The following is a 115343-nucleotide window of genomic DNA, read 5'->3' on the forward strand; positions in this document are numbered from 1 at the left end:
CCTTTGGCCTGGGCGTCCCTCAGGACGTCATCGAACTGGAGACCCTTGGTGGTCATCTCGTCGAGGATGTAGTTGGTGGTGCCGTTGACGATGCCGAGCATGCTGGTCACCCTGTCGCCGACCAGGGACTCGCGCAACGGCCGCAGGAACGGGATCGCGCCGCCCACGGCGGCTTCGAAGTAGATGTCGACGCCTTTGGCTTCAGCGGCGGCGTAGATCTCGGGACCGTATTTGGCCAGCAACGCCTTGTTGGCGGTGACCACGGAGGCACCGGATTCGATGGCGGCCAGCACGAATTCACGGGCCGCGGTGGTGCCTCCGATGAGTTCGATGACGATGTCCGAGTTGGTGGCCACGCTCATGGTGTCGGTGGTGACAATGGACTGGTCGATCCATGGGAACGCCTCGGTGGCCTTCGGATGGCGGCATGCGACGCCGGTGAGTTCGATCGGACGGCCGATGCGAGCGGACAGTTCGTCCTTCTGCTCGACGATCAGACGCGCCGTCTGGGAGCCGACGGTGCCGGCACCGAGCAGGCCGACGCGGATCGGGGTTTCGTCGTTGCGAGCCAATTCAGGGTCCTTCCAAAAAGTTTTCTATATCCCACCGCTATTTTACGGATTATTTCCGACAGCAGTTGGGAGATTCCAATTGCTTCGCTGCTCCCCTCGGCCACCTACGCCTGACAGCTCCCCTCTTTGAGGGGAGCTGGCTCGCGCAGCGAGACTGAGGGGAGTTCTCATTCGCTGACGTCGAGGTTAAGTAGGTCGTCTACGGTCTGGCGGCGGAGCATGACGTGCGCGCCGGACTCGCTGACAGCAACCACCGCCGGGATCAGCGCCTGGTTGTAGTTGCTGGCCATGGTGCGGCCGTATGCGCCGGTAACCGGCACGGCGAGAATGTCACCGCGCTTCAAATCGGCGGGCAACTGCACCTCGTGAACCACAATGTCGCCGGATTCGCAGTGCATACCGCACACGCGGGCGAGCATCGTTTCAGCGGAACCAGTGCGATTCGCCAGACGCGCGGTGTAGTCGGCACCGTAGAGTGCCGGACGAATGTTGTCGGACATGCCGCCATCCACGGACACGTACACGCGCTCGGCAATCGGGTTGCCGGCACTGTCTTTGACATCGGACAAGTGCACGTGCTTGATGGCGCCCACGCGGTACAGGGTCACGCCGGCAGGCGCCACGATGTAGCGGCCCGGCTCGAAGCTGATGGCCGGCGCCGGCATGCCGAGCGCACGGTTGGTGCTGTTGACCGCATCCGCCAAGCGAGTGAGTTCCACGTCAATGTCCATTGAATCTTCGCCATCGGTGTAGGCCACGGAGTAGCCGCCGCCGAGGTCGATTTCGGGCAGGATGTAGGCGTCGGTGGCCCACAGGGTCTTACGCAGCAGCATCATGCGCTTGGCCGCGTGAATGAAGGCGTCCGCATCGTGGATGTTGGAGCCGATGTGCGAGTGGGCTCCGACCAGTTCGAGTACGTCCTGGTTGGCAAGGATGATCTTGAGCACGGCGATGGACGGACCGTCCGCAATGGCTTCCATCGCGGCGGCCAGCGCCTTGTCTGTGTCGGAGACTTCCTCGTGGCTCAGGTCGTACGGGTACTTGACGTCGTAGTGCAGCTCGCGCTCCGATTTCTCGGTCTTTTCCGCGCCATTTTCCGGGGAATGCGTCGCAGAGATACGCGCGTTGGTAGCGGCAGGCGTCACGTCTTTGAGGGCGTTCAGCACGTCGAGCACAGCGGCGTCGGCCCCGGCGGCCAGCAGCGGCACGCCGAACTTCTGGTCCTCGTGAGCAGTGGAGATGTACTCGTGGCCGCCGGCGTGGACACCGACGGTGACGCGCAGCATCACACGGGCGCGTTTGCCGAGCCTGCGGGCGATGGCAGCAACGCGCTCCGGCTCGTCGGGCTCGTCGATAACGATTTTGGCGAAGCCCTGTTCGATGGCCAGCGCGATTTCCTCATCGGACTTGTTGTTGCCGTGCAGCACCAGACGACGTCCGGGAACGCCAGCGGCGAGGGCGATTTTCATCTCGCCCATCGTGCAAGTGTCCACAAACATGCCGGCCTCGGTGACCAATCGCACGACTTCTTTGGACAGGAACGCCTTGCCGGCAAAGCTCACGTGCGTGGTGGAGGTGTCGAATGCTTCGGCGGCAGCGCGCACGAAGTGCCTGGCACGTGCGACTACTTCATCAGTGTCGATGAGATAGAGCGGCGAGCCGAACTCGTCAAGCAGCGATTCGGCGGTACGACCATGAAATTCGATGGAGCCTTCGGCATTCACAGCCGTAGCGGCCGGCCAAATTGGAGAAATAGGCATAATCACATCTTCTCGGGGGCGGTGACGCCGAGGAGGTCGAGGCCGTTGGCGATGACCTGCTGGACGGCGTCATTGAGCTTCAGGCGGGCGGCGGCACGGGCCGGCTCCGGGTTCTTGGCGATCTCCAAGGCCTTGCGAGCTTCGTCGTCGCCACGGGTTTCCGGATCGGTCAGGACCATCGGCACCACGCGCTCCACGTTGTACCACTTGTGATAGGTGGCGGCCAGTTCTTCGAGGTAACGGGCCACCTTGTGCGGCTGGCGGTCGTCGGCCGCGGTGGCGAGCACGCTCGGGAACTGGGCGAGGGCGGCGAGCACTTCGCCGTCGGCCTCGGTGTCGAGCAGGGCCAAGTCGGCACCCTCGTAGCTGATGCCGGCAACGGCTGCGTTGCGGTCCACGTTCTTGGAGCGGGCGTGCGCGTACTGCACGTAGTACACCGGGTTGTCGTTGGTGTGCGAGGCGAGCAGGGCCAAGTCGATGTCGAAGTTCTGGTTGTAATCGGAGCGGGCCAGCGAGTAGCGGGCGGCATCCACGCCGACCACGGAGACCAGGTCGTCGATGGTCACGACGTTGCCGGCGCGCTTGGACATGCGCACGGGCTTGCCGTCCTTCATCACATTGACCAGCTGGCCGATGAGAATCTGCATGTTCTTGCCGGGCTCGTCGCCGAAGGCCGCGCACATGGCCATCATGCGGCCGATATATCCGTGGTGGTCGGCGCCAAGCATGTAGATGGCCACATCGGCCGGGTTTTCGGCACGGTGACGCTTGTCCCAGTAGTAGGCGATGTCGGCGGCGAAGTAGGCGAACTCACCATTGGACTTGATGATCACACGATCCTTGTCGTCGCCGTGCTTGGTGGATTCAAACCAAGTGGCGCCGTCCTTGTCGAAGATGTCGCCGCGGGACTTGAGCTCTTCGATGGCGGCGTCGACCTTGCCGTCGGCGTACAGGCTGTTTTCATGGAACCAGACGTCGAAGTTCACGCGGAAGTCCTTCATGGACTTCTGAATCTCGTCGAACATCATCGGTACAGCGCGCTTGCGGAATTCCTCACGCACTTCGGTATCGGCTTCGCCGAGCGGTTCGCCGTCGTCGTTCAGGCCTTGATCCTGGTGGGCCAGTGCGGTCAGGTCCACGCCGTCGGACTCGGCTTCGGCCTGAACACGGGCGGCGATCTCGTTGATGTAGGCACCCTTGTAGCCGTCGCACGGGGTTTCGGTCTGGTAGCCGGCGTCGCCCAAGTTATTGGCCTCGGCCCAGGCGGCAACCAGCGACTTGGCGAAGCGGTTGATCTGCTCGCCGTGGTCGTTGAAGTAGTATTCGCGCACCACCTTGGCGCCGTTGGCTTCGAGCACGCGGGCCATGGCATCGCCGACGGCAGCCCAACGAGTGCCGCCGATGTGAATCGGACCGGTGGGGTTGGCGGAGACGAACTCGAGATTCAGGGTCTGACCGCCCAGATGGGCGTTGCGGCCGTATTCGTTGACCTTGTTGAGATGCTTGTCGGTGTCGGTCACGGCACCGGCGGCGAGTACGGTGTCCACCACGGCGGCGGCCGAGGCGGAGTCAAGCGTGATGTTGATGAAGCCGGGGCCTGCCACCTCGACCTTGGCGATGCCGTCGGCTTCAGCGAGCGCGGCGGCGAACGGCTCGGCCAGATCGCGCGGCTTCATGCCGGCCTTCTTGGCCAGCTGCATGGCGATGTTGGAGGCCCAGTCGCCATGCGCACGGTCCTTCGGGCGCATCACGGCGAGCTTGTCGACGGGAGGGATCAGATCGTCGGTCAACGTGCCGGCCTGGCCGGCGGCGACGAGGTTGTGGGCAATGCTGGAAATCAGTTCACTTAAGGCTTCAGGACTCATTCTTCTAAGGATACCGGCGATGGCGACACCGTGCCGCGTCCGGTCATCGTCGGCGGCCATAATGGAACGACGCGCGAAAGAGGTGCATATGGCCGGGCTCAATCCCCAATCATTGGTCACGTTGTGGCAGATCGAACAGTATGGTTCGTTCTCCGCCACGGCCAAGGCCACGGGTTGGTCGCAGCCGGCCATCAGCCAGCAGATCAAAAAGCTGGAGGCACAGTGCGGTTCGACTCTGGTGCAACGCACCTCGCATGGTGTGGAACTCACCGCCACCGGTTCGATGCTCGCCCGCCACGGCGAGGCCATCGCCGATCGGCTGGAGCGGGCGGCCCGTGAGGTCGAGGATTATCGGCATCATCGGTTTGCTCACCTGCATTTGGTGGCCCCACCATCAATCTGCTCTACTATCGCGGCCCGTACCGTGGTCAAGCTCAGTATGTTCACGGACATCGAGCTGAGCCTGATTCAGATGGAGCCACCGGAGGCGATCGGTCTGATTTCCCAAGGCAAGGCCGATGCCGCCGCCGTGTTCCGCTACAGCAGCATCCCGAACTTCCTGCACATCGGCGACGACCTGACCTTCCATTCGCTGGGTTACGATCCGATGCGACTGCTGGTGCACCGCTCCAGCGGCATCGCCAAACGATTCGAGGAGACCGGCGAACCTGTGTCGCTGTCCGCCGCCAAAGACGAGCATTGGATCGCCGGTTGCCCCACCTGCCGCGCAAATTTGGTGAAACTGGCCACCCGTGCCGGATTCAAGCCGGATATCCGCCACTGCACGGATGATTACTGGGCCACGCAGAACCTGGTCGAGGTTGGTATGGGCGTCTCGCTGGTGCCGGCGCTCGATACGCATATCAACTTGCAGGGCGATCTGGTGGCCTGTCCCATTGCCGACGATTTTGCGGCGCGCGAGGTCGGCATCGTGACTCGTGCCGGCGACCATCGCCCAGCGCTTGGTTCATTGCTCGAGGAGCTCGAGCGCACGGCACTCAAATATTTGAGTGCCAAGTAGTCGCACAGCGATAAGCAAGCTTGCGAGCGCCATCACGATTTCGGGGAGCCAGACCGTTGAGCGGCCCTTCTGCACCGGGAACAATGGCATGTTATGAGCATGAACAACATTCCCCAGTCAACGACTGTGAGCAACGCAACCGCCGGCGTCTCTTGCTTTGATGCCAATCACATCGACGTGACGACCATCGAGGATCTGGAGCAGGTCGGTTCGGATAAATGGACCCGTTACCCCGGCTGCATCGGCGCATTCATCGCCGAGATGGATTACGGTCTGGCACCGTGCGTGGCCGAAGCCATCGAAGAGGCCACTGAACGTGGCGCGCTCGGCTACATTCCCGACCCATGGAAGAAGGAGGTCGCCCGCTCGTGCGCCGCATGGCAGCGCCGCTACGGCTGGGAGGTGGATCCAACGTGCATCCGCCCGGTGCCGGACGTGCTGGAGGCGTTCGAAGTGTTCCTGCGCGAGATCGTGCGCGCCGGTAACTCCATCGTGGTACCGACTCCGGCCTATATGCCGTTCCTAAGTGTGCCGCGTCTGTATGGCGTGGAGGTCCTTGAGATTCCGATGCTGTGCGCGGGCGCCGGCGAGAGCAGCGGGCGCAATGATGAATGGCTGTTCGATTTCGACGCCATTGAGCAGGCGTTCGCGAACGGCTGCCATGCCTTCGTGCTGTGCAACCCGCACAACCCGATCGGCAAGGTATTGACGCGCGAGGAAATGCTGCGATTGTCCGATCTGGCCGCCAAGTACGACGTGCGTATATTCTCCGATGAGATTCACGCGCCGTTCGTCTACCAAGGCCACACGCATGTGCCATTCGCCTCAATCAACCGGCAGACGGCCATGCAGGCTTTCACCTCCACTTCAGCCTCGAAGTCGTTCAACATTCCCGGCACCAAGTGCGCGCAGGTGATTCTCACCAATCCGGATGATCTGGAACTATGGATGAGGAACGCGGAATGGTCCGAGCACCAGACGGCCACCATCGGTGCCATAGCCACCACTGCGGCCTATGACGGCGGCGCGGCATGGTTCGAGGGCGTGATGGCATATATCGAGCGCAATATCGCGCTGGTCAACGAGCAGATGCGCACGAGATTCGCCAAGGTGCGCTATGTGGAGCCGCAGGGCACGTATATCGCGTGGCTGGATTTCTCGTCACTGGGCATCGATGACCCGGCCGACTATTTCTTCAAGAAGGCCAACGTGGCGTTGACAGACGGCCGTGAATGCGGCGAGGTCGGGCGCGGTTGCGTGCGTATGAACTTCGCCATGCCCTACCCGCTACTGGAGGAATGCTTCGACCGCATGGCCGCCGCGCTCGAGGCGGACGGGCTGTTGTAGAACAAAATCGCGGCTCCCCTCAAAGAGGGGAGCCGAGGAACGGCCGAATTAGTCGAAGTCGGCGCCGAGGGCTTCGAGTTTGCCTCGGAAGTCGGCGTAGCCTCGGTCGATCAGGCTGATGCCGTGCACGTCCGAGGGGCCGGACGCGGCCAAGGCCGCGATCAGATGGCTGAACCCACCACGCAGGTCCGGCACGTCGATGTCGCGTCCGGTCAGCGGGGTCGGTCCGAAGATCACGGCGGAATGCTTGTAGTTGCGCTGCCGGAAACGGCACGGCAGCGAGCCCAGGCACTCGCGGTACAACTGGATGGTGGCACCCATCTCGACCAGCGGCTTGGTAAAGCCAAAGCGGTTCTCATACACGGTCTCGTGCACAATCGACAGGCCATTGGCTTGCGTCAGGGCCACCACGAGCGGCTGCTGCCAGTCGGTCATGAAGCCAGGGTGCACGTCGGTCTCGATAGCCACGGGCTTCAAGTCGCCGCCCGGATGCCAGAAGCGGATGCCCTTGTCCGTCACCTCGAACTTGCCGCCCACCTTGCGGAACACGTTCAGGAACGTGATCATCTCCGGCTGGGTCGCTCCCTTGACGAAGATGTCGCCGTGCGTGGCAAGCGCGGCGGACGCCCAGGACGCGGCCTCGATACGGTCGGTCAGCGACGTGTGCGTGTAGCCTTGCAGCTCCTTGACGCCTTCAATGCGGAAGGTGCGGTCCACGTCCACGGAAATAATCGCGCCCATCTTCTGCAGCACGCATACCAAATCCATGATCTCCGGCTCGGTGGCCGCGCCCGACAGTTCGGTCTTGCCCTCGGCCAGCACGGCCGCCAGCAGCGTCTGCTCGGTGGCGCCCACCGACGGGTAGGGCAGGTGGATCTTCGCGCCGTGCAGGCCGTTGGGCGCGGTGATGTGGATGCCGTCCTTGTGCTCCTTGTCCACCGTGGCGCCCAGCTTGCGCAGCGTCTCCAAATGGAAGTCGATCGGGCGCCCGCCGATCGCGCAGCCGCCGAGTGCGGGGATGAACGCCTCGCCCAGACGGTGCACCAGCGGGCCGGAGAACAGGATCGGGATGCGCGAGGAGCCAGACAGCGTGTCCACGTCAGCCACATCGGCCAGCTGAACATGAGAGGCATCGATAGTCACAATGCCCTTTTCGCCGTCCACATCCACGTCCACGCCATGCAGGCGCAGCAAATCGGACACCACATGCACGTCACGGATCTCCGGCACGTTCTTCAGCACCGACTTGCCCGGCGCCAGCAACGCGGCGACCATCGCCTTGCTCACGAAGTTCTTCGCGCCGCGCACCTTAATCGTGCCAGCCAGCGGCTTGCCGCCTTCAACATGCAGCACGTCATCCGGGTTCTCAGCCACGCCACTCTCCTCAATCAATCAATCAAGATTCAAAAATGCTACCGTCCAGTTTGCCATAAGCCATGTGCCGACTCCGTGAAATGCCGCAGCCGAACTTTGATCACCGTGCACAACGGATTCCACACCCCGTCGAATCAAACCAATAACGTGATCTTCCTCACATTTGCCGCCACGGCGTTCTCCATACTTCTACGCTACGATTCAGGGCAATGGCATCAGACGCCATGGCCACAAGCAAAGGAGCATTTATGACCACAGTCGCCGTCATCGGCTGCACGCACGCCGGCACGTTCGCCACCACTTCGATTCTCGCCGAGCATCCCGATTGGACCGTCCATGTTTTCGAGCGCAACGGTACGCTGTCCTTCCTCTCCTGCGGCATCGCCCTGTGGGTGGGCGACCACGTGTCCGACCCGAAGAAAATGTTCTACTCCTCCCCTGCCGCTCTGGCCGAAGCCGGCGCGACCATGCACATGCGCACCGACGTGACGTCCGTGGACCTCGACGCCAGAACCCTCACCTACCGCGCGCTGGACGAGGCCGGAGACCCCGCCGAGCAGACCCTCGCTTTCGACAAACTGGTCGTGACCACCGGATCGCGCCCGGTCATCCCGCCAATCCCCGGCATCGACAGCCCGCATGTGCTGCTGTGCAAGAACTGGGATCACGCCATCGCCATCAAGGAGAAGGCGAAAACCGCCAAGTCCGCGGTGGTGATCGGTTCGGGCTATATCGGCGCGGAAATCGCCGAGCAGTTCAGCGTCACCGGCGTCAAGACCACGCTGGTCGACGGCCTTGATCGTCCGCTGGCCAATAATTTCGATAAGACCATCACCGATCAGGTGGCGGCCGCGTTCGAGGAGCACGGCGTCACGCTCGCGCTCGGCCAGAAGGTGGTCGCGTTCCGCGACAATGACGACGACACCGTCACCGTGGTCACCGAAAAGGGCGAGTACACGGCCGAGATGGCGATTCTGGCCGTCGGCTTCCTGCCGAACACCGACCTGCTCAAGGGCAAGGTGGACATGCTGCCGAACGGCGCGATCGTGGTCGACGACTACATGCAGGCGTCCGTGCCGGGCGTGTACGCCGCCGGCGACTCCGCCACCGTGTTCTACAACCCCACCGGCCAGCACGATTACATTCCGCTGGCCACCAACGCGGTGCGCCAGGGCCTGCTGGTGGGCCGCAACATCGAGACGCCGACCGTGAAGTACATGGGCACGCAGGCCACGTCCGCCGTGCAGCTGTACGATCTCTCGCTCGCCGCCTCCGGCCTGACCTGCGCCGGTGCCGAACGCCGCGGGCTCACGGTCCGCGAGACCTCGCTCACCGAGGATTATCGCCCGGACTTCATGCTCATCACCACCCCAGTCACGTCGATTCTGACCTGGGACCCGGAAACCCGCAAGGTCAAGGGCGGCCAGTTCTGTTCCAAAGCCGATATCTCCGGCGCGGCAAATGTGATTTCCATGGCGATTCAGGCCGGCTTCACCATCGACCAGCTCGCCAACGTGGACTTCCTGTTCCAGCCGAACTTCGACAAGCCCGTCTATTACGTGGGTGCCGTGGCCATGAAGGCGGCGGCCAAGTAAGACGGCCGTACTCACCGCAAAAAGAAACCCCGGCGTGATGGGCGCCGGGGAGAGAAAGGAGAGAAGAAAGAGGTTAAGTTATGCAGCTTGTTCGGCCGTGATTACATATAACAGCAACAGTTTTAATGCAACGTGGGCACTGGCTGGGAATCGTCTGGGAATCACGGCCCGTACAGGCTGTTTCTTGTTTCTGGAGCCGATCTACCGGCTGGCTTTGATCTTGTGGGCCAGTTCGGCGTCCCACATCGCACCGGTTGCGGACATCACCGAATCCGCGCCGGCGTTTCTGTATGCCTGATAGTCGGCCGGCGAAACCACGCCGCCCACGCCATTGATCTTGAAATCAAGACCGAGCTTCTCGCGGATCGCGGCCAGACGGGCGACCATGTCGAGTCCGGCGCCGCGAATCGCGTTGCCGCATACGCCTGAACGGTCACGGCCTGCACCGGGCAGTGCCTGATTGCCATTGGCATCGACCAGTTTGGCGGAAATCGTATTGATGGTGCTGAAACCCTGCACAGTGCCGTGGCCCACGGTGGAACGCACCATAAGCTCCAGAGCGTCGTCGCTGGGGATGTAGGCGAGCTTGACCATCAGCGGAATGTCGCCAATCTCCTGCTTCACGGCCTCAGTGATGCGGCCTACGAGCAGCGGATTGTGGCATAGCAAGCGGTTGTGGCCCTCGTTGGGGCAGCTGGTGTTCATCACCATGAGCTTGGCACCGGTTTCTTTGACCAGGCGGGCGGTAGTGGCATGGTCGGCGATGTATTCCTCCTCGCTCATGCCCTCCACACGCGAGCCCTGGAAGCTCGGGACCAGCACTTGACCGGGACCGGCGGCCTCGATGGCGGCGCGCATGTCCGGCTGCCAGGCATCCGGGCTTTGCGAGGGCACGCCGAAGCTATTGGAGATGGAGATCGGAGTCTCGTAATTGGTGTCGGCGAGCACGCCCTCGTCCAGTTCGGCGCTGCCCGGTGTTAGTGAACCGTCCGCCGACTTGGGGTGTACGGCGAGCACATTCGGGAACGGGTTGCAGCCCCAGGCGCGCGAACGCACGGTTTTGTAGGTCGCCAGATCGAAGCCCATGCGGAAGGCGGCCGTGGTGAAACGGCTGTTGAGCAGCGGGCCTGCGGGAATGCCGAAAGGCAGGTTGACCGGCTGGCCCAGAAAAGTGGCCAAGGCACCCTCGCTGGTGGTTCCGGCGGCATCTGCACCGTTGCCATCCTTCAGCGCCTCGGCAAACGCGCCGAACGGCCCTTGCTCATAGTTGTCTTCGTAGCTGCGGCTGACATCGTAAAACGGCTCAAAATCACTCATGCTTCAACGATAAGCCACGCCCCGGCCCACAACGCACGATGGGCCAGTCGCCCACGGCTACACGATGCCGCGATCGGCCAACGGCCCTGGGCCTGCAATTATAGACTCGCCTTTCGGCGAGGCTCAATGCTGGCCTCGCTGCTGTCGCAGCTCGGCACAGGGCCTGCCGAAAGCCCACTGGGCTTTCAGCAGGCCGATCGCGGCTAAATAATGCCGCGATCGGCCAACGGCCCTGTCCAATCATCGTCCGGCTCGCGGGCGGACTCGATTTTTTCTTCGGGCCAGTGCTTGGCGGGAATGGTCTTGGGCTTGAAGGGGAACTTTTCGGCGCGCATCTTTTCGTAGGCGGCGATGTCGTCCTCGTGCTGCAGTGTCAGATCGATGTCGTCGTAGCCGTTCATCAGACGCCAACGCACGTAATCGTTCACCTCGAACGGCAGGGTCACATCGCCGCAGGTGACGGTGCGAGTCTCCAACGAGACAGTCATCTCGCGACCAGGCTCTTCCTCCAGCAGCTTCCACAGGAGCTCGACGGACTCCTGCGGCATAATCGCGGCCAGCACGCCGTTTTTGGCGGTGTTGCCGTAGAAGATGTCGGCGAAGCTCGGCGCGATGACCACGCGGAAACCGTAATCGTGCAGCGCCCACACGGCGTGCTCGCGGGAGGAGCCGATGCCGAATTCGGGGCCGGCGACCAGAATCTGGCCCTTACCGGCGTATTCCGGCTTGTTGAGCACGAAGTTCGGGTCTCGGCGCCATGCGTAGAACAGGGCGTCATCGAAGCCGGACTTGGTCACGCGCTTCAAGAACACAGCGGGAATGATCTGGTCGGTATCGACGTTGGAGCGGCGCAGCGGCACGCCCACGCCGGTCAGTGTGGTGAGTTTTTCCATAACAATTTTCCTTTCGGGGATCTCTCCCCCAGTCAGTCTTCGACTGACAGCCCCCTCGTCAGAGGAGGCTCATGTGTATTGACTCAGAGATCGGCGGGGGACGAGATTGTGCCGCGGATGGCGGTGGCGGCGGCTACGGACGGCGACGCCAAATGCGTGCGCGAGCCCTTGCCCTGGCGGCCCTCGAAGTTACGATTCGAAGTGGAAATCGAGCGCTCGTTCGGTACCAGCTTGTCGGGGTTCATGCCCAGGCACATCGAGCAGCCGGCATTACGCCATTCGGCACCAAAGTCCTCGAACACCTTATCGAGGCCTTCCTTCTCCGCCTGCAGACGCACACGGGAGGAGGCCGGCACCACGAGCACGCGGTGAATGTTCTCGGCCTTGTGGTGGCCCTTCATGATCGCGGCGGCCTGGCGCAAATCGTCGATACGACCGTTGGTGCACGAACCAATGAACACGGTGTCCACGGCGATGTCCTTGATCGGCATGCCCGGCTTCAAACCCATGTATGTAATCGCACGTTCGGCGGCGGCGCGCTTGGTGGCGTCGGCGATCTTGTCCGGCTCCGGCACGGAGGCGGTGATCGGCAGACCTTGGCCGGGGTTGGTGCCCCATGTCACGTACGGTCCCAGCGTGGAGGCGTCGATGTCCACCACCTTGTCGAATACGGCATCGTCATCGGTCTTCAGCGTCTTCCAGTACGCCACGGCCTGATCCCACAGTTCGCCTTCCGGCGCGTGCGGACGGCCCTTCAGGTACTCGAACGTGGTCTCGTCCGGCGCGATCATGCCGGCGCGCGCGCCGGCTTCGATGGACATGTTGCACACGGTCATGCGCTCGTCCATGGTGAGGTTGCGAATCGCCTCGCCACGGTATTCGATCACGTATCCCTGGCCGCCGCCGGTGCCGATCTTGGCGATGATCGCCAGAATGATGTCCTTGGCGGTCGCGTCCGCGGGCAGCTTGCCCTCGACGTTGATGGCCATGGTCTTGAACGGCTTCAGGGACAGCGTCTGCGTGGCCATCACGTGCTCGACTTCGGAAGTGCCGATGCCGAACGCCAGCGCACCGAACGCGCCGTGCGTCGACGTATGCGAATCACCGCACACGATGGTCATGCCCGGCTGAGTCAGGCCCAGAATCGGGGCGAACGCGTGGACGATGCCCTGATCGGCGTCGCCCAGCGGGTGCAGGCGCACGCCGAACTCCTTGCAGTTCTTCTCCAAAGTCGTCAACTGCAGTGCGCTTGTCTTGTCCGGGTTCGGCCGGTCGATATCAACGGTCGGCGTGTTGTGATCCTCGGTGGCGATGAGCTGGTCCACGTGACGCGGCTTGCGGCCGGCCAAGCGCAGGCCCTCAAACGCCTGCGGACTGGTGACCTCATGCATGAGCATCAGATCGATGTACAGCAAATCAGGAGCTCCGTCGCTGCCCTTGCGCACCAGATGATCGGCCCAGACCTTCTCGGCCAGTGTCGTTCCCATAGTGATTCCTCCAAAAAATATCGCGCGAGGCATTGTGTTCGCGCCTTGTTCGTGGTATTAGCCTATGTGCTTGCGATGGGCCCAGCCATGAGCATGCCGGATATTGAGATACGGTCAAATGACGGCCTCAATATGGCTCGGATACGACTCGAACATGACCTAGGCATGACTCGGTTCCGCTCCAGACAGGTCTCTTCGGCATCCACGAACGCCCTTTCAACTTCATGACCACCCTGTGAGACACTTCCCTAATTTGCCATTTCACTATGTGAGATGGCATAATCGCCCTTATTATGACTGATTCCCAAGAAGAACCATTGAACAACAGCTTGACCGAGTCCGAGCCGGTTGAAGACACCACCACCAAGGACGATGGGGAAATCCATTCCGGCGTTGGCGTCCTTGATAAAACCGTAAAGATTCTTGACGCACTGGAGTCCGGTCCGTCCACGCTGGGACAGCTTGTGGCCGCCACCGGTCTCGCCCGACCGACCGCACATCGTTTGGCTATTGCACTGGAACGCCACCGTTTCGTACTGCGCGACCAGCATGGCCGATTCGTACTCGGCTCCCGTTTCGCCGAACTTGCCGCCGCAGCAGGCGAGGATCGTCTGCTGACCGCCGCCGGCCCTATCCTGCAGACACTGCTCGATCGCACTGGCGAGTCTGCGCAGATTTACCGCCGCCAAGGCGATCAGCGCGTGTGCATCGCCGCTGTGGAACGCGCCTCCGGCCTGCGTGATTCCATTCCCGTGGGTGCCATGCTGTCGATGGAAGCCGGTTCCGCCGCCCAGATTCTTCTGGCTTGGGAGGATTCCGACCGTCTGCACCAGGGATTGCGCCACGCCAAGTTCACCGCCACCAAGCTGGCCGCCGTACGCAAGCGCGGCTGGTCCGAGTCCGTGAACGAGCGCGAAGAGGGCGTGTGCTCGATTTCCGCCCCGATCCGCAACGCCTCCGGCCAGGTCATCGCCGCCATCTCGATTTCTGGCCCGACCGGCCGCATGGGCGCCGCCCCCGGACGCCGCTATGCGCCGCTGGTGATGGCCGCCGGCAAGTACCTCACCGAGGCACTGGTCAAAGCCGTTCGCTGAAACATACCAGTCAATCCAACCGATAGCCCAACCGGCAGAAATCCCGCGTCACAACGAAAGAGACGCGGGATTTCTGCCACTAATCGTCCAACACAGCGGAAGGCCACCGAAACCTCGAATACTTCGCGCCGCTTTCCGCCTCTATCAGGAACAGTTACCTGAATAAACCGGGTTACCTGAATAAACCGGACAGTTGACTCCATAGCGACGGCTTGCGCAGCAAATCATCGCCCTCGCCCTCGCCAGGCGCGGTCTGGTTCACCGCATAGGTATAGGCGCGTTTGGAACTGGGCTTGCCCACCAGTTCGCCAAACTCCAGCAATTGCGTACGCGGCTCGTAAGGGTGACGGATATCAAATTCGATCAATCGCGTGGCGCGTTTGGCCGGAGCCGGTCCGTACGTATTGAATCCGCAGGTTGGCGTAGCGATAAGCAACAGACCCTCATGTTCGCCGACGAAACCGTTGCGATGATCATGACCAGCTACGACGCCGAAATACCCCTCGCGCAGCAATTCGAATTCGCCTGACGTATCAGGGCAGGATATGCCTTCTCCCAAATATCCGCCGGGCTGGGTTTGCAATTCGTCCAGCACGTAGTAGGTATCGGCGTGCGAACGATAGCCCTGCATGGCAAACGCCGCGTTGGCCGCCACCGGCTTCAGCACGTTGTAATACTCGGGCATCGGCATGTGCTGGAACACCATTGATTTCGCACCGATACGGTCGGGCACGGCGTTCAGGAAGGCGAGCGCTGCGGGCGATGGTGCGCCGAAGCCGCCGCCATGCACGTAATCGCCGGAGTCAAGAATGACCAGACCCAGCACATTGCGCGTATGGTCAACGTCCATAACCGGCAGCGCGAAGGTGCCTGGTTCACCGGAACCAGTGGCACCAGACAGTGTCTGCACAGCGCCACCCGCTCCACAGGTGTATGCAATCTGGTTCGGCAAGGTCTCACTTGGCGGATTGACACAACCGGGGAACTCGCGATAGATACCGTCCAGTTCCGCATTGCTTAGCCCGCATTGGAAATCATGGTTGCCGTACGTCACGGCCCACGGAATGCCGCGCGCCGCCAACGGCTCAGTGAACTGGCCAATGGCCTTGCGCACCAGCGCTCGGGTATGGTTCAGCGCGGATTCGGCAATAGGTTCATCACACCAGCGACGTTTACGGAATGAATCGGCGAACGCCGGATCGTAGCCGGCGATCTGGTTGCCGGAGAAAATCACCAGATCAGGCCGTGCGGCATCAAGGCTGGCCTCAATCAGGGCGATGGTGTCTTTGGAGACTTTCGGCCCATCCTGAATGTCGGCAATCTGCAGCACGCGGAACTTGCCGGAATAGTGGAATTGCAGTCGTCCGAGACGCGCAGAGATAGAGACCGGGCGGCCGTCTTCGGCATCGGCCGGCTTGATACGGGGTTTCGACGACATCCCCTCTGGCGTACGCTGTGTTTCCGTCATGCCCTCCACTGTACACACAAACGAAAAGGCCCGCCGGAGCGAGCCTTTTCTACAAGTTCAACTACTGGAGCAGAATCTCTGCACAACATCATCGTTGTAACGGTAAGTCTTTCCAATGCCCGTCCAACGTAACAGTCCTCGTGACCATACACTATTTGTGGGCTCTGCTCTGTTCAGTTGTCCTTGTACCTCATAATCTATTCATCACTCCCGTTTCTCGCAACCTGCAGAGAGTCGTTGTGCGTTTTTTATCACAACTGTTCAATCGCACTTTCTGACTATCGGAAAACGAGCTGAACTGTTCACATCGAACCCGTCTGATGTTCGGTTTCGTTCGTTTCACCGCCGCTCACGGCGTGTCGCGAGCACGCTAGCACACACAAAACCAACCAACACCGAACTAACATGAACACCCGTTGAATTCTGGCGCGTTCAGTCGTTTTCCGGCCACGCCAGAGCTTACGATATAGGCTATGGCACAGATATTTGACGCACCCTCGAAGGCAATTCTGCGCAGCCAAATCGCAGAGCATATTGCCGAAAACGACAACAACGACCGCCGCGTCGATCAGGAAGGCGAGGCACCGCTGCCCAAGGACCGTTTCTTCGACCGCGAGCTCAGCTGGCTCAAGTTCAACCAGCGCGTGCTCGAATGTGCGGAGAACGAAGACATGCCCCTGCTCGAGCGCGCCAACTTCGCCGCGATCTTCGCCTCGAACCTTGACGAGTTCTTCATGGTCCGCGTCGCCGGTCTGAAGCGCCGTATCGACTCGGGCATCGCCGTGCCGTCTGCCGCCGGCCTGAGCCCGCGTCAGCAGCTGCGCGCGATCAGCGAGACCGCACACCGTCTGCAAGACGAGCACGCACATTACGCGATCGACACCATTCTGCCGGAATTGGAGAAGGAGCGCATCGTCCTGCTGACGTGGGACAAGCTCACCTCCTCCGAGCAGGAGCGCCTCTCGCGCTACTACCGCCAGCAGGTGTTCCCGGTCCTGACGCCGCTCGCCGTGGATCCGGCCCACCCGTTCCCCTACATCTCCGGCGGCTCCATCAACCTGGCCGTCATCGTGGAGAACCCGGCCTCCGGCAAGTCGCACTTCGCCCGTGTCAAGATCCCGGGCAACCTGCCGCGCCTGGTGCCGGTGGACGACATGACCGACGAGGAGTCCAAGGACGAGCGTTACGGCTTCATCGCCATGGAAAAGCTCATCGCCGCGCATCTGGAATCCCTGTTCCCGGGCATGATCATCAAGGAGGCCCGCTCCTTCCGCGTGACTCGTAACGAGGACATCGACGTGGAAGAGGATGACGCCGAGAACCTGCTCAACGCCATGGAGAAGGAGCTGCTGCGCCGCCGCTTCGGACCGCCGATCCGTCTGGAGATCACGGACACCACTAGCCCGTTCCTCTCCCAGCTGCTCGCCGACCAGCTCGGCGTGAGCCAAGACGAGGTATACCGTCTGCCCAGCCCGCTGGACCTGACCGTGCTCTTTGAGCTCGGCAGCGTGGACCGCCCGGACCTGAAGAACCGTCCGTTCGTGCCGACCACGAACCGTCAGATCGCCGAGGTCGAGTCCTCCCGCGCACAGGATATTTTCGCCGCCATCCGCGAGCGCGACATCCTGCTGCATCACCCCTATGACTCCTTCTCCACTTCCGTGCAGGCCTTCCTTGCGCAGGCCGCCGCGGACCCGAAGGTGCTGGCCATCAAGCAGACCCTGTACCGCACCAGCTCCAACTCGCCGATCATCGACGCCCTGATCGACGCCGCTCATGCCGGCAAGCAGGTGCTGGCTTTGGTGGAAATCAAGGCTCGTTTCGACGAGGACGCCAACATCGCGTGGGCCCGCAAGCTCGAACGCGCCGGCGTGCACGTGGTGTACGGCATCGTGGGCTTGAAGACCCACTGCAAGCTCATCGAAGTCGTGCGTCAGGAAGCGGACGGTCTACGCCGCTACTGCCACGTAGGCACCGGTAACTACAACCCGAAGACCGCGCGACTGTACACCGATCTGGGTCTGCTGACCTGCGACCCGGTGGTCGGCCAGGATCTGACTCGTCTGTTCAACCAGCTCTCCGGTTACGCGCCGAAGTCCAGCTTCCACCGTTTGCTGGTGGCCCCTCGCACCGTGCGCACCGGTCTAATCCAGCGCATCCGCCGCGAGGAGGACGCCGCCCGCGCCGGCAAGGAGGCCTGGATCAAGATCAAGGTCAACTCCATCGTGGACGAGAAGACCATCGACGCCCTGTACCGTGCCTCTCAGGCCGGCGTGAAGATCGACATCGTGGAGCGCGGCATCTGCGCTCTGAAGCCCGGCGTTCCCGGTCTGTCCGAGAACATCCGCGTCCGTTCGATTCTCGGTCGCTTCCTGGAGCACTCCCGTATCTACGCCTTCTGCAATGCGGACGGCCCGCAGATCGGCGAGGGTCCGGCTTCCGGCCCGGAGGTCTACATCGGTTCGGCTGACCTCATGCACCGCAACCTTGACCGCCGTGTGGAGGCTCTGGTGCGTGTCACCGCCCCGGAGCAGATTGACGGGCTCATCAAGTACGTGGACCTGCAGATGGCCGACTCCACCATGAGCTGGCACATGCAGCCCGACGGCACATATGTGCTGCACACCAAGGACGACGAGGGCCGCCCGCTGGTCGATAGTCAGGAATACCTGATTCGCAAGCACCAGCGCCGCCCCAATTCGCACAACTGATTTCACTCGATGCTCCCTGTCAACGCAAGCTGACTGAGGGTGGTTACGATGCCCGGCTCCTCTTTCGAGAGGATGCCGGGCATCGTCGTTCCATGCGCAAAACTACGTAGCAGCGGTCCAACGTGACCTACAATACAAGAGATGGGTACGAACAGTATGAGACGAATCGTGGAAGCCGCCGGCGGTATTCTGTACCGGTGGAAGGATGATGCCGAGCCGACGCAGGCATCATCTCCATCAGTGAAATCCAATATTGCCACCGATGGCACCATCATCGCGAACACCACGGATTCTGACGGCGAGACCACGGCAGCACCCGGCGCATCGGACGCGGCTCCCGCCCCGGACCCGGCACAGGCCGACAGCCCAGCCACGGCGGACAACGTACTCAACCGCATCGAACTGTGCGTCGTGCATCGCCCGAAATACGACGACTGGAGCTGGCCGAAAGGCAAGGTCGATCCAAACGAATCACACCGGCATGCCGCCGTGCGCGAGATCGGCGAGGAATCGGGCCTGTCCGTGGAGCTTGGCCCTTATCTGGGTGACATCGAGTACCCGCTGTCCGAAGAGGGCATCAAACAGCGCCATACCAAGGATCGGTCGGCGGACACCAAGCACATCCAGTTCTGGATGGCCACGCCAATCAGCGCCATCGACAATCTGCGGCGCACCCATGCGTTCGGCCCGGTGCATCGGGCGGACATCGGCGAAATCGACGAAGTCCTGTGGTTGACGCCGGCTAAGGCCCGCAAGAAACTCAGCCATTCCACCGATAAGGACATCCTTGCGCTATTCGTTGACCGGGTGCAGGAGGGCGCGCTTGACGCCGTGCCGGTGATTATCGTGCGCCACGGCAAGGCAGAAGCGCGCAAGCTGTGGAAGGGCTCGGACGAGAACCGTCCGATCACGCCGCGCGGCGCGGCTGCGGCATACGCGCTGAACCGCGAGCTGGCGTGTTTCAATCCGACCCGACTGGCCACGTCGCCTTGGGTGCGCTGCCAGGAGACATTGGAGATGTTCGCGTGGCAGACCGGACGAGACATGGTTCATCTCGACCCGCTCACCGAAGATGCATACGCCGCTGCGCCGGACACCGCATGGGAGTGTCTACTCAGCGAAATCGAGTTCGCACTTGAGCGCCGTCAGCCTACAGCGATATGCATGCACCGGCCAGTGATTGGGGGTATGTTCGAACACCTGCGCAGCATGTGCGTTGCGCCGTCTCTGAGCAAACGCCTGATTGCCAAGACACCGTTTATGCCGACCGGCACGGCGGTGGCGCTGTTCGTCACTCCGACGCCTCATGGTCCCAAAATCATCGATATTCAGAAGGTTCAACCGCTTGTCTACTAGACCCGCATTTCCTGATTCATCCAACTCCTCGGCCGCTGCCGCCGCGGCTCATGCCGCGCACAATGGTGCCGCCGGCAGTCTGGGCCCAGGCTTCGGCTCGCTGCGTGCGGCCGGAGCGGCATTCGGACCTGCTCGCATGGGTTCTTCACGCCCCTCGCGCCCGGCTCAGCTCGACCCGGCTGTGGCCGATGGATTGGCAGGTGGCATGGACCCGCAGGCGTTGAGCGAGATGAGCCATCTGTCCGCTGCCGCATTGCTGGATCGTGTGCGCCATAGCGAGGACCCGGCGGTTGTTGAGCGGGTGCTCACGTTGGTGGAGACGGTCGGTGTGGATGAAATCGCCGAACTGTGGAGCGATGCTGAGCCGGATTCGCTGCCTGGTGTGCTGTGGCGACTGTATATGCTGCGTACGTGGATGCGATCGAATCGCGACTCAATCGCGCATCTGTGGCGCTTGGGCGAGCCGGTGGCCACTACCGCCTCCGCCATCGCCGGCGTGGATCAGGCTCCCAGTGAAGATGACATCGTGCGATTGGCCGATTCGATTCTCTCCGGTGCTTTTGTGGGCGATTTTGCCGTGGCGCTTGAACGTGCGGCGGCGTTTACCGATGTGGTGGCGTTGGGCTTGCGCATGGAGGCGCGGCGCATGGTGACCCGGGCCGAGGCCAACGGCGCCTTCTCCTCGGATGCCGATGAAAAGGCGGTGCGCACCAAAGCCGCCCGCCTTATGCACACCGCCGGCAGCCTCATGGCCACCGCCAAGGATTTCCAGCACGGCGCCAACCTCTGGCGTCGCGGACGGTTGGAGTAAATCCTGCTCCGGGCTCCCTCTGATGAGAGAGCTGTCACGGGCGATGCCCGTGACTGAGGGAGAGACTCACCAACCGCACCCCAACAATCAGCTACCGGCCAACACCACCCCTTCCCCGGCGCGGCGATACCCATCGCAAGCTATACTTGGTATCCGCGTCGGACCGTGCTTAAGCCCCGGGCTCCATTTTTTGCCGCCGCGAGCGGCCCTTGCGCCGACAGGCGCTTTCGCGGTTCGGCGCTTCTCTTCTTTTAGCTGGCATTCCTGCACAGCACAACTAAGCAGCCCATCAGCGAGAGACTGGGGCGTGTGTCCATGACCGCCGATCGCAGGAACGAACAGGCCCGTCCGCTATGGACCGCATCTTGCGGTTCAGGCGGACGGGCCTTATGGGAGGATTGGGAGCGGGAGATCAGTTCTTGGCCGCCGGCGTCTCCTCGTTGATGGCCTCGACGGCCTCCACGGTCTGCGCCTCATCGTCGACGATCTCGCCGGAAGCGAGCTTGGCTTCGAGCTCGTCAACGATCTGCGCGTGCATCTTCTCGTCGATCTTGACCTTGAACCAGAACACGACGAGGCTGAGGATGATGAGAACAAGCGGGATGTAGAAGGCGAAGGTCTTGAACGTGGTGATGTTGGACGCGGTCATGTCGGCTGCCGTGGCATGACCGGTCATGCCAGCCGCGAGGGCAACGGCACCGACCACACCGTTGGACATCGCGCCGCCGATCTTGTCGAGCATGGGACGCACCGACAGGGTGACCGCCTCGTTGCGCTTGCCGTTCTTCAGCTGGCCGTACTCGATGGAGTCGGTCAGCGACAGGATCGCGGTCATCTGGATGAACTGCGCAGGCACATAGAAGAAGATCAGGGCGACGATGACGACCGGCAGGTTGCTGGAGAACAGGGCGAGCATCGTGTAGCCGATGATCATGGAGACCATGCCGCCGGCGAACAGGTAGCGACGGGGAATCCAGCGGTTGAGAATCGGGTACAGCGGCGCCATGATGAATCCGGCGATCAGCGGGATGATACCGGTGACGGAGAAGGCGGCCGGCTCGTCAAGCACGAACACGAAGAGGTAGTACATCACACCGGTCGTGATGACGTTTGCGATGGCGTACAGCAGGTAGGACAGGGCGACCCACAGCAGCTGGTCGTTCTGGAACAGGGCCTTGAACGCCTCGAACGGGTTGCCGTTCTTCTGGGCCTTGGCGCGCAGCGCGTTGGTGCTTTCCTTGGTGCCGAAGGCGACGGCCCAGGCGGTGATCAGGCCGAGGAGCGCGACGATGAAGCCGAAGGAGGTCCATCCGGCCTGGCCCTGGCCCTTGGCGCCGGTGAACGTCCAGGTGAAGTAGCTGACGATCGGGATGACGATGACGGTGATGCCGTTGTAGCCGATGGAGCCGGTGAAGGTGCCGAGGGCGGTGTAGGTGGAACGTTCGTGGGAGTCGGAGGACAACGCCGGGATCATGCCCCAGTAGGAGATGTCACGCAGGGAGTAGAACACGTCAAGCACGATGAACGTGATGACGAACAGCACGATGAACAGCGTGGTGTTCACGTTGACCAGTCCGAACATACCAGAGAAGATGAGCATGATCAGCACGGAGGAGACCAGACCGCCGATGAACTGCCACGGGCGGAAACGGCCCCACTTGGTGGTGGTGTTGTCCACGAGGTTGCCCAGCAACGGATCGATGAAGATCTCGGCGATGCGGATAACAACGATCAGGCCGGTGATGACGGCGATCATCTGGGCGGCGAGAGCCTTGCTGTAGCTGACGAACAGGCAGCTGGTGACGTACGTGACGAAGTACGTGCTCATTGCGTTGTAGAAGGCGGCCTGCCCCAAGTTGCCGCATGCGTAGGCGATGCGCTGGCCGAGCCCGCCCTTCTTGCGGACGTCGCCGACCGCGGTATTTTCGTTGCTCATTAGTCTCCTCCTTAAGAATCCAGAGCATGGAACTATCTCTATTAGATAATCACTTGCCGACAGGTGACACACCGCCGGCTCCGACCTCAAGGCCCGAACCAACATGGGCATGGGCCTGGACATGACCGCCGATCGCAGGAACGAACAGGCCCGTCCGCTATGGACCGCATCTTGCGGTTCAGGCGGACGGGCCTTATGGGAGGGATGGGAGCGGGAGATCAGTTCTTGACTGTCTGCGTCTCATCGCCGACGGCTGCGGCGGCTTCGGCGGCCTCCACGGGCTGCGCCTCATCGTCGACGATCTCGCCGGAAGCGAGCTTGGCTTCGAGCTCGTCAACGATCTGCGCGTGCATCTTCTCGGTGATCTTGACCTTGGAGACGAACACCACCAGGCTGAGCACGATCAGGATGAGCGGGGCATAGAACGCGCAGATCTTGAAGACGTGGATATTCGTCGGGGTCATATCGGCGGCGGTTGCGTCACCCGTCATGCCGGCCGCAAGGGCGATGAAGCCGACAATGCCGTTCGACAGAGCGCCACCGATCTTATCGAGCATCGGGCGGATGGAAAGCGTAACGGCCTCGTTGCGCTTGCCGTTCTTCAGCTGGCCGTACTCGATGGAGTCGGTCAGGGAGAGGATGACCGTCATCATGATGAGCGTGCCGGGAACGTAGAAGAGCACCAGCGCGATGAAGACCAGGACGATGTTGCTGGAGAACAGGGCGAGCATCACATAAGCCACGATCATGGAGACCATGCCGCCGATGTACAGGTAGCGGCGCGGAATGTACCTGTTCAGAATCGGGTACAGCGGGGACATGACCAGGCCCGCGATCATGGCGATGACACCGGTCGCGGAGAAAGCGGCCTGATTGTCAAGGACGAACTTGAACAGGAAGAGAAGCACACCGGTGGTGGTCACGTTCGCGATGGCGTACAGCAGGTAGGACAGGGCGACCCACAGCAGCTGGTCGTTCTGGAACACGGCCTTGAACGCCTGCAACGGACCACCGTTGTCTTCGGCGTTGGCGCGAAGGGCGCTTTGGTTTTCCCTGGTGCCGAAGGCGACGGTCCAGGCGGTCATGATGCCGAGCACCGCGACGATGATGCCGAAAGCGGTCCAACCCGACTGGTGCTCGGCGTTCTCGCCGGTGAACACCCAGCTGAAGTAGGTGACGACCGGAATCACGAGGATGGTGATGGCGTTGCCGCCGATGGAGCCGGTGAAGGAGCCGAGGGCAGTGTAGGTGGAACGCTCGTGGGAGTCGGAGGACAACGCCGGGATCATGCCCCAGTAGGAGATGTCACGCAGGGAGTAGAACACGTCAAGCACGATGAACGTGATGACGAACACGACGATGAACAATGTGGAGTTAACGTTCACCAGGCCAAACATGCCGCTGAAAACCACGGCAAGCAGCACGGAGGAGACCAGTCCGCCGAAGAACTGCCACGGGCGGAAACGGCCCCACTTGGTGTTGGTGTTGTCCACCAGGTTGCCCAGCAGCGGATCGACGAAGATCTCGGCGATGCGGATGATCACCACGAGGCTGGTGATGACGCCGATCAGCTTGGCCGCAAGCGCCTTGTCAACGCCCGAGAACAGGCAGCTGGTGACGTACACGATGAAGTACGTGCTCATCGCGTTGTAGAAGGCGGCCTGACCGAGGTTGCCGAACGCGTAGGCGATGCGCTGGCCTAACCCGCCCTTCCTGCGGACGTCACCGTCCGCGACATTTTCGTTGCTCATTAATCTTCTCCTTAAGAACCCAGAGCATGGAATCACTCATTGATTTTGTAAAGTAAGCATACAAGTTTTATCACGGGGGTGCGGATGTTTTTTTGGACGGTCAGGCGGCCAGTCCAAGACTTCTGCGGTATTGCACGGGGCTCATCCAGTCCAGTGACTTCTTGATCCTGGTTTCATTGTAGTGGGTCAGGTAGGCGGCCAGGCGTTCGCGGAACTCCTCGTAGCCCACGCCCCTCCAGTCCCGCCCGTAGAATAACTCGTTCTTGAGCCTGCCGAAGAACCCCTCGGCGGCCGCGTTGTCCGGGCTGCATCCCTTGGCGCTCATCGACCGGATCAGCCCGTGCTCCTCGCAGATGCGGATCCATTCGTCCCACCGGTAGTGGCAGCCGCGGTCGGAATGGATGATTGGATGTTCCCCGTCCCTGAGCGTGGCGACCGCGTCAAGGAGCATCCGGTTCGCCATGTCGGCGTTCGGGGAGCGCGACAAGGTCCAGGAGACCACCATCCCGTCGAAGCAGTCGACCACCGGGGAAAGCCAGCACTTGTACCCGTCCATGGTGAACTGGGTGACGTCCGTGACCCACAGCATGTTCGGCGCGTCGGCGTGGAAGTCCCGCTCCACGAGGTTCGCCGGGGCCTCGCCGATCTCGCCGGCGTAGGAGCTCCACCGCTTCGGCCGCTTCAGGTACACGGGCCGCATGGCCCCCTCGCGCATGATCCGCCTGACGACCTTCTCCGAGACGACGATCGGGTCGGACTCGTCAAGGCGCAGCATGCGGTGGATGGTCCGGTATCCCCATGCGCGCCCACCCTGCTCGAACAGGCCGGCGACGCGGGCCCGCAGCACGGCGTACCTGTCGCCCGCGGCGATCGCGCCGCGCTCGTAATAGTAGGTGCTGCGTTTCAGCCCCACGGCCTTCAGACAGGCCGCCAGGCCGAATTCACCCCTGATCGCGTCGACGACCCGCGTCCTCTCCCTGTTCGTCAGCATGGACGGGTCGAGGCGCGGGTCGTCGGCTTTTAAAACATCGATCGTCTCCCGCATCACCGCGTTCTCCAGCCGCAGGACCTCCACCTGCCGGCGCAGCTCCTCCACGTCATCGCCGGCCGCGGGCATCGGTTCGGCCGGCATCGGCGCGTTTCTCCTGTCCATCAGTCCCAGTATCCCCTCGCTCCGGTAGCGGCGCATCCACTGGTACACGCTCGTCGGCGTGCAACCCGCGTCGCGCGCCACGCGGGCGAGGGGCTCGCCCTCGAGCGCGCGTCTGGCCGCATTCGTCTTGCATTCCAGCGTATACGAACGCCTGCACGCGCCCGTGTAACGCGGGTCCTCGCGAACCCATTTCACCAGCGCGCCCTCGGACGGGTAACCAAGCTCGGCAATGACCTTCCTGATGGTCATGCCCTCCGTGAAATACAGGTCAACGGCCCTGCGCCGATCCTCCATCGAAAACATGCGGACTCCAATCCGGACGCCCAAGCGTCCAACTTTCCGTCCGCATCCCCCACCGAAAGTAAAAAACATTAGTAAACGGAGATAAACAGCGTGTCGCAAGGATGGGATAACATGAGCTGAACCGAGACATTGCATGGACGCGGCGCAGCGTCGACGGCAAGCAGTGCCAATGATTTGGAAGCGGTAAACGTGATTTGCGTTTTATATAAACACTGTTTATCCTTTTCGGTAAAGGAGGCCCCGGCCTCTTCCATAATATCATTCACAACGAGGTAATGACAGAAAGCAGGAGAACATGACAGACGTCACACATGTCGATCGCGCATCGCAGGCTTGGCTGACCGACCCGACGGTGTTCGAGGTGAACCGGACTCCGGCCCATTCCAGCCACAAGTGGTACGCCCGTGACCCCCAGAGCGGACAATGGTCCGATCTCAAGCAGAGCCTTGACGGCGAGTGGCGGGTCGAAGTCGTTCAGGCCGCCGACATCAACCTCGAAGAGGAACCCGCGACGGCCGAGTCGTTCGACGACTCCTCGTTCGAGCGTATCCAGGTTCCGGGCCACCTGCAGACGGCCGGTCTGATGAACCACAAGTACGTGAACGTCCAGTATCCGTGGGACGGCCACGAGAACCCGTTGGAACCGAACATCCCGGAAAACAATCACGTCGCGCTCTACCGCAGGAAGTTCACCGTCTCCGCCCCCGTGGCAAACGCCAAGCAGGCCGGCGGATCGGTGTCGATCGTGTTCCACGGCATGGCCACGGCGATCTACGTGTGGGTCAACGGCGCGTTCGTCGGCTATGGCGAGGATGGCTTCACGCCCAACGAGTTCGACATCACCGGGCTGCTGCACGATGGGGAGAACGTCGTGGCCGTCGCCTGCTACGAATACTCCAGCGCCTCCTGGCTTGAGGATCAGGACTTCTGGCGCCTGCACGGCCTGTTCCGCTCCGTCGAACTCGCCGCCCGCCCGCACGTGCACATCGAGAACACGCAGATCGAAGCCGATTGGGATCCCGAGGCCGGCACCGCCTCCCTCGATGCCGCGCTGACCGTGCTCAACGCGACCGACGCGGCCACGGTCCGCGCGACCCTGAAGGACGCCGACGGCAACACGGTGTGGCAGACGACGGGCGACGCGGAGGCGCAGACCGCGCTCTCCAGCGGACCGCTGCAGGGCATCGAACCATGGAGCGCCGAAAGCCCGACGCTGTACGAGCTTGACGTCGACGTCATCGACCAGGCGGGCGACGTCATCGAATGCACGTCCCAGAAGGTCGGTTTCCGCCGCTTCCGCATCGAGGACGGCATCCTGACCATCAACGGCAAGCGCATCGTGTTCAAGGGCGCCGACCGCCACGAGTTCGACGCCGAACGCGGCCGCGCCATCACCGAGCAGGACATGATCGATGACGTGGTCTTCTGCAAGCGCCACAACATCAACTCCATCCGAACCTCGCACTACCCGAACCAGGAACGCTGGTACGAACTGTGCGACGAGTACGGCATCTACCTGATCGACGAGACCAACCTCGAAGCCCACGGCAGCTGGTCCCTGCCCGGAGACGTCCTCACCGAGGACACCATCGTGCCGGGCAGCAAGCGCGAATGGGAAGGCGCCTGCGTCGACCGCGTCAACAGCATGATGCGTCGTGACTACAACCACCCGAGCGTGCTGATCTGGTCGCTGGGCAACGAATCCTACGTGGGCGACGTGTTCCGCGCCATGTACAAGCACGTGCACGACATCGACCCGAACCGTCCGGTGCATTACGAGGGCGTGACCCACAACCGTGACTACGATGACGTCACCGACATCGAGACCCGCATGTACTCGCATGCCGACGAAATCGAGAAGTACCTGAAGGACGACCCGAAGAAGCCGTACCTCTCCTGCGAATACATGCACGCCATGGGCAACTCCGTGGGCAACATGGACGAATACACGGCGCTCGAACGCTACCCGAAGTATCAGGGCGGCTTCATCTGGGACTTCATCGACCAGGCCATCTACGCCACCCAGCCCGACGGCACCAGGAGCCTGCGCTACGGCGGAGACTTCGGCGACCGTCCGTCCGACTACGAGTTCTCCGGCGACGGCCTGCTGTTCGCCGACCGCAAGCCTTCCCCCAAGGCCCAGGAAGTCAAGCAGCTGTACTCGAACGTCCACATCGACGTGACGAAGGATTCGGTGTCCGTCAAGAACGACAACCTGTTCACCGCCACCGGCGACTACGTGTTCGTCCTGAGCGTTCTCGCCGACGGCAAGCCGGTCTGGCAGTCCACCCGGCGTTTCGACGTGCCCGCCGGTGAGACCCGCACGTTCGATGTCGCATGGCCGGTGGCGGCGTACCGCGCCGACGCCCGCGAACTGGTGCTGCAGGTTTCGCAGCGTCTCGCCAAGGCGACCGATTGGGCCGAGAGCGGCTACGAGCTCGCCTTCGGACAGGCGGTGGTGCCCGCGGACGCCACCGCGACGCCCGACACGAAGCCGGCCGATGGGACCATCACCGTGGGCCGTTGGAACGCCGGCGTGCGAGGCGCCGGACGCGAGGTCCTGCTGTCGCGCACCCAGGGCGGCATGGTCTCCTACACCTTCGCCGGCAACGAGTTCGTGCTGCGCCGTCCCGCAATCACCACCTTCCGTCCGCTGACCGACAACGATCGCGGCGCTGGTCATGGCTTCGAGCGCGTCCAGTGGCTGGGCGCCGGCCGCTACGCCCGCTGCGTGGACAACGTGCTCGAGCAGATCGACGACAGCACGCTCAAGGGCACGTACACGTATGAGCTCGCCACCGCGCAGCGCACCAAGGTGACCGTCTCCTACACGGCCCACACCGATGGCCGCGTGAACCTGCACGTCGAATACCCCGGAGAGCAGGGCGACCTGCCCACCATCCCGGCGTTCGGCATCGAATGGACGCTGCCTGTGCAGTACACGAACCTGAGGTTCTTCGGCACCGGCCCGGAGGAGACGTACCTGGACCGCAAACACGCCAAGCTCGGCGTGTGGAACACCAACGCCTTCGCCGATCATGCGCCGTACCTCATGCCGCAGGAGACGGGCAACCATGAGGATGTGCGTTGGGCCGAGATTACCGACGATCACGGCCACGGCATGCGCGTCAGCCGCGCCGATGGCGCCGCGCCGTTCGCGGTAAGCCTGTTGCCGTACTCCAGCTTCATGCTTGAGGAGGCCCAGCACCAGGACGAGCTGCCGAAGCCGAAGCACATGTTCCTGCGCGTCCTTGCCGCACAGATGGGCGTCGGCGGCGATGATTCCTGGATGTCGCCGGTGCACCCCCAGTACCATATCCCGGCGGACAAGCCGATCAGCCTCGACGTCGATCTCGAGCTGATCTGATCAGAATTGATCCGATAGTCCACCGCGCAAACGATGTGGCCCCCACCTCCTCACAGGAGGTGGGGGCCACATCGTTTGCGCGGTCCTCGTCAGTCCAGCGGATGCGCCGCGGGGACGAAGCCGTCTTGGACGGCCACCTTGGTCAGCTCATCCGTGCCGATATGGTTTTGGATGATCTACCTGCGGACAAGCCCCTTGAACGGCTCGTCGGGAGACAGTCGGACCTGCGTCGCGTCGGTGCCATCGACGATCAGGGTGATCGTCGCGGGCTTCGTGCAGCGCAGCGTGTATTCGATGGCGTCGTCCGTCCAGGAGGCGTCCACCGAAAGGCCTCCCCTGGCGCGCAGGCCATGGAAGCTGCCTTCATGCCAATCCTCGGGCAACGCGGGCAGGATGCGCACCATGCCGTCATGACTCTGGACGAGCATCTCCGCCAGAGCCGCGGGGAAGCCCAGATTGCCGTCGATCTGGAATGGGGGATGCGCGCACATGCCGCTGGCATACACGCCGCCGCCAAGCAGATCGGTTTCGGCGTCGGCTTCGACCGGGCGGAGGAACATGCCGATGATGCGTTCGGCGTGCTCAGCGTCCCGCAGACGCGCCCACATGATCATGCGCCACACGATGCTCCAGCCGGAACCGTCGTCGCCACGCACTTCGAGGGACTTCCTGGCGGCCTCCTCCAGACGCGGGGTGTTCGCGGTGATGCCTGCGCCCGGATGCAGTTCGTACAGGTGGGACAGGTGACGGTGATGCGGATCCGCCTCGACGAGTTCATCGTTCCATTCGAGAATCCTGCCATCGGATCCCACGCGGACAGCCGCCAGCTTCGCGCGGGTGGATTCCGCCTCCCGCACCAAGGCCTTGTCGCCGTCATCCAGGTCGGGCATGGTTTGCGCCGCGTGGATCAGATCATCGAGCAGATTGCGCACGATGGCCGTGGTGTTTTCGCTGGTGTGGGCGACGGCGATCGTTTCGCCGTCCACGACGAAGTAGTTTTCCGGCGATGTCGCCGGAGCCGGGGCCAGACCGTGTTCCGTATCCGACAGAAAATCCATGCAGAATCGCGCGCTGTCCCGCATGATCGGCCAGATGGAAGCCAGATACGACTCATCCTGGTTGAACAGGTACTCATCGAACAGGTTCCGGCACATCCACGCCTGGCCGAACGGCCAGAACGCCCACGTCGGCTCTCCGTTCGCCGGCAGCGCCCTGCGCCAGATATCGACATTGTGGAAGACCGCGGAACCACCGCATCCGAGGATGGCGCCGGCCGCATCATGCCCCGGTTCCAGCAGCTCCCTGTTCATGGCGACGAGCGGTTCGATGAGCTCCTTGAGGGCGCATGGGCCGGTCATCCAATAGTTCATCTCGATGTTGATGTTCGTCGTGTAGGCGCTATACCAGTTCGGGAAGTCCTTATGGTTCCAGATTCCCTGCAGATTCGACGGCTGGGTATGCGGCCTGGACGAGGAGATCAGCAGGTATCGGCCGAAATCGAACATCGCCTCGGAGAGCGTCTCCAGACGGTGCGGCGTATCCTCCTTGGAGCGCAGGATCTCGGCGAACGGCACCTCCTCATCGTCGTCATGGGCCGGGCCGAGACGCACGCCGACCCGGTCGAAGAACCGGCGGTAGTCGGCGACGTGACGGTCAAGCATCGCCCGCGAATCGGACGGCCATGCGGCGATGGTCTCGCCCAGCCGATCGGCGAGCACCGTCATGTCCCGCTCCGGCTGTTCGGCGCTTCCCTTGAACCCGCTCAGGCTGCGGAACCGAAGCGACAAGCCGGTGACGCCCGAGCACTGCAGAACATCATCGATCACCGTGATCTCGCCGCCCGTGACGGTGAGGGAGAAGGCGCCGGCATACGCCATCCCGATGCCGTCCCGTTCGTCCTCCCATGGATTATCGGTGACATGGGCCAATGATCCGACATTGAGTCCGGGCATCTGCCCCATGACGACGAGGGTGGCCTGGCGCGCATCGGAATCAGACCCCGACGATATCCGGGTCTGCTTGAGAAAAGTGCCGGTGACGCTCACGCTCGCATCGACCGGCGCGCTCGACGACATCTCATACACCAGCAGATCATCGGGAGCGCTGCACCATGCGTCGACATGGACGTCGGCGGCGCCCAGCCGGAACGATTCGCCGGCGAGGGCCCTGGCGAGGTCCAGGCTGCGCTTCACATGCTTCCGTTCGCCGGCCTCCGACGAGTACCGGATGCAAGCCGTGCCGAACGGCTCGTATATCTGCTCGTCCTTCTCCCGCTGCGTGGCGTCCTGGATGATCCGCGTGGCCGACACGTAATCGCCGCGAGACGACGCCTGACGGGCTTTGGCCACGATTTCGGGCGTCAACGGCGAGGTCTCCGCATGCGGATAGCCCGACCAGAGGGTGTCGTCGTTGAGGTACAGCACATCCGCGTCCGGTTCGGAGCACAGGACCGCCCCCATGCGACCGTTGCCGAACGGGATTCCTTCCTCCCAATGCGAAGAAATCCCATCGAAAGTGAGTTTCATGGTGTTACCGCCTTTATATTCCTATACGCCCTCAGATGCGCACGGCAGCCGCGCGGCTGATCATCGGCGCAAGCCTCGAACCGTCCACGTGAAGGGTGACCGAGGACACCTCGACATCGTCGAAGCGGAGTATCCTCCGGTAACCCACCGTGCCGGCCTGGCCGAGCACGCGCTCGGTGCCGTCAGGCAGCGCACCCGTGACGCGCAGATGCTCGATGCGCTGACCGTGCTCTATGGCCTCCTCGATCACGATGGCGTTGATCGTCGTGGGCTGCGGGAGGGTGAGCGTGATGGCGGGGGCCGCATCGTCGGCATCCGGGCGCCAGAACGTGTCCCGATTCCCGTCGACGAGATGCGCCGCGGCGGCGGATGCGCTGCTGGTCCTGGCTTCGCAGCGGACCGAGGCCAGCGCTTCACGGAACTCGCTGACGCGGCGGCCCAATCCCTTGAGCGACTGCACATCCGGTTCGGCGAGCAGACCTTCCGGCGAGGGAGGAATGTTGAGCAGCAACGATGAATTGCCGCCTACCGCGGAAAGCCAGAGGTCGAACAGCTGATCGGCGCTCATGACCTTGTCGTCCTCGGACTGGTGGTAGAACCACCCGGGGCGGATGGAGGTGTCGACCTCGGCCGGGTACCAGCAGACGTTGTCCCCGTATCCGGCGACCGCCTCACGGCTGCCGAGGTCGTCGTCCTGGGAGCTGACCGTGGTGGCGAAGGATGCGTCATCCTCCTGCTGCGACTTCTCCATGGTCAGTTCCGCCGAACGCAGGCGGCGGGGCACGACGCTCCATTCGTTGTCGCGCACATGCCCGGCTTCGTTCCCGGCCCAGCGCACGTCGGGGCCGCACACGGAAATCACCGCATCGGGCTGGAGCGAACGGATGACGTTGTAGTAACGATCCCAGTCGTAGTACTGGGTCTTGCCGTTCTTGCCCTCGCCATTGGCGCCATCAAGCCAGACGGAGAAGATCGGCCCGTACTGGGTGAGCAGCTCGGTCAGCTGGCCGACGTAGAAGTCGTCGTACGCCTTGCCCTTGCCGTAGGATTCCTCGGTGCGGTCCCACGGGGACAGGTACACGCCGAACTTCAGTCCGTGACGCCTGGCGGACTCGCTGACCTCACGAACGAGGTCGCCCTTGCCTTCACGCCACGGCGACGAGGCGACGGTGTGCCGCGTCAATCGGGACGGCCACAGGCAGAATCCGTCGTGGTGCTTGCACGTCAGGATGACGCCGGCCATCCCGCCGGCCACCAGCGCGTCCATCCACTGGTCCACGTCCACGTTCCGCGGGTTGAACAGTGCCGGATCCTCATGCCCAAGACCCCACTCCCTGTCCGTCATGGTGTTCATGCCGAAGTGCAGGAAGGCGTACATCTCCATGCGCTGCCAGGCAAGCTGGCGCGACGATGGGCGCACATTCGCGAGATAGTTCAGGTTGATGCCCGCATCTGCAGGATTGTTCATTATATTGCTCCTATTCGGTTATTAGCGAATGACGCCTTTTCTGATGATGATGTTCGCATACTGCGATTGTTCGCCGGTGGCGACGATGCAATAGGACCTGCCGGCCTCCTCGTAGAAGGCGAACCGTTCCAGCATCCCGATGCCCGCTTGCTTGCCGGGCTCGTGCCTGTCGATGACCTGACGGTACCGGTCCCATATCGGGGTGTCCACGGTGTCTCCGGGAACCTTGTCCATCAGCAGCACCGGGTGTTCCGTGTATTGGTCCAGCGGTATCAGCTGCAGCACCGCGTCGAGCAGCGGCTCGATGGGCTGGCCGTCATACCTGATCACGTGGGATCGGACGCCCACCGATTCGGCGGGAAAGTGGGCGTCCGCAAGGACTATGGCATCGCCGTGGCCCATCTCGCTGAGTATCTTCAGCAGATCGGGCTGTATGATCGGCGGTATTCCCTTCAGCATCGTTCCTCCCTGTCCGTCTTCGGGACTATTCGACCGTCACTTGTCCAGGATGGCGCGGATGGTGCGATACTGCTCGTCGGTCAGCTGCACGGCGGGCTCGTGGACGGACGTGTCGATGGGTAGTCCCTTGGCCTTGACCGCGCCCTTGATGGCGCTGATGAACAGGTCGGCGGTGTCGTACAGGCGCATCAGGTAGGAGACGCGCTCGGCCGCTTCGACGACCGCGGCGTGGTCGCCGGCCTCCCATGCGCGGTGCAGTTTGACGAACGTCTCGGGTTCCACGTTGGTCAGACCACTCAGCACGCCGTTGCCGCCGCTGATCCGGTTGACGATGTAGTATTCGTCGAATCCGGACAGCACGCTGAACGACGGGTTCACCTTGCGGACGGCCGCGATGACCTTCCTGGTGTGACTGATGGTGTCGACGGTGTCTTTGATGCCGACGATGTTCGGGTTCTCGCCGGCGAGTTCGGCCACCAGCTCGGGCGTGAGGTCGTTGCCCGTTCGGGCCGGGAAGTTGTACAGGATGACGGGCAGGGTCGTCGCCTTGGCCACCGCCGAGAAGTACCGTTTCGCGCAATCCGGGGACGGGCCGAAATAGTACGGGGACACGGCGAGCAGCGCGTCGACTCCGGCCGCTTCGCTTTCCGCCGCCAACGCCTTCACGTTGTCCAGGTTGGTGTCTCCCACGCCGACGAGCACCTTCATGCGTCCGGCGACCTTCGAGACGGCGAAGCGAGCCGCTTCCGCCTTCGTCTTGACGTCGATGGCGTAGAATTCGCCGATGCTGCCGAACAGCAGCACGCCGTCGACGCCTGCGTCGACGAGGTGGTCGAGGTGCTTGCCCCAGTTGTCGTAATCTATGGTTCCGTCCGCGTTCATGATGGTGATGGAGGGGCAGAACACGCCTTCGAACATGGCGTTGCTGGTCATGATATTTTCCTTTCGACGATATGGTGGTCGTTGCGCTTGCGGCGGCGAAGAAATCCGCGGGCCGAGCGGTGTTGAAGCGATGAATCGAAAACAGGGGATCCGGACGCGCGAACGCGAACCGATGATCCCCTGTGCGGCATCTCCTAGCCGAGTGCCCGATCGAGGTGGACGTATCCGCCGTCGGGGAAGACCCATTGTCCGGTGGTGTGCGACGACCTGTCGGACAGCAGGAACGCCACGGTGTCGGCGATCTCCGACGTCTCGGTCATGCGGTGGCCGAGCGGGATCTTGCTGGTGATCTTCTCAAGCTGCGCGCGCTGCGCCTGCTCGTCGCCGAACGTCTTGATCCACTGTGCGTACAGCGGTGTCCAGGCCTCGGCCACGACGACGGCGTTGACCCGGACCTCGTCCGGGGCGAGGGCGGCGGCCCATTCGCGGGTCAGTCCCAGAATCGCGCCCTTCGCGGCGGCGTAGGCGCTGGTCTTGCCCTGACCGGTCAATGCGGTCTTGGAACCGATATTGACCACCGAGCCCTTGCTGGCCTTGAGCGCCGGCACGCACTGATGGACCAGCTCGTAGTAGTGGGTCAGGTTGCCGTGAATCGACTCCTCGAACTGACGCCACGATGTGGTCTCGAGCGCGAGATTGTCGTTCCTTCCGGCGTTGTTGACCACGCCATCGATATGGCCGTGCTTCTCCATGACCGACTTGACGATGGGGGCGATGTCGTCGGTGTTGTTCAGGTCGATCAGATACGTGTCATACGAGTCGGTGATTCGTTCAATGTCCTGTCGGAATTCGTCGCCGGCACCGTCATCACGGTTCAGCACCACAGGAATGGCGCCCTCCTCGGCCAAGCGCAGCGTTATGCCCTTGCCGATGCCTTTGAAGCCTCCGGTGACAATGATCACCTTGTCTTTAAGATGCAGGTCCATCTCAGGTCCTCCCGACCGGTCAGTCCTTGTGCAGGTACTTCATGCATTCGTCGATCTTCATCTCCGTGCCGTTGCCCGGAGTGAGCGGAGCGACGTATCGTCCGTTCTTGATGACGGTCGGATGCACGAAGTATTCATGCTGGTTGTCCACGTATTCGACGACGCGGTCCTCCATCTCGCCGGAGACGGACACATAGTCGAACATCGCGAGCTGGCTGACGGCTTCGCACAGGCCGACGCCGCCCGCGTGAGGGCAGACCTTGACGCCGAACTTCTTGGCGAGCAGGTATTCGAGGACGATCTCCTGGGGACCGGCGACTCGGGTGGCGTCGATCTGCATGACCTTGAAGCTGCCGGCCTGCAGGTACTGCTTGTACATGACTCGGTTCTGCATCTGTTCGCCGGTGGCCACCGGAATGGGGTCGATGGCCTTCTGAATCGCGGCATGGCCGAGCACATCGTCCGGGCAGGTGGGCTCTTCGACCCATGCGAGGTCGTAGTCCTTGAATTTGCCAATCCATTCGATGGCCTGCGGCACGTCCCAGACCTGGTTGGCGTCGACGGCGATGGCGATGTCCGGGCCGACCGCTTCACGGGCGAGCTTCAGCCTGCGCAGGTCGTCCTCGAGGTTCTGGCCGACCTTGAGCTTGATCTGCTTGAAGCCCATGACCTCGGTCTCCTGCTTGGCCAGGCGGACCATCTTCTCGTCGGAATAGCCAAGCCATCCGGCGGCGGTCGAATATCCCGGATAACCGACTTCCTTGAGGTGGGCGATACGCTCCGCCTTGCCTTCCTGGGCGGCGCGCAGGATATCGATGGCCTCCTGCGCAGTGAGGGCGTCGGTCAGGTAACGGAAGTCAAGCGTCGCGACGAGCTCTTCAGGCTCCATCTCGGAAAGGAGCAGCCAGAGCGGCTTGCCGGCGCGCTTGGCCTTGAGGTCCCACAGGGCCGAAAGCACGGCGCCGATGGCCATGTGCTCGACGCCCTTCTCAGGGCCGAGCCAGCGCAGCTGCGAATCGCGCACGAACAGATCCCATGCGAGACGCATGTTGTCGAGCAGTTCCTCGACGTTACGACCGATAAGGGTCTCGGACATGGAGTCGATGGCCCGGACGACGACATCGTTGCCACGACCGATGGTGAAGACGAATCCATTGCCGGAATCACCGGCATCGGTGGAGACGACGACGTAGGCGGAGGAGTAATCCGGATCGGGGTTCATGGCATCGGAGCCCGAGAACGTGGCCGATGTCGGGAACCGGAAATCATACGTGGTGACTTTGGTGATAACGCTCACAGTGCGCTTCCTTCCTTGGAATATTCATATCGTTTGAAATAGATGACAGACAATCAGGTTGCCATCAGGTATCGCCAAGCGGAATCAGTTTATTAATACTGAAAGACAACGGGGAATGAATCTGGCGACGTCGAATCCGTCGTCCTTGCCTCATCGTTTCTTCTCCAACGGCTCAATCACCCGCACGTCCATGCCCGGCATTTTGCCCCACGAATACACGGCCACCATGGTGAAGAAGATCGGCACCGCCGGCCCGAACGCCATCATCAGACCGGGCCACGTGTAGTAGGACCACACCGTGGCGAGGAAAAGAGCCAGCACAATGAAGCTGCACAACGGGCGTGCGACCACCATGACCAGCGACGTGCGCACCGTCCATAGCAGATTCTCATTGAAATTGATGTGCACGGACCAGCTGAGGAACACGAACAGGCCGTACAGCACGTTGAGCACCAACAGCACGCCGGATACGGCGGTCCCCACATAGCCCAGGTCGTTGTTCTGCACGAACCAGTATTCCCAGATGAGCAGCAGCCAGATGATCGTCTGCGGCCACCCCAGCTGATTCGCCGCGCCGATCTCCTCCAGCCATGCCTGATGGAACGTCGTCCATGTACGTTTGATGGTCCAGGAGCGATCTTCGACGTCGAGCAGCCACTGGCGGAACACCGAATACGACGCGGCCACGGAGGGAAACAGCCCGCCCAAGACAAAGCCAAGCAGCGTGTGCAGCACGAAGGCGACATTCACCACAGCCACCATCATGATGATCCGGCAGATGAACTCATACCCCACAGCCAGACGCTTCATAATGCCCCTACCTCCTTCATGCGGGAAGCCGCATGGATCGCTACAAAACAATTGGCGGCATCCACTCTCATGGAGCCGCCAATGGCATACACGTCACGGGCGGGTTTCGTTGTGTGTCGTGCAACGAAACCCCCGACGATCAGCCCTTCACGGCACCGATCATCACGCCCTTGTTGAAATACTTCTGCAGGAACGGATACAACACCAGCAACGGCAACGTCGACACGATGATCACGCCGTACTTGATCTGGTTCGCGAAATCACGCTGCTGCACCACGTCCATGCCACCCGAACTCTGACCGGTGATGTTCGTCTGGTTCGACAACAGGATGGAACGCAACACGTTCTGCAACGGCAGCTTGTCCGCGTCGCGGATGTACACCAAGCCAGTGAAGAAGTCGTTCCAATGACCCACGAAGTAATACAACGTCATCACCGCCAGGATCGCGGAGCTCAACGGCAGCACGATCCGCAGGAAATACCCGAAATACCCCAGGCCGTCGATCTGCGCGGCGTCATGCAGGCTCTCCGGGATCGAGCTCTCGAAGAACGAACGCGCCACGATCAGGTTCCACACGCTCACCGCGCCCGGAAGGATGAACACCCACACCGAGTTCAGCAGACCCAGCTGCTTGTACAGCAGGAAGCTCGGGATCATGCCGCCCGAGAAGAACATCGTGAACGTCATCAGGAACAGGATCACGCGGCGCGGCTTGAACTCGCGGCGAGACAACGCGAACGCCGCCGGGATCGTGACCAGCATGTTCAGGGCCGTGCCCGCCACCGAATAGAAGATGGTGTTGCGGTAGCCGACCCAGATCCTCGAATCGGTGAACACCTTGGCGTAACCGCCGAAGTTCATCTTCGCGGGCAACAGGAACACCTTGCCCTGGCTGACCATCGTCTGGTCCGAGACCGAGGCGATCACGATGAACCAGATCGGATAGACGATCGCCACCACGACCAACGCGATCAACAGCCAGATCACGATGTCGACGACCCAGTCGGACACGCTCCTCCTCTGCCTCAGCTTCGGGTTGAACGGGATGTCGTCCGACCCCGCGCCGCGGACCGGCGCCGGATTGATGGATGTGCTTGTCATAATGGACCCTCCCGCCCGCTAGAAGATGCTGGTGTCCGACGCCCTCTTCGAAATGAAGTTGGCGAGCACCAGGAAGAAGAAGTTGACCACGGTGTTGAACAGGCCTATGGCCGTCGTGTAGCTGAACTGGTTGCCCAGAATACCCATGCGGTACGTGTACGTCGCGATGACCTCCGACACGGACAGGTTCATCGGGTTCTGCATCAACAGCACCTTCTCGAAGCCCACGTTGAGCACGGAACCCATGTTCATGATCAGCATGATGCCCACCGTCGGCATGATCGCCGGGATGTCGACGTAGCGGATGAGCTGCAGACGACCGGCCCCGTCGATCTTCGCGGCCTCGTACAGGGACAGGTCCACCGAACTCAACGCCGCCAGATAGATGATGCAGTTCCAACCCATGTGCTGCCACACCTCGCTGATCCAGTAGATCGGCGTGAACAGCCCCGGCTCGCCCAACAGGTCGGTGCCCGGGAACAGGCGCCCGATCATGCCCGTGCTCGGCGACAGGAAGATGTTGATCATCGACACGATCACGACCGTCGAGATGAAGTGCGGCATGTACGTCACCGTCTGCACGAACCCCTTGATCTTCGACGACGAGATCTGGTTGATCAGCAACGCCAGCACGATCGGGGCGATGAACCCCATGACCAGCGTCCACAGGCTGATCCGCAACGTGTTGACCATGATGTTCACGAACATGCCCGACCGGAAGAACTGCTCGAAATACCGCAGCCCCGCGAACCTGCCGCCCATCAGACCCTCGACCGGATCGAAATCATAGAACGCGAGACGAAGACCGTACATCGGCACGTACGCGAACAGACCGACGAACACCAACGCCGGCAACGTCATCAGCCACAACGCGCCGTACCGACGGAAATGACGCCCCAACCGCACCGGCAACGGCGCGGAACGAGCCGCCAACGCGTTATCCACCACTTCACCCTGCTTCACCACAGACATAAAAATCCTTCCCACGTCCGCCCCGCCCGCCACGCGAACGCGCGACGGACGGGACGACCCGCTCATGCAACGGCGGAACCGCTACATCACTTCTTCGTGTAGATGTCGTACCACTTCTGCCAGATCTTCACGTTCTCCTGCAGACCAAGGCTGTCGAGCTGCTTGCAATACGCATCCCACTCCTCGTCAATACCACCCTTGGACATCCAAGTAGCAGTCTTCTGCATAACAACATTGGAAATCTGTGCATTGTTATTGGTCAGTGTATTACTGTCCGTCGGATCGGGGTTCACGTAGTCCGGAATGTAGTCCTTGACGGGATCGAAGTGGCTGCGCTGCTCCTCGTACGGCTTGTTCGCCTCAAGCAGGTTGTCGCCGTCGACATCACCCTTGATGGTGACGCCATCGGGAATCCAGCCGGAGAAACGATCGGCCAAGCCCGGGAAGAGGTTGTCGCCCATCGCCTTGGTGTACTTGTCTTCGTCCACGGTGTAGTGGCGGTTGCCGTCATCGGTGACCAGGTTGCCGAAGGAGCCGAGGAACTGCTGCACGGAGTACTTCTCGGAGTAGAGCAGGTTGGCCAGCTTCAGCGCGGCGTCCTTGTTCGCGGCGTGGGAGGACAGGGAGAACCTATCGGCTTCGAACTCGGCGGAAGAGCCGTCCCACACGGTCTTGTCCGGGGAGACGCCCGGGGCGGACGGCACCGGGATGGGGATGTACTGATCCTTGAGTGTTCCGAAGCTCGCATCCTGGGACCATCCGAACGACACGCCGGTCTTCGCGGTCTTGCCGTCGCTGAGCTGGTCGGTATCGCACGCATCGAACGTCTTGGTGGCCCAGTCGGCGGGGATCAGGCCCTCGGAGATGAGCTTGTGGTAGTACTTGATGACCTGCTTGTATTCGTCGGAGGTCAGGAAGCTCTTGACCACGCCGTTCTTGGCGTAGAAGCCGGTCGGGGACGCGCCCTTGTTGAAGCCGGTGACGATGCCGGTGGAGTTGAGCAGCAGCATCGGGCTGTAGTAGGTGAAGTAGCTGTCGAGCTTCCTGATGTTCATCGGGATCTCGTCGGCCTGGCCGTTGCCGTTCGGGTCCTCGGTCTTGAACGCCTTGAGCACGTTCTCCAGCTCGTCCCACGTGGTCGGCACCTGCAGACCCAGCTTGTCAAGCCAGGTCTTGTTGATGAACATGTGCTGGCCCGTGCCGGAGTAGGACTTGCCTCGGGACGAAGGCAGGGCGTACATGTGGCCTTCGGGATCGGTGGTGAGTTTCTGCGCGTCCGGCTTCTCCTTGAAGAACTGCTTGACGTTCGGCATCTTGTCGAGATCCTTGCTCAGATCTTCGAACAGGCCCGGGAACTGCGCGGCGTTGGCGGGGAAGAACGCATGGAGGCTGACGTCCGCAATCTTGCCCGCGGCCAGGGTGGCGTTCTTCTGCTGGGCCCAGGCGTCCTCGCTGACCTCCTGCCACTCGATCTTGCAGTCGCAGTCGGCCTCGAGGTCCTTGGCCCACTGCATGTTGGCAATCTTGTCCGTGGCCGGCCTCTTCACGACCAGAACGCTCACGATCGGCTTGCCGTCGGCGGTCGTGGTCGGCTCCTTGCTGCCGCCGCATGCAGCCAGCGAACCCAGCAAGGCGACGGCGCACGTGATGGCGCCCGCCTTCAGTGCGGTTCTTCTTCTCATTGTCTCTCCTTTGAAATTATGATCCTGGATGCGCCCGCCACGTCTGCGAGGTGGACGCACCTAGGATAAGTCTCGGGAGATATTTTGTCAACGTCCTTAACATATATGAAATATCGGCACCGTTTCGCTATGCCTCAGCACCCTCCCTCACCAGACAGCGGAAAACCGCCGATTCCGTCGACGTTCAGCTGGCCGTTGAGCCAGTCGAGCGAGATACGGGTGTACATAATGTTATTATTATCACCTTCATACAGCAGGCCATAGCCGCCGCCGGCCTTGTGGCTCAATGCGGCGATCACCGAATACGCCATCGGCCCTGTCGTGAACCGTCGGCCGGCACTCCAGGTCTTGCCGTCATCGATCGAGACGCGCACCAGACCATCGATCCTGTCCGAAGGCGACGAGGAGGAATACAGCAGAACCTTGGCCTGCGCCGACCCCTCGGGGGCATCGGGGAACGCACGGGCAATCTGCGCGTTGTTCTCGGGATCGGGCAGCTGCGTTTCACGGATCACCGGACCATACGTGGCGCCACCGTCCCGGGAGATGGCGACATAGCGGCAACCGTTTCCATCGGAGGAACGCGAGTTCAGCATCACACGGCCATCGGAAAGTTCCACGACTTTGTTCTCGTCCATGTGATCGCCGACGGGGGTGCCTGCATGCCAGGTTGCACCGTGATCGTCGGAGAAGACCGATACCGCACGGTAGCGGCCGTCGAGCTCCTTGATGGTGTACTGCTGGATCAGGCGCCCCGCATGCTCGCCATACGTGAGCTGGATGCCGGCACCGGAAGAAGCGAACCGTGAAATCCATGATTCGCTGTTCGTGATGTCGGCGGTGATGATGCGCGGCTCGCTCCACGTCACGCCATTGTCGATGGAACTGGTGACGGCGGCTTGAAGCACCTCACGCGCAGAGGGATCGACGCCCGCCTGGGAGGTTCCGAAACCGGCGTCATAGGATTTGACGAAGAACAGGAACACCTCTCCCGTCTGCCGGTCCACCACATAGGACGGATCGGAATACCCGTATTTGTCGACGCCATCATGCCCGGCGGCCACAACATGCTGCGGCTCGAATGACCGGCCGCCGTCTTTGGAGATACGCTGCACGATCGAATTGGCTTGCGGGGCATCCTGGCAGTTATGGGGCCGCGCGTCGAACGCCGCGAGGATCCAGCCGTTGGGCGCCTCGGCAAGGGCCGGAATCCGGTAGCAGGCCACACCGTAATCGCCTGGGGCCGCCAGACTCATCGCTCCGTCATGGTTCGCGCCGCACACAGTATTGTTCGTATTCATCATCCCGTTCTCCGTCATATTCGCTCACTCCTGTTCATCACCTTGATGCCGCCCGGCGTCCACGGGCAATCTCCGTTCACGGCCAAACGGCACCCCGGCGCATTCCGCAACATTGCGGTGTGCCATCCCGCGGACCTACATGGGTTGGGGGAAGGAGAAGGTCCGCGGGATGGCACGTCATCATCACTCGGTGGACACATCGACCTGTTCCACCGTGCGCGCAAGCTCGAAACCGCATGCACGCAACACGTCCGCAATGGCTTTCACATTGTCGCCATGCAACGCCAACACCGGTTCGGGCATCTGGTTGGTGTCGAACACGCCCAGCAACGCCATCGCGGTCTTGAACGCGCCCACGCCGGAACCGAATCCCTGGACGCCGGACGGCGCCAGGACGATTCGCATCAATGCGGCGAGTTTGTTCTGCTCCTTGCGCACCGAATCCCAATCACCGTTCCGGTAGGCGTTCCACATCGCAACATAGCCATATGGATCCACATTGGCCAAGCCTGGCACGCTGCCGTCCGCGCCGGCCATGTACGCGCCATCGACGACGACTTCCTGACCGGTCAGCAACGTCAGCGGATGACCGTTCTCCTCGTTGTCCCCAATCAGGAAACGGAACGCCACATCATCGTTCGACGAGTCCTTCACCCCGGCCAGCACGCCATCACGCCCCAAGCGGATCAGCAGATCATTGGGCAGCTTGGTATGCACGCATACGGGGATATCGTATGCGAACAGCGGCAATTCAGGCACCGCGGCGTGAATCAGACGGAAATGCCTCTCGATCTCCGCCACGCCGCCCAATGCGTAGAACGGCGCCGTGGCCACGATGGCGGCGGCTCCCATCTCACGAGCCGCGCGAGCATGCTCGATCACACGATTGGTCTCCGTGTCGATGCACCCCGCCAGCACCGGCACTCGGCCGCCGGCAATCTCAATGGCCGCGGCCAGTATCTCACGACGTCGCTCATCCGTGGAGAACACGACTTCGCTTGAGGATCCGAGAACGAAAAGTCCATTGACCCCGGCCGCAATCATACGGTCGATCGAACGCCGGTAACTCTCCACATCGAGACGATGATCCGCGGTCAATGGAGTGACGACCGGGGGAATGACCCCACGAAACTGATTCATAGTGTGAATCTCCTTGTTGTATTTGTGTCTGTCTGGTACGCGAGACAACACCGCATCCGCTCCGCATGAGCGAACCGCACCCGGTCGTTGATCCGAATTCCTCCAGTTCAGCAATTCGGGTGCGGCTCACATCTCGGAGTCGCAAGCACTGCCTCGCAACAGATCTGCGCTCACGACACCATCACTTCGTGTAGGTGTCGTACCACTTCTGCCAGATCTTCACGTTCTCCTGCAGACCAAGGCTGTCGAGCTGCTTGCAGTACGCATCCCACTCCCCGTCAATACCACCCTTGGACATCCAAGTGGCAGTCTTCTGCATAACAACGTTGAGAATCTGGGTATTATTGCTACTCAGCTTGTTATTGTCTTCGGGGCTGGGGTTCACATAGTCCGGAATGTAGTCCTTGACGGGATCGAAGTGGCTGCGCTGCTCATCATATGCTTTATTCACCTCAAGCAAATCATCAGCATTGGTATCGCCCTTAATGGAGACTTCGTCGGGAATCCAACCCGTAAACCGATCAGACAGACCAGGGAAGAGGTTGTCTTTCATCAGCTGACTGGTCTTCTCTGCATCCACGGTGTATTGATGATTGCCGTTATCAGTAACCAGCTGTCCAAACGAGCCAAGGAACTGCTGCACGGAGTACTTCTCGGAGTAGAGCAGGTTGGCCAGCTTCAGCGCAGCGTCCTTGTTCGCAACATGCGATGAGATGGAAAGTTTGTTGCCGTCAAATTCGCTGGACGAGCCATCCCACACGGTCTGGTCCGGGGAGACGCCCGGGGCGGACGGCACCGGCATAGCGATGTATTGATCCTTGAGCGTTCCGAAACTCGCGTCCAGCGACCACCCGAACGACACGCCGGTCTTCGCGGTCTTGCCATCACTGGTCTGATCCGAATCATACGCGTCGAGAGCCTTGGTGGCCCAGTCGGCGGGGATCAGGCCCTCGGAGATGAGCTTGTGGTAGTACTTGATGACCTGCTTGTATTCGTCGGAGGTCAGGAAGCTTTTGACCACGCCGTTATCCGCATAATAGCCGGTAACCGTCGGCCCCTTGTTGAAACCAGTGACGATGCCGGTGGAGTTGAGCAGCAACATCGGGCTATACCAAGAGAAGTAGCTGTCGAGCTTCTTGATGTTCATCGGGATCTCGTCGGCCTGGCCGTTGCCGTTCGGGTCCTGGGTCTTGAACGCCTTGAGCACGTTCTCCAGCTCGTCCCACGTGGTCGGCACCTGCAGACCCAGCTTGTCGAGCCAGGCCTTGTTGATCAGCATATTCTGACCAGATCCGGAATAGGACTTGCCTCGGGACGAAGGCAGGGCATATATGTGACCGTCAGGATCGGTGATAAGCTTCTTGGCATCCGGCTTCTGTTTAAAGAAGGCCTTGACGTTCGGCAGCTTGTCAAGATCCTTGCTCAGGTCCTCGAACATGCTTGGATATTGAGCAGCATCAGGCACTCCAAAGGCGTGGAGGCTTACATCCGCAAGCTTACCTGCGGCCAGGGTGGCGTTCTTCTGCTGGGCCCAGGCGTCCTCGCTGACCTCCTGCCACTCGATCTTGCAGTCGCAGTCGGCCTCCAAGTCCTTGGCCCACTGCATGTTGGCGATTTTATCCGTACTGGGTCTCTTGACTATTAAGACACTTACAATCGGCTTGCCATCAGCGGTCGTGGTCGGCTCCTTGTCGCCGCCGCACGCAGACAGCGAACCCAGCAAGGCCACGGCACACGCAACGGCACCCGCCTTCAGCACGGTTTGTTTTCTCATCGTCTCTCCTTTGACATGATGATATTTGAGCGCGCCCGCCGCATCTGCGGGACGGACGCACTCATGATAGGCACGGGAGATGGAGTTCGTCAACATTCTTAACATATATGTGAGTCGCGCCACACATAGTCATTCCCGCCACCATGTAATCCACTAAACAGAACGCAGCACGTCAAAACCCGCTCCCGCGGCTTCGGGAACATGGACTGCTTCAGCACCGTGATCTACCTGACCCGCGGCAGACCCGGCATCCGCTCCGCATGAGCGAGCCGCACCCGATCGTTGATCCGAATTCCTCCAGTTCAGCAATTCGGGTGCGGCTCACATCTTGGAGTCGCAAGCACTGCCTTGCAACAAGCTTGCGCTCACGGCACCGTCACTTCGTGTAGGTGTCGTACCACTTCTGCCAGATCTTGGTGCTCTCCTGCAGACCAATGCTGTCGAGCTGCTTGCAGTAGGCATCCCATTCTTCGTCAATGCCACCCTTGGACATCCAAGTAGCAGTTTTCTGCATAGTGGTATTGAAAATCTCGGCATTATTAGTGTTCAGCTTCGTCGCATCGGAAGGATCCATATTATCCATATTGACGTAGTCGGGAATATAGTCCTTGACGGGATCGAAGTGGCTGCGCTGCTCCTCGTACACCTTGTTCACTTCAATCAATTCATCGGCGTGAGTATCGCCCTTGATAGTAGCTTCATCAGGAATCCAGCCCACCAACAATTCCGACAGGCCAGGATACTGGTTGTCACCGGTCAACTGGCTCAGCTTGTCATTATCCACAGTGTACTCATGCTCACCAGTCTTGGTTATTGCCTTGCCGAAGGAGCCGAGGAACTGCTGCACGGAGTACTTCTCGGAGTACAGCAGGTTGGCCAGCTTCAGCGCGGCGTCCTTGTTCGCGGCGTGGGAGGAAATCGACAGTCCTGCAGGGGACAACTCACTGGAGGAACCATCCCACACGGTCTGGTCCGGGGAGACGCCCGGGGCGGACGGCACCGGCATAGCGATGTACTGGTCCTTGAGCTTGCCGAAATTGTCGGATGGAGACCAACCGAACACCACGCCGGTCTTCGCAGTCTTGCCGTCACTGATCTGATCCGCGTTGTAGGCGTCATCGTCCTTGGTGGCCCACTCGGCGGGAATCAGGCCCTCGGAGATGAGCTTGTGGTAGTACTTGATAACCTCCTTGTATTCATCGGAGGTCAGGAAGCTCTTGACCACGCCGTTCTTGGCGTAGAAGCCGTATTCAGACACACCCTTGTTGAAGCCGGTGACGATGCCGGTGGAGTTGAGCAGCAGCATCGGGCTGTACCACGTGAAATAGCTGCCTTCGAGTTTCTTAATGTTCATCGGGATCTCGTCCGCTTGGCCGTTGCCGTTCGGATCCTGGGTCTTGAACGCCTTGAGCACGTTCTCCAGCTCGTCCCACGTGGTCGGCACCTGCAGACCCAGCTTGTCAAGCCAGGCCTTGTTGATCAGCATATGCTGACCTGTGCCGGAGTAGGCCTTGCCTCGACCATCGGCTATCGCATAAATCCGCCCTTTGGAGTCAGTGGACATCTTCTTGGCATCCGGCTTCTGCTTAAAGAAGGCCTTGACGTTCGGCAGCTTGTCAAGATCCTTGCTCAGATCCTCGAACATACCGGGATACTGGTAAGCCTCAACAGCACCGTATCCATTCAGGTTCACATCCGCGATATCTCCAGAGGCCAAGGTGGCGTTCTTCTGCTGGGCCCAAGCTTCTCGAGTCACTTCCTGCCACTCGATCTTGCAATCGCAGTCGGCCTCCAAGTCCTTGGCCCACTGCATGTTGGCCATCTTTTCCTGATTGGCGTTCTTCTTGACCAGAACCGTCACAATCGGCTTGCCGTCAGCCGTCGTGGTCGACTTCTTGCTGCCCCCACACGCAGACAGCGACCCCAGCAAGGCCACGGCGCACGCAACGGCACCCGCCTTCACCATAGTTTGCCTTCTCATCGTCTCTCCTTTGACATGATGATATTTGAGCGCATCCGCCGCATCTGCGGGACGGACGCATTCATGATAGGCACGGGAGATGGAGTTCGTCAACATTCTTAACATATATGTGAGTCGCGCCACACATAGTCATTCCCGCCACCATGTAATCCACTAAACAGAACGCAGCATGTCAAAACCCGCTCCCGCAGCTTCGGGAACATGGACTGCTCCAGCACCATGATCTACCTGACCCGCGGCAGACCCGGCCTCAACACCGCATCCGCTCCGCATGAGCGAGCCGCACCCGATCGTTGATCCGAATTCCTCCAGTTCAACGACTCGGGTGCGGCTCACATCTTGGAGTCGCAAGCACTGCCTTGCAACAAGCTTGCGCTCACGAAACCGTCACTTTACGCAAAGGTCGTACCACTTCTGCCAAATCTTGATGTTATCCTGAAGGCCAAGGCTGTCGAGCTGCTTGCAATACGCATCCCACTCCTCGTCAATACCACCCTTGGACATCCAAGTGGCAGTCTTCTGCATGACGGTATTGAAAATCTCAGCATTGCTTGTATTCAACTTTGCCGCATCAGCCGAATCCATATTGACGTAGTCGGGAATATAGTCCTTGACGGGATCGAAGTTGCTGCGCTGCTCCTCGTACACCTTGTTCACTTCAATCAGCTCATCGGCGTGACTATCGCCTTTGATGGTGACTTCATCAGGAATCCAGCCCACCAGCAATTCCGATAGGCCAGGATACTGGTTATCACCGGTCAATTGGCTCAACTTGTCGTTATCCACGGTGTACTCGTGCTCACCGGTCTTGGTCAAGGTCTGCCCAAACGAACCGAGGAACTGCTGCACGGAGTACTTCTCGGAGTAGAGCAGGTTGGCCAGCTTCAGCGCAGCGTCCTTGTTCGCGGCATGCGCGGAAATCGACAGTCCGGCAACAGACAGCTCACTGGAGGAGCCGTCCCACACGGTCTGGTCCGGCGAGACGCCCGGGGCAGACGGCACCGGCATGGCGATGTACTGGTCCTTGAGCTTGCCGAAATTGTCGGATGGAGACCAACCGAACACCACGCCGGTCTTCGCGGTCTGACCATCACTAATTTGGTCCGCGTTGTAGGCGTCATCGTCCTTGGTGGCCCAGTCGGCGGGGATCAGGCCCTCGGAGATGAGCTTGTGGTAGTACTTGATGACCTGCTTGTATTCGTCGGAGGTCATGAAGCTCTTGACCACGCCGTTCTTGGCGTAGAAGCCGGTTTCGGACGCCGCGCTCATATTAAATCCGGTCGAAATACCGGTGGAGTTGAGCAGCAGCATCGGGCTATACCAGGTGTAGTAGCTGCTTTCGAGCTTCTTAATGTTCATCGGGATCTCGTCGGCCTGGCCGTTGCCGTTCGGGTCCTGGGTCTTGAACGCCTTGAGCACGTTCTCCAGCTCGTCCCACGTGGTCGGCACCTGCAGACCCAGCTTGTCGAGCCAGGCCTTGTTGATCAGCATGTGCTGGCCCGTGCCGGAATAGGACTTGCCGCGCCCTGTAGCTATCGAATAAATCTTTCCCTTGGTATCAGCAGAGAATTTTTCAGCTTCCGGCTTCTGCTTAAAGAATGCCTTGACGTTTGGCAGCTTGTCAAGATCCTTGCTCAGATCCTCGAGCATACCGGGATATTGGTAAGCATCAACGGCACCGTATCCATTCAGGTTCACGTCCGCGATATCTCCAGAGGCCAAGGTGGCGTTCTTCTGCTGCCCCCAAGCTTCTCGAGTCACTTCCTGCCACTCGATCTTGCAATCGCAGTCGGCCTCCAGGTCCTTGGCCCACTGCATATCAGCCATCTTTTCCTGATTGGCGTTCTTCTTGACCAGAACCGTCACAATCGGCTTGCCGTCAGCCGTCGTGGTCGGCTTCTTGCTGCCCCCACACGCAGACAGCGACCCCAACAAGGCCACGGCACACACAACGGCACCCGCCTTCACCATAGTTTGTCTTCTCATCGTCTCTCCTTTGACATGATGATATTTGAGAGCATCCGCCGCATCTGCGGGACGGACGCACTCATGATAGGCACGGGAGATGGAGTTCGTCAACATTCTTAACATATATGTGAGTCGCGCCACACATCGCCGCTCCCGCCACCACGTAACCTGTTAAATGGAACGCAGCACGTCCGCCGCGCGCCATACCACACGTTGGATGCGGAACAGCGGGGCGATATCCTTGGCTGCATCGTCAAGCTTGCCCTGCGTGGCGCCGGGCAAGGACTCGGCCACGGTGAAACGGTTCGCGACGGACCCGCGGCAGACCCGGCCTCAACATCGCATCCGCTCCGCATGAGCGAGCCGCACCCGATCGTTGATCCGAATTCCTCCAGTTCAACAATTCGGGTGCGGCTCACATCGCGGAGTCGCAAGCACTGCCTTGCAACAGGTCTGCGCTCACGACACCGTCACTTCGTGTAGGTGTCGTACCACTTCTGCCAGATCTTGATGTTATCCTGAAGGCCAATGCTGTCGAGCTGCTTGCAGTAGGCATCCCATTCCTCGTCGATGCCGCCCTTGGACATCCAAGCAGCAGTCTTCTGCATAACGGTGTTGTTAATCTCCGCATTGCTTGTACTCAACTTCGCGGAATCGGAAGGATCCATATTATCCATATTGACGTAGTCGGGAATATAGTCCTTGACGGGATCGAAGTGGCTGCGCTGCTCCTCGTACACCTTGTTCACCTCAATCAGTTCATCGGCGTGGGTATCACCCTTAATGATGACTTCATTGGGAATCCAACCCACCAGCAATTCCGACAAACCAGGGTAAAGATTATCCTTAGTCAGCTTGTCTAACTTGGCGCTGTCCACAGTATACTTATGCTCACCGGTCTTAGTCAAAGTCTGACCAAACGATCCGAGGAACTGCTGCACGGAGTACTTCTCGGAGTAGAGCAGGTTGGCCAGCTTCAGCGCAGCGTCCTTGTTCGCGGCATGCGCGGAAATGGTCAGCCCAGCAGGAGCCAATTCGCTAGAGGAACCATCCCACACGGTCTCATCCGGGGAAACGCCCGGAGCAGAAGGTGCCGGCATAGCGATGTACTGGTCCTTGAGCTTGCCGAAATTGTCAGTCGGAGACCAACCGAACACCACGCCGGTCTTCGCGATCTGGCCGTCACTAATCTGGTTCGCGTTGTAGGCGTCATCGTCCTTGGTGGCCCAGTCCGCTGGAATCAGCCCCTCGGAGATGAGCTTGTGGTAGTACTTGACGACCTCCTTGTATTCGTCGGAGGTCAGGAAGCTCTTGACCACGCCGTTCTTGACATAATAACCAGAAGTGGATACGCCTTTATTGAAGCCGGTCGGGATGCCGGTGGAATTGAGCAGCAGCATCGGGCTATACCAGGAGAAACCGCTTCCGAGCTTCTGTATGTTCATCGGGATCTCGTCGGCCTGTCCGTTGCCGTTCGGGTCCTGGGTCTTGAACGCCATAAGCACGTTCTCCAGCTCGTCCCACGTGGTCGGCACCTGCAGACCCAGCTTGTCGAGCCAGGCCTTGTTGATCAGCATGTGCTGGCCCGTACCGGAATAAGATTTTCCGCGCGCAGTGGCTATTGCATAGACTCTACCCTTGGAATCAGTCGAGAATTTCTTAGCTTCCGGCTTCTCCTTAAAGAATGCCTTGATATTTGGCAACTTGTCGAGACTCTTGCCTAGATCCTCAAACATTCCCGAATACTGATAGGCGTCAAGGGAATTAAATCCGTTAAGGTTCACGTCCGCGATATCCCCAGAGGCCAAGGTGGCGTTCTTCTGCTGTGACCAAGCTTCTCGAGTCACTTCCTGCCACTCGATCTTGCAATCGCAGTCGGCCTCCAAGTCCTTGGCCCACTGCATATTGGCGATCTTGTCCTGATTGGCGTTCTTCTTGACCAGAACCGTCACAATCGGCTTGCCGTCAGCCGTCGTGGTCGACTTCTTATTGCCACACGCAGACAGCGAACCCAGCAAGGCCACGGCGCATACCGCAGCACCCACCTTCATCGCGACATTCCTCATTGTCTCTCCTTTGAGTCGATGATGACTTCGGTTGCATCCATCACACCTATGAGATGGACGCAACCATGATAGGTACGGGAGCCAGCACTGTCAACAGCCTTAACATATTTGCATCAGGCCCGCTCGCACCGCCGCTCCCGTCACCACGCAACCGGCTAAATGGAACGCAGCACGTCCGCCGCGCGCCATACCACGTGTTGGATGCGGGCCAGTTCCGACTGCCGACTGACCTCATGCCAGAGCCTCGAATACTGTTCGGTCCAGCATTCCAGTTCATCGGCCAGCTTCGCCGCATCGATTCCGGCCTCATCCTGCCGCACCACGCCATGCGCGGCCAACAACGCCAACCCGACACGGTTCAGCAGACGCTGACCGTCGATGGCCAACGACCAGACCGCAGCGGAGGAGGGATCACCGGCCACGCGGAGCAGCTGGGTGATATCCTTGGCTGCATCGTCAAGCTTGCCGTTCAATTCCCGGCCCGCGAGAATGGAGTCACGCAACGTCCGCAGCATCGAAACGCGAGCATCCGCCAACCTTGCCTGACCGGACTGCGGCAAATCATTCCGATACGCTTCCAGACAGCCCATGACCCGCACGATCTCCGTATTGCATCCGCCACGGCCGTCGTCCAGTTCCAGATAGGTGACGAGATCGCTCCACGAGAATCCGCCTTTGGCAGAAGCGCCCCTGAGCGCACCGACCACGCTACCAGTATGGTCGCCGTATTCGATGGTGGATATGCGCGACAGCATATCGACTTCGCTGAGCTCGGCATCCGGATTCCAGGATTGCTGCGCACCGAAGATCATGCCCGGAACCGACATGCGGGGATCGTTGACGTGTCCGAAATCCCCCCAATCAGTGACCAGCATCCCCGAAACATCATGGGCGCGGCCATGGCGCGCCATCCTGGTGATGTTATTCCACGCATCGTCGATCCGCGGAATCAGCGCATTCCAGCACCACACCGCCGGGCACACCATCTGCGTCGCGCCGGCATCGGCGAGAGCTGCCGTTGTGCCATCATCCACGTTGGGCTCATACTGCCAATTCAGCCAGGTGATGTTCTTGGGAAGCGTATCGATGATCTCAGGGTGCTCGAGCGCGACATCGGCCCACACCATGACATCATGCCCACGATCATCAACATGGCGGCACAGTCGCTCGACGAAATCGGCATACATCGCGCCAACGCCACGTTTCGCCGATTCCTGCTTCGACCTCCCCTTGCCGAGATCAAACGTCTCATCGGCGCAGATATTGAACTTCCGCGAACGGAACAACGGCATCAGCTCATCGATCAATGATGTCGAAAACTCATAGGACCGCTCATCGGTGATGTTGAGCGTATGGTGCGTCATTCGCTCGATCAGGCTGAAAGGACGATCCGCGTCCTCCGGAAACTCTCCCAGATCACGTAGTTGCCGCGTCCGCAGCGCGGTGTAATGATGTCCGAACGTCGACACGGAGGGCACGAGCTCTATGCCACGCGCCGCGCAATAGGAATCAAGCTCGAGAATGTCGGACGAAGTCAACGGATCGGCGCCACGCCACACTTCGCTAAGACCATTGAACTGGAACGTATGCTCGATGTACAACTGGAATTGGTTGTACTTGTAGAAGCACAGGCGATCCACCCACGATTTCAGCCAAGCCATAGAGGGCACACGGCCACGAGTCACGTCCAGATAGTAACCGCGGGTCGAGAACGCCGGCCGATCCCTGATGACCATGCACGGTATCGTCAAACCAATCTGGCGAATAATCTGACGCAATGTCTGCACGCCATCGCGAACGCCTTCGAACCCCGAACCAGTGATCACAACGCCGTCCGGCGAGACCTCAAGCACGTACGACCAGTCATCGAGCGAAGGACTGGTCCGCAAAGTCACCTCCCGCTGAACCTCTCCGGAGGCCACCTGCCAGCGGCCTCCGCACACGCGCTTAATGTCGTCGACAAGCTGACGCGCAAACACGGCCTCCGCATCATCCGCACCTCGTTGCTCCACAACCGTTCCCGACAACGGCAACGAGCATGTTCCCACCAGCGGCTCGACATTCGTCGGCTCCGGTATGACATGCCATTCCAATGTTGGTTCCTGCACCATAGCAGCCACATATCCTTTCGACCTCTGCATCGAGATAGAGCCTTCTGGCCCTCAGGACATGATAGCCGTCAACGGGGTCAACGGACACGGTTGCGGTCAGTCCCGGAAAGCGGCCTCGGCCCCACCGGCATCCGCCGTCGCGGCGGCGCATACATCCACAATGTCATCGACCATCTGCCGCAAGGTCGGGGCGGTGATGGTCGCGGGCAAGGATGGATCAGGCTCGTGGATGAACGCGGTAAGCCCACCGGCGGCACGCACCGGAGCGATATCGTTCGTCCAGTAGTCGCCGATACTCATCATGCTCAACTCGCCCGTCCGTCGGCGAACCGCCGACAGCCTTTCGATCACCTTCGGCCATCCGCCTGGCTTGGCGGCACCGGCGATGATGCCATCGAATCCTTCGAGCACGCCCAGACGGTCCAACGTCTCACGCAGCCCGATCATCGGCGAGTTCGTGACCAGCACGCGCCGGCAACCCAGCTCACCCAACCGCTCCAAGAGGGATTCCAATCCCTCGGGCGGGCGCACGTCGAACGTGCCTTCGGCCAACATCCGACGCGAACGCATATACGCATCCTGCGACTGCTCGACGGTCAGACGCCCTGCCGCATGAGCCTGCACGACGTCATAGGCATCCGAATACTTCGGCATATCCGCCGGACATGCCAGAAACCGCTCCAGCTCATCGTTCAACGTGGCCGCATCATCACGATCAAGATGCGCGCACACCGCCTCGGCGTAGGCCTTGACCGGACCATCGCCGAGGCATACCGTGCCGTCGAAATCGAAAGCCACCGCGAATGCCGAATCACCGTTCACAGCTCTACCATCCAATCCTGCATCGCACCATTCGCCGGAATACAGCGGTCACTGTTCCCAATCCGAATCGAACGTCGGCTTGAGCGTGCTCAGCGAAGACTTGACGTCACCCGCACCGGAAAGCACGCTCTCCAAGGACTTCTGCACATCGTCGCTGGCCTGTTGCATGCCGGGCGTCAACGGAATGGTGAACAGGTTCTTGGTGGCATCAGCCAAGATGGGCGCAATGGCACTGCCCGAGTTGGCATACTTGGCATCGGCGATCGCGGACTTACGAACAGGAATGTAACCGGTACCGATCGCCCACTCAATCTGGCTGTCCTTGGACGTCAGGAACTTCTCATACAGATAGGCCGCCGTGCGCTGCTCGGGGCTGGCCGAGGAGAACATGTAGATATCGGTGCCCTGCTGCATCGTGTGCTTCGCCGGATACGGCACCACACCATATTCAAACTTGCCCTCGGCGCCCTTCTTAACGAAGGATTCACCGGCGTTGGACCCAACATACATGGCGACCTTCTGGTTGGAGAACGGACCGGACATGTACTTGTCGGTGCCGGCGATGCGGAAGTAGCCATCCTTGACGCCTTTGTCGTAGTAGTCGAAGGCCTTGGCGGACTTCTCGCCGGTCACATCGAGGCCCTTGCCGAACGTCACCCCCTCGTTCTTCATATAGGTGATGTAGTAGTTCGACAGCGAGTCGAAGCCCGCGCCGGGAATGCCCTTCGCGCTCTCGATTTTCTTGGAGGTTTCGGCGAGCTCGTCATACGTGGTGGGCACCTTGAGTCCCAGCTCGTCGAGCATGGTCTTGTTGTACCACAGCACCTCAGTGGACTTGTTGAACGGCATGCCATACGTCTTGCCGTCGATCTTCACGCCATCGCGCAGGCCGGGCAGCACATCGTCCCAGTTGTCGAATGCAAGATTGCCGTCCTTGGATGCGATGTAGGGGTCAAGGTTGACGACCTGACCATCGGAGATCGCGTCGACCAGCCAGCTCGGGTACGCCTGGGTGATGGTCGGCAAATCCTTCGGGCTCTGCATCGTGGCGGTGAGCTTCTGCTGCAGGTCACTGTAGCTGGACTGGTTCTGCAAAGTCACCTTGATGTTCGGGTTCTGTTTCATGAACGTATCGGTCAGGCTCTGCAGGGTCTTCTCCTGGTTGCCTGTCATGCCGTGCCAGAACGTGATCTCAACGTTTCCTTTGATGTCGGAGACGATCTTGTCGGATTGTCCACCATCGCTCGCCGCGCTGGTCGAGCCGCATCCAGATAAGGCTAGCACGCCAGCCATCAATGCGGTCAGCACCGCTTTCGCACGCATATTACCGTGTAGTGTCATGATTCCATTCCTTTTCTGATTCCATTGGTTTCCGTTTGCTTGTTTCTTTTCCTGTTTTCCGTGGAACAATTCCCCGGAAAAGTCTCGGCAATGACGCAACCGGCAACACGCCGGTTCACGGCTCACAGCTCACAGCTCAACAGTCAACCCCGGTTCGGGCAAGATCATCGCTCCATAATCGTTGCGATACCGTTCGGGATGCTCGCCATGCACCGGGAACAGCAGACGGGGACGCACCGCATCGATGATCTCGAACGCCTTCTCCACCGTGGCGTGTCCGGAGCACGAAATCGTGACGGCTTCGACATCCTGATCGGCGAATCCTTGGAAGAACGGCTTATACGCGGGGTCGTATTCTCCGAGAGGCGCGGCACCCGTGTGCACATACAATCCGTTGCGTCGAAGATCGTGCAGATGTGCGGCTCTCGCACGATCGTCGAGCTGCCACAGATACGCATCCTGATCGGACAGCAGTTCATCGAACGGAATCTCCAGCGTCGAGTCGAGCGACGAATAATCACGATCATCATTCAGACGGTAGTAATGCACGGGGTCACCGGTCACGGAAGTGTAGACGAAAGCCGCGTACGCACTGAGCACGACGGTGCGCGGACTGGACACGATGATGTGCTGGATTCGTTCGATGTTCGTCAGATAGTAGTTGAACGTGATCTGACGATGCGGATTGTCCCGAACGAGCGCCTCGATGCGATCGCACACCTGCTGCTCGGTGGTCTCCGGGCGGTCGACGGGATCACCCGGCTTGCGGAAGGAGATCGACGTGCCTTCCATGATGAGCGCATCGGCACCCGCGTTCGCTTGGAGGAACGCACGGGTGTCATGCTCAAGAAATCCGTGGAAACGAATGTCGCCCGTGTACGCGATGACCGCGTCAGGCGTGACGACGCGCAGACCGGACGCACCGTAGGCATCGTGGTCTACGGGCATGACCGTGACCGAGATGGAACCGACACGCACGACGCCGTTGGGCTCCACGCCGGTAATCGGCCGAGTATGGCCGCAATCCTTGCGATACGGCGGGAAATCGAAATCGTCGTTCACGTTCATGGCTTCGAGCACCCTCTTGGTGTTCTGCGAAGCGTAGACGGGGATGGCGGAATCGATATAGTTGAGCATCTTGGAATGGTCGAGATGCGCATGCGAGACGAAGACCGCACTGTGCGCATACGGGTCCGCAGACCAGTGGTGACCGGGCACGTCTATCGTGCGGTCGAATATCGCCGGCAGATACGGTACGTAGCCTTGCGAGATGAGATCGGCGAGATCTCGGGGCTGCTTGGGAGCGGCAGGGTTATATTCGCAACCGCAGTCGAACACGATGCGGCTATCGCCATAGGACACCTCGATGAGATTGCCTCCGATCGTGCGGATGCCCCGGTAGAACGTGATGCGCGTTTTGTCGCGCAGATCGTTATCCCTTGATGCCATTGCTGGACACTCCTTCGATGATTTGCTTATGGAAGATGAAGTACAGCACCAATATCGGCACAATCGTGGCCGTGCTGGCCGCCATCTGAAGTTGTACCGCCGTGCCGGTCTCAGTAGCGAACGCGCTCAGACCGTTGCTGATCAGACGCATATCCGTGCTGTTGGTGACGAGAATCGGCCAGAGGAACGAATTCCAGCCGCCGATGAACAGCAGCAACGCCATGGTGAACAAAGCGGGCCTGCTCATCGGAATCATCACTTTCCAGATGAATTCGAGATCACCGCACCCGTCGACCTTCGCCGCGTTGTAATATGCCGCCGGTATGGACGACAGGTACTGCTGCAAATAGAAGATGTAGAACACGCTTGCCAAGGAGGGCAAGATCAACGCCCAATACGTATCCAGCAAACCCAGCTGGTTGATCGTGCGATAGTTGGTGAACACAACGACCTCATACGGAACCATGAGCAACGCCATCATGCCCATCATCAACGCCTTCTTGAAACGGAAACGCAACCTCACCAAGGCGAAGGCCGCAAGTACGGTGGTGATGATCGTGCCCAACGTCGACAACCCGGACACCAGTACCGTGTTGAGGAAATAACGGGGGAACGGCGCCTGCCTCATGGCTTCGACGAAATTGTGCCACTGCGGGACGTGAGGCACTATCGTCGGCGGGATGCTCGTGACCTCCTGATAGGTCATCAGGCTGCTGGACAGCATGTACAGGAACGGGAAGAGCGTAAGCGCCGCCATGACGATGACGAACACGTAGACCAGACCCTTACCGAGAAACCTCACTTCGCCAGCCTCCTCAATACGATGCCTTGGATGATGGTGAAAGCCAGAATCACCAGGAACAGCACCACCGCCGCGGCCATGCCCTGCCCATACTTGTTGTCCACGTAGAACTTGTTGAACACGTAGAACACCGCCGTCGTGGCGCTATCGCCGATACCGGCCTTCCCGTTGAACAAGGCGTACACCTCCGTATACACCTTGAAGGAATTGATGAAATCCACGATGGACAGGAACGTCAGAATCGGCACCATCTGCGGCAACGTGATCCGGCGGAACTTCTCCCAGGCCGTGGCGCCGAACATGTCGGCCACCTTGTAATATTCCTTGTCTATGCCGCGCAGGCCCGACAACAGAATGATGATGTTGAACGCCAGGGACGACCATATGCCGAAGATGATGAGCGTGGGCATATTGAACTTCGGATCGTTGAGAAAATCATAGGGTCCAAGGCCGCACAGACCCAACACGTAATTGACAAGACCGTAATCGCCGTTGAACAGATACCGGAACACCATGCCGATGGCGATCACCGAGGTCAGATAGGGGATGAAGAACAGGATTTCGAAGACCCTGCCTCCGCGAAGCTTTCCATTGATGGCCACGGCCACCGCCATCGACAGCACCAGCCCGACCGACACCACGACGAATGCGAACAGCGCCGTATTGGCGATGGCCTTGCGGAATTCGGGATCCGCGAACACGAAAACAAAATTACGCATTCCCACAAACCGTTGACGGGTCAACGTCCCGCCCTGCAGCGACATGATGAAGATACGCACCAGGGGAAGCAGATTGAACACGGTGATCAGCGCCAAGGCCGGGAACAGCAACAGCCACGCATGGGGCTGCCGCTCGGCGGAATATCGACCTGAGCGATGAGATTTCCCTCCCCCGCCCTCATTCAGGGCAGTCACCGCAATCGACTTCTCGCGCCTCTCTTCCATATCAGTACACCCTCGTTCCATCCTCGGAGAACAGATATATATCGTCATACCCGATGGCGAACGCGACCCGTTGCCCTTGGCGGATTCCCGTGCGTGCATCGACCACGCTGCGCGCATGTTGCCCGCCGGCGTCAAAATGCAGGACGGCATAACGGCCGATCATTTCCAAAGACTCGATTTCGGCCTCAAACGCCGGCTTGAATCCATCGGCATGCCCTTTCACGGGCTCCGTCAGGAAATATTCAGGACGAATGCCGACCTTGTAGCGCTCCTCCGTCAGCATTCCGCCCGCGGCGTCGGCGCGGAACCGGGAACCATCAAGATCCGCGAGCGCGATGTCGAAGGCCTTTCCCCGCAGCATGCCGTCAGAACGGTCGAATCTCATGTCGAAGATATTGATGATCGGACTTCCCATGAACTGCGCCACAAACAGGTTGGCCGGGTCGAGATAGAGTTTTTGCGGATTGTCGTACTGCTGCACCACACCCTCGTTCATCAGCACGATGCGATCGGAAATCGACAGCGCCTCCTCCTGATCGTGAGTGACGAAGATCGTGGTGATGCCCGTCCCCTTGACCAGACGGCGAATCTCCTCGCGAATATGCAACCGTAGACGCGCATCCAAATTGCTCAACGGCTCGTCTAGCAGCAGCACCCGGGGAGTCTGCACGAGTGCACGAGCGATGGCCACACGCTGCTGCTGCCCGCCCGACAACGCGGAAGGTTTCTTGTCCGCCAGATTCTCGATGTTCGTCATGTCCATGAACTTGTGGGCGATCTTCGCCGCCTCTTCCCTGCTGCGGCGATGTTCTCCCACACGCAGCGGAAACATGACGTTCTCCAATACCGTCATATGCGGGTAGAGGGCATAATTCTGGAAGACCATCCCGATGTTGCGATTCTTGGGATGCAGTCCGACGACGGATTGGCCGTCGATGGCGATATCGCCGGAAGTGGGATCCAGAAGACCCGCGATGATGTTCAGCGTAGTGCTTTTGCCGCAGCCGCTGGGACCAAGCAGGCAGACCAGTTCTCCGTCTTGAATATCAAGGCTGATATCCTTCAGGGCCTCATATCCGTTCTCATACACCTTCCTGAGATTCTTGATTGAGATTCCCATATCCACCCACTCCCATATTTCGGCGTTTCGGCGGCGATCAGCACCAGCATGACACGAGGAGATACAGCGGGGGGAGAAATTCATCAGGACTATACGCGCACAAGTCAGAGAATTCATCTTGTTCACATGGAGTTCAGACAGACCCGGACACCAGCCCTCCACTGACGTCGCGGCATCCACCGGACTGATACAATGCCCGTATCGTCGCAGCGACGCATTGCGTCAGGATGGAGAGGTGCATGGTGAGAACATACGAGAACGCGCAGGAGCTCAAAAAGGAGATCGGCGCGGCGTTTCGAAAATACATTGCGGAGTTCGACGACATTCCGGAAGCCCTGAAAGACAAGCGCACCGACGAGGTCGAGAGGACCCCGGCGGAAAACCTCGCCTATCAAGTCGGTTGGACCACCCTGCTGCTGCAGTGGGAGGATCGCGAGCGGAAGGGCCTTCCGGTGCGAACGCCGTCGGACGAGTTCAAGTGGAACCAGCTCGGAAAGCTGTACCAGTGGTTCACCGACACCTACGCCCACCTTTCGCTGCGGGAGCTGAAGGGCATGTTGACCGACAACGTCGACGCCATATACGCCATGATCGATGCGATGAGCGAGGATGAGCTGTTCAAGCCGCATATGAGGCAATGGGCCGACGACGCCACCAAAACGGCGGTATGGGAAGTGTACAGGTTCATTCATGTGAACACCGTCGCCCCGTTCGGATCGTTCAGGACGAAAATCCGCAAGTGGAAGCGGATGGCCCTATAGGTTCGGCGCGCCCCGCAACCGGCGCGGCCTACAACCGTCGCGGCCCGCAACCGGCGCGTTTCCTCGGACTCCCCTTCACGCCATCAGTCGCCCCGGTTCGTCAGGCCGGGAATCATGGGCTAGGCTGGGAGTCATGGAACTTCACGTTTTGAATCATCCGCTGGTCGAGCACAAGCTCACCGTGCTGCGCGACAAGAACACCCCCTCCTCCATTTTCCGCGAGCTCGTCTCCGAGCTTGTGATGCTTGAAGCCTACGAGGCCACGCGCAACCTGTCCGTGGTCGCCGCGCCGATCGAGACGCCGGTCGCCCCGATGACCGGCAAGAAACTGGCCGAACCCCGTCCGATCATCGTGCCGGTGCTGCGCGCGGGCCTCGGCATGCTCGACGGCATGACCCGCCTCATGCCCACCGCCGAAGTCGGCTTCCTTGGCATGAAGCGCGACGAGGAGCATCCCACCCAGCAGGTGACGTATGCGAACCGTTTGCCCGAGGATCTGTCCGGCCGCCAGTGCTTCCTGATCGATCCGATGCTCGCCACCGGCGGCACGCTGGTCGCCGCCACGCACTATCTGGCCGAACGCGGCGCCAAGGACGTGACCGCGATCAACATCATCGCGGCGCCTGAAGGCATCAAGTACGTCGAGGAGCACATCGACCCGTCCATCGAATTCAAGGTCGTGGTGTGCGCGGTGGACGAGAAGCTCAACGACAAGTGCTACATCGTGCCGGGTCTGGGCGATGCCGGCGATCGTCTCTACGGCGTCATCGACTGACACATGAACATCGACATCGTCTGCGTCGGCCGGATCAAGGAACGGTATCTGACCGACGCCATCGCCGAATATTCCAAGCGGCTCTCGCGCTACTGCAAGCTCAACATCATCGAGGTGGCGGATGAGAAGACGCCCGAACACGCCTCTGAAGGCGTTGGCCGACAGATCAAGGCCAAAGAAGGCGAACGCATCGCCAAGCATCTGAAGGACGGGGCGTTTGTTATTGCCCTTGCCATCAACGGCAAGCAGCTGTCCAGTGAAGAATTGGCCGCCAAAATCAACGACCTTGGATTGCGTGGTACCAGCCATATTCAGCTGGTCATCGGCGGTTCAATCGGCCTTGACGACGCGATTCTGCGTCGTGCTGATTTTCTGCTGAGCTTCTCGAAGATGACGTTCCCGCATCAGCTCATGCGCGTGATTCTGTTGGAGCAGATCTATCGCGCGTACAAAATCAACGCCCACGAGCCGTATCACAAGTGAAACACCATGCCTCATGGGGCGGGAAATCCCTCATGGGGCGGTAATTGCCCCATGGGGCCGTAAAACCCTCATGGGGCGGTATACCAAAATGGCTTAATTCCGCGGTTTCACATATTCTTCAAACCGCCCCATGGGCAAGTTACCGCCCGATGAGCCTGTAACCGCCCCATGGGCACATCAATAACGCCCTCAACCTCACACTGCGTCGGGGCCGAATGCTTCGAAGATGTGGCGGTCGAAGTAGGGGGCGCACTGGGCGAGTTCATCGCTGCTGCGCACGGTCCATGAAACCGGCATCGCACCCATCGAACGAGCGAGCTTGACTTGCGGTGAAGCGCCACCGGTCCAGTCATAAGCCACGAAATCAGGACGAGACAGCCAGTCGAACGCCAGTAAGCCGGCGACCCATTCAGCCGCACCATTCTTGCTCAGCTTCGCCGGCCAGCTCAGCTGACCACGGCACACCTCAGGGTGATGCTCCTTGTACCAATTCACCGCGCCCGGGTGGAAGGATTCGATCACGTACGGGCCGTCATACGCCTCAAGCAAGGCGTGGCCCTTTTCCATGAGCTCTTCGCTACGCTCATCCCAAGCCTTGTTGTTGCTGAACTTGTATTTCACGATCAGCGGAGCCTGGCCGGCCACCACGTCCAGCACATCGGAGAACAGCGGCACATGCTGGTAGTACCCCATCAGCTCATGCGCGTGATCCTGTTGGAGCAGATCTATCGCGCATACAAGATCAACGCTGGCGAGCCGTATCACAAGTAACAGCGCGCGCCCCAATCATGCGGGGCATGGCAAACGGCCCGCCTCCTCGAAAACCTCCGGGGCGGCGGGCCGTCGTCATTGTCGCGGCATAGGGACCGCGACCACATCACTTCTGGGACAGCGAGTTATTGTAATCGTCCAGATCCGTCTGCAACGCCTTGACCTGATCGCTCAAAGCCTTCTTGGGATCGGTGCCTTCGAAGATCTGTTCGACGGCCTTCTCCACGCCCTTGCGGGCCTGCGGCATCACACCTGCGGAGCATCCCTGGGTGGCGGGAGTGAGCTTGGTGTTCTGCAACTGCTTGACCGCCACATCGAACTGCGGGTACTGCTGACGCCACTGGGCGTCCGCCGGCTCCTCAAGCGCCTTCTTCGAGGTCGGGAAGTAACCGGTGCCGGTGTGCCATTCGGCCTGACGCTTCGGGTCGGAAAGGAACTTGACGAACTGCCAAGCCGCCTGCTGCTCCTCGTCGGAGTGCTTTACGTTGGAAATCCACAGGGAGCCGCCGCCGACGATCGGGCCGGAGTTGTTCTTCTTGATCTTCGGGTAGTTCCCCACACCGACTTCGAAGCCCTTCTGCTTGGCGGCGTCCATCACACCGGCCAGATCGGCGGTGGATTCGATGGTGATGCCGATGTTGCCGGTTTCAAAGGCGTTGATGGCCGCCGTGGTATCGGAACCGGTGTTGCCGGAGACGCCGGAGTCGACCATATCCTTCCACCACTTCATGAACGTGACTGCGGCGTCGTTGTCGAAGTCGAACTTCGACACGCGATCCTTGCCACGGCCGTTGTCGGGACCGCAGTACTGCTCGCCACTGGCGGCGATCTCCTGCTCCAGGTACCAGCCGTAGACGGCGGCGTTGAAGCCGTACTGTGCGGGTCCGCCATTCTTCTCAGAAAGCTTCTCGGCGGCGGCCTTCACTTCATCCAGCGTTTCCGGTGCCTTGTTCGGGTCGAGCCCGGCCTTCTCGAACAACGTCTTGTTGTAGTACAGCACCGGCATGGAGGTGTTGAACGGCATCGAATACAGCTTGCCGTTCACGGTGTAGTACCCGGCCACGTTCGGCTGCAGATCGGAGGTGTCGTACTTGTCTTTATCGATGAAATTCTGCATCGGCGTGACGGTGCCGGAATCCATCATGAAGCGCGAACCGATGTCGTAGATCTGCATCAGCGTCGGCGTGGACTGCGACTGCACGGCCGACTTGTATTTGGTGATCGCTTCATCATACTTGCCTTGGTACAAGCCTTTGACGGTGATCTTGCCCTTGTTCTGCGCGTTGAACTCATTGATCATCTTGTCCAGCACCTGACCGTTCGTGCCGGACATGGAGTGCCAGAAGTTCACGGTCACGGAACCGTCGGACTCTTTGGGCGTAGGGACGTTGGCGTTCGAAGCGGTATCCGATCCGCATGCCGCCAAGGAAACCATGGAACCCACCGCCGCGATGATGGCGATGGCACGGGTGGCAATCTTGTTCATTCTTATTCGTTCTCCTCATAAGCCGCCCGCATGCCGGATACGACACGGCCGACGGACGGTGATTGGTGACAGTCGGCCAGCGAGCGCCGGCCGAGGGATGGTGATTGACGTCGACATTCAGCTCGGCCAATGGTCGGCGACGTCAATGGTTGGTTGTTGTCGGTATTGAGTTATGAATCACAGATCATTTGGTCGAACCAGCAGTCAGACCGCGCACGATCTGACGCTGTCCGAACACGATGATGAACAGCGTGGGGATGACGGCCAGAACGGCGCCGGCCATCACCAGTCCCGGGTTGAAGGCATCGGGCGACTGCAGCTGCGTGATGCCGATCTGGATGGTCTGCATCTGCGGTGTCTCCGTGACCAGCAAGGGCCAGAAGAAGGCGTTCCAGTGAGTCAGGAAGGTGTAGATGGCCAGCGAGGCGATGGCCGGGCGGCTTAGCGGAAGCACTACGGACCATAGCAGGCGCAGGTTCGAGGCACCGTCGATGCGCGCGGCTTCCACCAGCTCCATCGGGAACTGGCGCATGAACGAATGCATCATGAACACGCCGAATCCACTGGCGAGGAATGGAAGCACCAGTGCGAGGAAGGTGTTGCGCAGCCCGAGCGAAGAGATGGTCAGATAGTTCGGGATGATCACGGATTCACCCGGAATCATCATCGTGGACAGGAACAGCACGAACCACACGCGACGGCCCTTGACTTTGAGGATCACCAGCGCATACGCCACCAAAGTGGAGGTGAGCACCTGCGCCACGGTGATCACCAGCGTGGCCCCCAGCGAGTTGACGTATTGGCGCATAAGCGGAATGATCTGCGCCGCGGTGGCGAGATTATTCCAGGTGATGCCATGCACCGGCCAGACGGCGGGCGGATAACTGGCGATGTCCTCCTGCTTCATCAGCGAACCGGCGAACGAGTAGTACACCGGGAAGACCACGAGGAAGGCAAGAAACAGCAGCACCAGCACGCCGAAGATCTTCGAGGCGATGTATTTGGCGCGGGAAAGGCTCAGCGAGCCGGTCGCGCCGCGCGACACGGTACCGGAGGGAACGGAAGCGGTCATTGGTTATCCACCTGCTTTCCAACAGTGAGGAACTGGATCAGGGTGATGACGGCGACCACCACGATCAGCACCAACGCCTCGGCCGAAGCGTAGCCGAAATTGGAGCTGTTGTTGGCGAAACCGTGCATGTAGATGTCGTATACCAGCGTGGTGGTGGAGGCGTTCGGACCACCCTTGGTGAGCACATGAATCTGGCCGAAGCTTTCCAACGACTGGATGGTGTCGGTGATGATCAGGAAGAACAACTGCGGCATGATCAGCGGAATCATGATCGAGGTCTGCAGGCGTAGACCGGAAGCACCGTCCAGACGAGCCGCTTCGACGATCTCCTCCGGAACCGAACCCAGGCCGGCAAGCAGCACCAGCACGTTGTAGCCGATGTTCATCCACACCGTGGTCATGGCGATGGCCGGCATCGCGAATTTCGGGTCGGTGAGCCAACCCACCGGCTGCATGCCGATTTTCTGCAGCGCGGCGTTGAACAGGCCAGTGGCCGGATTGAAGAAGGCGGAGAAGATGATGGACGCGGCCGACACCGAGTAGGCGAACGGCAGCGCGAAAATCGTGCGGAACACACGATTGACGGTGGATTCCTTGTTCAGCATCAACGCAATGACCAGCGACAGCAGAATCGTGGGAATCACCGTGTATACGGCGAACATCAACGTATTGAGCATGATTTTGCCGAATTCGGGATCGCTGAACACGCGCTGGAAATTGCGCAGTCCCACGAACTTGCTCTGTCGGCCGAGAATGTCGGTGCCCGACATGGACAGCACGAACGTGCGAATCAGCGGATACACCATGAATACGAGGAACACGATGGCCGCGGGCGCAAGATACAGCGACGACGTCACGTCGCGCAGGGTGAATCGCGCCTTGGCACGGGAACCTGCGCCATATGACGGCGGGGATTGGCTAGGTTTTTGGATGTGTGCGACTGCCTGAGACATGCAAAGGCCCCTTCCGGTCGAAGACCGTTTATGCATTTTTCCTATGGACGGTTACCTCGTTCAGTGGTACCCCAGCAGTCGACGCCCCTGGATCGATATCACTGAGAATTCAATATGGCTTCATCGCCATTACGTCTGATATTCGCCTCGTTCACCGCCCCGTCATGGCATGCCAATAAACAGGCCGCCCACCACGACAAATGTGGTGGGCGGCCTGTCGGGAACCAGTAAAGCGGTTTACCGTTCGTCGGGCACGAACGCCTCGAAGATATGACGGTCGAAGTAAGCGTCGCATTGGGCGAGTTCGTCACGGCTGCGCACGGTCCACGACACGGCGGTCGCGCCCATCGCGCGCGCGAGCCTGACCTGCGGCGACGAGCCGCCGACCCAGTCGTAGGCCACGAAATCGGGGCGGGACATCCAGTCGAACACGAGCAGGCCGGCGGCCCATTCGGCCACACCGTCCTCCTTGATGGTGGCGGGCCAGCTCAACTGCCCGCGATTCACCTCGGGATGGTTGACCTTGTACCATTCCACGGCACGGGGGTTGAACGATTCGATCACGTACGGGCCTTCGTACTGGGCGAGCAGCGCGGCACCCTTGTCCATCAGTTCGTCGCAGCGTCCGTCCCAATGGGCGTTGTCGTCGAACTTGTATTCCACGATCAGCGGAACGCGGCCATTCACCACCGCAAGCACGTCGGAGAACAGCGGCACATGCTGGTAGTAGCCGTCCGGCGCGGCGGACGGCGTGGTGACCAGCGGCGGCACCTCCTCGGCGCCGGGCAATGGTTCGGCGACGGCATCGCCGGGCCGGGCCGTGGGGAACAACGGGATGCGCGTCAGTTCGCCGTAGGTGAGGTCTTCGATGCGGCGCGGATCGCCGGCCACGCGTTTCAGGTCGGGGTCATGCACGACGACCACCTGGCCGTCGAGCGTCAGCTGCAGATCGAGTTCTATGCCATACCCGGCCTCGCAGGCGGCGGCGAAGGAGGCCAGCGAATTCTCGGGGGCGATCGGGCCGGCTTCGTTGGCGGAACCGTAGCCGGCTTTCTCGGCCATGCGGCGGGCGAGCGCCACATAGTCGCCGGATTCGGCGGCGTACCGATGGGTCAGGCCGGAACCGGCGTCGTGCAGACCACGGTGGGCGTACCACGCATCGGGAACCGAAGGCACGAAGTTGCGGCGCTTGTCGTTGAACGAGCGCGGCGCAAGCGCCCAGGCCGCGGTGCCCGCGGCAACGGTGCCGCCGATGATCACATTTCTGAACAGTTTCGATGAAGACATACGTTCCTCCCGTGTCGGACCAATCATCCACGCTCAGCCTACCGCGGTCCGTCACCTCGGCACGCAAGGTCCCGCCGGCTGACGGCACGTTTTTGCGCGGCCCGGCGGCCCGCGCTCACAAGGCTTCGGCCAGCCATGCCGGCGTGTGCGGCGAGGCCGGATCCAGGATGCGATCGTCATGCGCGCCGCGCAGCGGCGTCCAACTGAAGTCGGCCAGCAGATCGGCGGGCGGACAGGCGATGGGGTCGGGCCGTAGGCGAAGCAGCCACGCACAGTAGCCGATGATCTGCTCCGGGCGGACGCCGCGCGCCCGCAGGGCGCCCATGTCGAGCGACCGCTCTCGTTTGGCGAGGCGGCGTCCGGCCGCATTGTCGATCAGCGGCAGATGCGCGTATACGGGGCGCGCGGCGCAACGGCTTGCGGGCCGACCGGCGGCGCACGGGTCGATGCCGCCATGTTCCGGTTCAAAGCCGCCCTCCAGCAGGCACCTGCGAATCCGCATCTGCAATGCGGTGGAGCGCAGCAGGTCACGCCCGCGCACGATGTCGTCCACGCCCATGTCGAGATCATCGACCACCACGGCCAACTGGTATCCGAACAACCCATCGGCCCGGCGAATCACGCAATCGCCCACTTCCCGGGCCAGGTCGTATCGACGCGGCCCGTAGACGCCATCGGTGAAGGCGACGGCCGCCTCAGGCATGGCGATGCGGATGGAGTGACGGTCGCCGCGCGTCAGGCGGGCGCGCACCTGCTCGGGATGCTCGCGCAACAGGCGGCGGCATGTGCCCGGATACACCGTGAAACCGTCTCCCTCGTTGGGCGCCGACGCCGCGCGGATATCCGCGCGCGAACAGAAGCAGGGATACAGCACGCCTTGCGAGCGCAGGCGTTCCAGCGCATACTCGTATCGTTCGGTGCGCTGGGACTGGAACATCGGCTCACCATCCCAGTCAAGCCCGAGCCAATGCAGGTCGTCCATCATGAGCCGGTCGGCGCCGGCGACCACGCGGGGCCCGTCCACGTCTTCGATGCGCATCATCATGCGTTCGCCACGGGAACGGGCCGAGAGCCATGCACCCAACATGGCGTACACGTTGCCGATATGCATGCGCCCCGACGGCGTGGGGGCGAATCGTCCGGTCACCGGTCTTCCTGAATCCCGTCCACGCTCACGGACTGGTCGTCGCCGGACGGATCGTCGCCGCCCGAACGTGCGGAGAGCTCCAGATGCTCGCCGCCGGTCTGATCGACGAGCACGGTGTCGCCGTCGTGGACCTTGCCGGCCAGCAGCATGCGGGCCAGCTGGTCGCCCACTTCGGTCTGCACCAGCCTGCGCAGCGGACGGGCGCCGTACGCCGGATCATACCCGGTGTTCGACAGCCATTCGCGGGCCGCCGCGGTGACGTCCAGCGTGATACGCCGGTCGGTCAGGCGCTGAGCCACCCCGGCCACCTGAATGTCCACGATGCCGCCGAGCTCATCGCGGGTCAGCGGGTGGAACATGACGATGTCGTCCAGACGGTTCAGGAACTCCGGCTTGAAGTTCATGTGGACGGCGTCCATCACGGCCTTCTTCTTGGCGTCGGCGTCCATGTCGTCGTTCACGAGGAACTGCGAGCCGAGATTGGAGGTCATGATCAGAATCGTGTTCTTGAAGTCCACGGTCCTGCCTTGGCCATCGGTCAGGCGGCCGTCGTCGAGCACCTGCAGCAGCACGTCGAAGATCTCCGGATTGGCCTTCTCGACCTCGTCGAACAACACCACGGAGTACGGGCGGCGGCGCACGGCTTCGGTCAGCTGACCGCCCTGCTCGTAACCCACGTAGCCCGGCGCGGCGCCGATCAGGCGGGAGACCGAGGCTTTCTCCATGTATTCGGACATGTCGATGCGGACCATGGCCTTCTCGTCGTCGAACAGGAAGTCGGCGAGCGCCTTGGCCAGTTCGGTCTTGCCCACGCCGGTGGGGCCGAGGAACAGGAACGAGCCGGTCGGACGGTTCGGGTCGGAGATGCCGGCGCGCGAACGGCGCACCGCGTCGGATACGGCGGCGATGGCTTCCTTCTGTCCGATCACACGCTTGCCGAGGTAATCCTCCATGTGGAGCAGCTTCTCGTTTTCGCCCTGCATCAGGCGTCCGACGGGGATGCCGGTCCAGTCGGAGACGATGCCGGCCACCGAATCGGCGTCCACACGGTCCGGGACCATCGGTTCGGCGCCCGGCTGCCCGGCGCCGGAGTCTTGGGATTCGGCGTCGGCGTTCTCCGCTGCGGCAAGCTCCTTTTGGATGGATGGGATCTCGCCGTAGAGGATCTTCGAGGCTTCCGCGAGGTTGCCTTCACGGGTGTACTTATCCGCCTGCACGCGCAGGTCATCGAGCTTGGCACGCAGGTCGCCGACCTTGTTGTGCCCGGCCTGTTCCGCATCCCAACGCGCCTTGAGTCCGCTGAGCCTCTCGCGGGTGTCCGCGAGTTCGGCCTGCAGCTTGCCCAGACGCTCCTTGGACGCGGGGTCCTCGGCCTTCCTGAGCTGCATCTCCTCCATTTCGAGACGGGTCACCCTGCGTTGCAGTTCGTCGATCTCCTCGGGCGAGGAGTCGAGTTCCATGCGCAGGTGGGCGGCGGCCTCGTCGACCAGGTCGATGGCCTTGTCCGGCAGTTGACGGCCTGAGATGTACCGGTTCGAGAGGGTCGCGGCGGCGACCAGCGCATCGTCGCCGATCGTCACCTTGTGGTGCGCCTCGTAACGCTGTTTGAGGCCACGCAGGATGGCGATGGTGTCCTCCACGCTCGGCTCGCCCACGAACACCTGCTGGAAACGGCGTTCCAATGCCGGATCCTTCTCGATGTTCTCGCGGTATTCGTCCAGCGTGGTCGCGCCGATCAGGCGCAGTTCGCCGCGGGCCAGCATGGGCTTCAGCATATTGCCGGCGTCCATCGAGCCTTCGGCCGCGCCGGCGCCGACGATGGTGTGGATCTCGTCGATGAAGGTGATGATCTGGCCGTCCGCGTTCTTGATCTCGTTCAGGACGCTCTTCAGGCGCTCTTCGAATTCGCCGCGGTACTTCGAGCCGGCCACCATGGAGCCCAGGTCGAGGGAGATGAGCTTCTTGCCTTGCAGCGTGGTGGGCACGTCGCCCGCCACGATGCGCTGGGCCAGGCCTTCGACGACGGCGGTTTTGCCCACGCCCGGCTCGCCGATCAGCACCGGGTTGTTCTTGGTGCGGCGACTCAGGATCTGAATCACGCGGCGGATTTCCTGGTCACGGCCGATGACCGGGTCCAGCTTGCCTTCCTTGGCGGCGGCCGTCAGGTCGGTGGAGTACTTCTCCAGGGCCTTGTACGAGCCTTCCGCGTCCGGGCTGGTGACTTTCGCGCCGCCGCGCACACCGGGCACGGCCTTGCGCAGGGAGGCGGCGGTGACGCCGTTCTTCTCCAGGATTTCGGCCGACTGGTTCGGCTTGCTGGCCGCGATGCCGATGAGCAGATGTTCGGTGGAGACGTATTCGTCGCCCATCTGCTGCATTTCCTTTTCGGCCTGGGCGATGGCGGCGGTCAGCTGACGGCTGGCCTGCGGCTGTGATGTGCTGGAACCGGATGCGCTTGGCAGGGCGACCAAGGCGTTGCGCACCGCCGCGCCGATGGCCTGCGGGTCTCCGCCCGCGGCTTCGATCAGCGAACGCACCACGCCGTTCTCCTGGCGCAGCAGCGCGTCCATGACGTGCAGGGTTTCGACCTGCGCGTTTCCCGCGGCGGACGCACTCTGGATGGCGTCGCCGACGGCCTCCTGGGCCATGGTGGTGAACTTCTGTTCCATATCGTATTCCTCCATATCATGCGGTCCGCGCAGTGCGGCTCGCAGGCTTCGAAAGTCCTGCGAGCGTTGCGGCAGACCGCAACTTGTCGTTGTCTGATATGGTCAACCGACCTGGAACCCATTCTATTCCCAAAACTTGAGTGCATGTGACTCAAGTTTTCATGTTCCGCAATATTCCACCCATCTCTTCCACAAGATCAGACGAATCTTTGCCACATTGCCCAGTGAAGAATCCATAGAAGCATTCCTGCGGCAAAGCGGAATACTGCTGGTTATCTTATGAACCTGGAATAAAGTTGCCAGTCAGTTATACTACCTGTCTGGATTTGTTGAAACCGAGGAAAAGGATGGAGATGAATTGATTGCTATTGTGAAGCCGTAAGAACAGATTCGGAATCCGTAGAGGAGATATTAAGATGTGCATCAGGAAAGCAACAGTAGATGATTTATCAAGAATCGCTGAAATATATGTATTTAATAATAGGGTAAATTTCTTCCCTATATTCAAAGATGAAAGCTTCTCTTTTGGAGAGTTACAAGTTGTTTCATTGGTAGATAATTACTTCAAGAAAGATGAAATCATCAATAACATATATGTATCTGATGATGGATTGATAAAGGGTTTTGTTCAGATGGACGGAACAGAAATCTGTAAATTATATGTAGATACGTCTTTTCAAAGCGAGGGAATCGGCAATGAACTGATCGAATTTGCGATTAAAGAACTCCATGCGAATAATCTATGGGCATTAGAGAAGAATGTTAGAGCAATTTCTTTCTACCACAAGCATGGTTTTCATTTGACAGGTCAGAAAAAGTTTGAAGAAGACACCACCGAATATCTTGTTAGGCTAGAAAGGTGATACTGATAAGGCCCGAAATCCTCACCATGACTGACACTGTGGAGTATGATCAGTTGAAAACCGGCAAGCGCAACGAGGCAGTCATCCTCTCCGTCAGGCCCATGCTTGACAAAATCGCGGGCGTTCCACGCCCACAAGCCGCACCCCGATCACCGGTCCGGGAAACCCGGATTCGATTAATCGCGGGTGCGGCTTCTTCGTACACGTAAAATCACGCGCGGCAACGGCGTGAATCGGACGGTACGCCCACATGATGCAGGTGCCAAACTCACGCACGCACCACAACGTTGCGCAGATCGCCGATGCCTTCGACGTGGACGATGGCCTCGTCGCCGGGATCAAGATGACCGGAGGCGTTCGGCGTGCCGGTCATGATCACATCGCCGGGCAGCAGCGTGGAGAACGACGAGATCGCGGCAATTTGTTCGGGGATACCGTGAATCAGGTTCGCGGTGGTGCCGGACGCCATCGGCACATCCTCGCCGTTCAGCGTGAAGGAAATCTTGGCGTCCTTCCAGTCGAGGTCGTCGCGCATCACGATCCACGGGCCGAGCGGGCAGGAGGTGTCGAAGCCCTTGGCGCGCGTCCACGTGGGGTCGATGCCCTGCAGATCGCGCAACGTCACGTCGTTCACGCAGGTGAAGCCGAGCACGTAATCCATCGCGTTCTCGACGGTCACGTTCTTGGCGATGCGTCCCATCACCACGGCCACTTCCGGCTCGAAGTTCATGTCCTTGGAGCAGGCGGGGTACACGATCGGATCGTCGGGGCCGATTACCGAGGTGGACGGCTTGGTGAAGATCACCATGTCTTCCGGCGCGTGGGCGATTTCGGAATGGCCGGCCTCGTGCATGAACTGGGCGTGCGCCTCATAGTTCTTGGCTAGGCCGTAGACCTTGGAGGGGATGACCGGGGAGAGCAGGCGGATGCCGTCGCCGTCGACCGGGTAACGAGTGCCGGTGGGCTTGACCTGGTCGCCGGCCAGCGGGTGGCCGTCCAGTTCGATGAGGTAGTCCTTGCCGTCCGTTTCGTCCTTCTGCACGAAGGCGTAGCGCGGCGAATCATTCAAAGAAAAACGTGCGAGTCTCATGGTGCCAAGCCTACTCCTTGGCGGCGGCCCGCACGCCCGTGCGGCGAACGGTCATTTGGTGAGCAGCGGGGCGACCTGCTCCTCGTAGGCGGTCAGGGCGGTGTCGATCACCTGGTGCATGTCGTAGTACTTGTACGTGCCGAGCCGCCCGCCGAACACGGTCTTCGGCTCGGCCGCGGCCTTGGCCTCGTACCGCGCGTACAGGGCCTTGTCCGCATCGGTGTTGATCGGATAATACGGCTCGTCGCCACGACGCGCGAAACGGCTGTACTCCTCCCACACCACCGTCTTGTCCGGATTCTGCCGGTCCCGGCGCTCCGGATTGAAGTTCTTGAACTCGATAGCACGAGTGTACGGCACGTCCGCGTCGGAGAAGTTCATCACCGGGCAACCGAAATGGTCGCCCTCATCGTAACGGACCTCCTTGAAGTCCACCGTGCGCCACTTCAGGTCGCCAAGCTCGTAACCGAAGTAACGGTCGACCGGACCCGTGTACACCACCGGCACGCCCGCGGCCCGCAGGGCCTTCTTGTTGTACGGCTGGGATTCGTCGAAGAAGTCCACGCCCAGCGAAACCGTGATGCGCGGATCGTCGATCATGCGTTCCATCCACTTGGTGTAGCCGTCCGCGGGCAGACCCTCCCACGTGTCCTTGAAATAGCGGTTGTCGTAGTTGAAGCGCACCGGCAGACGCTTGACGATCGACGCGGGCAGCTCGGCAGGATCGGTCTGCCACTGCTTGCCCGTGTAGTTCTTGATGAACGCCTCGTACAGGGGGCGGCCGATGAGCTGGATGCCCTTGTCGTTGAGGTTCTGCGGATCGGTGCCGGCCAGCTCGCCCGCCTGCTCGGCGATAAGCTTCTGCGCCTCGGCCGGCGTGTAACGCGCGTGGAAGAACTGGTTGATGGTGCCCAGGTTGATCGGCAGCGGATAGACCTCGCCGTCATGCGTGGCATACACGCGATGCACGTAGTCGGTGAACGAGGTGAAACGATTCACGTAATCCCACACACGCTTGTTGGACGTGTGGAACAGGTGCGCCCCGTACTTATGGATCTCCGCGCCGGTCTCCTCATCCATATACGAGTAGGCGTTGCCGCCGATGTGGTCGCGCACGTCGATGATATGCACACGGGCACCCGCATGCTCCACCGCCTGCTGCGCCACCGTCAGACCAAACAACCCAGCACCCACAACAACCAAATCAGGATACTTCACGGAATCAGTACGCGCGTCTGCCATGCCTCGCGTTCCTTTCAATACGAAACTTCTAAATACGATGTTCGGATTACCACCATACTATCGCCACGGCCATGACGGTACTCGCCGGAGCCGCCGACGTGCGGCGGCCACGGCGCTCACCGCGCATCCAGCTCCGCGAAGGATGAGTCGGAGACGGCGGTGTAGTATTTCGCCCCATGCGGCTCATCGTCGGTTTCAAGCCGCGTGACGCCGAGCCGCCGCAGCGCTTCGCCGTCACGGGCGGTCGCCGAGGTGACGAGCGTGGGCCGGGCGCCTTCGGCATGCAGCCGCATCCACCGTTCGAAGATCGAGCCGCCCGGACCGCAGGCGCCACGGTTGAGCGGGTTGCCGTTCTCATCGACTTCGATGACGACGGCGGCGTCATTGCCTCCGGCTGCGGGCTTGTCCCGATACTCCTGCGCCATCTCGGCGAAGGCGCGGCCGATTGGTTTGATGTTGCCGTGTTCGTCGAAGAGGCCGAGAGCGTGCTCGAAGGGCGGGAAATCACTCATGCGCGAGTCCACGTCATGCGAGCACCACCATGTGACGCCCCACAGATTCGGGCATTGCGCCGCCTTGGCGATGGTGTCGCGGCAAAATTCCGGGGTCTGCTCGGCTTCGAGCACGTTCTGCGGGGCGCCGACCTCCTGCAGCCATACGGGCCTGTCGGGGTTCCGGGCGAAGGCTCGGGAGAGCTCGGCCAAGTAGAGCGCATGCGCGGTGCATTCCCCGCTCATTGCGCCATAGCCTTGCGCGGTGCCGTTGAACACCCACGAGTGGATCGTGGTCATGTCGCCCAGGTTCGCGGCCTGCACCGGCGTGAACGGATGATGGTCGAGATACCATACGCCGTCGTTTTCGCTGTGCAACGCCACGTGCTTCCTGCGGTCGACGACGGCCAGCAGATCGGCCAGCCAGGCGTCGATGCGCCGGGACGAGGTCGCCATTTTGGCGGGATGCGGACGGTCGGAGAACTGATTGAGTTCGTTGCCCAGGGTGAGCCCCCGGAACGCCGGCTCCTGGGCCAGCTCCCCGTACAGTTCGGCGACGAGCGTTTTCTCCGCCTTGACTGCATCGGCATCCTCGAACATGTTGCCGCGATGCCAGGTAACCAGCCATGACGGCAGGAAGTCGAAGCTGGACAGATGCCCTTGGAACACGTCCACATAGGCGTCCATCCCCTGCTCGCCGGCGATGTGCACCATGCGGCGTACATCGGCGATGGCCTTGCGGTTGATCCATGTGCGGTTGGGTTGCAGGTAGGGCCACACCGGGAAGACGCGCACATGGTCCATGCCCAGGTTCCTGATGCGGCGCATGTCTTCCTTGACGCTCGGCCAGTCGGGGTCGAGCCAGAAGTGGAACCAGCCGTGGGATGGGGTGTAGTTGACGCCGAATCTCATGCGCATCATCCTTTCATCCTTTGATGCCACCGGACTCCACGCCCTTGAAGAAGTAGCGTTGGAAGACCAGGAAGAAGATCACGATCGGCACGAGCGCGATGATCGTGCCCGCGGCGATCAGGCGCGGATCGGAGACGAACTGATTCTTGAGCCGGTTCAGCCCCACGGTCAGCGTGTACACCTTGTCATCGGACAGGATGATCAACGGCCACAGGAAGTCGTTCCATGCGCCGACGAAGGCGAAGATCGTCACGACGGTCATCGTCCCCTTGACTTGGGGAACGCAGATGTTCCAGAATCGTTGCCACACGTTGGCGCCATCCACCTTGGCGGATTCCTCGAGCTCGTTGGGGATGCCGGCGAAGGCGTTCATCATGAGCAGCACGTTCATCGCGCCGCACAGGCCGGGCAGCGCCGCGCCGATCAGCGTGTTCTGCAGACCCATGTTCTTGACGATGATGAACTGGGAGATCAGCAGGGTTTCGCCGGGGATCAACATGGCGCTGAAGATCAGCAGCACGACCAGACGTTTGCCTTTGAAGGCCAGGCGCGAGAGCGCGTAACCGGCGCAGGTGGATCCCACGACGTTGCCGCATACGGCGATGGCGGCCACGATCAGCGAGTTCTTGAAATAGCTCAGGACGGGAATGCGGTTGAACGCCTCGACGAAGTTGCTCCACGTCGGATCCCGGGGAAACACGTAGGGCGGGACGGCGTAGATGTCGTCGCCCTTGCCTTTGAAGGCCAGGGTGAGCTGCCAGAACAACGGGCCGATCAGCACGAGGAAGAACAGGGTCAGCAGCGCATACTGCGCGACTTTGTTCGATGTCTTACGCATCCTTGCTCATCTTCCTTTCGATGAGGAACTCGATGGCGATCAGGCTGCCGACGATCAGGAAGATCAGCATGCTGACCGCTCCGGCATAGCCGTATTTGGCGTTGAGTCCGGTGCCGTAGTTCTTGACCAGCATGGTCATCGTGACGTCTTGGCCGCCCACGCCGCCGGTTCCGCCGGTAAGCACGTATATTTCGTTGAACACGCGGAAGGCCGCGGCGCTGGACAACAGCATGATGAGCACCATGGTGGAGCGCACTCCCGGTACGGTGACGTGCAGGAAGCGGCGGACCACGCCGGCGCCGTCGATCTCGGCGGCTTCATAGAGACCGGGGTCGATGTTGGCCAGCGCCGCCAGGTAGATGATCATGTAATAGCCCAAGCCGGTCCAGATGGTGATCATCATCGCGCTGAACAGCAATAGCCAGCGATCGGTGAGGAACGGGATATAGTCCTTGATTGCGTTGACGGACTTCAGCGCGGCATTGACCACTCCCTTCGGGGCCAGGATATTGGTCCACACCAACCCGACGATGACCGTGGAAACGACCACGGGCAGGTAGAAGGAGGCCCGGAAGAACGAGAGGATCTTGGAATTGCCCGAGACCAGGGAGGCCAGGATCAGCGGCAGGATGACCATGAAGGGCACCACGCAGACCACGTAGAGCGACGAGTTGAGCAGGCCGGTGTGTACGGCCGGATCGGCCAGCATCTTGCGGTATTGCTCCAGTCCGACGAACGTGCCGGGGCGGGCGAAGGTGGCGTCGGTGAACGACAGGCGTACCGTGTTGATGAACGGCGCGATGACGAACACCAGGGCCACGGCGAGCGCGGGCAGCACGAACAGCCATGCGGCGAAGCCCGTGCCTTCGTGGATGCGGTGCTCCTCATCCACGACGTCCACGCCGGCATGGCGGCGAGAACCGCCGCGCGCGGCGGCTTTGGAGGAGCTGCCGCGCGCGGAGGTCGTGGATCCGGTTGGGGTGGATTCACTCATGAGTTCAAGTCCTCATTGGCGATCTTGACGACCTTGTCGAGGGCTTCCTGGGCGGACTGCTTGCCCTGGATGGCAAGGGCGATCTGCTCGCGCAGGCTGTTCTTCGCGTTCTCGGAGAACGGGGCCGGGGAGGCGAACCAGTCATCGTCGAGCACGGCCTTGGAGGCAAGTTTGACGGCCTGATCCTGCATGGAGTCGCCGGTCGGGGAGAATGCCGGGTCTTCGACGGCTCCCTTGGCGGACGGGAAGGTGTGCGAGGACTTGCAGAACTTGGTCTGGTTCTCCTTGTTCGTCACGAATTCGGCGAACTTCAGGGCCTCTTCCTTGTTCTTGGCGTTCTTGGAGACGACGAGGGTCTCCATGGCGACGTTCATCTTGCCGCCTTCGCCGAGCAGACGCTCGGTGATGCCGAGGTTCTTGTAGAGTTCCTTGGCGTTCTCCTCGAAGTCGGAGACCGAGTAGGCCGAACCCGCCAGCGAGGCGACCGACCCCTGCTTGAAGGCGTCGCCTTCGCCGGTCCACAGGTTGTTGAGCGCATCGGCGGACAGGGACTTCTCGTTGTACATGTCGATGTAATGCTGGACCAGCTCAACGCCCTTGGCGTCGTTGAAGGTGAATGCGGTCTGGTCTTCGTTCATGAGCTTGGCGCCGTACTGGCCGAGCGATTCGATCGTCGGGGTGGAAGCCACCATCGTGGTGCCGGCGCAGTTCTTGCCGAGCGTGGAGGCTGCGGCGAAGAACTCGTCCATGTTCTGCGGCAAGGCGTCGATGCCGCACTGGGTCAGGACCTTCTTGTTGTAGTACTGCACACCGGAGTTGAGGTACCACGGGAAGGCGTAGGCGCCTTTCTCGATGTTCTCGCCTTTGAAGGTCACGGCATCCCATGACGACTTGGTGAACTGTTTGGCGGCGTCGGGCGCCTCCGTGCTCAGGTTCATCAGCACCCCCGCTTTGGCGAGGCTGTAGGCGCCATTGGGGCTCATGTCCACGATGTCGGGCAGGGTGCCGGCTGCGGCGTCGGCGTTGATCTTGTCGGTGTATCCGTCGGCGGGCTGATCGATCCACTTGATCTTGACGTCCGGGTTCTCCTTCTCGAACGCGGCGATAAGGTCGTTGAAATACGGCGTGTAGGTATCGTTCTTCAGGTTCCAGGTCTGGAAGGAGACTTCTTTCTTACCGTCCGCCGTTGTCCCTCCGCCCGACGAGCCGCAGGCGGAGACGCTTACCAGCGCTGCTACGGCGCAGGTGATGCCGAGAATTTTCTTAGTGACGTGCATGGGTTCTTCCTTTCCTTGATGAGACTCGTCCGATGCGCCGAGCTTCATTGATCGGGGCGTTTGGCCGGTGCCCCACGGCTTGGCATCCACCAGCTGTTGTTCGTCGTTGAACCGGTGGGTAACTAAACCGCTTTAGTATCATCTTACACCACACCGCCCAAGCATCGAAACATCCTGCGGAAACAGCGGAAAATCCCGGACGCGCCACCCCTCTTCGGCGTGTCGCCCTCCCCCACCCAAGAAGCATCCCTCATTGGCGCGGCATCGGTGCCGGGACAACAAAAAAACTCCTTCCTTGCACAAGGAAGGAGCCAATGGGGAAACGGCTATCTGCGTCTCAACATGGCGAAACTGTTGGACTCGACGATGAACGCCTTGCGATCGTTCTTGGCCATGACATCAAGGACGACACCCGTCACGAACAGCAGCAGCCCGGCGATGACAAGCATGACCGCTCCGATCAGCGTGGGGAATCGGGCCACCATGCCGGTGTTCCAGAAGTCCACCGTCACCGTGCCGCACAGCACGACGCCAATGATGCCGAGGACGCAGCCGATGCCGCCGAAGAATGGGAGCGGCTTGTATTCGCGGATCATGCGGAAAATGGTGCCCATCACCTTGATACCGTCGCCCACAGTATCGAGCTTGCTGACCGACCCCTCGGGGCGATCCCGATACTGAATCGGCATCTCATAAAGGCGGAGGTTGTTGTTCAACGAGTGGATGGTCATCTCGGTTTCGACCTCGAAGCCGCGCGACAACACAGGATAGGTCTTGACGAAGGTGAACGAGAAAGCCCGGTAACCGGTCATAATGTCGGTGACATTGGCGTGGAACAAGCCGTTGATGGAACCGCGAACCAGACGGTTGCCGAAGTTGTGGAAGGGCCTCTTGTTCTCCTGGAAGTACGTGGAGCTCAGTCGGTCGCCGATCACCATGTCGTAGCCTTCGAGGACTTTGTCCACCATGGCCGGCGCGGCGTCGGCGGGATACGTATCATCACCGTCGGCCATGACATACACGTCAGCATCGATGTCTTCGAACATGGCGCGAATCACGTTGCCCTTGCCCTGGCGCGGCTCCTTGCGGACAATCGCGCCTTCGCCCGCCGCTATCTCGGCGGTGCGGTCGGTGGAGTTGTTGTCGTATACGTACACGTCGGCATCGGGCAGCGCCGCTTTGAAGTCGCGCACCACCTTGCCGATGGTGACTTCCTCGTTATAGCAAGGAAGAAGCACCGCAACGGAAACGTTCGAATTCTCAAGCATACGTCTTACTATAGCTTCTGTGCTGCCGATTTTGGATTTTGCATGAGTCTGTCACATTCCTGCTCCCTGTGCAGAATGAAACGTGGAAGATGAAGAGTTGTGCGGACACGTGCGAATACAATCATTAGAGGGATGTGATACAAGCGAATGAAAAAACGTGTAGTCGGTTATGACATCATTAAGTGTATTGCAATGTTTTTTGTGGTAATGCTTCACTACTCGTTTTACACGAAATTCTATTCAGACGGACTCGCCGGAACGGCAATCACCGTATTATGCGTAGTGTGTGTGCCACTGTTCTTTGCCGTGAACGGCGCACTGCTTCTTCCCCGAGATATGAATACGGTGAAGCATTATCGGAAAACATTGAACATCATCATTGTGGTTACGATATGGAAATTGCTTGCCGCAACATTCTTCACCCTTGTTGACGGATCACACCCGGTGACATTAAAGAATCTCGCCATCTTCTTACTTGGCGGAGGATTTGGAGATTATCCGACTGGATATTTCTGGTTTATGAACGCTCTGATTGCAGTTTATTTGGTCTTACCCGTAATGAAGATGGCCTTTGATGCAGAACAGAAGATCGCATTCCATGCACTATTAGCGGTTTTGGCTGCTTTCACAGTGGGTAAGGATTCCCTGAAGCTAGTCCTACAGATGGCAGGAACCACAACAAATCATGATTTTGCTTCGATTGTAAATCCCCTTGGAGAATTCTACATCTTCGGCTCGTATGGATACGTTTTACTGTATGTCTTAGTCGGAGGTGTGATTGGAAGATATCTGAAGCAAACACGGGAAGAGAGTACCGATGGCAATGCTCTGCATTTTCTATCCAGAATCTCCCCAGGAAAAGCATGCGTCGGTATTGCAATCTGTTACACGCTAACACTGTTAATCCAACGATATCAACATGCCACACATGGCACTAATTTAACCGTGGACAATGGGTACTGGTTGTTACCAACATTCATTGCAACGGTACTGATCTTACTGACGTTAGGCCAAGCGGACATTCAAGGCACTGGGGCCAAGTTCTTCCAAATCGTCGGCATGAACACATTCGGCGTATACATGCTTCATCTAGCGGGACTCGTATTATTGAGCCGTTTGCAGTCGTTATCGTGGTTCGAATTCATGGGAACCATGAACTCAATTGCAGTGACTCTGCTAAATACATTATTGTGCGCATGTGTATTTGCTGCATGCCTTGCAACGTCCGCACTACTCCGGAATATTCCATATATCGGACGGTTGTTTACTTTGTGAACAAGCATGTATAGCCCCTATGGAGAAAAGAAAGCGACAATGAATCAGCTGAAAGCATTAAAGAGAATCGAGCCACGGATCTTAGTTCCACTGACTCTTGGCATAATGTTCGCCCTAGGGGATGAATCTTCCAACCCCAAAGGCTACATCATGCAGGGCAGAGAATCATTGATTGTAAAAATAGTGGTCTTCTGCGTCTTGTTCTGTGCATTGTTCCGAACCATGGACATTCTTATTCACAGAATATACGCCGCAAAAGATAGGTCGTGTGAGAGACATTGTTCAGGGTTCTTCGAGTATGGCTACGCCATAAAACCATGGCTGAAAAATGCGGCAATAATCGCTACATGTTGGCTGCCATATGAATTTTGGCTGTTTCCTGGTGTATATTGGTCGGACACTTCGAAACAACTTCTTATTCATTACGGGGCAGAACGATTCACTGACCACCACCCCTTCACCTTAACATACATCGTTGGCTGGTTCGCTGATTTCGGCCAACAAGTTTTTCACAATCCAATTTATGGATTATATTTATTGATTGCCATACAGCTTATTGCCGCACCATTAGTTTTCTCTTGGATGCTTCTGTATACAAGGAAGATGGGCATTCCGCAATGGTTATGCCACGTGGAATTGGCATTCTTCGCATTGTTCCCATTCTTCCCGGTGATGTTCTCTTCACTAGCAAAAGACACTATTTCCGTACTGTTTTTCATCCCCTTCTGCATACTGTTCATTGATGGTATTCGCACCAAGGGCACGTCTCTGGTGAGGCCGGGAACTATCATCGCACTGACATTATGCGGTTTGTTGACTTGTCTGACAAAGAAGGCAGGCATGTATGTGATAATCCCATCAATGCTGCTGATGTTTCTGATTGCAGGAGTATCAAAGAAAGCAAAGACCATTGCATTCGCCATTGGAACCGCGATTGCTGTTGTCATGATAATCATCATTCCTAAAACCGTCATGCCGACACTCGGCATCGCCCCGGGAGGTAAGCAGGAAACCATACCGTTTGCTATTCAGCAGGTTGCACACGATGTTAAGTATAATAATAAGGACATCACACCCCAAGAAAGAAAACTAATTTCTGATTTTTTAACCATCGATTACAAGAGTATTCCCACTGCATACGATCCGCAGATTGCTGATCCAATAAAGGGAACCAGTCTAAGGAATCCCGAACTCTTCAATGATTTCATTAAGTTGTGGCTTAAGAAGACTGCGGAACATCCAATTGGTCATCTTGAAGCATGGATGGGGCTGGTACATGGTTGGTTCAGCTTCTCCAACAATGATGGTTCGCCAAACGATATGGTGGTTTGCACTGAATCCGCATGGTATTACGAACCTATTCTGAAATATGTTCCGCAATGGCCACTGAAGGCGAACAGAAGCGATACCGCACGTTCCGTGTACAACATGGAACAGAGTCTGCCTATATTAAATGCCCTGTTCTCCCGTGCGTTATGGGCATCTATTCTGCCATGCTTCATGCTGTACCTAGCCTTACGGCGCGGTAAAGGCAAATGGAGCCGTGTGGCTTCAATGCTTCCAGTAGATATGTCATTCGCCTACCTACTGTTGGTGCCCACGTCCGGCATGGGCGGGGAGCCAACACGATATGTGCTACAGCTAATCTGTATCGCGCCATTATTCCTTGCATTTATGAGCACGACGACCAAGTCTGACACAATCAGGTAATCAACAATAAGAGGTGGGACTGCAATCCCACCTCTTATTGTCATTGTTCAGGCTCGCCTTGTTCCAGCAGGGACAATGAAATACAGAGGAACAATGGGAGCGTGTATACAAGCGGAAGCACGTAACGGACAGCCTCTCCATAGGCAGATGTAGGTCCCGCAACCAGTGTGAGCAGGGTAACCATGATCGGCATGTTGAGAATGAGCATACGCCACCAGCTTCTACTTCTCACTGAGACAAATATAAGGAAGAATGGCAGAATGGACGCCCATAACGATTTCTGGAACAGAACACCTGCTATTGGCAACGTTAGCAGCGTCTGTTCGTAAAATTTTCCAAAAGCCTGTCCGCCTTTAGTGGAGTCCGGCCATGACATGAACTGGTTCACTCCCGGATGATGATGAGAAGAGCCCGATAATACCACCATGCTATTCTGCTTCGCTCCGTCTTCTGAGGCAACGGCAAACGAAAACCAAGATGCAGAAAGGCCAGCCCAGCCAGCGGCCATATCCGTAGGATGCGTCAATAACTGGCGCAACCAGAGTTTCCCGAGTTTGTGAACGTCTTCCGGAGGAATACGTTGTCCTTTGATGGGGTCAGATACATACCAGCAATATGCCCCGCGCAAACGTTCAGTATCTTGTTGATATATTTCCTGAATTTCATCAAGCTCTTTATTACTAAGGGAACTCGGATGATTGCGCACGACATTCGCTACTTGCTGCATGGGAACAGCAAGCATTTCACTATTTTCCCCAGGTTCAATATGAAGAACCGGGAAAATGAATGTTGGAGCGATTAAACCTACAGTAAGATATGGAATAAGCGCGATGGCCACCACTCCCGCTTTCATAAGCCATGTCTTCACGATGAATGCCAGCAGCAGAAGACTGAGCATGATAACATACATGCCAGTTTTTTTGACGGCAGAAGCAAACACTATATCAACAATCAACAATACGTCAAATAAGGGTGATGCGAGGACATTACCTCTTGTCATCCATATCTCGCAGAACATGATTGAGAAGAAGACGAAAAGAGGTGTTGCAATAGTATCTTTTGCTAAACTCATTGCAAGACAAGGAAGAAATGGGAATAACGCAAAAAAAGCGATTACGATAAATCGTATCTTCCAAGGAACCTTGAATCGTGTAAGATAGCATGTCATTGAAGCAAGAGAAAGCGCAGAAACTGCTGCTTGCAAAATCACTAATATATATAATCCATATACAGCATTATCCAATAGGGATTTACCTAGGACGGCAAAGAACCCCAAGAGGTAAGTAAGCGCGAATGGATGGTGATCAGTAATTGGTGTGTTCGGATCAAAAAACTGGACAAGCTGCCATGAAGTATCAAGCCAATAGGTTCCAGGGAAAAATATGATAGCATAAGGAATCCAACATATACTGATTATTCCCCATGAGACTATGACAGACTTTAGCGACCAGTCGAGTTTAAGATGCTTGCAAAAGTCAAATGGCGTATCGAGGTTACAGGGATGTCTCTTTATTTTCTTTACCAGTTTTATGGCACTATGAAATATGATGACGAATAGTGCCGCAAAGAAGATGACATCCGCATAAAGGATGATGTTCCTTATCTCCAGCGTTCCTCCATGGACTCCAACAAAGGAACACACTCCGAACAATACGCCTAGAAGAATCGGCACAAGGTAGGCGACTCGTTTCGACGTTCTTACTGCTCGACCTTTTAAGCCTTTGTTCACAGTGATAACCTTCTCACCAGCGTCAACGCCTACCGCGGATTACACGCGCAACGGCTTTCAATACGTCGCGACGTCTGGAACCAATAGGCATCAATGGATCAACAAACTTACGAATCGGATTATCTTCACCAACTGCACGCTCATGCTTCGGCAAGAAAACTTCTTCTGGAATCTGTGGCTCGTTTGCCAGCACCACGCGCTTGATCAGACGTTCGTAGAACGGTGTTTCGCGGGCATAGCGCCAGTAGATCGAAGAGTAATCGCAATCCGGATCCACCCAAGGTTTCTGATAACCGGCGTAATGGATAATCTGCGGATTGCTGCGCGATTTTACGTAGGCGTCATAAACATCATTGGGTGCCTGCGTAAACAGGTTGCCAACGCGCCCACCACAATCGTGCACCACATTCCACTCCCACGGAAGGTATAGCACTTTGCCCTCGCAATATGCGTTCAACACATCCTGATCATTGTAGATGTAATTTGGGTTCGATGCGTAAGTGAGCCATTGCTCGATAGAGTAACGATTACGCATACCCTTCGTGTTGAGGACCAGCACTCCAGCTTGGAAGTAATCGTATGGATTCTTCATCTTCAGCACATCCTTCGCATATGACATACGCTTGCCGTGCTTCACGTTTAGGTTGCCAAGGAAGTCGATGTCGCGGACAGCCCCTAACAGGTTGTCCTGAAGATCGATGTCATACAGCTTCGCAATATCACCAACGATAATGATGTCGGAATCGAGATAGAGCACCTTGTCGTAATTCGGCAGGAGTTGCTGAATGAGGAAACGGTAGTACGTTTCGATACTGATATGCGCATTGTTTGTGGACAAATCGTAGCCAGACAGCTCACGTTTCACATTCAGGAACCGCAGACTCATGTTCGGAAACTGCTCGAAGAAGCGCCACATACGCTCTTGCTTGTCCCCTGCGATATCCTGCTGCAACACTACAACATCATAGAAATATGACGGATCAGCATTCTTCATAGCCGAATAAACCGTAGTGGTGAGCTGTGGAACATAATTATCATCCGCGGCGAACACGACTGGAACGATCGGCTTGTCGAACACATCAAGCGGCTTCAGCTCTTCAGCGGGTTCTGGATTGGTGAAGTGTACGCACTGCAGTTCTTTGAACCGCCAGTTGGAATCGACGCGCTTGTGGTGTAGCAGGTAGATGTTCAGCAGACGCTCGGAAAGATGCCCGGGCGTGCGCAGGGCTTCCCTGCTGTAGTGGCTGTAGTCGGTGTTCCTGTCGAATTCCTCAAGGATTGGGAACATCCAGGAGCAATAGTCGAAGAAGATTTCCCTCTTCATGATGAACATGTTGCAGAAGCAGGCTTTGTTGCCCTCGAAGAAGGCCTTCGCATCCTCCTTGTAATCGGGGTACATGCTGCACAGGATCTGATAGCAACGCTTCAGATCATCATCGTAAAGCAAGGGAGCAGCCTCCCACAATGCACGCGGAGTCCCATGCTTGTCAATGATTTCCTCAAGATTGCCGAAGGGTGTGGTGATAACATCGTACTGCTTGACCACTTTGGCGATGTTGGCATCGTTGAGACCATATTTTCGTGCGGCTTTCGCATCGATATAGTCATCCATGATTTCGCCATACGGATTCTCCTCATGCGGGGTTTCGGAGAAATCGAAGTACCTGCGGTAATGGCAGAAACCGTAGTAATCGGCGTTGATGTTCTTCCATGCCCAGTATTGCGTAGTGAGTTCGCAATAGCGTGGATTGCGTTCGGAAATGTTTTCTCCGTCATCATCATGGAACGCCCAAGGGAAACGGTAGCTGCCCTCGCGCAGGCCTACCTGTACAGGCTGCATGATGACGCTATCGAAGGTGTCGACGTTCTTATGCGTGGTGACGAAGAGACGAATGCGTTGCTCGTTGTACTTCTGGAACGTTTCCGTATTGCAGGTCTTTTCAGTGAGCTCAGACATATGATGGGTGGCGACCTGTTTCATTTCATGGAATCGGATAGAATCTTCGGATATCTGATCGGCGGGAACGGTGATGGCATTGGCCATTGCGAGCCAGTTCGGTAAAGTATTGTCCGGGGCAATCAATTGATCTGCGGAAAGCAGAGCGTAGGCTTTATCACGTACGAAGCGGTAAATCTCTCGACCGGTGATTGCCGGGCCGAAGACCTCCTGCATGGATTCCAACGCTTCGGCTTTCTCATCTTCGGGGATACGAACAGCCCAGTCGTTCGCGAGAATTTCGGTGGCTTTACGCTGGAATCCCTGTGCACATGAACGCAACATGTCGGAATGCTGTGCGTCGGCGAACTCGTATGACGCATCGAAATCCGCCTTGAAATGTTCACAGTACTTTGCGTATTTCTTTGCGCTGATGGTGTTGGTTCCGCTGATGCCTCGTCCGTAGTAATACACGTATCCGCGGCAGTGTTTGCAGGAATGGTAGGTCTTCGCGAAGGCGGAAACGACAAAACATTCATAGCCGTCCTGGGAACGTCCGAGCCTGTCCTTGGTCATCGCGGCAAATGCTTGCTTGAGGATGGAAGTCTTGTAGAGGCGCTGGGTTACGCGCCAATCCACTTTGTAACCTCGGGACTCATCGAAGATATCGCGAACGATATCCTCTCCCGATGAATCTGGTATCTCGGTATTGTTGAATGCTTCAAATGCTTCCTGTTCGGATTGCAGAAGGTCATTGGCACCGATTACCGTCAGACCATAATGAAGAATATCTACGGGGTGCTGAGACAATTCCTGCACGAGCTGTTCGCACATGTCAGGTTTCAGTGCATCATCACCGTCAAGGAAGAACGTGTATTCTCCGGTAGCGGCCTCTGCTCCGGCCATGCGAGTGCGATGAGTGCCCATGTTAGGATTGTTGGCAATCACGCGAATGCGGGGATCCTGCGTGGCGGCAGCCTCTGCGATCTGGGCCACGTCGTCGGTACTCGCGTCATTGACTACAATTGCCTCGATGTCGGAGAACGTCTGATTCCGTACGGAATCAAGGCATTCCTGCAAGTACGAACCTACGTTGTAGGCAGGAATGACAATTGAAATCTTAGGCATTGATTCTTCCTTCAGGGAGCATTGATTTGCAATATTGATGCTAGATGACCTTTACATATTTAATCGTCATAAGAAATGAGATGCATTCGCATGGCACGGTCATTCAACAAGGCATAATCTCTCGTATTAGCTTTATCTCTGACAGCGAAAAGCAAAGAATTATCGTCATTAGTATAAGCAATCATATCCGTTCGCTTATCATCTTCTAAGTTCTCAGTACGGAAAGAACCTACAAGACGAAATTCGCCGTTATTAAACAAAGCGAGGGGCATATCCATGTGTAAAATATGATGACCCTTCTGAACTTTGAGGTTCTTCTGACCTGAATCATAGGGGATTCCGCCACGTTTAATATCGTTCATTGCAATTGCGATGTAGCCGTCATCGTCATTGTATTCGTATTCAATGTCGAATTTGAAAGTATCAGAACAATTAGCAACAGTTGGTGAAACCGGAATGAATCGGAATGTGGGGACACGGTCGTTGAGTCCTTCTGGATGTTCATTCTTTTTCGGACGACTGTGCTTTTGGTCACTTCTGATGTTTTCGAGAGTGTATTGATCAGCAACTGAGTCTTTATCTCCTGAAGCAATGATATTGCCATCTTTGATTAAGATAGCTTTATTGCAATAACGTTTCACTGCGTCCATGGAATGCGTGACCAAAATAACAGTTTTTGTCGGATCCCTCTTGATTTTAGTGAAGAAATCATCGCATTTGCGCTGGAACGCCTCATCGCCGACGGCGAGCACTTCGTCGAGTACCAGAATGTCACCTTGTGCCTTAATGGCTACGGAGAAAGCGAGACGGACCTGCATGCCGGAAGAATAGTTCTTGAGCTTCTGATCCATGAAATCCTCAAGCTCGGCGAATTCCACGATGTCATCGTACATGGCATCGATTTCCGTGCGGGTGAAGCCGAGCAACGCGCCATTCAGATACACATTTTCACGGCCGGTCAGCTCAGGGTTGAATCCCACGCCAAGTTCAATGAACGGGACCAGCTTGCCCTTGACGGTGACGGACCCCTGCTCCGGAGTGTAAATCTGAGAAATAATCTTCAACAGTGTGGACTTTCCGGATCCGTTACGCCCAACAATGCCGAAAAAGTCGCCCTGCTGCACCTCGAAATTGATATCGCGCAGCACATGTTGCTCGGTATAGCCTTTGATGCCCTTCGTCCAATTCAGAAACGCCATCTTCAGGCCGGTCGCCTGCTCGGTGGGTAAACGGAACATCTTGGCCACATGGTCGACCTTGAGCACCACAGGACGTTCGTCCACGGTTTTCTCCTGCGTCTTCTCAGCCATTGCAACTTCAGCCATAATCAGAGCACCTCCGCGAACTTGGAGCTGTACTTGCGGAACACATGAATACCTAGGCACAAAATAAAAACAGACAACGCATATGGCAGCAGGCACAGCAGCCTGTTATCGACCATGGTCCACACTGTTGGCACGTATTCCGGGGAAAGCAGATTGTGACGAATATCCATGATTATCTGTGTGGAAGGATTCAGCATGAGCAATTTACCAGCCCATGCGAACTCCGGATTATTGGCCACCATCGAAATCGGGTAAATTATAGGCGTGGCGTAGAACATGGCTTGCAGCACGACCTCCCATATATGCGCCACATCACGGAAGTACACGAACAGCGAGGCGAGCAGCAATGCCACGCCCAATCCTAAGCAATACAGCTGAATGATGTTGAACGGCACGAGCAACACGCGCCAGGTGTAGTGCGCATGGGCGAAGAAGCCGAACAGGAGCACCACGCATAGGTTGATGCCCAACGAAATCATAGAACCCATCGTGGTGGACGCCACGATGATGTAATTCGGGAAGTGTACTTTGCGTAGCAGATCACCACGTCCAACGATGGATTGCATGCCCATGCTGGTTGATTCGGAGAAGAAGCTCCACAAACAGGTACCGCATAGCAATGAAATCGGGAAGGTTGGGGTGCCATCCGAGAACTTCAGGAACTTCACGAACACCACATACATCACGGCGAACAACATCAACGGCTTCAGCACGGACCATACCATGCCCAGGAATGATCCCTGATAGCGCAGCTGGAAGTCGGTCTTCACCAGTTCCTTGAAAACCACCATCGCGTAGTGGTACCTCTTCTTGAGGCTCTCAAAAAAATCTTTCACGAACATTCCATCCTACTAGTGCGAAGCGTTTGGACGCAAAATCATGTGGCAGTGCGGTTGATGCGCTCTCCTTCGACAGTACTCTCATATATTCTAGTGAGGAAAGGACGTTTGTCTTAGTAAGGCGGAATATCTCACATGGTTCTCACAGCGGAACAGCACCATTCGAACATCCGAATCTTCGTGTCGGCACATAAGCAGGCCACGTTTCCCAAGGGGGAGAGCATTCTTCCGATGCAGGTAGGCGCCGCTCACGCCACGACCCGTTTCCCGAACACCTTGCATGACGATGAAGGCGAGAACATCTCTGCCGAAAATCCGCGGTATTGCGAGCTGACCGCGCAATACTGGGCTTGGAAGAACGAAGATGCCGATTATTACGGTTTCTGCCACTATCGTAGATATTTCGATTTCACGGATACCCCACATAAGGAAAACGATTACGGCGAAATCATTGACTCATATATTGATAGTCGCACGATTGCCGAATATGGCATCAACGACAAGGCGATCGCACATGCAGTGGACGGATGGGACATCATCACCACACCATTGAACGATGTTCGTCGTATCGGCGGATTTTCAAACCTTAAACAGCATTGGGACGCCGACGAGCATCTGCGGCTGAATGACTTACGCCATATGTACGACATTCTGTGCGAGCGGCATCCCGATTACAAGATGGATGCCGATGCCGTACTCAACGGCCGCACCGCAGCATTCTGCAATATGTTCATCATGAGGAAAGAAATCTTCTTCGAATACAACGAGTGGCTATTCCCATTGCTTGACGAATTCGCAATGACCACCGACTTCAGCAAGATGGACATGCAGACCACGCGCACCGTCGGCCATCTCTCCGAACGGCTTTTGAACATCTTTATCGCACACAAGCAGCGCACCGGCGCAGACTGGAAAATCAAACGACTGCAATGCGTGCATTTTCTGCATCCAGAGCCGAACGCGATACTGGAACCGGTAGGGCAGGAGCGTGGACGTGTGGTGCCGGTGGTGTTCGCCGCGGACAACAATTACGTCCCGATGCTCACCACCACCATCTATTCAATGCTGAAGAACGCTTCCACGAATCGTATGTATGACGTGATCGTACTAGAACGAAACATAACCGACGAGAACAAGCGCTACATGCGGCAGTTCTTTGCAAGGTTCTCGAATGCCCTGATTCGTTTCTTCGACGTGAACCGCTATCTCGCCGGATTCAATCTCACTACCAGCAATGCGCACATCAGCATTGAAACATATTATCGTTTCATCATTCAAGAAGCGTTGCCATTCTACTCGAAGCTGCTGTATCTGGACTGTGACCTGGTGGTCAATGGCGATATCACCGAACTATTCGATACCGAACTCGGAAGCAACGCTATCGCTGCAGTACCAGATATTGATTTCATTGGAAATCTCAACATGAAGAACGGTGAGCGTGCTGAATACGTTCATAAACAGTTGCACATGCGTGACGCATATGGCTACTTCCAAGCCGGTGTATTGGTAATGAATCTCGACCGCATGCGCAAGATTCACACAGTGCACGAATGGCTAGAAATCGCTTCCAGACCGGGATACATATACAATGATCAAGACATTCTTAACGTAGAGTGTGAAGGTCTTGTCACATATTTGGATTATTCGTGGAACGTGATGCACAATTGTGCAGGCCGCATTGCTGGAGTGTTCGATTTCGCACCTGCCTCCATGTACAAGGCGTATATGCAATCACGTAATACGCCAAAAATTGTGCACTACGCGGGCTTTGATAAACCATGGGAAAATCCATGGTGCGATTTCGCACCGCTGTACTGGAGCTATGCGTGTGAAACGCCATTCGCGGCACAAATGGTTGCCGCAATGAGCGGCGTGGAACGCCCCGCCCCACCAGAACACCACGAACGCGCAATTGCCGAAGACAGCCCTATGCGCAAGTATGTGGATGTGCTGGCTCCGGTCGGCTCCAAACAACGAGAACTGCTGAAAGTGATAGCGCGCAAGGCGCAGGGCAAACGGTGAGACAGGCAGACAAGTCACCGGTTGTTGACGGGGGCTTCGTGTCCTCGTCAACAACCGACCATGGTTTCACAGGGAAGAATTAGTCCCTGCGAAACAGATCGCGGGTGTAGACCTTGTCGCTCACGCCCAGCAAATCGTCATTCCAACGGTTGGCTACGATGGCAGACGAGCGGGTCTTGAAATCAGCGAGATCATGGGTAACCTCACTGCCATGGAAATTGGATTCGCGCAATGTGGGCTCATAGATGAGTACGGGGATGCCGTTCGCTTTGAACTGCTTCATAACGTCTTGGATGGCGGACTGACGGAAATTATCGGAACCGGACTTCATGGTCAATCGGTAGATACCGATGATAGGGTTCTGAACATTCCTGACAAGTTCCATCACCTCAGAGGCTACGAATTCCTTGCGGGTACGATTTGCGTCTACAATGGCCTCAATGAGGTTCTGCGGAACCTGACTGTAATTGGCTAACAGCTGTTTGGTGTCCTTCGGTAGGCAATATCCGCCATAGCCGAAGCTGGGGTTATTATAGCCGTCACCGATGCGGGGATCGAAGCAAACACCCTCGATGATTGCACGCGTGTTGAGTCCACGGCTTTCCGCATAAGTATCCAGTTCATTGAAATACGCCACACGTAACGCTAGATATGTGTTGGCAAATAGTTTGATGGCCTCAGCCTCGGTGACGCCCACCACCAATGTGGGAATTCCGGTGCTGCCATCATGATTAACGCGAGACATCTCAGCGGGATCAGCACCTTCAACGAGCAGGGACGCGAATCGACGTGCCGCTTCGACAGACTCAGTATCATTCTGCGGGGTGCCGACGACGATGCGGCTTGGATGCAGATTGTCGTACAACGCGTGTCCTTCACGTAAAAATTCGGGGGAAAAGAGAATACGATCATCCTGAAGGTTCTTACGTAACTGTTGCGTATATCCAACCGGTATGGTGGATTTGATGATAATCCAAGCATTCGGCGCATATCGTCTGACCGATGTAATCGCCGCTTCGACACTGGACGTATCGAAGTAATTTTTCTTTTCGTCATAGTTTGTCGGCGTGGCGATCACCGCGAAATCAGCATCTCTATATGCCTCCTGCGGATCTAGCGTGGCATGAAAGTCAAGTATTCTTTCGCCAAGAGTGCTTTTTTCCAAGAAATCAGTAATTACAGAATCGACAATAGGACTTTTCCCATTGTTTAACTGCTCGACTTTCTCGGGAATGATGTCGAGTGCATGAACTTCATTGTGCTGAGCGAGCAGCAAAGCGACAGACAATCCAACGTAGCCAGTCCCTGCAACCGCAATCTTCATAGTGCCAGCCTTTCCTTACGCAATCCTAAGATATTGTAGACGCAGGTCACTGCAACGAATCAACGTAGCCAGCATCTTCCAAATCGCACATGCCGACGTTCATCCTGTACGGGCGAACCGGTAACCAATGCACATTTCTTGATGGGTCTTGCAGAACGACGAGCGAATACGGCTAAGGAGCATCCCGAAAACGTAATTATCGCGTCATTCATGAAAATCAAAACACGTCAGCTTCCAAGGACAGAAGAGGCACGAAAAGCTCGCACGGACGCAAGATGGCGTCCGCACCCGGACCCGAACCCCGCAGCAGTTGGCATGCGACGGTATGCTGGAATGGTGAACAGCATGGCGTGCGGCGGCGTATTCGAGCCGCGTAATATTCTGGTGACTGGCGGATGCGGCTTCATTGGCGCGAACTTCGTGCGATACGTGGCGCGGAACCATCCGCACGTGCACATCACCGTGCTCGACAAGCTGACGTACGCCGGCAATCCGGAGAACATCGCCGGCCTGCCGCCGTCGCAGGTCGATCTTGTCGTCGGAGACATCTGCGACGTCGCGCTGTTGGAGCGTATCGTGCCCGGTCATGACGCCATCGTCCACTTCGCCGCGGAATCGCACAACGACAACTCCATCGCCAATCCGGAACCGTTCATCCGCACGAACGTGGAAGGCACGATGCGGCTGTTGGAGGCCGCCCGGAAACACGACGTGCGCTTCCACCACATCAGCACCGACGAGGTATACGGCGATCTGGCGTTGGATGATCCGGCGCGTTTCACGGAAGACACGCCGTACCACCCTTCAAGCCCGTACAGTGCCTCGAAGGCGTCGTCCGACCATCTGGTGCGCGCATGGGTGCGTACATACGGCCTGCGCGCCACCATCTCCAACTGCTCCAACAACTACGGCCCATACCAGCATGTGGAGAAGTTCATCCCACGGCAGATCACCTCCATCATGGAGGGCGCGCGGCCGAAACTGTACGGCACCGGCGAGAACGTGCGCGACTGGATACATACTGAAGACCACTCCCGCGCGGTGTGGGCGATCCTCACCCGCGGGCGCATCGGCGAAACGTATCTGATCGGAGCTGATGGCGAGATGAGCAACATCGCCGTGCTGCGCATGATCCTGCGGCTGATGGGCCAGCCGGAGGATGCGTTCGACTGGGTGCGGGACAGGCCCGGGCACGACAGGCGATACGCGATCGACGCATCCAAACTGCGCGCCGAACTGGGCTGGTCGCCGATGCACACCGACTTCGCCGGCGGACTGCGCAACGTCATCGATTGGTATGCGGAACACCGCGACTGGTGGGCGCCGGCCAAGGAGGCCACCGAGGCCCGCTACCGCGCGCAAGGGCAGTGAAACGACGGCTGCTACAGGCGGCCCTTCCGCGGCAGAGCGACGTTGCGCAGCAGACGCTGCACAGGCTTAAGCACCACGGTATCGGCAATCACCGCAAATAGCAGCGCCACCAACAGCGTGGCGGCGAACATCAGCACGCTGATGCCCGCGTACGACCATCCATCCGTGGGCGCGGGAATCCGCGGGCCGATCAGCACCTTGGACAGGGGCGAATGCACCAGATAGATCGTGTAGGAGTACCCCGCCAGCCAGGTGATCGCCCTGCGCAGCCGCGCAGACGCCGGATGCACGTCGTACCGGAAGAACAGGAACACCGCGGCCACCACCACCGCGAAGGAAACCGTGAGCGTGCGGCCCACCTGGATCTGCTGGCCGGCGAACAGGTACGGCGTGGCGACGGTCCAGGCCAGGGCGAACGGCGCCAACGCGTACAAACCGCGCCGCGCCCGCGTGGACGGCGGATAGTATTCCAGCACGAAACCGAGCAGATAGTAGACCAGCAGTCCCCGCCAGGGGAACGACTGCAGGAACGTCAACGGGTATCCGGCAAGATTGCAGATCTGCTCGGCGGCGGCCACGGCGGCGGCCAGACCGATCAGCAGCCAGGCACCCGATCGGCCTATCGTACGCATCATCGCGGCCAGGAACGGCGTCGCCAGCACAAACCCGGCAAGCATGAATACGAACCAATAGACGGAATCGTCATACCCGGAGAACAAATCGAACAACGTTCCAGACACAGCGCCGCCAACCGAACGATGATCAATCACCAGGTAGGCGACGAATCCCATGCCGCCCGCATACAGCAGATACGGCACAATCAGCGAGACGAACCGTTTGTAGTAGTAGCGCACGTACGGCGCGAGGCTACCGGGATCGGCTTGGCCGGCACCGCCGCCTGTCCGGGCATCAGAGCCAGAACCCGGCAGGTTGCCCAACGAGCGGGTGCTCCCCAGCCGGCCGGCGTCGCACGTCAGGTTGAACCGGCCGGACACCATGATGAACAGCGGATTGCAGACCATGAACAACGCGAACAGCACGGATCGCACCGTTTCCGCGCCGCCGGTGAGAGCCATCTTGACGGGCATGTAGTTGTTGATCACGTGGACGCCGATGACCAGGCACATCGCCACCACGCGCAACAGATCGTAGTTCACGTCGCGCGGCCGGCCGGCGGCACCGACAGCACCGGTTGTACCGGTCGTACCGGCGGCGTCGGAAACGGAATCGGGCATGGTCATCACATGGATCCCGCCAAGGACTTCAGATCGACCGGGCAGCTGATCTGGCTCTTCAGATTGTCCAAGGTGTCCAGGCCGGCCGCGGGATCGGAGGACGCGCCCTTATGCGCGTCGTTCTTGCCGCCGTTCGCACCATCGGCGCCGTTCGCACCATTGGCGCCGTTCGTATCCGCCGAGCACTCATCAGTCACCTTGCCGTTGGAGCCCGTCTCGATGCCATCCGCATTCACCACCGGCGTGGTTACCGCGTTCAGTGGATGTGTGGCATCGCTGCTGACCCGAACGGTATAAGCAATCGTCAATTCTTTTCCGGGCTCGATCCACTGCTGGTTGAACATAATGTACTGACGGTCATACAGGCTCGCGGTGTTGGTATCCCATGAATCTATATCAGCCTGCACAGCGGTGATTTCGCCACCGTACGGGGCGGTAAGCACCACGCGGTACAACATGCCGCCGAGCACTGGATTCTCCGAGCCGCCATTAACGAAATCAGGCAACGATTCGGCCTTAGCCTTAGTCAGCGTGTTCTTCATGGTGAAGGTGACCGTGTATTCGTCACCGAGCTGATCTTCCGTAAACTGACCCAGCTGCGTGTTACGCACGGCTGTCGTGATGCGCTTATCCAGCACGCCAGAATACAGGGCGTTCTGGCTGGCCGAGACGTCACCGCAAGTCTTTGTGACCGTGGTGGAGGTCTTCAGATACCAATCCTGCTTGCCTTGCTGCAGCTCCGAAAGATAGATGCCGGTTTCAGGCACCTGACTGTCAGCAGACAGCTCACCACTGGCCTTATCGTCGATAAGTCCGGTGGCAATCAGCGCCTCCTGCTCATCCGGATCAGCCATCCATAGCTTGAAATGACCGCTAGCGCTGGTATCTCTGATTGCCTTCAACAGCGGGGATGCGGTAGAGGCATTCGCGTTGCCAAGCACGTGGTTCATGATCGCCTGCGCCGCTTCGGAAACGAAGTTGTTCTGCTGCTCGAAGTCCGGGTAATCCGTGTACAGGTCTGAAGCGAAGAACGGCACCGTGGTGGTGCCATCCAGCACTCGGCCGTCCGAAAGCTTGACCTTGCCTGTGGCTCCCAGCAATGCCTGGAGGAATACGGGATCGAATGACAATACACCCGCTACGTTCTCGTCTTCGTGGCCTTTCTGATACAGCCACATGTATTTGTTCATCTGTGCCACACGCTGGAATTCGGGGTCGATGGTCGTGGTGGCCGGGTACTGGTCAAAAGTGTCGCCAAATACCTGGCGCTCCTTCAGCACCGTAGCATCCATCGGCTTCTCAGGAATGTCCCAACCAGAAGTGGTGGCGAAATCACCGATGGTAATCGTGCCCTTATCTGCCGTGATTGCGGCGATGGTGCCCACCATGCCGCCCGCCGAACGCAGCTCGGCCGGGTTCTGCACCATCACCAAATACGTGCGCTTGCCGTCCTCGCCAAGCAGTTGCGGTAGCAAGTTAATGAGGCCATCGTATTCGCTGAGCATCGAATCCACGGTCTTGAGCGCAGCCTTTTCGGATTCGAGCACGGTGGCCACCTTGGCGACGCTCGGAGTCGGCACCTTGTTGAGCTTGGTGAGCTGCTGCGAGATATCCTTATGCGCCTGCTTGACGATATTCGGCATATCCATCAGGGCGCTGACGTCCACCGAGCCATTCTTCAGGGAGAAGCCCTGCAATCGTTTGGACAGGTTCAGCAGATCAGTGAACGGACCGTTGACCAGCGTATCCACGGAAGCCAGCATTTCGCGGGCAGCGGTGATGTCGCTGCCAAATCGCGAATGGTCGCGGAAGAAGTCCCACTGCGGGCCGTTCAGCTCCTCGTTGAGATCATTGGTGGCATTGACCAACTCTTGGGAGATGTCCGACAGACTCTTATCGCTGCCGCAGCCAAGTGCCGAATTGGCCAGACCTTCGGCGGATGTCAGCACACGCTGTGCATCCGTGGCCATTCTCGAGACGGATGCCGCGTAGAGCGTGCCCACACAGGTGACGCTGGCCAGCAACGTCAGCAGCAGTACAACCACCACTCGCGCCCATATCGGTGTACGGCTGACCAGCGAACGGCCGTTGCCACCCACGTGCTGGGGAGTCTTCAGGTTTACGGGACCCGTCTGCTGATTTGCAGCGCTATTCGTAGATGCGGAGCGATTGGATTTCCCGTTACCGGCATGGCGGCTTCTCCTACGCCCCACAGCCTTATGGCTCGAATGCCCTGAAGTGAATCGCATACTTATCCTACCCGAAAATCTGCTCGGCTCATACTCTTATCCAACGGCGCAAGGCCACGCTTCCGGATGCCGGACTCCGGGCGAATCCGGAATCGCAGACATGCCGGAGCACACGTGACGCCACGCATATCTCATGCCAGTGTACCGATGCCACCGAAATAGACCGAGGGTTTATCCCATACCGAGTGCAAATCCCCTCATGACCACCACATCGCTGTCAGAATGTTCTCAGACTTCATTGAGGGGTATAACAGTATTGCGCAAGAAAACGGTCACTAAACGCAACAATAGTTAAAGCCGTATTGATCTGTTCGGCTTAGGAGAACGGGAGAGGTAATTACATGTTCGTCCTCAGCAACGCCTGGCGGGCCCTGACACATTCTAAAGGACGTACGGCCCTGACCGCGTTCATCACCTTGGCGGTCACCTTCGGCACAGTCGCCGGACTGGCCATCATTCAAGAAGATACCAACGCACACACCACCGCGTACGATCAGCAGAAGGCCACGTTGGCCATTCGCCCGACTGCGGCTACGTGGAAGAAGGTCTCCGCTACCGATCAGTCCTCCACCAGGCATTACATGACGTGGTCCACCTACAACGAGTACGCCGCGCTCATCCAGTCGGCCGTCAGCTCGCTGAACTTCACGTTCACCGAGACCGCGCCGGCGCGCGTGAACGGCGACCTGAAGGCCCTCGACGGCGGTTCGCTGGGCACGGCCGGAGACGATGCGACCGGCGGACGGCTCATCTGGCGGGCGTTCTGGACCAAGGACGCCGCCACGGCCAGCGACCTCGGCGCCTACGCCATCGTGGACGGCAAGAACCTGACCTACGACACCCAGTCCTCCAACCCGGACGCCACCAGCGCACTGGTGTCGAAGGCGTTCGCCTCCGCCAACGGCCTGAAGGTGGGCGACACGTTCAAGGTGGCGACCGCCTCGGATCCCTCGACCACGGCCGAACTCAAGGTGCGCGGCATCTACCGGTACACGTCCGGATCCACCGTCGACAATCCGGTGACGGCCGCCCGCAACCGCGAGAACGCGATCTTCACCGCCTATCCGGCCTTCTCCAAGGCCGGACTCGACCCGCAAAGCGTCGACCAGAACACCCCCGGCTGGAAAGTGCCCGACCTGGACGTGACGTTTGACGTCAACAGCCCCGCCACATACCGGGCCTTGGTCGCCAACCTCAAGAAGGCCAAGCTGCCCGCCAAGGGTTACGCCGTGTCCTCCCCCTCGCTGGAGGCCTACACCGCCTCGCTGAAGCCGTTGGACAAGCTGGCCTCGCGGGCGAAGACCTATACGGCCATACTGGCCGGCGTGGGCGTCGTGCTTCTGCTCGTCATCGTGCTGTCAGGCGTGTGGGCGCCCAAGCGTGACGACGAGATCGGCATGGCACTGGTGTCCGGCGTCACTCGCGGGCGTTTGGGATGGCAGTTCATGCTGGAAGTGTTCATCGTCACCCTGCCCTTCTACGTAATTGGCCTGGTCGGAGGCGCGTTCGCCGCCAAGCCGATCGGACCTGCTCTGGCATCCGGCCATGCCATCCCGGTGACATCGGACCTGATTTGGACCATGGTCTGGTATGGACTGGGTTCAATCCTGATCCTGGCGATTCTTGCCGCCCTGCGCCTTGCGTTCTTCAGCGCGAACAAGCTGTTCGCCGCCGATGGCGACTGGGGCACCGTGAGCGAGACTGAGACGATCGAAACGGCCGAAACCACTGGCGCTGCTGAGACCGATGAAGCTGCTGAGGCCACCGCTCATGATGCTGGCGAGGCCAATAAGACGACCACCACAACCGACGATGCGGAGGCACAGGCATGAGCGACAAGAACAACGATCAGGAACTCGAGAAGACCACTGACGCAACGGCTGACGAAGCGACTTCTGAGACTGAGACGAACGACGCCATTGAATCCGTTCCAGCTGACTCCGTGCAGTTCAGCGTGACCTTCGATGACGTTGATGACGAAGGCACTGTTGACGATGGTATTTACAGCGCACTGGCATCTGCCGAAACCGGAGCAACCGACGAGACCAGCGAGGCCGAAGCAGACGCCATCGCTTCGGCCAACGCATCCGCCGAAGTGACCGAGCGCAATGCCGCCCGCGTCAACGAAACACTCCGACTGGCCAAAACCGATCACAAAGACGCATTGGCCGAGCATGCGGAGCCTCAGGGCAAAGCGACCGATCCCACCATGACGCTGGCCTCGCGTATCGATCGCGTGTTGGTGGGCGGCGGTTCCGACGACATTCTGCTCAAGACCTACCCGACCTTTGCCCTGAACAAGGTGACGGTCGCCGGCCCCAAGGGCAAGGTCAACATCCTCGATGACGCGAATTTCTCCTGCTATTCCGGGCACGCATACGCGCTGCTGATCAGCGACGACCCCGATTCGGGCATCACCGCCGACGCCAAGCGTCGCGCGCTGATGGGCGTGATGAGCGGTTTGACCACGCCGGCGTCTGGCACGGTGATGAACAAGAGCGCCAACATTGTTGAGCTCGAGCCCGTGGAACTACGCGGCCACCGTCTGGGCATCGTACCGCAGCTGCACGCCGTGCAACCGAATCTCGACGCCGAACAAAACGTGCGGTACGCCATGAATGCGTCCAACCGCAACTTCCTGAAGCCCAAGCCGGTGATCGCCCGCGAACTGCTGGCCAAGGTCGGCTTCTCCGAGGCCACCAGCGGCGTGGCCGTCGGCACGTTGCCTTTGGTGCAGCAGCGTTTGGTGGCCATCGCCCGTGCAATCAGCACCGAGGCCGAAGTGCTAATCCTCGACGAGCCGACACGAGGGCTGAACGCGGATGACGAGGTGACCGTGTTCGCCGCGCTGGCCAAGCTGGCGCACACCGGTGACCCGAAGCATTGCGTTATCGTGCTCACTGCGTCACGCGAGATCGCCGAAGCAGCCGACACACTCTTCAAGATCTGATGTTCAGACCATAGAACCCCTGTGATTCGTATTGCCGAATCACAGGGGTTTTTCAATGCCACGGCTCATTGCCGCGCTAATCTGAGGATAAATCTGACCGTACGAGGCGAAACCTGATAATCATGACCGGATATATTCCCACACTGGAGCAGATCGACGAATTGCACCGCAAAATCGCGCCGTCCAAGGCGGCGTACGAGCTGGTGCACACGCATTGCGTGATTGTGGCGACCATCGGCTGCCAGATCGTGCGCCGGCAGAACGCGCTGTTCACGCGCCGCTGCACATTACCGAAGGACGCGGAGGTACCGCCCACCGCAGGCGTCACCGGCGGTCATGTGCCGCCGCGTCTGCTCGATGAGCATTTGGTACTCATCGGCGGACTGCTGCATGACATCGGCACCTACCGCGTGTTCAAGCATGACGGCTCTGACGGCGAACCGCTCAAATTCAGCAAGAAACGCTACATTCTGCACGGTCTTAAGGGCTACGAGTATCTGCTCGACGAGGGCGTGGACGAGTCCATCGCCCAGTTCTGCCGCAACCATACCGGCGTGGGACTTACGCGCGAGGATGTGGTGTGCCAGGAGCTGCCGTTGCCACCAGCCGACTATGTGCCGATGAATCTCGAGCAGGAAGTGGTGATGTACGCCGACAAGTTCCATAGCAAGTCAGTGCCGCCGAAGTTCCTGCAGGTCGAGGCGTATACGGCCCGAGCCGAGCGATTTGGCGGAGAGAACAAACAGCGATGGCTGGATCTGGTGGCCAAGTATGGCATGCCGGATATTCCGGCGTTGGCGGAGAAGTATGGGATGCGGATGATTTGAGGCTCAAGGCCCTCGTCAGAGACGGCTTATGAAGCTATTTCAGATGGAACGGAGACGGTAGGTGCCGTTGCGGTTGGAGGCGATGATCATCTGGTCGTTCTCCAGCACGTTCCAGCCTTCCTGCTCATAGCCGGAAGAGGAGACCACCACACCGGCGGAGTCGCCGTTGTCGTCGCGCAGCTCACGGTAGCGCATCACACGGTAGTCGGCGGCCTGCGCGCCACGGCCATACTCGTCGTAGATTTCCACGATGCGCGGGCTGGTCTTCTCACGACCGGCGGCGCACAGGGCGATGAGCTGGTCCTCGGACTGAATCATGCAGTTGTAGCTGGACTTCGGGTAGGCTTGGCGCAGTTCGCGCACGGCCTGGGCCACGGCCTCGTCGAGCGGGAAGCCGAAACCGATGTATTCCAGAATCACTGCGAAGAAGATAGCGGAGTCGGAACGGCCGCCGGTGGAGAGGAACACACTGTGGTTCACCGGGTATGAACGGTTGGTGACGATGTTGCGGCCATTGGCGTCCGAGATATCGCCGTTGTGGATGAAGCTCAGGCCGTTCGCATAGAACGGGTGCTGGTTCTCCATGATGAGCGGCAGATTGGAACTTGCCAAGCGCAGGTGCCAGATGGCACCGCGAGACGGTTCGTCGGCCAGCGCCTCAAACGTGCTGTCATGACGGGCCGCGATGGTCGACTTGTAGATGCGCGTACCGGTTTCCGGGGTGGGCGCGCCGCCGTCGCGCACATGCGGCGCTTCGGCGGGATCGGAAAGCTGGGCTACACCCCAGCCATCATTGTGGATTTCAGACAGTTCGCGGAAATCGCCGACATTGTCCCGACCCAACACCGCGTTGAGGCTCAGGTTGAAGCCTGCCGTCGCGTATCCCAGTAATCTGCACATGGTATTTCAACTTACCGAAACCGTGTGGCGACGTGCGGCGACTGTTATAGGCATTCTTTATAGAGCGCATCAGCGCCGCTGCAAACTGGTATGTTATCGCTTCTGTTTGGCGGAGCGCTGAGGCTTGGCGGCGGGTTTGCCGTTCTTGGCCTTGCCCTTATCGCCCTGCTCAGCGACCGCAGCGGCGGCAGCGGTCTCAGCGATCTTCCGCTCCTCGGCCGATACGGCGGCATCGAGCTCCTGTACCAATCGCCCGAGCCCGGACGTGGTGTCCATCGGGTCGGGGACGGCGGCCGGGTCGGCCACTGCCCGAGTCGGCGTGGGCGTCGGGATGGTCTTGGCCGTATCGGTGCGCTTCAGACGCGGTGGGCGGCGGGTGGAGACGAACAGCGGCTGCACCTCGACCAGCGGGTTGTAAGGTGCCAGACCGAACCACTTAACCGGCGAGCCGGCCATGCGGCGGATTGCGTACTTGGCTTGCAACGACAGGGCACCGCGTGCGGAAACCTTGGATTCCGGCATCAGGGCCTTGTGAATCAGCACGTAACGGATGGTGCCGATGTCCGGATCGGCGTCGACCTTGGGGTAAATCGACTTCTGCTTAGGCAGTTCGCCGGTTTTGGACAGGTCGTGCATGATTTGGTGGATGTACGCCGGGATGGACTGCGAAACCTTGAATCCCAAACGGAAGCGCACGCGGTAGATGTAGTTCGTGCCGAAGTTCTCCACCGAGTATTCACGGGTGAACGGCTCGTCGGTGGTTTCCACGCTGACTGCCCACCAAGCACGGGCACGCTTGGGGTGGTCGGCGAAGATGGAGAAGAAGATGTCCGTGTCGAGTCGCTTGGTTTCCGAGTCGGAGGTCAGGTACACGATGTTGTCCGCAAAATACGGGATGCGGAAATCACTGTGCAGCTTGTCGAGCGCGGGTAGGAAGTCGTTGGGCCGCATGTGACGGCGTTGCGCACGTTCGAGCTTGGTGCCCTCATTCCACGTGTACATGACGAACAGAATCGCGGCGGTCAGCAACATGGTGAACCAACCACCATGCAGGAATTTGGCCATAGACGCGATGAAGAACATAGCCTGAATCGCCAAGAACAGCACGGTGAACACGATGGCACCGACCCGCTTGCCGGAATGCCAGATGTGCACGCCGAGCAGCACGGTGGTGGTAATCATCGTAATGGTCAGCGCCAGGCCGTACGCGGCGGAGATATGCTCGGAATCCTTGAAGATGGCGAGCACGGCGAGCGTGGCCACGCACAACACGCCGTTGACCACCGGAATGTACAGCTGGCCGCGCGTACGGGCCGGGTAACGCACCTGCAGATGGGGCATCCAGTTGAGGCGGGTGGCCTCGGAAACCATGGTGAACGCGCCCGTGATCAGGGCCTGGGAGGCGATCACGCCGGCCGTGACGGACAGGATCACGGCCAGGTACCGCACGTTCGGGGTCATCATCTGGAAGAACGGGTTGAGCGACTTCATCGCGGTGTATTGCTGGTTATCGCTATTGGCCAGCATCCACGCGCCTTGGCCGAAGTAGTTGAGCACCAGCGCAACCTTGATGAATGGCCAGGTGAAGTAGATGTTGCCGCGCCCCACGTGGCCCATGTCGGAGTACAGCGCCTCGGCACCGGTGGTCGAGAGGAACACAGTGCCCATAAGGGCGATGCCGGCAGCATTGTCCGGGCTGAACAGGAATTTGATGCCGTACACCGGGTTCAGGGCCGCGAACACAGACCAGTCGTTAGAGAGATTCGTGACGCCCACGATGGCGAGGAAGCTGAACCAGACCAGCACCATCGAGCCGAATACTTTGCCGATGCGTTCGGTGCCGCGCGACTGCACGGAGAAGAGAATCACGATGATCACGACGGTAATCATCAGGGTCAGGCTTGGGTTTTCGTCGAACAACCCTTCCAATGGCGGCAGGGTCTGCAAGCCTTCGACTGCGGAACTGATGGAAACCGCCGGAGTAAGTACCGAATCCGCGAGGAATGCCGCGCCGCCGAGCATGGCGGGAATCGCGAGCCATGCGCCGTACTTGCGAATCAACGAGTACAGTGCGAAGATGCCGCCTTCGCCATTGTTGTCGATGCGCATGGCGATGAGCACATATTTGACGGTAGTGATTAGTGTAATCGACCAGAAGACCAGTGACAGCATGCCGAGCACGGCCTCTCGGTTTACGCTGCCAAGCCCTCCCTGACCGGCAAGGAAGGTCTGCGCGGTGTAGAGGGGCGAGGTGCCGATGTCGCCGTACACCACGCCGAGCGCCACAATCGCCATGCCCCAGGTAACCTTGTCTGGACTGGATTGCAAGCGGGCCCACCATCGGCCGAGGCCGCCTTTCGACCATGCGCTGGCGATTTTCTCGGCTTCCTTGGTTTCGGCTTCCCTCTGCTTGGCGAGTGCCGCGCGCTCCTCCTTGGTGAGAGTGCGGCGGGACACCTTGGGAGCGTTGGTAAAGGTGTCGGCCCTCAGCAGTGCTTCTTCTTCCTGTCGGGCCTTGGCTTTGGCGGCGCCAGCCTGGGCTTTCTGGGCCTTTGAGGCTTCTTGGGCGCGTGCGGTCCTTTGGTTCGACTCAGCCATACGTTCAGTCCTCCATTGAGGTGGAGATCATCCCCCTCGCTTATGTCAGGTACATCATGGTAGACCTCGTTCACAATTCTGACAAATTTTACAAGTCAACACATCGTCTCTACACGCTCCGCGACGGCCGCACACCCGGCCCTCACAGTCCGTATACGGCGCGGGCGGTATCGCGGGTGCCGCGCGCCACATCCGCGATGGACAGGTCGAGCGTATCGGCCATGGCCCGCAAGGTGTAGGGGATCATGTACGGCGCGTTGGTGCGCCCGCGGTAGGGCATGGGCGTCAGGTACGGCGCGTCGGTTTCGACCATCGCATGGTCCAGACCCACGATTCGCAGCGATTCGCGGATGCCGTCGTTGCCCTTGTAGCTCACGGTGCCGGAGAAGCTCAGATACCAGCCATGTTCGCGCGCGATCTCGGCCATCTCACGGTCGCCGGAATACGAGTGGAATACGGTGCGTTCGGGCGCGCCGTCGGCCAGCAGGGTTTCGATGACCTCGCGATGGGAGTCACGGTCGTGAATCTGCATGGGCAGGCCCAGTTCCTTGGCCAGGGCGATGTGCGCCCGGAAAGCCTCGCGCTGCAGTTCCTTGGCACCTTCGCCGGTGCGGAAGAGGTCCATGCCGGTCTCGCCGATAGCCACCACTTGCTCGGGGTATGTGGTGGCGAGGCGATGTACTTCGGCGAGCGCGTCCTCGAAAGACGTGTCATGGTAAGGCTTGTATTTGAGGGGCAGACCATCCGGCCCCGGCACACCGCGATGCCCGTGGAGCACGGACTCATTGGGGTGTATTGCGAGCGCCGCGTGCACGTTACCTGGATGATCGAGGGCCATCTGGACGGCGGTCATCAGGTGCGGCAGCTCGCAACCGCAGTCGATGATACCCCCAATGCCGACAGATTGCGCCTGCGCCAGCAATTGGTCGACGTCGTACACCGGGACTTCGGGCTGCCCCTTCTCCTGCGCCTCATGGCTCATAGCGCGCGCGAAAGGGATTACGGAGGCCACGTGAGTGTGGTTGTCGATGGTCTGGGCGTCGTCCGGCAATGCTTCAGGTGCCGGGGCCCAGCTACGGTCGCGATGGTGGTGCTTGCTCATGGTTTCTCAGTGTAAGCTGTTTCTCAGTGTAGGCTACCGTCAGCAGGCGAACACGGCGAGCGCAAAAAGCACGATGGTGATGATGGGATTGGTGATGAGACTGAGCGCCTGACGCGTGGTGCCGTGGGTCATGCTTTCTGTTGGAGTGATGTTGAGGATGCCGCCGCAGTCATCGTCTTTTCGCGATTGCGGCGGCAATGTCATCTACACACTCGCCGTAAGCGATGTGCGCGGTGATAGATGCTCGCGGAAGAACGCCATCATTGCGTCATTGAGTTCTCCGCTGCCGGAATCCCACGTCATCAAGGGATAGTCATGAGGAATACGCTTGCCGTTGACAGACCGCAGATCATGCAGTTCATGATCGCAGTTCATCGAGCGCAGTAGCATCGTTGCGTACAGCGCATCGTTTTCCAGAAAATCATCGGTACTGGTGGAAAGCCATACCGGCGGATATGCGATTGCTCGCATCAACGATTCAGTACGCTCATATGGTGTTCCCTCCAATCGTGATATCAATGTTCGGAACGCTGGCCGCAGCTTCTCGAACAGCTCGCCGGAATCCGGGTAGAACGCATCGAACAGATGGTCATACACCAGCATGCCGGAGGTGAAACCGACTGATTGGAACCGCACATGATTACTATCAATCCCCAGAAGAGAGGACAGCTCCTCATTGGTCTCACACGCCAACAGGAACGTTCCCAGCAATGCGCCGGCAGAATCGCTGACCAGGAACAGTTGCTCAGCCGACAGCTGCCACCCATCACCATTGCTTACTAGCCATCGCAAGGCCGTCGACACATCAGTCAACATATCGAGGAAATCGCCCCCGGGTGCCAACGTATAGTTGGAGCACACCACGGCAAATCCTCGGCTGGCAAGCTGAGCGGCATACGCATTCTGAATTTCCTTGAATGAATAGAAGAACGCGCCACCGTGAATGTTGAAAATAACCGGAATATCACCGTCGCCGCGCAAGTATGCGTCCTTCGGCAGGAAAATATCCAACTTATGAGCACGCCCGCCATCGGTCATATAGTCGATATCCGGAAATTTCATCACGGTATCAGGCAACGCACTGCGGAAGTCCAGTCGGCGTACGTCACTGAACGCGTAGCTTGCCCGATGCTGCCGCACATAATCGATAAAGACTCGATACTCATCATCATCATCGGGTATGTCTGCGGTATCGGGAAGATCCTCGTCAAGGTAAGTCCATGTTCGGGCCAACCGTTCCTGTAGCGGCGTCAAAACACAAGTTCCATTCGTAGCGTAAATATCATTCAACGTGAAAGGAATTCCGTTGACAGAGAACGTCATTGCATCGTCGTCTTGATAACGCATCATTCCCCACCTCACTTCAGCTCAGCCTTCATATCCTCAAGCTCCACACCGTTGGTTTCCGGCAGGAACTTGACGACAAAGAAGAAGCCCAGCAATGCCATCAGCGTGTAGAAGCCGTACGTCCATCCAAGACCGATACCATCACGCATAGGAGGATAAATCGTAGTGATAAGGAAGTTGAACATCCAGTTCGCGGCAGTCGCCACGGCCTCCCCCTTGGCACGGATACGATTCGGGAAAATTTCGCTGATGATGACCCAGACGGTGACGTTCGTAGTGGCACAGCAAACCAGGAAGAACGCGTAGGTGCATACGATGGAAATCCACGTCCACGTAATCGACAGGCTCAGAGTACCGTCAGCACTCAACTGTCCTTGGCCGAAGCCAATGGCCGTGATGCCCAGGAATACCGTCATCAGCAAAGTTCCGTATTTCATAAGATTACGGCGACCGACTCGATCGATAAGCACCATACCTACCACCGTGGCAACGGCGGCGAGCGTCGCACGTACAACAGCGATGGTCAGCGACGCCTGCTCGCTGAAGCCCAGCATGTTCCAAAGGCTGGAATCGTACAGCATGATGATATTCTGCCCATTGGCCTGAGCCAGCAGAACGAAGATGATGGAAATCCAGACCACGCCCTTGAGACCGAACGTCTTACCGCGCAGTTCCCTGAAGGAAACCTTCTTCTCGTTCTCCTCGCTCTGGAACGACTTCTGGATTTTGGCGATGGTCACATCGGCATTGTTGTCACCGATGACGTCAATCAGAATGGTCTTGGCCTTTGCAATCTCGCCCTTCATAACCAGATAACGAGGAGTCTCTGGCAAAGCGAAGCATAGGAAGAACATGATAACGCCAGGCAGGGCTGTTGTCACTAGCATCCAACGCCATGCGTCTATCCCCATCCAGAATGGCATTTCAGCGCCACCGGATGCCACGACATAGATATCGTTGACGACCAGCGATGCGATGATGCCCAATGCGATGGCCATCTGCTGGAAGCTGGTGAAGAAGCCACGTCTTGCTGCTGGAGAAATCTCCGAAATGTAAGCGGGGCCGATTGCCGAGGTGAATCCGACACCAAGGCCTCCGACGATACGGAAGATGATAAATATGGTGAAATTCGTCGTCAGACCTGTCACCAAAGAAGCTGCCACAAACAATATGGCGGCAAGTTCCAGTACACGAATTCGTCCCATACGATCGGCGACCACACCGGCGAACCATGCGCCGAACACACATCCCAGCAATGCGCTGGAGACCGAGAATCCGCTCATGGTACTGCTGAGTGCAAAACCGGAATCCGGACTGGCGATTGCGGTCACGGCGCCGTTGATGACCGACGTATCGTATCCGAACAGGAAGCCACCCACGGCTCCGATCGTACAGACGGCAATTAACTTGCCTTTAAGCTTGCCATCGATTTGAGACTGAGTCTGTTGGCTCATGATATTCTCCTTTGCCCGATGATGGACCTCGTCGCCCACCAGTAAGCCCCTATCGTATTGAGCGAGCATTTGCCGGTCATTGGCAACAGGGCTATGGGCGTGATACAAATGAATGATTTTGTGACCGATGGTTCAAGGCGTCGTTGTCGTACTCGGAGGAAGCCTGATAACAATAAAAGCGGAGGCGAACTGACGCAGTGCAGTCGCCCATACCGCTTAATCACACCAACGGAGATGCCTATGAGTTTTGCAAGCATAATCCATCAGCATACGGTGATATCCGTGGACATCGGCGGCACCAAAATCGCCGCTGGTCTCATGTGCGTAGACCTCGACGAACAAGGAAGACCGCGGGACATGCCAGCGTTGATTCGACGGTACGTCATACCGACGAAAGCACGTCTCGGCGGCACCTCCGTATTGCAACGCGTCGTTCAAGCCATTCGCCAGTGTCTGGACGATGGTGAGATTCCTTTCCCACTATTGGGGATCGGTGTAGCGAGCGCAGGAGTCATTGACGGCAACGGTTCGGTGGTATCAGCCACTTCGTTGATTCCCGGTTGGGCCGGTATTCAACTGCAAGCCGAATTATCGGCAACGTTCAACGTGCCTGCCATCGTCATCGGAGATGTTCAGGCACACGCCCTTGGTGAAGCGCACTGGGGATGCGGACGACAATACCAATCACTACTGGTCGCCGCCATCGGCACCGGTATCGGAGGCGCGATAATCATCGACGGGAAACTGGTACGCGGCGTCCACGGAGCCTGTGGCCATATCGGCCATCTGCCGCATCCCGACGCCATTGGTATATCCTGCTCATGTGGATGTGAGGGCCATGTGGAGTCAATCGCCTCAGGTACCGGCATTGCCGATAATTATCGACGTGCTCTGCAACAGAACGGACACAATACTCTCCCCACCGACATCAATGGACGCGCTATCGCCGAACTGGCCAGTCAAGGTAGTACGGAAGCCGTAACCAGTATCACTCTGGCCGGCACGAGTCTCGGCGATGTTCTTGGCGGACTAATCAATGCCCTTGATCCCGATGCCGTGATCCTTTCCGGCTCCGTAGTCCATTCTGGAGAGCTATGGATGAAATCTGTGAAACAAGGCATCCAAAGACAGACCTTGGGCATTCTTTCCCGAACACCGGTTTTGACAGGAACACTCGGCGGCAGAGCCCCTCTCATCGGAGCAACATCAGCTCTGTGCGCCGACCTCAGATCAAATAAGGAGCAGAAATATGAATACTAACGATACTTATTCGAAACGTCTTATTGATTCGCTCCACGGCACACTGATAGTCAGCTGTCAAGCATATCCCGGCGAGCCAATGCGGCATCCCGAAACCATGGCCCAAGTCGCTCAATCAGTAGTAATCGGCGGCGCTGCCGCCATTCGATGCCAAGGTCTTGCCGATATCAGCGCCATCAAAGGCCAAGTAAAAGTTCCAGTCATCGGCATATGGAAGGAAGGCGATAACGGCGTATACATCACGCCAACGTTACGCCACGCCAGAGCCTGCATTATGGCGGGAGCCGACATTGTGGCACTCGATGCTACAGATCGGCCTCGGCCAGACGGTCTAACTCTGCAGCAGACCGCGCGGCAACTCAAAAGCGAGGGCGCAATACTGATGGCCGACTGCGGCTGCATCGAAGACTCCGATGCAGCCGTGGATGCAGGATTCGACATCATCTCCACCACGCTGGCTGGATACACCGATTCCCGCGCCAAAACAGAAGGACCGGATTACGAGCTCCTCGCTCAAATGCTGGAGCGGCACCCCCACGTACCGGTGATATGCGAGGGTAGGATACATACTCCGTCCGATGCGGCCAAAGCCATAGAAATGGGTGCCTGGGCAGCCGTAGTCGGTACCGCCATCACCCACCCCATGACGATAACGTCATGGTTCGCCGATGCAGTAAGGTCCTGATGGCGCACAAACCAACAGCGACCTAGGTAGGAGGCGATATGCAGTACGTTAAGGGCACCAATCAGGAACTATTGACCACATCACCGCAGTTCCCTGCCCTGGTCATCGCACATCAGGGATTCGACAAAGCCAGGTTGCATTGGCATGAAGGCTTCGAGGTGGTATACGTCCGACGCTGTCGGGCCACAGTGATGAAAGGCACCCAACGTTCGATGCATCATGCCGGTGATGTAGTACTGATTCCTCCACGCTGCCTGCATAGCATCGAACTTATTCAGGATCTTCGGCAACCATCAGCTGTACCGCAGGCGCTTTCCGTAACGATCTCGCCCACGGAGTTGCTACCGTCATATCCGTATATTACCCAAATCCAACAACAGCTGGATTACGACTACATTGGCGAAAAAGATCATCAACAATTGCTGAAATGCTGCGAACAAATGTTTGCGGCACTGATCAGTGGCAAGCAGACACGGTTCCTTGAAGCGAATTCCTGGTTCTACACCATGCTTACCAATGTTTTTGACTACGCCAAACCATTGGCTGCAGCGAACCAAGAAGACACCGAGGATGAAACCATACTCCAGGATGGACGAGTCATTAGACGAATACGCCACTACGTGCAACGTCATTATCGCGAGCCCCTATCCACCGCACAGGTGTCGCAGAAATTCGGATATTCACGAGAGCATTTTTCAAGGATATTCAGCAAATATTCTGGAGTGACATTTAAAGACTACGTAACGCGTGTACGTCTGCTGGCGGCCTGCGATTTGCTCACCAACACGGATATGCCAATCAATCAAATCGTCCGGGAATCCGGATTCCCCAGTTCTCAAACCATGCGAGGATCGTTTGACCGCGAATTCGCATGCACGCCCAGCGAATATCGCTCTCGTTCGATGGAAGAATAATCGAGAATCATCTCCATTCTTACGAAGCGCGATATGGACGATACTGCAGTAGGAGTCCAATATGTCGCAGTCCCTCAAAAACGAACAAATCCGGTAGTGTCTGAGAATCTTGGCATTACTACAACCATGGCACGAAGTTACTAATCCTCGCTCACTCCCGTCGAGAGGATGCTTTTCAACGATTCCGACGTCTGTATCTTCAGCGGGCGCTTCCCGGACTGAACGACGAGACCCGCATCCAGTATCTCCCCCACGTATGTTCTCGCACTTTGCTTGGATAGTCCGATTTGGCGGGCGGCGTCGTCCAGCGACATGGACTCGATCGAATCGAACATCTCCTCCTGGATTACGCCGTATAGTATCGAGGCCGCTTTCGCAGACAGACCGTGCTTCTGCCTAAGCCGTTCGCAAATCGTCTCGCCCTTGTCAAGCTGGTCAACCATGATTTCGAGCTCGCCAATCAGCTCGTCCTGGGCTTCACGGATGAACCCGAGGAGGGTGTTCACGAAAAGCGTGAGCTCCCCGCAGTTCAGCTTAGCCTCCGCTTCCACGAACGCCTTGTAGTAGGCGTTTTTGTTCTCCGCAATGGTGCGCGACAAAGACAGTACCGTAGGCATGGTCAGATCATGATTCAGGTAAAGGGCCAGGAGATACCGCCCTGTCCTGCCGTTGCCGTCGTAGAACGGGTGAATGTACTCGAATAGGAAATGCGACATGATAGCCGCCTGCAGGCGAGGAATCTCGTCGGAGGTTGCGAGATGAATCATATCCGCGAGAAGTGCGCTGATATTGCCTTCGCCACTGACGCCGTTATGAATTGCAAGACCGTGCGGCCACTTCAGCTCCATCGCTTATTCTGGTAGAACTTCGCGGAATCATATACACCTATCACATCACTGATAGTTTTCAATAAAGCAGCATTAGCCGCACCGCCTCCACACAACGGCGAGTCCCCGTCCTCTGCTCCTCGAGCCAGTCGCGATGCCACATGCGCAACGCCTCTCGACTGGGATAACCCAACTCGCGGATCACATCCGCAACGCAGCACTCGTACCGCACATACAACTCAACCGCACACCGACGCTGCTCCTTGCTGTACTTCGCCATGGCCGCCCCCTCGAATCACAGTCCAAGAAAACGGCACCACCCCCAAATGATAAGTATTGCTTGTCATGGAACGCCTCCCCAGATTGCGTTCTACACTGGCCAACTTCCACTTGGCCAACCTCTGCCTGGCCAAGCCATACGGGCCAAGCCTTCGAGCGATTACATGCCGCCAATCTCGTCCGTCTGAACTTGCCGTTTCTTGCCACGAGCGCAACATTCCCGGGAAAGTAGCGCAACCGGCAAGCGAGATGGCCGCCATCCTGCCGCCTTTTCTGCCTCATCAACCCATTTTCTACCTCATTTTGATAAAATATGATGCAGAAAAGTTCGTATGATGCAGAAAATGAGGCGGTATGAGATCATTCGACTACATCGAATCAGGTAAGACGTTGCTCACCCCGCACACCACGAGTTTGCTTGCCGCGATTCACGAGGCAAAAGGGCGCCAAAGCATACAGACAACGATCAGACCGGATATATTGGAGACGCTGGTTGCCGTCGCGCGCATCCAAAGCACAGATGCCTCAAACCGCATCGAAGGTATTTCTACCAGCGATAGCAGGCTCAACGATCTCGTCTCGGAGAAAGTCACACCGCGCAATCGCAATGAAGAAGAGATTGCCGGCTACCGTGACGTGCTATCGGCTATTCACGAAAGCCACGACTATATTCCGGTTACCCCGAACGTCATTCTTCAACTGCACCGCGACCTCTTCCGGCACACACCACTGACCTTTGCGGGGCATTTCAAGGACAGTGACAACGTCATCATCGAACGAGATGCACACGGGACCAGCACCGTGCGATTCGCCCCACCGTCCGCACTTGTCACACCGGAACTGATCGAACGCGCGTGTTCCGCCTACACGCAAGCAATCCGAGATGGACATACCGATCCATTGCTTGCCGTCGCCATGTTCATTCTCGATTTCACCTGCATACATCCGTTCAATGACGGCAACGGCCGCATGAGTCGGCTACTCACGCTCCTGATGTTGTACCGCAATGGCTATATGGTCGGCAAATACATCAGTATCGAACACCTTATCGAGCAAAGTAAAAGCACTTATTATGAGGCGCTGGCCGCAAGCACCCAAGGATGGGACGACAACGCCAATGATTATGCGCCATTCACGAACTACCTGCTTGGCATCATACTGTCCGCGTGCAAGGAATTCGACGAACGCATCAATCTCACGGCAGGCGGCAGAGCGCAGGGAGCACCGCGAGTAGTCACCAAGGGAACGCGGATTGAAGCACTGCTTGATCGATCCCTAGTTCCACTCTCCAAGGCCGATATTCTCGCTCGCATGCCCGATACCAGCACCACCACCATTGAGCGCACGCTGAAATCACTGTTGGACTCCGGTACGATCATCAAAATCGGTGCCGGTCGCAGCACCCGCTATATGAAACGCCGCTAAACGCATCCTTGTGCGCAACATCTCGTCACTCTTCCGGCGCCCCGCTGGCCACGCGAATCATCGCGTACTG

Annotated in this window: 84 protein-coding genes and 5 pseudogenes (2 of these 89 cut by a window edge); 25 read left to right on the top strand and 64 right to left on the bottom strand. The window is 58.9% G+C overall.

Features of this window, described 5'->3' with window-relative positions:
- The 3 genes from BLIJ_RS12000 to argS form a co-directional block, all read right to left on the bottom strand.
- On the bottom strand, positions 1 to 572 hold the beginning of the coding sequence (locus BLIJ_RS12000) for a homoserine dehydrogenase (RefSeq protein WP_012578544.1). The gene continues 745 nt to the left of window position 1, outside the view; 572 of the gene's 1317 nt are visible here — the first part of the coding sequence; the start codon lies at positions 570 to 572; the stop codon falls past the left edge of the window.
- Positions 573 to 739: 167 nt separating this feature from the next.
- Positions 740 to 2332, bottom strand: a complete 1593-nt coding sequence (locus tag BLIJ_RS12005; RefSeq protein ID WP_012578545.1) for a diaminopimelate decarboxylase family protein — start codon at positions 2330 to 2332, stop codon at positions 740 to 742.
- A 2-nt stretch (positions 2333 to 2334) separates the two neighbouring features.
- Complete coding sequence (gene argS / locus BLIJ_RS12010; RefSeq protein WP_012578546.1) at positions 2335 to 4197, bottom strand: arginine--tRNA ligase; 1863 nt, start codon at positions 4195 to 4197, stop codon at positions 2335 to 2337.
- An 88-nt stretch (positions 4198 to 4285) separates the two neighbouring features.
- Here argS and BLIJ_RS12015 point away from each other — a divergent pair, with 88 nt between their 5' ends.
- Positions 4286 to 5218: a LysR family transcriptional regulator gene (locus BLIJ_RS12015; RefSeq protein ID WP_012578547.1), complete on the top strand. Its 933-nt coding sequence runs from the start codon at positions 4286 to 4288 to the stop codon at positions 5216 to 5218.
- A gap of 93 nt (positions 5219 to 5311) precedes the next feature.
- Positions 5312 to 6565, top strand: a complete 1254-nt coding sequence (locus BLIJ_RS12020; RefSeq protein WP_012578548.1) for a MalY/PatB family protein — start codon at positions 5312 to 5314, stop codon at positions 6563 to 6565.
- A gap of 48 nt (positions 6566 to 6613) precedes the next feature.
- Here the strand turns inward: BLIJ_RS12020 and murA are convergent, their stop codons facing one another.
- Positions 6614 to 7939 (bottom strand): UDP-N-acetylglucosamine 1-carboxyvinyltransferase, encoded by a 1326-nt coding sequence (gene murA, locus BLIJ_RS12025; RefSeq protein ID WP_012578549.1) that lies wholly within the window; start codon positions 7937 to 7939, stop codon positions 6614 to 6616.
- A gap of 248 nt (positions 7940 to 8187) precedes the next feature.
- On the opposite strand from murA, the gene BLIJ_RS12030 reads away from it, so the two are divergent.
- Complete coding sequence (locus BLIJ_RS12030) at positions 8188 to 9534, top strand: NAD(P)/FAD-dependent oxidoreductase (protein ID WP_012578550.1); 1347 nt, start codon at positions 8188 to 8190, stop codon at positions 9532 to 9534.
- Positions 9535 to 9735: 201 nt separating this feature from the next.
- On the opposite strand, the gene BLIJ_RS12035 is transcribed toward BLIJ_RS12030, so the two are convergent.
- From BLIJ_RS12035 to leuC, 3 genes are all read right to left on the bottom strand, one after another.
- The gene (locus tag BLIJ_RS12035; RefSeq protein ID WP_012578551.1) at positions 9736 to 10851 is read right to left on the bottom strand and encodes a beta/alpha barrel domain-containing protein; all 1116 of its coding nucleotides are present in this window, start codon (positions 10849 to 10851) and stop codon (positions 9736 to 9738) included.
- Positions 10852 to 11054: 203 nt separating this feature from the next.
- Positions 11055 to 11744, bottom strand: coding sequence for a 3-isopropylmalate dehydratase small subunit (leuD, locus tag BLIJ_RS12040; RefSeq protein WP_012578552.1), 690 nt, complete (start codon positions 11742 to 11744; stop codon positions 11055 to 11057).
- Between the two features lie 83 nt (positions 11745 to 11827).
- Positions 11828 to 13231 carry a 3-isopropylmalate dehydratase large subunit gene (leuC, locus tag BLIJ_RS12045; RefSeq protein WP_012578553.1) on the bottom strand — a complete coding sequence of 468 codons (1404 nt, stop codon included), beginning with the start codon at positions 13229 to 13231 and terminating at the stop codon, positions 11828 to 11830.
- 293 nt (positions 13232 to 13524) lie between these two features.
- Here leuC and BLIJ_RS12050 point away from each other — a divergent pair, with 293 nt between their 5' ends.
- On the top strand, positions 13525 to 14325 hold the full coding sequence (locus BLIJ_RS12050; protein WP_014485184.1) for an IclR family transcriptional regulator: 801 nt from the start codon (positions 13525 to 13527) through the stop codon (positions 14323 to 14325).
- Between the two features lie 172 nt (positions 14326 to 14497).
- On the opposite strand, the gene BLIJ_RS12055 is transcribed toward BLIJ_RS12050, so the two are convergent.
- The gene (locus BLIJ_RS12055; protein ID WP_012578555.1) at positions 14498 to 15793 is read right to left on the bottom strand and encodes a metallophosphoesterase family protein; all 1296 of its coding nucleotides are present in this window, start codon (positions 15791 to 15793) and stop codon (positions 14498 to 14500) included.
- A 473-nt stretch (positions 15794 to 16266) separates the two neighbouring features.
- Here BLIJ_RS12055 and BLIJ_RS12060 point away from each other — a divergent pair, with 473 nt between their 5' ends.
- From BLIJ_RS12060 to BLIJ_RS14730, 3 genes are all read left to right on the top strand, one after another.
- A complete protein-coding gene (locus BLIJ_RS12060; protein WP_012578556.1) occupies positions 16267 to 18504 on the top strand; it encodes an RNA degradosome polyphosphate kinase in 2238 nt (745 codons plus the stop codon).
- Positions 18505 to 18660: 156 nt separating this feature from the next.
- A complete protein-coding gene (locus BLIJ_RS12065; protein ID WP_012578557.1) occupies positions 18661 to 19860 on the top strand; it encodes an NUDIX hydrolase in 1200 nt (399 codons plus the stop codon).
- Entirely contained in the window at positions 19850 to 20671 is an 822-nt protein-coding gene (locus tag BLIJ_RS14730; RefSeq protein ID WP_032743871.1) for a hypothetical protein, read from the top strand. Before BLIJ_RS12065 ends, BLIJ_RS14730 begins: the two co-directional genes overlap by 11 nt.
- Positions 20672 to 21083: 412 nt before the next feature.
- On the opposite strand, the gene BLIJ_RS12075 is transcribed toward BLIJ_RS14730, so the two are convergent.
- The 3 genes from BLIJ_RS12075 to BLIJ_RS12085 form a co-directional block, all read right to left on the bottom strand.
- On the bottom strand, positions 21084 to 22607 hold the full coding sequence (locus tag BLIJ_RS12075; protein WP_012578559.1) for a glycoside-pentoside-hexuronide (GPH):cation symporter: 1524 nt from the start codon (positions 22605 to 22607) through the stop codon (positions 21084 to 21086).
- A 218-nt stretch (positions 22608 to 22825) separates the two neighbouring features.
- Positions 22826 to 24358, bottom strand: a complete 1533-nt coding sequence (locus tag BLIJ_RS12080; protein WP_012578560.1) for a glycoside-pentoside-hexuronide (GPH):cation symporter — start codon at positions 24356 to 24358, stop codon at positions 22826 to 22828.
- A 100-nt stretch (positions 24359 to 24458) separates the two neighbouring features.
- Complete coding sequence (locus BLIJ_RS12085; protein ID WP_012576493.1) at positions 24459 to 25814, bottom strand: IS3-like element ISBlo11 family transposase; 1356 nt, start codon at positions 25812 to 25814, stop codon at positions 24459 to 24461.
- A 295-nt stretch (positions 25815 to 26109) separates the two neighbouring features.
- Between BLIJ_RS12085 and lacZ the strand changes: the two genes are divergently transcribed.
- The gene (gene lacZ, locus BLIJ_RS12090) at positions 26110 to 29181 is read left to right on the top strand and encodes a beta-galactosidase, LacZ type (RefSeq protein WP_012578561.1); all 3072 of its coding nucleotides are present in this window, start codon (positions 26110 to 26112) and stop codon (positions 29179 to 29181) included.
- A 176-nt stretch (positions 29182 to 29357) separates the two neighbouring features.
- On the opposite strand, the gene BLIJ_RS12095 is transcribed toward lacZ, so the two are convergent.
- The 24 genes and pseudogenes from BLIJ_RS12095 to BLIJ_RS12205 all read right to left on the bottom strand — a co-directional run bounded on the left by BLIJ_RS12095 (position 29358) and on the right by BLIJ_RS12205 (position 60183).
- On the bottom strand, positions 29358 to 31706 hold the full coding sequence (locus tag BLIJ_RS12095; RefSeq protein WP_012578562.1) for a glycosyl hydrolase family 95 catalytic domain-containing protein: 2349 nt from the start codon (positions 31704 to 31706) through the stop codon (positions 29358 to 29360).
- A gap of 31 nt (positions 31707 to 31737) precedes the next feature.
- Positions 31738 to 33150: an alpha-L-fucosidase gene (locus tag BLIJ_RS12100; protein ID WP_370539023.1), complete on the bottom strand. Its 1413-nt coding sequence runs from the start codon at positions 33148 to 33150 to the stop codon at positions 31738 to 31740.
- A gap of 45 nt (positions 33151 to 33195) precedes the next feature.
- Positions 33196 to 33633 (bottom strand): L-fucose mutarotase, encoded by a 438-nt coding sequence (gene fucU, locus BLIJ_RS12105; protein WP_012578564.1) that lies wholly within the window; start codon positions 33631 to 33633, stop codon positions 33196 to 33198.
- A gap of 36 nt (positions 33634 to 33669) precedes the next feature.
- Complete coding sequence (locus tag BLIJ_RS12110; RefSeq protein ID WP_012578565.1) at positions 33670 to 34566, bottom strand: dihydrodipicolinate synthase family protein; 897 nt, start codon at positions 34564 to 34566, stop codon at positions 33670 to 33672.
- Between the two features lie 143 nt (positions 34567 to 34709).
- Positions 34710 to 35501: an SDR family oxidoreductase gene (locus BLIJ_RS12115; RefSeq protein WP_012578566.1), complete on the bottom strand. Its 792-nt coding sequence runs from the start codon at positions 35499 to 35501 to the stop codon at positions 34710 to 34712.
- A 19-nt stretch (positions 35502 to 35520) separates the two neighbouring features.
- Positions 35521 to 36798, bottom strand: coding sequence for an enolase C-terminal domain-like protein (locus BLIJ_RS12120; RefSeq protein WP_012578567.1), 1278 nt, complete (start codon positions 36796 to 36798; stop codon positions 35521 to 35523).
- 150 nt (positions 36799 to 36948) lie between these two features.
- Positions 36949 to 37608, bottom strand: coding sequence for a YesL family protein (locus tag BLIJ_RS12125; RefSeq protein WP_012578568.1), 660 nt, complete (start codon positions 37606 to 37608; stop codon positions 36949 to 36951).
- Positions 37609 to 37747: 139 nt separating this feature from the next.
- Positions 37748 to 38710: a carbohydrate ABC transporter permease gene (locus tag BLIJ_RS12130; protein ID WP_012578569.1), complete on the bottom strand. Its 963-nt coding sequence runs from the start codon at positions 38708 to 38710 to the stop codon at positions 37748 to 37750.
- An 18-nt stretch (positions 38711 to 38728) separates the two neighbouring features.
- On the bottom strand, positions 38729 to 39682 hold the full coding sequence (locus BLIJ_RS12135; protein WP_012578570.1) for an ABC transporter permease: 954 nt from the start codon (positions 39680 to 39682) through the stop codon (positions 38729 to 38731).
- Between the two features lie 86 nt (positions 39683 to 39768).
- Complete coding sequence (locus BLIJ_RS12140) at positions 39769 to 41364, bottom strand: ABC transporter substrate-binding protein (RefSeq protein WP_012578572.1); 1596 nt, start codon at positions 41362 to 41364, stop codon at positions 39769 to 39771.
- Between the two features lie 197 nt (positions 41365 to 41561).
- Positions 41562 to 42638, bottom strand: a pseudogene (locus BLIJ_RS12145) (sialidase family protein); the annotation flags it as partial.
- 210 nt (positions 42639 to 42848) lie between these two features.
- Positions 42849 to 43805, bottom strand: a complete 957-nt coding sequence (locus BLIJ_RS12150; RefSeq protein ID WP_012578574.1) for a dihydrodipicolinate synthase family protein — start codon at positions 43803 to 43805, stop codon at positions 42849 to 42851.
- A 181-nt stretch (positions 43806 to 43986) separates the two neighbouring features.
- Entirely contained in the window at positions 43987 to 45579 is a 1593-nt protein-coding gene (locus tag BLIJ_RS12155; RefSeq protein WP_012578575.1) for an ABC transporter substrate-binding protein, read from the bottom strand.
- A 376-nt stretch (positions 45580 to 45955) separates the two neighbouring features.
- On the bottom strand, positions 45956 to 47560 hold the full coding sequence (locus tag BLIJ_RS12160) for an ABC transporter substrate-binding protein (RefSeq protein WP_012578576.1): 1605 nt from the start codon (positions 47558 to 47560) through the stop codon (positions 45956 to 45958).
- Positions 47561 to 47947: 387 nt separating this feature from the next.
- A complete protein-coding gene (locus tag BLIJ_RS12165) occupies positions 47948 to 49546 on the bottom strand; it encodes an ABC transporter substrate-binding protein (protein ID WP_012578577.1) in 1599 nt (532 codons plus the stop codon).
- Between the two features lie 153 nt (positions 49547 to 49699).
- Entirely contained in the window at positions 49700 to 49822 is a 123-nt protein-coding gene (locus BLIJ_RS15225) for a hypothetical protein (protein WP_012578578.1), read from the bottom strand.
- 176 nt (positions 49823 to 49998) lie between these two features.
- Entirely contained in the window at positions 49999 to 51594 is a 1596-nt protein-coding gene (locus BLIJ_RS12170) for an ABC transporter substrate-binding protein (protein ID WP_012578579.1), read from the bottom strand.
- A gap of 155 nt (positions 51595 to 51749) precedes the next feature.
- Positions 51750 to 53705, bottom strand: coding sequence for a beta-N-acetylhexosaminidase (locus BLIJ_RS12175; RefSeq protein WP_012578580.1), 1956 nt, complete (start codon positions 53703 to 53705; stop codon positions 51750 to 51752).
- Positions 53706 to 53801: 96 nt separating this feature from the next.
- Positions 53802 to 54527 carry an HAD family hydrolase gene (locus BLIJ_RS12180; protein WP_014485191.1) on the bottom strand — a complete coding sequence of 242 codons (726 nt, stop codon included), beginning with the start codon at positions 54525 to 54527 and terminating at the stop codon, positions 53802 to 53804.
- A 48-nt stretch (positions 54528 to 54575) separates the two neighbouring features.
- Complete coding sequence (locus tag BLIJ_RS12185; RefSeq protein WP_012578582.1) at positions 54576 to 55868, bottom strand: ABC transporter substrate-binding protein; 1293 nt, start codon at positions 55866 to 55868, stop codon at positions 54576 to 54578.
- Positions 55869 to 55997: 129 nt separating this feature from the next.
- Positions 55998 to 57317 (bottom strand): MBL fold metallo-hydrolase, encoded by a 1320-nt coding sequence (locus BLIJ_RS12190; protein ID WP_012578583.1) that lies wholly within the window; start codon positions 57315 to 57317, stop codon positions 55998 to 56000.
- Positions 57301 to 58119: a carbohydrate ABC transporter permease gene (locus BLIJ_RS12195; RefSeq protein ID WP_012578584.1), complete on the bottom strand. Its 819-nt coding sequence runs from the start codon at positions 58117 to 58119 to the stop codon at positions 57301 to 57303. Before BLIJ_RS12195 ends, BLIJ_RS12190 begins: the two co-directional genes overlap by 17 nt.
- Positions 58116 to 59063, bottom strand: coding sequence for a carbohydrate ABC transporter permease (locus BLIJ_RS12200; protein ID WP_012578585.1), 948 nt, complete (start codon positions 59061 to 59063; stop codon positions 58116 to 58118). The genes BLIJ_RS12195 and BLIJ_RS12200 overlap by 4 nt, the downstream gene beginning before the upstream one ends.
- Before the next feature lies 1 nt (position 59064).
- Positions 59065 to 60183, bottom strand: coding sequence for an ABC transporter ATP-binding protein (locus tag BLIJ_RS12205; protein WP_012578586.1), 1119 nt, complete (start codon positions 60181 to 60183; stop codon positions 59065 to 59067).
- A 239-nt stretch (positions 60184 to 60422) separates the two neighbouring features.
- Between BLIJ_RS12205 and BLIJ_RS12210 the strand changes: the two genes are divergently transcribed.
- From BLIJ_RS12210 to rlmH, 3 genes are all read left to right on the top strand, one after another.
- Positions 60423 to 60944: a ClbS/DfsB family four-helix bundle protein gene (locus BLIJ_RS12210; RefSeq protein WP_012578587.1), complete on the top strand. Its 522-nt coding sequence runs from the start codon at positions 60423 to 60425 to the stop codon at positions 60942 to 60944.
- A gap of 133 nt (positions 60945 to 61077) precedes the next feature.
- The gene (gene upp, locus BLIJ_RS12215; protein WP_012578588.1) at positions 61078 to 61719 is read left to right on the top strand and encodes a uracil phosphoribosyltransferase; all 642 of its coding nucleotides are present in this window, start codon (positions 61078 to 61080) and stop codon (positions 61717 to 61719) included.
- 3 nt (positions 61720 to 61722) lie between these two features.
- A complete protein-coding gene (gene rlmH / locus BLIJ_RS12220) occupies positions 61723 to 62202 on the top strand; it encodes a 23S rRNA (pseudouridine(1915)-N(3))-methyltransferase RlmH (protein ID WP_012578589.1) in 480 nt (159 codons plus the stop codon).
- Positions 62203 to 62397: 195 nt separating this feature from the next.
- Here the strand turns inward: rlmH and BLIJ_RS12225 are convergent.
- A pseudogene (locus tag BLIJ_RS12225) lies at positions 62398 to 62892 on the bottom strand (PI-PLC domain-containing protein); the annotation flags it as partial.
- Between BLIJ_RS12225 and BLIJ_RS13990 the strand changes: the two are divergent.
- A pseudogene (locus tag BLIJ_RS13990) lies at positions 62881 to 62973 on the top strand (23S rRNA (pseudouridine(1915)-N(3))-methyltransferase RlmH); the annotation flags it as partial. The pseudogenes BLIJ_RS12225 and BLIJ_RS13990 sit on opposite strands and share 12 nt — an antisense overlap.
- Before the next feature lie 106 nt (positions 62974 to 63079).
- On the opposite strand, the gene BLIJ_RS12230 reads toward BLIJ_RS13990, so the two are convergent.
- The 6 genes from BLIJ_RS12230 to clpB form a co-directional block, all read right to left on the bottom strand.
- Positions 63080 to 64459 carry an ABC transporter substrate-binding protein gene (locus BLIJ_RS12230; RefSeq protein WP_012578590.1) on the bottom strand — a complete coding sequence of 460 codons (1380 nt, stop codon included), beginning with the start codon at positions 64457 to 64459 and terminating at the stop codon, positions 63080 to 63082.
- A gap of 184 nt (positions 64460 to 64643) precedes the next feature.
- Complete coding sequence (locus BLIJ_RS12235; protein ID WP_012578591.1) at positions 64644 to 65531, bottom strand: carbohydrate ABC transporter permease; 888 nt, start codon at positions 65529 to 65531, stop codon at positions 64644 to 64646.
- Positions 65528 to 66484, bottom strand: coding sequence for a carbohydrate ABC transporter permease (locus BLIJ_RS12240; protein ID WP_012578592.1), 957 nt, complete (start codon positions 66482 to 66484; stop codon positions 65528 to 65530). Before BLIJ_RS12240 ends, BLIJ_RS12235 begins: the two co-directional genes overlap by 4 nt.
- A gap of 237 nt (positions 66485 to 66721) precedes the next feature.
- Positions 66722 to 67771, bottom strand: coding sequence for a glycerophosphodiester phosphodiesterase family protein (locus BLIJ_RS12245; RefSeq protein ID WP_012578593.1), 1050 nt, complete (start codon positions 67769 to 67771; stop codon positions 66722 to 66724).
- Positions 67772 to 67886: 115 nt separating this feature from the next.
- Positions 67887 to 68918, bottom strand: a complete 1032-nt coding sequence (locus tag BLIJ_RS12250; RefSeq protein WP_012578594.1) for a glutamyl-Q tRNA(Asp) synthetase — start codon at positions 68916 to 68918, stop codon at positions 67887 to 67889.
- Positions 68915 to 71587: an ATP-dependent chaperone ClpB gene (clpB, locus tag BLIJ_RS12255; protein WP_012578595.1), complete on the bottom strand. Its 2673-nt coding sequence runs from the start codon at positions 71585 to 71587 to the stop codon at positions 68915 to 68917. The genes BLIJ_RS12250 and clpB overlap by 4 nt, the downstream gene beginning before the upstream one ends.
- Before the next feature lie 416 nt (positions 71588 to 72003).
- Here clpB and BLIJ_RS12260 point away from each other — a divergent pair, with 416 nt between their 5' ends.
- Positions 72004 to 72450 (top strand): GNAT family N-acetyltransferase, encoded by a 447-nt coding sequence (locus BLIJ_RS12260; RefSeq protein WP_012578596.1) that lies wholly within the window; start codon positions 72004 to 72006, stop codon positions 72448 to 72450.
- 17 nt (positions 72451 to 72467) lie between these two features.
- Positions 72468 to 72572 (top strand): annotated as a pseudogene (locus BLIJ_RS14815) (MFS transporter); the annotation flags it as partial.
- A 146-nt stretch (positions 72573 to 72718) separates the two neighbouring features.
- On the opposite strand, the gene BLIJ_RS12270 reads toward BLIJ_RS14815, so the two are convergent.
- The 7 genes from BLIJ_RS12270 to BLIJ_RS12300 all read right to left on the bottom strand — a co-directional run bounded on the left by BLIJ_RS12270 (position 72719) and on the right by BLIJ_RS12300 (position 80562).
- Positions 72719 to 73540 carry a fumarylacetoacetate hydrolase family protein gene (locus BLIJ_RS12270; protein WP_012578597.1) on the bottom strand — a complete coding sequence of 274 codons (822 nt, stop codon included), beginning with the start codon at positions 73538 to 73540 and terminating at the stop codon, positions 72719 to 72721.
- Positions 73541 to 73591: 51 nt separating this feature from the next.
- Positions 73592 to 74782: a UDP-galactopyranose mutase gene (glf, locus tag BLIJ_RS12275; RefSeq protein ID WP_012578598.1), complete on the bottom strand. Its 1191-nt coding sequence runs from the start codon at positions 74780 to 74782 to the stop codon at positions 73592 to 73594.
- A 116-nt stretch (positions 74783 to 74898) separates the two neighbouring features.
- The gene (locus BLIJ_RS12280) at positions 74899 to 76185 is read right to left on the bottom strand and encodes a glycoside hydrolase 5 family protein (protein ID WP_041982178.1); all 1287 of its coding nucleotides are present in this window, start codon (positions 76183 to 76185) and stop codon (positions 74899 to 74901) included.
- Between the two features lie 13 nt (positions 76186 to 76198).
- On the bottom strand, positions 76199 to 77023 hold the full coding sequence (locus BLIJ_RS12285) for a carbohydrate ABC transporter permease (RefSeq protein ID WP_012578600.1): 825 nt from the start codon (positions 77021 to 77023) through the stop codon (positions 76199 to 76201).
- The gene (locus BLIJ_RS12290; RefSeq protein ID WP_012578601.1) at positions 77016 to 78017 is read right to left on the bottom strand and encodes a carbohydrate ABC transporter permease; all 1002 of its coding nucleotides are present in this window, start codon (positions 78015 to 78017) and stop codon (positions 77016 to 77018) included. Before BLIJ_RS12290 ends, BLIJ_RS12285 begins: the two co-directional genes overlap by 8 nt.
- Complete coding sequence (locus BLIJ_RS12295) at positions 78014 to 79294, bottom strand: ABC transporter substrate-binding protein (protein ID WP_012578602.1); 1281 nt, start codon at positions 79292 to 79294, stop codon at positions 78014 to 78016. Before BLIJ_RS12295 ends, BLIJ_RS12290 begins: the two co-directional genes overlap by 4 nt.
- Positions 79295 to 79620: 326 nt before the next feature.
- Positions 79621 to 80562, bottom strand: coding sequence for a glycosyltransferase family 2 protein (locus BLIJ_RS12300; protein ID WP_012578603.1), 942 nt, complete (start codon positions 80560 to 80562; stop codon positions 79621 to 79623).
- Positions 80563 to 80709: 147 nt separating this feature from the next.
- On the opposite strand from BLIJ_RS12300, the gene BLIJ_RS12305 reads away from it, so the two are divergent.
- Both BLIJ_RS12305 and BLIJ_RS12310 read left to right on the top strand, forming a co-directional pair.
- The gene (locus BLIJ_RS12305; protein ID WP_012578604.1) at positions 80710 to 81837 is read left to right on the top strand and encodes an acyltransferase; all 1128 of its coding nucleotides are present in this window, start codon (positions 80710 to 80712) and stop codon (positions 81835 to 81837) included.
- A 39-nt stretch (positions 81838 to 81876) separates the two neighbouring features.
- Positions 81877 to 83547 carry a DUF6020 family protein gene (locus tag BLIJ_RS12310; protein WP_179106686.1) on the top strand — a complete coding sequence of 557 codons (1671 nt, stop codon included), beginning with the start codon at positions 81877 to 81879 and terminating at the stop codon, positions 83545 to 83547.
- Positions 83548 to 83587: 40 nt separating this feature from the next.
- On the opposite strand, the gene BLIJ_RS12315 is transcribed toward BLIJ_RS12310, so the two are convergent.
- The 4 genes from BLIJ_RS12315 to BLIJ_RS12330 are packed head-to-tail and all read right to left on the bottom strand — an operon-like array spanning position 83588 to position 90501.
- Complete coding sequence (locus BLIJ_RS12315; protein WP_012578606.1) at positions 83588 to 85276, bottom strand: DUF6020 family protein; 1689 nt, start codon at positions 85274 to 85276, stop codon at positions 83588 to 83590.
- 22 nt (positions 85277 to 85298) lie between these two features.
- Entirely contained in the window at positions 85299 to 88340 is a 3042-nt protein-coding gene (locus tag BLIJ_RS12320; protein WP_012578607.1) for a DUF4422 domain-containing protein, read from the bottom strand.
- A 59-nt stretch (positions 88341 to 88399) separates the two neighbouring features.
- Entirely contained in the window at positions 88400 to 89665 is a 1266-nt protein-coding gene (locus BLIJ_RS12325) for an ABC transporter ATP-binding protein (protein ID WP_012578608.1), read from the bottom strand.
- A gap of 2 nt (positions 89666 to 89667) precedes the next feature.
- Positions 89668 to 90501 carry an ABC transporter permease gene (locus BLIJ_RS12330; protein ID WP_014485196.1) on the bottom strand — a complete coding sequence of 278 codons (834 nt, stop codon included), beginning with the start codon at positions 90499 to 90501 and terminating at the stop codon, positions 89668 to 89670.
- A 138-nt stretch (positions 90502 to 90639) separates the two neighbouring features.
- On the opposite strand from BLIJ_RS12330, the gene BLIJ_RS12335 reads away from it, so the two are divergent.
- Positions 90640 to 92526, top strand: coding sequence for a DUF4422 domain-containing protein (locus tag BLIJ_RS12335; protein WP_014485197.1), 1887 nt, complete (start codon positions 90640 to 90642; stop codon positions 92524 to 92526).
- A gap of 79 nt (positions 92527 to 92605) precedes the next feature.
- Here BLIJ_RS12335 and BLIJ_RS12340 read toward each other — a convergent pair whose 3' ends face one another.
- Entirely contained in the window at positions 92606 to 93850 is a 1245-nt protein-coding gene (locus BLIJ_RS12340) for a nucleotide sugar dehydrogenase (RefSeq protein WP_012578611.1), read from the bottom strand.
- Positions 93851 to 94195: 345 nt separating this feature from the next.
- On the opposite strand from BLIJ_RS12340, the gene rfbB reads away from it, so the two are divergent.
- Positions 94196 to 95221 (top strand): dTDP-glucose 4,6-dehydratase, encoded by a 1026-nt coding sequence (rfbB, locus tag BLIJ_RS12345; protein ID WP_012578612.1) that lies wholly within the window; start codon positions 94196 to 94198, stop codon positions 95219 to 95221.
- Between the two features lie 11 nt (positions 95222 to 95232).
- Here the strand turns inward: rfbB and BLIJ_RS14000 are convergent, their stop codons facing one another.
- Positions 95233 to 96462 (bottom strand): acyltransferase, encoded by a 1230-nt coding sequence (locus BLIJ_RS14000; RefSeq protein WP_012578613.1) that lies wholly within the window; start codon positions 96460 to 96462, stop codon positions 95233 to 95235.
- On the bottom strand, positions 96462 to 98555 hold the full coding sequence (locus BLIJ_RS12355) for a DUF4012 domain-containing protein (protein WP_041982169.1): 2094 nt from the start codon (positions 98553 to 98555) through the stop codon (positions 96462 to 96464). The genes BLIJ_RS14000 and BLIJ_RS12355 overlap by 1 nt, the downstream gene beginning before the upstream one ends.
- A 491-nt stretch (positions 98556 to 99046) precedes the next feature.
- On the opposite strand from BLIJ_RS12355, the gene BLIJ_RS12360 reads away from it, so the two are divergent.
- The 3 genes from BLIJ_RS12360 to BLIJ_RS12370 all read left to right on the top strand — a co-directional run bounded on the left by BLIJ_RS12360 (position 99047) and on the right by BLIJ_RS12370 (position 102482).
- Positions 99047 to 100537 (top strand): ABC transporter permease, encoded by a 1491-nt coding sequence (locus tag BLIJ_RS12360; protein ID WP_012578615.1) that lies wholly within the window; start codon positions 99047 to 99049, stop codon positions 100535 to 100537.
- Positions 100534 to 101655 carry an ATP-binding cassette domain-containing protein gene (locus tag BLIJ_RS12365; RefSeq protein WP_014485200.1) on the top strand — a complete coding sequence of 374 codons (1122 nt, stop codon included), beginning with the start codon at positions 100534 to 100536 and terminating at the stop codon, positions 101653 to 101655. Before BLIJ_RS12360 ends, BLIJ_RS12365 begins: the two co-directional genes overlap by 4 nt.
- A 122-nt stretch (positions 101656 to 101777) precedes the next feature.
- Positions 101778 to 102482 carry an HD domain-containing protein gene (locus BLIJ_RS12370; protein ID WP_012578617.1) on the top strand — a complete coding sequence of 235 codons (705 nt, stop codon included), beginning with the start codon at positions 101778 to 101780 and terminating at the stop codon, positions 102480 to 102482.
- Between the two features lie 39 nt (positions 102483 to 102521).
- Here BLIJ_RS12370 and BLIJ_RS12375 read toward each other — a convergent pair whose 3' ends face one another.
- From BLIJ_RS12375 to BLIJ_RS12395, 6 genes are all read right to left on the bottom strand, one after another.
- On the bottom strand, positions 102522 to 103382 hold the full coding sequence (locus BLIJ_RS12375; RefSeq protein ID WP_012578618.1) for a class II glutamine amidotransferase: 861 nt from the start codon (positions 103380 to 103382) through the stop codon (positions 102522 to 102524).
- Positions 103383 to 103475: 93 nt separating this feature from the next.
- Positions 103476 to 105980 carry a KUP/HAK/KT family potassium transporter gene (locus BLIJ_RS12380; RefSeq protein WP_014485201.1) on the bottom strand — a complete coding sequence of 835 codons (2505 nt, stop codon included), beginning with the start codon at positions 105978 to 105980 and terminating at the stop codon, positions 103476 to 103478.
- Between the two features lie 142 nt (positions 105981 to 106122).
- Positions 106123 to 107082 carry a TatD family hydrolase gene (locus BLIJ_RS12385; RefSeq protein WP_012578620.1) on the bottom strand — a complete coding sequence of 320 codons (960 nt, stop codon included), beginning with the start codon at positions 107080 to 107082 and terminating at the stop codon, positions 106123 to 106125.
- A 39-nt stretch (positions 107083 to 107121) separates the two neighbouring features.
- Entirely contained in the window at positions 107122 to 107286 is a 165-nt protein-coding gene (locus BLIJ_RS14640; RefSeq protein ID WP_155392804.1) for a hypothetical protein, read from the bottom strand.
- Positions 107287 to 108432, bottom strand: a complete 1146-nt coding sequence (locus BLIJ_RS12390) for an alpha/beta hydrolase (protein WP_012578621.1) — start codon at positions 108430 to 108432, stop codon at positions 107287 to 107289.
- An 8-nt stretch (positions 108433 to 108440) separates the two neighbouring features.
- Positions 108441 to 109922, bottom strand: a complete 1482-nt coding sequence (locus BLIJ_RS12395; protein ID WP_231837837.1) for a sugar porter family MFS transporter — start codon at positions 109920 to 109922, stop codon at positions 108441 to 108443.
- Between the two features lie 201 nt (positions 109923 to 110123).
- Here BLIJ_RS12395 and BLIJ_RS12400 point away from each other — a divergent pair, with 201 nt between their 5' ends.
- From BLIJ_RS12400 to BLIJ_RS12410, 3 genes are read left to right on the top strand one after another with little or no spacing between them, the layout of a single operon-like run.
- Positions 110124 to 111143: an ROK family protein gene (locus tag BLIJ_RS12400; RefSeq protein WP_012578623.1), complete on the top strand. Its 1020-nt coding sequence runs from the start codon at positions 110124 to 110126 to the stop codon at positions 111141 to 111143.
- The gene (locus BLIJ_RS12405) at positions 111133 to 111828 is read left to right on the top strand and encodes an N-acetylmannosamine-6-phosphate 2-epimerase (RefSeq protein ID WP_012578624.1); all 696 of its coding nucleotides are present in this window, start codon (positions 111133 to 111135) and stop codon (positions 111826 to 111828) included. The genes BLIJ_RS12400 and BLIJ_RS12405 overlap by 11 nt, the downstream gene beginning before the upstream one ends.
- Before the next feature lie 38 nt (positions 111829 to 111866).
- Positions 111867 to 112742, top strand: coding sequence for an AraC family transcriptional regulator (locus BLIJ_RS12410; RefSeq protein ID WP_012578625.1), 876 nt, complete (start codon positions 111867 to 111869; stop codon positions 112740 to 112742).
- A 140-nt stretch (positions 112743 to 112882) separates the two neighbouring features.
- On the opposite strand, the pseudogene BLIJ_RS12415 reads toward BLIJ_RS12410, so the two are convergent.
- Positions 112883 to 113590: pseudogene (locus BLIJ_RS12415) on the bottom strand (Fic family protein); the annotation flags it as partial.
- Positions 113591 to 114202: 612 nt separating this feature from the next.
- On the opposite strand from BLIJ_RS12415, the gene BLIJ_RS12425 reads away from it, so the two are divergent.
- Positions 114203 to 115273: a Fic family protein gene (locus tag BLIJ_RS12425; RefSeq protein ID WP_012578627.1), complete on the top strand. Its 1071-nt coding sequence runs from the start codon at positions 114203 to 114205 to the stop codon at positions 115271 to 115273.
- A gap of 25 nt (positions 115274 to 115298) precedes the next feature.
- Here BLIJ_RS12425 and BLIJ_RS12430 read toward each other — a convergent pair whose 3' ends face one another.
- Positions 115299 to 115343, bottom strand: the end of a protein-coding gene (locus BLIJ_RS12430; RefSeq protein ID WP_012578628.1) for an ABC transporter ATP-binding protein. 1764 nt of this gene lie beyond the right edge of the window; only the last 45 of its 1809 coding nucleotides appear in the window; its start codon lies beyond the right edge, outside the window; it ends in the stop codon at positions 115299 to 115301.

Origin of the sequence: Bifidobacterium longum subsp. infantis ATCC 15697 = JCM 1222 = DSM 20088, assembly GCF_000269965.1 — a bacterium.
In the GTDB taxonomy this organism is placed as follows: Bacteria; Actinomycetota; Actinomycetes; order Actinomycetales; family Bifidobacteriaceae; genus Bifidobacterium; species Bifidobacterium infantis.

Coding starts and splice junctions, on each gene's coding strand:
- BLIJ_RS12005 (WP_012578545.1), bottom strand. CDS start 2,332: ATGCCTATTTCTCCAATTTGGCCGGCCGCTACGGCTGTGAATGCCGAA.
- argS (WP_012578546.1), bottom strand. CDS start 4,197: ATGAGTCCTGAAGCCTTAAGTGAACTGATTTCCAGCATTGCCCACAAC.
- BLIJ_RS12015 (WP_012578547.1), top strand. CDS start 4,286: ATGGCCGGGCTCAATCCCCAATCATTGGTCACGTTGTGGCAGATCGAA.
- BLIJ_RS12020 (WP_012578548.1), top strand. CDS start 5,312: ATGAGCATGAACAACATTCCCCAGTCAACGACTGTGAGCAACGCAACC.
- BLIJ_RS12030 (WP_012578550.1), top strand. CDS start 8,188: ATGACCACAGTCGCCGTCATCGGCTGCACGCACGCCGGCACGTTCGCC.
- BLIJ_RS12035 (WP_012578551.1), bottom strand. CDS start 10,851: ATGAGTGATTTTGAGCCGTTTTACGATGTCAGCCGCAGCTACGAAGAC.
- leuD (WP_012578552.1), bottom strand. CDS start 11,744: ATGGAAAAACTCACCACACTGACCGGCGTGGGCGTGCCGCTGCGCCGC.
- leuC (WP_012578553.1), bottom strand. CDS start 13,231: ATGGGAACGACACTGGCCGAGAAGGTCTGGGCCGATCATCTGGTGCGC.
- BLIJ_RS12050 (WP_014485184.1), top strand. CDS start 13,525: ATGACTGATTCCCAAGAAGAACCATTGAACAACAGCTTGACCGAGTCC.
- BLIJ_RS12055 (WP_012578555.1), bottom strand. CDS start 15,793: ATGACGGAAACACAGCGTACGCCAGAGGGGATGTCGTCGAAACCCCGT.
- BLIJ_RS12060 (WP_012578556.1), top strand. CDS start 16,267: ATGGCACAGATATTTGACGCACCCTCGAAGGCAATTCTGCGCAGCCAA.
- BLIJ_RS12065 (WP_012578557.1), top strand. CDS start 18,661: ATGAGACGAATCGTGGAAGCCGCCGGCGGTATTCTGTACCGGTGGAAG.
- BLIJ_RS12075 (WP_012578559.1), bottom strand. CDS start 22,607: ATGAGCAACGAAAATACCGCGGTCGGCGACGTCCGCAAGAAGGGCGGG.
- BLIJ_RS12080 (WP_012578560.1), bottom strand. CDS start 24,358: ATGAGCAACGAAAATGTCGCGGACGGTGACGTCCGCAGGAAGGGCGGG.
- BLIJ_RS12085 (WP_012576493.1), bottom strand. CDS start 25,814: ATGTTTTCGATGGAGGATCGGCGCAGGGCCGTTGACCTGTATTTCACG.
- lacZ (WP_012578561.1), top strand. CDS start 26,110: ATGACAGACGTCACACATGTCGATCGCGCATCGCAGGCTTGGCTGACC.
- BLIJ_RS12095 (WP_012578562.1), bottom strand. CDS start 31,706: ATGAAACTCACTTTCGATGGGATTTCTTCGCATTGGGAGGAAGGAATC.
- fucU (WP_012578564.1), bottom strand. CDS start 33,633: ATGCTGAAGGGAATACCGCCGATCATACAGCCCGATCTGCTGAAGATA.
- BLIJ_RS12110 (WP_012578565.1), bottom strand. CDS start 34,566: ATGACCAGCAACGCCATGTTCGAAGGCGTGTTCTGCCCCTCCATCACC.
- BLIJ_RS12115 (WP_012578566.1), bottom strand. CDS start 35,501: ATGGACCTGCATCTTAAAGACAAGGTGATCATTGTCACCGGAGGCTTC.
- BLIJ_RS12125 (WP_012578568.1), bottom strand. CDS start 37,608: ATGAAGCGTCTGGCTGTGGGGTATGAGTTCATCTGCCGGATCATCATG.
- BLIJ_RS12130 (WP_012578569.1), bottom strand. CDS start 38,710: ATGACAAGCACATCCATCAATCCGGCGCCGGTCCGCGGCGCGGGGTCG.
- BLIJ_RS12135 (WP_012578570.1), bottom strand. CDS start 39,682: ATGTCTGTGGTGAAGCAGGGTGAAGTGGTGGATAACGCGTTGGCGGCT.
- BLIJ_RS12140 (WP_012578572.1), bottom strand. CDS start 41,364: ATGAGAAGAAGAACCGCACTGAAGGCGGGCGCCATCACGTGCGCCGTC.
- BLIJ_RS12150 (WP_012578574.1), bottom strand. CDS start 43,805: ATGAATCAGTTTCGTGGGGTCATTCCCCCGGTCGTCACTCCATTGACC.
- BLIJ_RS12155 (WP_012578575.1), bottom strand. CDS start 45,579: ATGAGAAAACAAACCGTGCTGAAGGCGGGTGCCGTTGCGTGTGCCGTG.
- BLIJ_RS12160 (WP_012578576.1), bottom strand. CDS start 47,560: ATGAGAAGGCAAACTATGGTGAAGGCGGGTGCCGTTGCGTGCGCCGTG.
- BLIJ_RS12165 (WP_012578577.1), bottom strand. CDS start 49,546: ATGAGAAGACAAACTATGGTGAAGGCGGGTGCCGTTGTGTGTGCCGTG.
- BLIJ_RS12170 (WP_012578579.1), bottom strand. CDS start 51,594: ATGAGGAATGTCGCGATGAAGGTGGGTGCTGCGGTATGCGCCGTGGCC.
- BLIJ_RS12175 (WP_012578580.1), bottom strand. CDS start 53,705: ATGGTGCAGGAACCAACATTGGAATGGCATGTCATACCGGAGCCGACG.
- BLIJ_RS12185 (WP_012578582.1), bottom strand. CDS start 55,868: ATGACACTACACGGTAATATGCGTGCGAAAGCGGTGCTGACCGCATTG.
- BLIJ_RS12190 (WP_012578583.1), bottom strand. CDS start 57,317: ATGGCATCAAGGGATAACGATCTGCGCGACAAAACGCGCATCACGTTC.
- BLIJ_RS12200 (WP_012578585.1), bottom strand. CDS start 59,063: ATGGAAGAGAGGCGCGAGAAGTCGATTGCGGTGACTGCCCTGAATGAG.
- BLIJ_RS12205 (WP_012578586.1), bottom strand. CDS start 60,183: ATGGGAATCTCAATCAAGAATCTCAGGAAGGTGTATGAGAACGGATAT.
- BLIJ_RS12210 (WP_012578587.1), top strand. CDS start 60,423: ATGGTGAGAACATACGAGAACGCGCAGGAGCTCAAAAAGGAGATCGGC.
- upp (WP_012578588.1), top strand. CDS start 61,078: ATGGAACTTCACGTTTTGAATCATCCGCTGGTCGAGCACAAGCTCACC.
- rlmH (WP_012578589.1), top strand. CDS start 61,723: ATGAACATCGACATCGTCTGCGTCGGCCGGATCAAGGAACGGTATCTG.
- BLIJ_RS12230 (WP_012578590.1), bottom strand. CDS start 64,459: ATGAACAAGATTGCCACCCGTGCCATCGCCATCATCGCGGCGGTGGGT.
- BLIJ_RS12235 (WP_012578591.1), bottom strand. CDS start 65,531: ATGACCGCTTCCGTTCCCTCCGGTACCGTGTCGCGCGGCGCGACCGGC.
- BLIJ_RS12240 (WP_012578592.1), bottom strand. CDS start 66,484: ATGTCTCAGGCAGTCGCACACATCCAAAAACCTAGCCAATCCCCGCCG.
- BLIJ_RS12245 (WP_012578593.1), bottom strand. CDS start 67,771: ATGTCTTCATCGAAACTGTTCAGAAATGTGATCATCGGCGGCACCGTT.
- clpB (WP_012578595.1), bottom strand. CDS start 71,587: ATGGAACAGAAGTTCACCACCATGGCCCAGGAGGCCGTCGGCGACGCC.
- BLIJ_RS12260 (WP_012578596.1), top strand. CDS start 72,004: ATGTGCATCAGGAAAGCAACAGTAGATGATTTATCAAGAATCGCTGAA.
- BLIJ_RS12270 (WP_012578597.1), bottom strand. CDS start 73,540: ATGAGACTCGCACGTTTTTCTTTGAATGATTCGCCGCGCTACGCCTTC.
- glf (WP_012578598.1), bottom strand. CDS start 74,782: ATGGCAGACGCGCGTACTGATTCCGTGAAGTATCCTGATTTGGTTGTT.
- BLIJ_RS12280 (WP_041982178.1), bottom strand. CDS start 76,185: ATGAGATTCGGCGTCAACTACACCCCATCCCACGGCTGGTTCCACTTC.
- BLIJ_RS12285 (WP_012578600.1), bottom strand. CDS start 77,023: ATGCGTAAGACATCGAACAAAGTCGCGCAGTATGCGCTGCTGACCCTG.
- BLIJ_RS12290 (WP_012578601.1), bottom strand. CDS start 78,017: ATGAGTGAATCCACCCCAACCGGATCCACGACCTCCGCGCGCGGCAGC.
- BLIJ_RS12295 (WP_012578602.1), bottom strand. CDS start 79,294: ATGCACGTCACTAAGAAAATTCTCGGCATCACCTGCGCCGTAGCAGCG.
- BLIJ_RS12300 (WP_012578603.1), bottom strand. CDS start 80,562: ATGCTTGAGAATTCGAACGTTTCCGTTGCGGTGCTTCTTCCTTGCTAT.
- BLIJ_RS12305 (WP_012578604.1), top strand. CDS start 80,710: ATGAAAAAACGTGTAGTCGGTTATGACATCATTAAGTGTATTGCAATG.
- BLIJ_RS12310 (WP_179106686.1), top strand. CDS start 81,877: ATGAATCAGCTGAAAGCATTAAAGAGAATCGAGCCACGGATCTTAGTT.
- BLIJ_RS12320 (WP_012578607.1), bottom strand. CDS start 88,340: ATGCCTAAGATTTCAATTGTCATTCCTGCCTACAACGTAGGTTCGTAC.
- BLIJ_RS12325 (WP_012578608.1), bottom strand. CDS start 89,665: ATGGCTGAAGTTGCAATGGCTGAGAAGACGCAGGAGAAAACCGTGGAC.
- BLIJ_RS12335 (WP_014485197.1), top strand. CDS start 90,640: ATGGTTCTCACAGCGGAACAGCACCATTCGAACATCCGAATCTTCGTG.
- BLIJ_RS12340 (WP_012578611.1), bottom strand. CDS start 93,850: ATGAAGATTGCGGTTGCAGGGACTGGCTACGTTGGATTGTCTGTCGCT.
- rfbB (WP_012578612.1), top strand. CDS start 94,196: ATGGCGTGCGGCGGCGTATTCGAGCCGCGTAATATTCTGGTGACTGGC.
- BLIJ_RS14000 (WP_012578613.1), bottom strand. CDS start 96,462: ATGACCATGCCCGATTCCGTTTCCGACGCCGCCGGTACGACCGGTACA.
- BLIJ_RS12360 (WP_012578615.1), top strand. CDS start 99,047: ATGTTCGTCCTCAGCAACGCCTGGCGGGCCCTGACACATTCTAAAGGA.
- BLIJ_RS12365 (WP_014485200.1), top strand. CDS start 100,534: ATGAGCGACAAGAACAACGATCAGGAACTCGAGAAGACCACTGACGCA.
- BLIJ_RS12370 (WP_012578617.1), top strand. CDS start 101,778: ATGACCGGATATATTCCCACACTGGAGCAGATCGACGAATTGCACCGC.
- BLIJ_RS12375 (WP_012578618.1), bottom strand. CDS start 103,382: ATGTGCAGATTACTGGGATACGCGACGGCAGGCTTCAACCTGAGCCTC.
- BLIJ_RS12380 (WP_014485201.1), bottom strand. CDS start 105,980: ATGGCTGAGTCGAACCAAAGGACCGCACGCGCCCAAGAAGCCTCAAAG.
- BLIJ_RS12385 (WP_012578620.1), bottom strand. CDS start 107,082: ATGAGCAAGCACCACCATCGCGACCGTAGCTGGGCCCCGGCACCTGAA.
- BLIJ_RS14640 (WP_155392804.1), bottom strand. CDS start 107,286: ATGACATTGCCGCCGCAATCGCGAAAAGACGATGACTGCGGCGGCATC.
- BLIJ_RS12390 (WP_012578621.1), bottom strand. CDS start 108,432: ATGATGCGTTATCAAGACGACGATGCAATGACGTTCTCTGTCAACGGA.
- BLIJ_RS12400 (WP_012578623.1), top strand. CDS start 110,124: ATGAGTTTTGCAAGCATAATCCATCAGCATACGGTGATATCCGTGGAC.
- BLIJ_RS12405 (WP_012578624.1), top strand. CDS start 111,133: ATGAATACTAACGATACTTATTCGAAACGTCTTATTGATTCGCTCCAC.
- BLIJ_RS12410 (WP_012578625.1), top strand. CDS start 111,867: ATGCAGTACGTTAAGGGCACCAATCAGGAACTATTGACCACATCACCG.
- BLIJ_RS12425 (WP_012578627.1), top strand. CDS start 114,203: ATGAGATCATTCGACTACATCGAATCAGGTAAGACGTTGCTCACCCCG.